The sequence below is a fragment of the Lysobacter enzymogenes genome (assembly GCF_023617245.1).
GTDB lineage: Bacteria > Pseudomonadota > Gammaproteobacteria > Xanthomonadales > Xanthomonadaceae > Lysobacter > Lysobacter yananisis.
In genome coordinates this window covers 4,439,226-4,552,899 of the sequence record NZ_CP067396.1, presented here as the reverse complement: position 1 = coordinate 4,552,899, position 113,674 = coordinate 4,439,226, and the positions used below count along the sequence as shown (strand labels likewise).

At 69.5% G+C, this 113,674-nt stretch carries 98 protein-coding genes and 2 pseudogenes (1 of these 100 running past the window's edge); 43 read left to right on the top strand and 57 right to left on the bottom strand.

From position 1 onward, the window contains the following. Window positions 1-700 carry the 5' portion of a phosphoribosylformylglycinamidine cyclo-ligase gene (purM, locus tag JHW41_RS18805; protein WP_175429129.1) on the bottom strand. It extends 365 nt beyond the left edge of the window, so 700 of the gene's 1,065 nt are visible here — the first part of the coding sequence; its start codon is at window positions 698-700; its stop codon lies off the left edge, out of view. A 312-nt stretch (window positions 701-1,012) separates the two neighbouring features. On the opposite strand from purM, the gene JHW41_RS18800 reads away from it, so the two are divergent. The 4 genes from JHW41_RS18800 (at window position 1,013) to JHW41_RS18785 (ending at window position 5,805) form a co-directional block, all read left to right on the top strand. Further along, window positions 1,013-2,101 carry a DUF2066 domain-containing protein gene (locus JHW41_RS18800; RefSeq protein ID WP_078997862.1) on the top strand — a complete coding sequence of 363 codons (1,089 nt, stop codon included), beginning with the start codon at window positions 1,013-1,015 and terminating at the stop codon, window positions 2,099-2,101. A gap of 8 nt (window positions 2,102-2,109) precedes the next feature. Then, on the top strand, window positions 2,110-3,282 hold the full coding sequence (locus tag JHW41_RS18795; RefSeq protein ID WP_057946610.1) for an AI-2E family transporter: 1,173 nt from the start codon (window positions 2,110-2,112) through the stop codon (window positions 3,280-3,282). Continuing rightward, window positions 3,279-4,010, top strand: a complete 732-nt coding sequence (hda, locus tag JHW41_RS18790; RefSeq protein WP_250444658.1) for a DnaA regulatory inactivator Hda — start codon at window positions 3,279-3,281, stop codon at window positions 4,008-4,010. The genes JHW41_RS18795 and hda overlap by 4 nt, the downstream gene beginning before the upstream one ends. A 733-nt stretch (window positions 4,011-4,743) precedes the next feature. Continuing rightward, window positions 4,744-5,805, top strand: a complete 1,062-nt coding sequence (locus JHW41_RS18785) for an IS30 family transposase (RefSeq protein ID WP_057945874.1) — start codon at window positions 4,744-4,746, stop codon at window positions 5,803-5,805. 348 nt (window positions 5,806-6,153) lie between these two features. Here JHW41_RS18785 and JHW41_RS18780 read toward each other — a convergent pair whose 3' ends face one another. From JHW41_RS18780 to cysG, 6 genes are all read right to left on the bottom strand, one after another. After that, window positions 6,154-6,663 carry an O-acetyl-ADP-ribose deacetylase gene (locus tag JHW41_RS18780; protein WP_250444655.1) on the bottom strand — a complete coding sequence of 170 codons (510 nt, stop codon included), beginning with the start codon at window positions 6,661-6,663 and terminating at the stop codon, window positions 6,154-6,156. 4 nt (window positions 6,664-6,667) lie between these two features. Then, window positions 6,668-7,219, bottom strand: coding sequence for an RNA 2'-phosphotransferase (locus tag JHW41_RS18775; protein WP_057946613.1), 552 nt, complete (start codon window positions 7,217-7,219; stop codon window positions 6,668-6,670). A 58-nt stretch (window positions 7,220-7,277) separates the two neighbouring features. Next, window positions 7,278-7,997, bottom strand: a complete 720-nt coding sequence (murU, locus tag JHW41_RS18770) for an N-acetylmuramate alpha-1-phosphate uridylyltransferase MurU (protein WP_250451105.1) — start codon at window positions 7,995-7,997, stop codon at window positions 7,278-7,280. Window positions 7,998-8,008: 11 nt separating this feature from the next. Continuing rightward, the gene (locus tag JHW41_RS18765; RefSeq protein ID WP_078996805.1) at window positions 8,009-9,052 is read right to left on the bottom strand and encodes an aminoglycoside phosphotransferase family protein; all 1,044 of its coding nucleotides are present in this window, start codon (window positions 9,050-9,052) and stop codon (window positions 8,009-8,011) included. 572 nt (window positions 9,053-9,624) lie between these two features. Further along, window positions 9,625-10,602, bottom strand: coding sequence for a cysteine synthase A (gene cysK, locus JHW41_RS18760; RefSeq protein ID WP_078996806.1), 978 nt, complete (start codon window positions 10,600-10,602; stop codon window positions 9,625-9,627). Between the two features lie 47 nt (window positions 10,603-10,649). Beyond that, complete coding sequence (cysG, locus tag JHW41_RS18755) at window positions 10,650-12,077, bottom strand: siroheme synthase CysG (RefSeq protein WP_250451102.1); 1,428 nt, start codon at window positions 12,075-12,077, stop codon at window positions 10,650-10,652. A 386-nt stretch (window positions 12,078-12,463) separates the two neighbouring features. Here cysG and JHW41_RS18750 point away from each other — a divergent pair, with 386 nt between their 5' ends. Further along, window positions 12,464-13,447, top strand: coding sequence for a LysR family transcriptional regulator (locus JHW41_RS18750; RefSeq protein ID WP_057946616.1), 984 nt, complete (start codon window positions 12,464-12,466; stop codon window positions 13,445-13,447). Window positions 13,448-13,716: 269 nt separating this feature from the next. Here the strand turns inward: JHW41_RS18750 and JHW41_RS18745 are convergent, their stop codons facing one another. Genes JHW41_RS18745 through JHW41_RS18730 form a run of 4 tightly spaced genes read right to left on the bottom strand, consistent with a single transcriptional unit; the run spans window position 13,717 to window position 18,321 of the window. After that, the gene (locus JHW41_RS18745) at window positions 13,717-14,469 is read right to left on the bottom strand and encodes a phosphoadenylyl-sulfate reductase (protein WP_250444373.1); all 753 of its coding nucleotides are present in this window, start codon (window positions 14,467-14,469) and stop codon (window positions 13,717-13,719) included. Beyond that, on the bottom strand, window positions 14,466-16,205 hold the full coding sequence (gene cysI, locus JHW41_RS18740; RefSeq protein WP_250444371.1) for an assimilatory sulfite reductase (NADPH) hemoprotein subunit: 1,740 nt from the start codon (window positions 16,203-16,205) through the stop codon (window positions 14,466-14,468). The genes JHW41_RS18745 and cysI overlap by 4 nt, the downstream gene beginning before the upstream one ends. Further along, entirely contained in the window at window positions 16,202-16,474 is a 273-nt protein-coding gene (locus JHW41_RS18735) for a hypothetical protein (protein WP_138884756.1), read from the bottom strand. The genes cysI and JHW41_RS18735 overlap by 4 nt, the downstream gene beginning before the upstream one ends. Beyond that, window positions 16,474-18,321, bottom strand: a complete 1,848-nt coding sequence (locus tag JHW41_RS18730) for an assimilatory sulfite reductase (NADPH) flavoprotein subunit (RefSeq protein ID WP_428995570.1) — start codon at window positions 18,319-18,321, stop codon at window positions 16,474-16,476. The genes JHW41_RS18735 and JHW41_RS18730 overlap by 1 nt, the downstream gene beginning before the upstream one ends. Window positions 18,322-18,809: 488 nt before the next feature. On the opposite strand from JHW41_RS18730, the gene cysD reads away from it, so the two are divergent. Then, window positions 18,810-19,775: a sulfate adenylyltransferase subunit CysD gene (gene cysD / locus JHW41_RS18725; protein ID WP_078996810.1), complete on the top strand. Its 966-nt coding sequence runs from the start codon at window positions 18,810-18,812 to the stop codon at window positions 19,773-19,775. A gap of 104 nt (window positions 19,776-19,879) precedes the next feature. Beyond that, window positions 19,880-21,787: a sulfate adenylyltransferase subunit CysN gene (gene cysN, locus JHW41_RS18720; RefSeq protein WP_428995569.1), complete on the top strand. Its 1,908-nt coding sequence runs from the start codon at window positions 19,880-19,882 to the stop codon at window positions 21,785-21,787. A gap of 252 nt (window positions 21,788-22,039) precedes the next feature. On the opposite strand, the gene JHW41_RS18715 is transcribed toward cysN, so the two are convergent. Further along, window positions 22,040-22,339 carry a GlsB/YeaQ/YmgE family stress response membrane protein gene (locus tag JHW41_RS18715; protein ID WP_250444367.1) on the bottom strand — a complete coding sequence of 100 codons (300 nt, stop codon included), beginning with the start codon at window positions 22,337-22,339 and terminating at the stop codon, window positions 22,040-22,042. A gap of 368 nt (window positions 22,340-22,707) precedes the next feature. Beyond that, the gene (locus tag JHW41_RS18710) at window positions 22,708-24,234 is read right to left on the bottom strand and encodes a M20 family metallopeptidase (protein ID WP_250444365.1); all 1,527 of its coding nucleotides are present in this window, start codon (window positions 24,232-24,234) and stop codon (window positions 22,708-22,710) included. A gap of 191 nt (window positions 24,235-24,425) precedes the next feature. Here JHW41_RS18710 and JHW41_RS18705 point away from each other — a divergent pair, with 191 nt between their 5' ends. Further along, entirely contained in the window at window positions 24,426-24,794 is a 369-nt protein-coding gene (locus JHW41_RS18705) for a ComEA family DNA-binding protein (protein WP_425606176.1), read from the top strand. Between the two features lie 396 nt (window positions 24,795-25,190). After that, a complete protein-coding gene (locus tag JHW41_RS18700; protein ID WP_250444363.1) occupies window positions 25,191-25,808 on the top strand; it encodes a HutD/Ves family protein in 618 nt (205 codons plus the stop codon). A 253-nt stretch (window positions 25,809-26,061) separates the two neighbouring features. Here the strand turns inward: JHW41_RS18700 and JHW41_RS18695 are convergent, their stop codons facing one another. Both JHW41_RS18695 and JHW41_RS18690 read right to left on the bottom strand, forming a co-directional pair. Then, the gene (locus tag JHW41_RS18695; RefSeq protein WP_250444362.1) at window positions 26,062-27,714 is read right to left on the bottom strand and encodes a sulfite reductase subunit alpha; all 1,653 of its coding nucleotides are present in this window, start codon (window positions 27,712-27,714) and stop codon (window positions 26,062-26,064) included. Further along, entirely contained in the window at window positions 27,711-28,712 is a 1,002-nt protein-coding gene (locus tag JHW41_RS18690; protein ID WP_250444359.1) for an FAD:protein FMN transferase, read from the bottom strand. Before JHW41_RS18690 ends, JHW41_RS18695 begins: the two co-directional genes overlap by 4 nt. Between JHW41_RS18690 and JHW41_RS18685 the strand changes: the two genes are divergently transcribed. Then, window positions 28,705-28,908, top strand: coding sequence for a hypothetical protein (locus JHW41_RS18685; RefSeq protein ID WP_250444357.1), 204 nt, complete (start codon window positions 28,705-28,707; stop codon window positions 28,906-28,908). The two genes, JHW41_RS18690 and JHW41_RS18685, sit on opposite strands and share 8 nt — an antisense overlap. Here the strand turns inward: JHW41_RS18685 and JHW41_RS18680 are convergent. From JHW41_RS18680 to JHW41_RS18660, 5 genes are all read right to left on the bottom strand, one after another. Then, window positions 28,875-29,684, bottom strand: coding sequence for a DUF4198 domain-containing protein (locus JHW41_RS18680; protein WP_250444355.1), 810 nt, complete (start codon window positions 29,682-29,684; stop codon window positions 28,875-28,877). The genes JHW41_RS18685 and JHW41_RS18680 overlap by 34 nt on opposite strands. Before the next feature lie 166 nt (window positions 29,685-29,850). Further along, on the bottom strand, window positions 29,851-30,366 hold the full coding sequence (locus JHW41_RS18675; protein ID WP_250444352.1) for a DUF2271 domain-containing protein: 516 nt from the start codon (window positions 30,364-30,366) through the stop codon (window positions 29,851-29,853). Between the two features lie 40 nt (window positions 30,367-30,406). Then, window positions 30,407-31,042 carry a PepSY-associated TM helix domain-containing protein gene (locus JHW41_RS18670; protein ID WP_250444350.1) on the bottom strand — a complete coding sequence of 212 codons (636 nt, stop codon included), beginning with the start codon at window positions 31,040-31,042 and terminating at the stop codon, window positions 30,407-30,409. After that, complete coding sequence (locus JHW41_RS18665; protein WP_078996816.1) at window positions 31,039-31,725, bottom strand: Fe2+-dependent dioxygenase; 687 nt, start codon at window positions 31,723-31,725, stop codon at window positions 31,039-31,041. Before JHW41_RS18665 ends, JHW41_RS18670 begins: the two co-directional genes overlap by 4 nt. 101 nt (window positions 31,726-31,826) lie before the next feature. After that, a complete protein-coding gene (locus tag JHW41_RS18660) occupies window positions 31,827-34,127 on the bottom strand; it encodes a TonB-dependent receptor (RefSeq protein WP_057946627.1) in 2,301 nt (766 codons plus the stop codon). Between the two features lie 398 nt (window positions 34,128-34,525). Between JHW41_RS18660 and JHW41_RS18655 the strand changes: the two genes are divergently transcribed. The 4 genes from JHW41_RS18655 (at window position 34,526) to JHW41_RS18640 (ending at window position 37,866) form a co-directional block, all read left to right on the top strand. Next, a complete protein-coding gene (locus JHW41_RS18655) occupies window positions 34,526-34,876 on the top strand; it encodes a hypothetical protein (protein WP_250444348.1) in 351 nt (116 codons plus the stop codon). Window positions 34,877-35,134: 258 nt separating this feature from the next. Further along, window positions 35,135-35,722, top strand: coding sequence for a hypothetical protein (locus tag JHW41_RS18650; RefSeq protein ID WP_250444346.1), 588 nt, complete (start codon window positions 35,135-35,137; stop codon window positions 35,720-35,722). Between the two features lie 155 nt (window positions 35,723-35,877). After that, window positions 35,878-36,363 (top strand): hypothetical protein, encoded by a 486-nt coding sequence (locus JHW41_RS18645; RefSeq protein WP_250444344.1) that lies wholly within the window; start codon window positions 35,878-35,880, stop codon window positions 36,361-36,363. Between the two features lie 27 nt (window positions 36,364-36,390). Beyond that, complete coding sequence (locus JHW41_RS18640; RefSeq protein WP_250444343.1) at window positions 36,391-37,866, top strand: XVIPCD domain-containing protein; 1,476 nt, start codon at window positions 36,391-36,393, stop codon at window positions 37,864-37,866. Window positions 37,867-37,953: 87 nt separating this feature from the next. On the opposite strand, the gene JHW41_RS18635 is transcribed toward JHW41_RS18640, so the two are convergent. From JHW41_RS18635 to JHW41_RS18600, 9 genes are all read right to left on the bottom strand, one after another. Beyond that, on the bottom strand, window positions 37,954-38,277 hold the full coding sequence (locus JHW41_RS18635) for a Rieske (2Fe-2S) protein (RefSeq protein ID WP_057946632.1): 324 nt from the start codon (window positions 38,275-38,277) through the stop codon (window positions 37,954-37,956). Window positions 38,278-38,418: 141 nt separating this feature from the next. After that, entirely contained in the window at window positions 38,419-38,961 is a 543-nt protein-coding gene (locus tag JHW41_RS18630) for a GNAT family N-acetyltransferase (protein ID WP_250444341.1), read from the bottom strand. Next, window positions 38,958-40,199: a cysteine desulfurase gene (locus JHW41_RS18625; RefSeq protein WP_078996821.1), complete on the bottom strand. Its 1,242-nt coding sequence runs from the start codon at window positions 40,197-40,199 to the stop codon at window positions 38,958-38,960. The genes JHW41_RS18630 and JHW41_RS18625 overlap by 4 nt, the downstream gene beginning before the upstream one ends. A gap of 103 nt (window positions 40,200-40,302) precedes the next feature. Continuing rightward, entirely contained in the window at window positions 40,303-41,598 is a 1,296-nt protein-coding gene (sufD, locus tag JHW41_RS18620) for a Fe-S cluster assembly protein SufD (protein ID WP_250444339.1), read from the bottom strand. 25 nt (window positions 41,599-41,623) lie between these two features. Next, the gene (gene sufC, locus JHW41_RS18615) at window positions 41,624-42,388 is read right to left on the bottom strand and encodes a Fe-S cluster assembly ATPase SufC (RefSeq protein ID WP_057946636.1); all 765 of its coding nucleotides are present in this window, start codon (window positions 42,386-42,388) and stop codon (window positions 41,624-41,626) included. A gap of 19 nt (window positions 42,389-42,407) precedes the next feature. Next, entirely contained in the window at window positions 42,408-42,539 is a 132-nt protein-coding gene (locus JHW41_RS26005) for a hypothetical protein (RefSeq protein WP_284499504.1), read from the bottom strand. Next, window positions 42,523-42,726: a hypothetical protein gene (locus JHW41_RS18610; protein ID WP_250444337.1), complete on the bottom strand. Its 204-nt coding sequence runs from the start codon at window positions 42,724-42,726 to the stop codon at window positions 42,523-42,525. Before JHW41_RS18610 ends, JHW41_RS26005 begins: the two co-directional genes overlap by 17 nt. Continuing rightward, entirely contained in the window at window positions 42,723-44,198 is a 1,476-nt protein-coding gene (gene sufB / locus JHW41_RS18605) for a Fe-S cluster assembly protein SufB (protein WP_250444335.1), read from the bottom strand. The genes JHW41_RS18610 and sufB overlap by 4 nt, the downstream gene beginning before the upstream one ends. A 16-nt stretch (window positions 44,199-44,214) precedes the next feature. After that, window positions 44,215-44,676: an SUF system Fe-S cluster assembly regulator gene (locus JHW41_RS18600; RefSeq protein WP_057946639.1), complete on the bottom strand. Its 462-nt coding sequence runs from the start codon at window positions 44,674-44,676 to the stop codon at window positions 44,215-44,217. A gap of 263 nt (window positions 44,677-44,939) precedes the next feature. On the opposite strand from JHW41_RS18600, the pseudogene JHW41_RS18595 reads away from it, so the two are divergent. The 5 genes and pseudogenes from JHW41_RS18595 to JHW41_RS18575 form a co-directional block, all read left to right on the top strand. Then, window positions 44,940-45,404: pseudogene (locus tag JHW41_RS18595) on the top strand (SET domain-containing protein); the annotation flags it as partial. A gap of 493 nt (window positions 45,405-45,897) precedes the next feature. Next, a complete protein-coding gene (locus JHW41_RS18590) occupies window positions 45,898-46,683 on the top strand; it encodes a 3-hydroxybutyrate dehydrogenase (protein ID WP_057946640.1) in 786 nt (261 codons plus the stop codon). Between the two features lie 143 nt (window positions 46,684-46,826). Beyond that, on the top strand, window positions 46,827-48,317 hold the full coding sequence (locus JHW41_RS18585; protein ID WP_250444333.1) for a DUF3734 domain-containing protein: 1,491 nt from the start codon (window positions 46,827-46,829) through the stop codon (window positions 48,315-48,317). Window positions 48,318-48,676: 359 nt separating this feature from the next. Further along, on the top strand, window positions 48,677-50,938 hold the full coding sequence (locus JHW41_RS18580; RefSeq protein ID WP_250444332.1) for a DUF5916 domain-containing protein: 2,262 nt from the start codon (window positions 48,677-48,679) through the stop codon (window positions 50,936-50,938). Between the two features lie 294 nt (window positions 50,939-51,232). Beyond that, window positions 51,233-51,712, top strand: a complete 480-nt coding sequence (locus JHW41_RS18575) for a hypothetical protein (protein WP_250444330.1) — start codon at window positions 51,233-51,235, stop codon at window positions 51,710-51,712. A 50-nt stretch (window positions 51,713-51,762) separates the two neighbouring features. Here JHW41_RS18575 and JHW41_RS18570 read toward each other — a convergent pair whose 3' ends face one another. The 16 genes and pseudogenes from JHW41_RS18570 to fusA (JHW41_RS18500) form a co-directional block, all read right to left on the bottom strand. After that, window positions 51,763-53,829: a TonB-dependent receptor family protein gene (locus tag JHW41_RS18570; RefSeq protein ID WP_250444328.1), complete on the bottom strand. Its 2,067-nt coding sequence runs from the start codon at window positions 53,827-53,829 to the stop codon at window positions 51,763-51,765. Window positions 53,830-54,059: 230 nt separating this feature from the next. After that, window positions 54,060-55,031, bottom strand: a complete 972-nt coding sequence (locus JHW41_RS18565; RefSeq protein ID WP_250444326.1) for a DMT family transporter — start codon at window positions 55,029-55,031, stop codon at window positions 54,060-54,062. 169 nt (window positions 55,032-55,200) lie between these two features. After that, entirely contained in the window at window positions 55,201-56,025 is an 825-nt protein-coding gene (locus JHW41_RS18560; protein ID WP_078998754.1) for an AraC family transcriptional regulator, read from the bottom strand. Window positions 56,026-56,183: 158 nt separating this feature from the next. Continuing rightward, window positions 56,184-56,234 (bottom strand): annotated as a pseudogene (locus JHW41_RS27380) (hypothetical protein); the annotation flags it as partial. Beyond that, entirely contained in the window at window positions 56,213-56,668 is a 456-nt protein-coding gene (locus JHW41_RS18555) for a PIN domain-containing protein (protein WP_250444325.1), read from the bottom strand. The gene JHW41_RS18555 and the pseudogene JHW41_RS27380, both read right to left, overlap by 22 nt. Window positions 56,669-56,684: 16 nt before the next feature. Then, the gene (locus JHW41_RS18550; protein ID WP_250444323.1) at window positions 56,685-57,248 is read right to left on the bottom strand and encodes a hypothetical protein; all 564 of its coding nucleotides are present in this window, start codon (window positions 57,246-57,248) and stop codon (window positions 56,685-56,687) included. A 182-nt stretch (window positions 57,249-57,430) separates the two neighbouring features. Next, window positions 57,431-58,198: a hypothetical protein gene (locus JHW41_RS18545; RefSeq protein ID WP_250444321.1), complete on the bottom strand. Its 768-nt coding sequence runs from the start codon at window positions 58,196-58,198 to the stop codon at window positions 57,431-57,433. 331 nt (window positions 58,199-58,529) lie between these two features. Beyond that, a complete protein-coding gene (locus tag JHW41_RS18540) occupies window positions 58,530-59,060 on the bottom strand; it encodes a hypothetical protein (RefSeq protein ID WP_250444319.1) in 531 nt (176 codons plus the stop codon). 349 nt (window positions 59,061-59,409) lie between these two features. Beyond that, window positions 59,410-60,144, bottom strand: coding sequence for a tellurite resistance TerB family protein (locus JHW41_RS18535; protein WP_250444317.1), 735 nt, complete (start codon window positions 60,142-60,144; stop codon window positions 59,410-59,412). Between the two features lie 156 nt (window positions 60,145-60,300). Continuing rightward, window positions 60,301-60,933 (bottom strand): LysE family translocator, encoded by a 633-nt coding sequence (locus tag JHW41_RS18530; RefSeq protein ID WP_057946651.1) that lies wholly within the window; start codon window positions 60,931-60,933, stop codon window positions 60,301-60,303. An 88-nt stretch (window positions 60,934-61,021) separates the two neighbouring features. Next, the gene (locus JHW41_RS18525) at window positions 61,022-61,417 is read right to left on the bottom strand and encodes a thioredoxin family protein (RefSeq protein WP_078998768.1); all 396 of its coding nucleotides are present in this window, start codon (window positions 61,415-61,417) and stop codon (window positions 61,022-61,024) included. Window positions 61,418-61,548: 131 nt separating this feature from the next. Further along, window positions 61,549-62,991 (bottom strand): hypothetical protein, encoded by a 1,443-nt coding sequence (locus tag JHW41_RS18520; RefSeq protein ID WP_250444315.1) that lies wholly within the window; start codon window positions 62,989-62,991, stop codon window positions 61,549-61,551. 84 nt (window positions 62,992-63,075) lie between these two features. After that, entirely contained in the window at window positions 63,076-64,332 is a 1,257-nt protein-coding gene (locus tag JHW41_RS18515; protein ID WP_250444314.1) for a mechanosensitive ion channel family protein, read from the bottom strand. After that, a complete protein-coding gene (locus JHW41_RS18510; protein WP_250444312.1) occupies window positions 64,329-64,742 on the bottom strand; it encodes a DUF4087 domain-containing protein in 414 nt (137 codons plus the stop codon). The genes JHW41_RS18515 and JHW41_RS18510 overlap by 4 nt, the downstream gene beginning before the upstream one ends. A 62-nt stretch (window positions 64,743-64,804) precedes the next feature. Then, window positions 64,805-65,722: a hypothetical protein gene (locus JHW41_RS18505; protein ID WP_250444310.1), complete on the bottom strand. Its 918-nt coding sequence runs from the start codon at window positions 65,720-65,722 to the stop codon at window positions 64,805-64,807. Between the two features lie 36 nt (window positions 65,723-65,758). Next, window positions 65,759-67,822 carry an elongation factor G gene (gene fusA / locus JHW41_RS18500; RefSeq protein WP_250444308.1) on the bottom strand — a complete coding sequence of 688 codons (2,064 nt, stop codon included), beginning with the start codon at window positions 67,820-67,822 and terminating at the stop codon, window positions 65,759-65,761. Window positions 67,823-68,172: 350 nt separating this feature from the next. On the opposite strand from fusA (JHW41_RS18500), the gene JHW41_RS18495 reads away from it, so the two are divergent. From JHW41_RS18495 to JHW41_RS18475, 5 genes are all read left to right on the top strand, one after another. Then, a complete protein-coding gene (locus JHW41_RS18495; RefSeq protein WP_250444306.1) occupies window positions 68,173-68,604 on the top strand; it encodes an OsmC family protein in 432 nt (143 codons plus the stop codon). A 227-nt stretch (window positions 68,605-68,831) separates the two neighbouring features. Then, complete coding sequence (locus JHW41_RS18490) at window positions 68,832-69,572, top strand: alpha/beta hydrolase (RefSeq protein WP_250444304.1); 741 nt, start codon at window positions 68,832-68,834, stop codon at window positions 69,570-69,572. Window positions 69,573-69,653: 81 nt separating this feature from the next. Next, on the top strand, window positions 69,654-70,349 hold the full coding sequence (locus JHW41_RS18485) for a glycine zipper 2TM domain-containing protein (RefSeq protein ID WP_057946659.1): 696 nt from the start codon (window positions 69,654-69,656) through the stop codon (window positions 70,347-70,349). Window positions 70,350-70,555: 206 nt separating this feature from the next. Continuing rightward, window positions 70,556-72,451: a propionate--CoA ligase gene (gene prpE, locus JHW41_RS18480; protein WP_250444302.1), complete on the top strand. Its 1,896-nt coding sequence runs from the start codon at window positions 70,556-70,558 to the stop codon at window positions 72,449-72,451. 143 nt (window positions 72,452-72,594) lie between these two features. Beyond that, window positions 72,595-73,668 (top strand): suppressor of fused domain protein, encoded by a 1,074-nt coding sequence (locus tag JHW41_RS18475; RefSeq protein WP_250444300.1) that lies wholly within the window; start codon window positions 72,595-72,597, stop codon window positions 73,666-73,668. 63 nt (window positions 73,669-73,731) lie between these two features. Here JHW41_RS18475 and JHW41_RS27375 read toward each other — a convergent pair whose 3' ends face one another. Then, the gene (locus JHW41_RS27375; RefSeq protein ID WP_428995398.1) at window positions 73,732-73,917 is read right to left on the bottom strand and encodes a DUF6053 domain-containing protein; all 186 of its coding nucleotides are present in this window, start codon (window positions 73,915-73,917) and stop codon (window positions 73,732-73,734) included. 14 nt (window positions 73,918-73,931) lie between these two features. Between JHW41_RS27375 and prpB the strand changes: the two genes are divergently transcribed. The 3 genes from prpB to JHW41_RS18460 all read left to right on the top strand — a co-directional run bounded on the left by prpB (window position 73,932) and on the right by JHW41_RS18460 (window position 76,756). Beyond that, window positions 73,932-74,813, top strand: a complete 882-nt coding sequence (gene prpB / locus JHW41_RS18470) for a methylisocitrate lyase (protein ID WP_057946661.1) — start codon at window positions 73,932-73,934, stop codon at window positions 74,811-74,813. A 12-nt stretch (window positions 74,814-74,825) separates the two neighbouring features. Then, a complete protein-coding gene (gene prpC, locus JHW41_RS18465; RefSeq protein ID WP_250444298.1) occupies window positions 74,826-75,980 on the top strand; it encodes a bifunctional 2-methylcitrate synthase/citrate synthase in 1,155 nt (384 codons plus the stop codon). A gap of 257 nt (window positions 75,981-76,237) precedes the next feature. After that, window positions 76,238-76,756, top strand: coding sequence for a hypothetical protein (locus tag JHW41_RS18460; protein WP_078998793.1), 519 nt, complete (start codon window positions 76,238-76,240; stop codon window positions 76,754-76,756). 154 nt (window positions 76,757-76,910) lie between these two features. Here the strand turns inward: JHW41_RS18460 and JHW41_RS18455 are convergent, their stop codons facing one another. From JHW41_RS18455 to JHW41_RS18445, 3 genes are all read right to left on the bottom strand, one after another. Next, window positions 76,911-77,522 carry a glutathione S-transferase N-terminal domain-containing protein gene (locus JHW41_RS18455; protein WP_078998796.1) on the bottom strand — a complete coding sequence of 204 codons (612 nt, stop codon included), beginning with the start codon at window positions 77,520-77,522 and terminating at the stop codon, window positions 76,911-76,913. Window positions 77,523-77,706: 184 nt separating this feature from the next. Then, complete coding sequence (locus JHW41_RS18450) at window positions 77,707-78,165, bottom strand: cell wall hydrolase (RefSeq protein WP_057946665.1); 459 nt, start codon at window positions 78,163-78,165, stop codon at window positions 77,707-77,709. Between the two features lie 692 nt (window positions 78,166-78,857). After that, window positions 78,858-80,963: an NADPH-dependent 2,4-dienoyl-CoA reductase gene (locus JHW41_RS18445; RefSeq protein WP_250444296.1), complete on the bottom strand. Its 2,106-nt coding sequence runs from the start codon at window positions 80,961-80,963 to the stop codon at window positions 78,858-78,860. Window positions 80,964-81,200: 237 nt separating this feature from the next. Between JHW41_RS18445 and JHW41_RS18440 the strand changes: the two genes are divergently transcribed. From JHW41_RS18440 to JHW41_RS18415, 6 genes are all read left to right on the top strand, one after another. After that, window positions 81,201-82,736 (top strand): hypothetical protein, encoded by a 1,536-nt coding sequence (locus JHW41_RS18440; protein WP_250444294.1) that lies wholly within the window; start codon window positions 81,201-81,203, stop codon window positions 82,734-82,736. Further along, window positions 82,733-83,755: a hypothetical protein gene (locus tag JHW41_RS18435; RefSeq protein WP_250444292.1), complete on the top strand. Its 1,023-nt coding sequence runs from the start codon at window positions 82,733-82,735 to the stop codon at window positions 83,753-83,755. The genes JHW41_RS18440 and JHW41_RS18435 overlap by 4 nt, the downstream gene beginning before the upstream one ends. Then, window positions 83,748-86,546: an AAA family ATPase gene (locus JHW41_RS18430; RefSeq protein WP_250444290.1), complete on the top strand. Its 2,799-nt coding sequence runs from the start codon at window positions 83,748-83,750 to the stop codon at window positions 86,544-86,546. The genes JHW41_RS18435 and JHW41_RS18430 overlap by 8 nt, the downstream gene beginning before the upstream one ends. A 580-nt stretch (window positions 86,547-87,126) precedes the next feature. Continuing rightward, window positions 87,127-89,187 (top strand): elongation factor G, encoded by a 2,061-nt coding sequence (gene fusA, locus JHW41_RS18425; RefSeq protein ID WP_250444288.1) that lies wholly within the window; start codon window positions 87,127-87,129, stop codon window positions 89,185-89,187. A 490-nt stretch (window positions 89,188-89,677) separates the two neighbouring features. Then, the gene (locus tag JHW41_RS18420; protein WP_250444286.1) at window positions 89,678-92,602 is read left to right on the top strand and encodes a TonB-dependent receptor plug domain-containing protein; all 2,925 of its coding nucleotides are present in this window, start codon (window positions 89,678-89,680) and stop codon (window positions 92,600-92,602) included. Between the two features lie 70 nt (window positions 92,603-92,672). Then, on the top strand, window positions 92,673-94,724 hold the full coding sequence (locus tag JHW41_RS18415; protein WP_250444284.1) for an alpha/beta hydrolase family protein: 2,052 nt from the start codon (window positions 92,673-92,675) through the stop codon (window positions 94,722-94,724). A gap of 93 nt (window positions 94,725-94,817) precedes the next feature. Here JHW41_RS18415 and JHW41_RS18410 read toward each other — a convergent pair whose 3' ends face one another. From JHW41_RS18410 to JHW41_RS18400, 3 genes are all read right to left on the bottom strand, one after another. Next, the gene (locus tag JHW41_RS18410) at window positions 94,818-95,834 is read right to left on the bottom strand and encodes a zinc-binding alcohol dehydrogenase family protein (RefSeq protein ID WP_250444282.1); all 1,017 of its coding nucleotides are present in this window, start codon (window positions 95,832-95,834) and stop codon (window positions 94,818-94,820) included. 208 nt (window positions 95,835-96,042) lie between these two features. Next, a complete protein-coding gene (locus tag JHW41_RS18405; protein WP_250444280.1) occupies window positions 96,043-97,287 on the bottom strand; it encodes an SGNH/GDSL hydrolase family protein in 1,245 nt (414 codons plus the stop codon). 215 nt (window positions 97,288-97,502) lie between these two features. Further along, window positions 97,503-98,765, bottom strand: coding sequence for an MFS transporter (locus tag JHW41_RS18400; RefSeq protein WP_250444278.1), 1,263 nt, complete (start codon window positions 98,763-98,765; stop codon window positions 97,503-97,505). A gap of 102 nt (window positions 98,766-98,867) precedes the next feature. Between JHW41_RS18400 and JHW41_RS18395 the strand changes: the two genes are divergently transcribed. Next, a complete protein-coding gene (locus JHW41_RS18395) occupies window positions 98,868-99,782 on the top strand; it encodes a LysR family transcriptional regulator (RefSeq protein ID WP_250444276.1) in 915 nt (304 codons plus the stop codon). 245 nt (window positions 99,783-100,027) lie between these two features. Then, complete coding sequence (locus tag JHW41_RS18390; protein WP_250444274.1) at window positions 100,028-101,089, top strand: IS30 family transposase; 1,062 nt, start codon at window positions 100,028-100,030, stop codon at window positions 101,087-101,089. 324 nt (window positions 101,090-101,413) lie between these two features. Here the strand turns inward: JHW41_RS18390 and JHW41_RS18385 are convergent, their stop codons facing one another. Continuing rightward, window positions 101,414-102,205, bottom strand: a complete 792-nt coding sequence (locus JHW41_RS18385) for a DODA-type extradiol aromatic ring-opening family dioxygenase (protein ID WP_250444272.1) — start codon at window positions 102,203-102,205, stop codon at window positions 101,414-101,416. 206 nt (window positions 102,206-102,411) lie between these two features. On the opposite strand from JHW41_RS18385, the gene JHW41_RS18380 reads away from it, so the two are divergent. The 3 genes from JHW41_RS18380 (at window position 102,412) to JHW41_RS18370 (ending at window position 106,713) form a co-directional block, all read left to right on the top strand. Continuing rightward, window positions 102,412-103,869: a bifunctional 2-methylcitrate dehydratase/aconitate hydratase gene (locus JHW41_RS18380; RefSeq protein ID WP_250444270.1), complete on the top strand. Its 1,458-nt coding sequence runs from the start codon at window positions 102,412-102,414 to the stop codon at window positions 103,867-103,869. Between the two features lie 270 nt (window positions 103,870-104,139). Beyond that, entirely contained in the window at window positions 104,140-105,219 is a 1,080-nt protein-coding gene (locus tag JHW41_RS18375; protein WP_078999852.1) for an OmpA family protein, read from the top strand. Window positions 105,220-105,633: 414 nt separating this feature from the next. Then, window positions 105,634-106,713: an OmpA family protein gene (locus JHW41_RS18370; protein WP_343226562.1), complete on the top strand. Its 1,080-nt coding sequence runs from the start codon at window positions 105,634-105,636 to the stop codon at window positions 106,711-106,713. A 91-nt stretch (window positions 106,714-106,804) separates the two neighbouring features. Here JHW41_RS18370 and JHW41_RS27370 read toward each other — a convergent pair whose 3' ends face one another. Next, a complete protein-coding gene (locus JHW41_RS27370) occupies window positions 106,805-106,873 on the bottom strand; it encodes a DUF6053 domain-containing protein (protein WP_428995568.1) in 69 nt (22 codons plus the stop codon). Between the two features lie 286 nt (window positions 106,874-107,159). Here JHW41_RS27370 and JHW41_RS18365 point away from each other — a divergent pair, with 286 nt between their 5' ends. The 5 genes from JHW41_RS18365 to JHW41_RS18350 all read left to right on the top strand — a co-directional run bounded on the left by JHW41_RS18365 (window position 107,160) and on the right by JHW41_RS18350 (window position 110,584). Continuing rightward, the gene (locus JHW41_RS18365; protein ID WP_057946679.1) at window positions 107,160-107,684 is read left to right on the top strand and encodes a hypothetical protein; all 525 of its coding nucleotides are present in this window, start codon (window positions 107,160-107,162) and stop codon (window positions 107,682-107,684) included. 223 nt (window positions 107,685-107,907) lie between these two features. After that, complete coding sequence (locus tag JHW41_RS27365) at window positions 107,908-108,075, top strand: DUF6053 domain-containing protein (protein WP_428995397.1); 168 nt, start codon at window positions 107,908-107,910, stop codon at window positions 108,073-108,075. Then, on the top strand, window positions 108,035-108,847 hold the full coding sequence (locus tag JHW41_RS18360) for a pseudouridine synthase (RefSeq protein ID WP_428995396.1): 813 nt from the start codon (window positions 108,035-108,037) through the stop codon (window positions 108,845-108,847). Before JHW41_RS27365 ends, JHW41_RS18360 begins: the two co-directional genes overlap by 41 nt. A gap of 557 nt (window positions 108,848-109,404) precedes the next feature. Continuing rightward, window positions 109,405-109,938 (top strand): hypothetical protein, encoded by a 534-nt coding sequence (locus JHW41_RS18355; RefSeq protein ID WP_139382099.1) that lies wholly within the window; start codon window positions 109,405-109,407, stop codon window positions 109,936-109,938. A 76-nt stretch (window positions 109,939-110,014) separates the two neighbouring features. Next, a complete protein-coding gene (locus JHW41_RS18350) occupies window positions 110,015-110,584 on the top strand; it encodes a hypothetical protein (protein ID WP_250444268.1) in 570 nt (189 codons plus the stop codon). A gap of 133 nt (window positions 110,585-110,717) precedes the next feature. Here the strand turns inward: JHW41_RS18350 and JHW41_RS18345 are convergent, their stop codons facing one another. From JHW41_RS18345 to tdh, 3 genes are all read right to left on the bottom strand, one after another. Then, the gene (locus JHW41_RS18345; RefSeq protein ID WP_250444267.1) at window positions 110,718-111,107 is read right to left on the bottom strand and encodes an HNH endonuclease; all 390 of its coding nucleotides are present in this window, start codon (window positions 111,105-111,107) and stop codon (window positions 110,718-110,720) included. Between the two features lie 113 nt (window positions 111,108-111,220). Next, entirely contained in the window at window positions 111,221-112,414 is a 1,194-nt protein-coding gene (gene kbl / locus JHW41_RS18340) for a glycine C-acetyltransferase (protein WP_057946684.1), read from the bottom strand. Between the two features lie 124 nt (window positions 112,415-112,538). Then, complete coding sequence (tdh, locus tag JHW41_RS18335; RefSeq protein WP_205757570.1) at window positions 112,539-113,573, bottom strand: L-threonine 3-dehydrogenase; 1,035 nt, start codon at window positions 113,571-113,573, stop codon at window positions 112,539-112,541. Between the last annotated feature and the right edge of the window lie 101 nt (window positions 113,574-113,674).

Genomic DNA, 113,674 nt, shown 5'->3' with positions numbered 1-113,674 from the left:
ACAGCGCGGTCGGCTCCATCAGCGCGTCGATCAGGCGCACGCCGCCGACGGCGACGTCGCCCGGGCGGCCGGCGCGGTCGAAGATCCGGCGGATCAGCGAATAGCCGTTGGAGTGCGGGCCGCTGGAGGCGATGCCGATCAGCACGTCGCCGCGGCGCACGCGCGAACCGTCGAGGATCTGCGACTTCTCCACCGCGCCGACGGTGAAGCCGGCCAGGTCGTACTCGCCCGGCGGGTACATGTCGGGCATTTCCGCGGTCTCGCCGCCGATCAGCGCGCAGCCGGCCAGTTCGCAGCCGCGGGCGATGCCGCCGACCACCGCGACCGTGGTGTCCACGTCGAGCTTGCCGGTGGCGAAGTAATCGAGGAAGAACAGCGGCTCGGCGCCCTGCACCAGCACGTCGTTGACGCACATGCCGACCAGGTCGATGCCGATGGTGTCGTGGCGGTTCAACTGCTGGGCCAGCTTGAGCTTGGTGCCGACGCCGTCGGTGCCCGACACCAGCACCGGTTCGCGGTACTTGCCGGACAGGTCGAACAGCGCGCCGAACCCGCCCAGCCCGCCCATCACTTCGGGACGGAAGCTGCGCTTGACCAGCGGCTTGATCCGCTCGACCACTTCGTTGCCGGCGTCGATGTCGACGCCCGCGTCGCGGTAGGTCAGGGGCTTGGGAGAGGTGTCGGAGGAGGAAGCGGTCACGGCGGCCCCGGGGTGGTCGCGGAGGGAAGCCGGCGATTTTAGCAGGCCGGGAGGGGCGAGGAGTGAGCGCAGAGGAGTGAGAAGTGAGCGAAAGCCAAGCGTGTCGGGCCTTTCACTCACTTCTCACTCCTCTGCGCTCACTCCTCGCTCCACCCCGTTCAGCGTCCGAATGGACTCCCCGCCCCGCCTGCGGCACCATTTCCGACCTTGAACGTCGCCGTCGGCCCCGGGCCGGCGGACGGCCGCACGGGCCGGGCCAGGCGGTCCGCAACGCGGGCGGGATGCCCGCTCCACGAACAGATAGGGACAGCGATGGGCGGGTCGATGGGTAAGGCAATCCGGACTTGGGCAATGGCCGCGGCGCTGCTGGCGAGCTTCGCCGCGAGCGCGCAGCGGGTCGAGGGCGATCGCGCCCAGGCCGATGGCGCGTATTCGGCCGAAGTGCCGGTCGGCGGCCAGAGCGAGAACGAGCGCAACGGCGCGATGGCGCGCGCGCTGGCCCAGGTGCTGAGCAAGATGTCCGGCGACCGCGCCGCGGCCAGCCGTCCCGGCGTCGGCCAGGAACTGCGCCGGGCCAAGGACTACGCCACCGGCTACGACTACCGCCAGGACGAGGGCGTGTCCCAGGTCACCGGCGCGCCGACCTTCCAGACCACGCTGGTGGTCAGCTTCGACCAGGAAAAGGTCGACAACCTCGCCGCCACCCTCGGCCTGCCGATCTGGCCGCAGCCGCGGCCCAAGCCGGTGCTGTGGCTGGCGATCGACGACGGCAGCGGCCCGCGCCTGGTCGGCCTGGCCCAGGCCAACGCCGCGCGCGCCGTGCTCAACCGCGCGGTCGAGCGCGGCTACCGCCTCGGCCTGCCCAGCGGCAGCGCCGCCGAACAGGCCAGCGTCGGCGCGATCTGGCGCGGCGACGCCGCCGCGGTGGCGCGCGCCTCGGCCCGCTACAGCCCGCCGATGCAGCTGATCGGCAAGCTCTACCGGGTCAAGACCGGCGGCTGGAAGGGCGACTGGACCTTCGTCGACGGCGGCAAGGTGCTGGGCAGCTGGAACAGCGCCGACCTCGACGCGCGCAAGGTCATGGCCGGCGGCGCCGACGGCGCGGCCGACGCGCTGATGAAGCGCTACGCCAAGCGCAGCGTGGCCGGCACCCCGGGCACCTACCGCGTGGTGTTCACCGGCGTGCGCAGCGCCGACGACTACATCCGCCTGGCCGGCTACCTGCAGGGCCTGGCGGTGGTGCGCAAGATCGTCCCGGTCCGGGCCACGCCCGAGAGCGTGGAGTTCGACCTCGACCTGCTCTCCGGCTTGCCCGGCTTCAAGCGCATGACCGATGCCGGCGGCACCCTGGTCGGCCTGGAAGGCCTCGAAGGCCAGCCGCCCGTGTTCCAACTGCACTGAGCCCCCGCATGACCGACCCGACGCCTGTGCGCGCCCCGCTCGAAGACATCGCCCTGTTCCTGCGCCGCCTGCAATGGACGGCGCTCGGTGTCGGCGCATGCTGGCTGCTGTGGGTGCTGGCCCCGGTGCTGACCCCGTTCGTCGTCGCCGCCATGCTCGGCTGGCTCGGCGATCCGCTGGTCGACCGGATCGAGCGCACCGGCCGCTCGCGCAACACCTCGGTGGCGCTGGTGTTCACCCTGATGGCGCTGCTGGTGGTGCTGGTGCTGGTGATCCTGGTGCCGCTGATCGAGCGCCAGATCACCACCTTGATCGTGTCGCTGCCGACCTACCGCGCCTGGTTCACCGAGACCGCGATCCCGTGGCTGGAGCAGCGCACCGGCTTCCAGATCAGCGTCTGGCTCGACCTCAACCACATCATCGAGCTGGTGCGCAGCAACTGGGAGCGCGCCGGCGGCGTCGCCACCACCTTGCTGGGCTATCTGTCGCGCTCGGGCTTCGCCCTGATCGCGATGGTCGCCAACATCGCCCTGCTGCCGGTGCTGACCTTCTTCTTCCTGCGCGACTGGGACAAGCTGGTCGAACGCGTCGCCTCGCTGATCCCGCGCGACTACCTCGGCACGGTCAGCCGCCTGGCCAAGGAATCCAACGACGTGCTCGGCGCGTTCCTGCGCGGCCAGTTCCTGGTGATGCTGGCGCTGGGCGTGATGTACGGCGTCGGCCTGTGGGGCGTCGGCCTGGATCTGGGCATCCTGATCGGCATCATCGCCGGCCTGCTGACCTTCGTGCCTTACCTGGGCCCGGCCAGCGGCATCATCCTCGGCGTGATCGCCGCGCTGGTGCAGTACGGCGACTGGAAGCACGTGCTCGGCGTGCTCGCGGTGTTCGGCGTGGGCCAGGTGGTGGAAAGCTACTGGCTGACCCCGAAGCTGGTCGGCGACCGCATCGGCCTGCATCCGGTGGCGGTGATCTTCGCCGTGCTGGCCGGCGGCCAACTGTTCGGCTTCCTCGGCATGCTGCTGGCGCTGCCGGTGGCGGCGGTGGCCAACGTGCTGCTGCGCTACGCCCAGGAGCGCTACACCCACAGCCGCCTGTACGCGGGCGACCAACCGGTCGCGCCGCTGGAACCGGCGCTGGCGCCGGCCGGCGCGGACGCAGCGGAGCGCGAGAGCAAGCAGTGAGCATTCCGCAGTTGCCGCTGGCCCTGCGTCATTCGCCGGATCAGCGTTTGGAAACCTATGTGAATGCGCCCGACGGCGCGATCGCGCAGTTGCGTTCCCTGGCGAGCAGCGACGAGGAAACCGCGGGCTACCGCGATCCCTCCGGCGCGGACTGGGTCTACCTGGCCGGCCCGTCCGGGGTCGGCAAGACCCACCTGCTGCTGGCCGCGTGCGCCCAGGCCGACATCGCCGGCCGCCGCGCCGCCTACGTGCCGCTGAGCGCGGCGGTCGGCCGGCTGCGCGAGGCGTTGCAGTCGCTGGACACCAACAACGACCTGCTGGCGCTGGACGGGATCGAAGCGATCGCCGGCCGGCGCGAGGACGAGATCGCCTTGTTCGACACCCACAACCGCGCGCGCCAGGCCGGCATCGTGGTGATCTACGCCTCGCGCGAGAACCCCGACGAACTCAAGCTGACCTTGCCGGACCTGCGCTCGCGCCTGTCGCAGTGCACCCGCATTGTGCTGACCCCGCTCGACGACGACGGCCGCGCCCAGGTCCTGCGCCAGCGCGCGCAGCGGCGCGGGCTGGCGCTGGAAGAAGCGGCGCTGGAATGGATGCTCAAGCGCATGGACCGCGACCTCGGCGGCCTGACCCAGTTGCTGGACAAGCTCGACCGCGCCTCGCTGGCCGCGCAGCGGCGCATCACGGTGCCGTTCCTCAAGCGCACGATCGACGACGAAACTTGAGTCGATAGCCGCGTTGGCGGATCCAACGAAGCCATGCGGCTTCATTCCCTTCTCCACGCGGCCCCAACCCCGTCATTCCAGCGGAAGCTGGAATCCATTTTGCCGTCGCGGTTGCGGTTGCTGTGGTCGTTGATAGCTTTTGCCGTTGCTTAAGCTCACCTTCGAGCCGAAGCAGCAGCCGCGCAGCCCCGGAGGGCGCGCGCATGGGGCAGGATGCCCCTTATGGCGCGGCCCCGCGCCCCTTTCGAGCCCTAGTGGCTCTTGATTCGAAAAAGATAAGGCCCTTTCTTTGGTTACTTTCTTTGTGGCTTCAGACAAAGAAAGTGACCCGGCCGCTTGCGGACGGAAGCTTTTGATCTCCGCTTGTCGTCACCCGAACGAACACGCAAACGCAGAACCCACCGCGGCACGCCCCCCCCTGTAGGAGCGGCGCAAGCCGCGACCGCGCCATCGCACCTGCAGCGAAAGTTACGGCGTAATTGCGATGGCGCGGTCGCGGCTCGCGCCGCTCCTACAGTCGGATACGCAACCCCACAACCGTCATTCCGGCGAAAGCCGGAACCCATGTTGACGTTGCTGCTGCTTTCGCCGTTAGCGATGTGTCGCGTGACGACAAGCCAACATCAAAAGCTTTCGTCCGCAAGCGGCCGAGCTACTTTCTTTTGTCAGCGCGACAAAAGAAAGTAGCGCTGGTCTCTAACCTCAAGTGCATCACCTCAGTGAGGCACTGTGAATGGGCCAGCAGTATTCGCATCTGAGCGCAGAAGAGCGCGGGGCCATCATGGTCTTGATCGCCCAAGGGGCGAGCGGACGGCAAATCGCCCAGACGTTGGGTCGGGCGCAAAGCACAATTGCTCGCGAGTTGCGCCGTAATGGGTTTCGGTCCCATTCGGGGCCGCCGCTACGCGGACGCCCCCGTTTCGACCCTGGCTACGATGCGACCCGGGCGGGCCGGCGGGCCCAGCGACTGCGGCGACGGGCGCGGGTGCGCCGCAAGCTGCGACGCGACACCGTGCTGTGGCGACGCGTGCGCTATTGGCTGGAACGGTGCTGGTCGCCGCAACAGATTGCCGACAAACTGCGGGATCTGTACCCGGACCGGCCCTGGCTGCGCGTGTCGCACGAAACGATCTATACCGCGATTTATGCGATGCCGCGCGGCGAATTGCGCCGCCAGGTGACCCGTCTGCTGCGGCAGGGGCGCAAGTCCGGCCGCCGCACGCGCCAGGGAAGCGACGCCCGCGGCCATCTGCCGGATCTGCCCAACATCCGCCTGCGGCCGCCGGCCGCGCATGAGCGCCTGATGCCGGGGCATTGGGAGGGCGACCTGATCGTGGGCGCGCACAACCGCTCGGCGATTGGGGTATTGGTCTGCCGCCGCACCTTGTACGTCAAGCTGGTCAAGCTCGCCGACGCGACCGCGCACACGGTGCTGGAGGCCTTCAGCTCGGCGTTCGAAGGCGTGCCGGAAAGTTTGAAGAAGACCTTGACCTACGACCAGGGCAAGGAAATGGCATCGCATCGGCAGTTGAGCGAACGCACTGGTTTAGCGATCTACTTCGCCGACCCCCATAGCCCGTGGCAACGCGGAACCTGCGAAAACACCAACGGCTTGTTGCGGCAATACTTTCCCAAGGGCACCGATCTGTCGGTGCATTCTGCGCAGCGCCTCAAAGAGGTGGCGTGGGAAATGAACAACCGCCCCCGCCGTAGCCTGGGCAGGCGCTCGCCCGTCGAGGTGCTCTATGAGGAACTCAAAAACCCGCGGGCGCAGGGTGATGCACTTGGACATTGACTCCGCCAGCCAAAGAAAAACGCTTGTTTAAGGTCACAAGCCACTAAGTCCAGCACCGGGCGCGGGGATGCGCCGTAAGGGGCATCCATGCCCCTACGGCGCACGCGCGCATCCATGCGCGCGCCCTCCGGGTCTGCGCGGCTGCGGCCTCTGTCGAGGTTGCGTCCAAGCTGAGGGCAACGACAACAGCAACAGCAACGACGGCAGCGGCAAGACGGATTCCAGCTTTCGCCGGAACGACGGACGGAGCTGCGTCGTTTCGATGGACGTCAGCGCTCGCCTGAATCGCGGTTTGCGGGGCGCTGGCTTCGGTATACGGCGGCGGGGCTGCGTTTGCTCCGCGCCGCGTTAACCGTCTTCGCCCAGCAAGGCCAGGTAAATCGCCAGGTTGGCCTCGCCGAAACAACACAGCACCACATCCGCGGGCGCTTCGGCGGCGAGCGCATGCGCTCGCACTGTCTCCATCGCGACGCGCGCCGCCGCCTCGGCGGGGTAGCCGAAGATGCCGGTGCTGATGCACGGAAACGCGATCGACGCGAAGCCGCGAGCGGCGGCGATGGCGAGGCTGTTGCGGTAACACGCCGCCAACAGCGCCGGTTCGCCGTGGTCGCCGCCGCGCCAGACCGGTCCGACCGTGTGGATCACATGCTTCGCCGGCAGCCGATGGCCGCCGGTGAGCTTGGCCTCGCCGGTCTTGCAGCCGCCGAGCAGGCGGCATTCGGCCACCAGCGCGGGTCCGGCGGCGCGATGGATCGCACCGTCCACGCCGCCGCCGCCGAGCAGCGAGGAGTTGGCCGCGTTGACGATCGCGTCCAGCGCCAGGGTGGTGATGTCGGCCCGGATCGCGCGCAGTTTCATCGCTTCACCCCTGCGCGGGCCAGTCGATGAACTGCGGCGCCACCGCATCGGTGAGCCACACCCCGTTGTCGGCGCGATAGAACGCGATGCCTTGCGCGTGCATCGCGCCGGCGCGCACGTGCAGCACCAGCGGCGTGCCGTGGCGGCTGCCGACCTTGACCGCGGTGTCGCGGTCGAGCGAGAGGTGCACGTGCTGGCGGCTGCGCTTTTCCAGCCCGGTCTTGCGGATCGAGCCGGCGAAGCGGGTGGCGGTGCCGTGGTAGAGCGTGGCCGGCGGTTCGATCGGCTGCAGGGCCAGGTCGATGTCGATGGAATGGCCCTGGTTGGCGCGGATGCGCAGGCCGTCGTCGCTGAGCTTGAAGCGCTGCTTGTCGTTGTCGCGCACGATGCGTTCGATCAGCGTGCGGCTGTACAGCTTGCCGTGGGCGCCGGCCTTGGCGATGAATTCGTCGATCTCGGCCCAGCCCTGGGCGTCGAGGGTCAGGCCGATGGCCTGCGGTTCGTGGCGCAGGACGAGGCTGAGGAACTTGCTGAGTGTCTTGTGTTGGTCGGTCATAAGCGTCGGCGCGGATGCTAGGCCCGCACCGGCGCCGACGCCAGTGCCGCGGCGGCCGTCAGTCGGCGACGAACGTCGCGTCCAGTTCGCGCAGGCGTTCGGGGGTGCCGACGTCGGTCCAGCGGCCGTGGTGGTGCGAGCCGCGCAGGCGGCCGCGGTCGGCGGCCCGGCGCAGCAGCGGCACGATGCTGAAACGCGGCGGATCGAGTTCGCTGCCGGCGGCGTCGCCGAGCGCGCCGCGCCAGTCGTCGAACAGCCCGGCGCGATACAGGCCGATGCCGGCGTAGGTGAGCTTGCGGTCGCCGTCGTTGCCGACGCGGCCGTCGGCGTCGAGCTGGAAATCGCCGCGCGGATGCTGCGGCGGGTTGTCGACCAGCAGCAGGTGCGCGTCGCCGTCGAACGCGCGCGGCAGCGCGGCGAAGTCGTAGTCGGTCCAGATGTCGCCGTTGGCGACCAGGAACGGCGCTTGCGGATCGGCATCTTCCTGCAGCAGCGCCAGCGCCTTGAGCATGCCGCCGCCGGTTTCCAGCGGGGTCGGGCCTTCGTAGGAATAGCGCAGCCGCAGGCCCCAGCGCGACCCGTCGCCGAGCGCGGCGGGAAATCGCTCGGCCAGCCATGAGGTGTTGACCACGACGTCCGCGACGCCCAGCGCGGCGAGTTTTTCCAGGTGCCATTCGATCAGCGGCTTGCCGCCCACCGGCAGCAGCGGCTTGGGCGTGTGCAGGGTCAGCGGCCGCATGCGTTCGCCCAGGCCGGCGGCGAAGATCAGCGCCTTCATCGCCGGCGCGCTCATGCGCGTTCCGGCGCGTCGGCGCCCGCGGCCAGCGCCGGACGCACGTAGCGCTCGACGATCTCGCTCAGCGGCCGCAGTTCCGGGTAGCGCGGCAGCACCAGATCGAGGTAGCCGAGGAAGCGCGGCGCGTCGGCGAGGTACTTGGGCTTGCCGTCGCGGTGGTGCAGGCGCGCGAACAGGCCGAGGATCTTGATGTGGCGCTGCAGTCCGGCGAAGTCCGCGTCGCGGCGGAAGCGCGGGTAATCCGGCAGCGCGATGCCGGCGGCGACGGCGCGCGCGTGGTAGCGCGCCAGCCACGTTTCCACGCGCTCCTCCGGCCAGCTCACGAAGGCGTCGCGGAACAGGCTGATCGGGTCGTAGGCGATCGGCCCGCGCAACGCGCCCTGGAAGTCGATCACCGCCAGTCCGTCGGCGATGGGCATCAGGTTGCGCGGCATGAAATCGCGATGGATGAACACCTGGCGCTGGGCCAGCACGTTGTCGAGGATGCGGCGGTAGGCGAGGTCGAGCCGCTCCAGGTCGCCGCAATCGAGCGTCGCGCCCAGGTGGCGGCCGAGGAACCATTCGTCGAACAGGCGCAGTTCGCGGGTCAGGAAGGCTTCGTCGTACGGCGGCAGGTCGTCGGGGCAGGGCAGGGCCTGGATCTTCAGCAATTGCCCGAACGCGGCGTCGAACATCGCGTCGGCGTCGGCGCGCCCGGCTTCCACCGCCTGCAGGACGGTCTCGCGGCCGAGATCCTCCAGCAGCAGGAAGCCCTGGTCGGGGTCGGCGCGGTACACCTGCGGCACGCGCACGCCGCCGGCTTCCAGCACTTCGCGCAGGCGCAGCCAGGGACGCGGGTCCTCCAGCTCCGGCGGCGAGTCCATGACGATGACCTCGCCTTCGGGACGGGCCGCGCCGGCGTGCACGCGGCCGCGCCAGTAGCTGCGGAAACCGGCGTCGAAGGAGGCGCGGACGAGGTCGAGGCGGTCGTCGCCGGTCGCGGCGCGGGCCCAGGCCAGGCGCGCGGCGTCGCGGTCGGAGGGGTGCGGCTGGGTCATGCGGGCTCCACGCGGCGAAGGCCGCCGGCGCACAGGGTAGCCGGCCGGGCGCGGAGCGCAACCGCACGGCCCGAACGTCGCGGCCGCGGGCGTCGTTGCGGCCGCTTGTTGTAGGAGCGGCGCAAGCCGCGACCGCGGGGTGTCCGCCCGCGTCGTGGCCTTCGGCGCAGTTGCGTTGTCGCGGTCGCGACTCGCGCCGCTCCCACAGGGGAGCAGCGTTGTCGCCGGTCAGCCAAAAAGTGTAGGGCGAAGCCCGCGACGCCTTCGGCCGGGAACGGTCGCCACCGCCACTCCCAGCGTCGTGCGCCGCGGGCCCCGCCCTACGGGTGCCCGGGTGGAACCTCGCCGCGCGCCGGTCCTGGAGCGCGCGCGGCGGTGCAACGTCGACTCGATCAAACCCAACGGATGAAGCGCGCAACGGTGAAGCCGGAATCCGAAATCCGCGTCGCCGCGGGGTACAGCACGCAGCGAAGCCGGCGCGGGTTCCGACCCGTCGCGGCGGCACATCCGCGACGGTGCGTCCTAGGCGCGCGCCGGTCGCGCCCGGCTTCGCTGCGTATGCCGCGCTTGGCTCAGGCGGCAATCTCCTCGGCCTGCAACGACTTCAGCCATTCGTCGTCGGAGCCTTCGTTGACGCCCTCGAACAGGAACGTCGACAGGTAGCGTTCGCCGGTGTCGGGCAGCATCGCCAGCAGCACCGAGCCTTCCGCCGCGTTTTGCGCGACTTCCAGCGCGGCGGCGACGGTGGCGCCGGCGGAGATGCCGACGAACAGGCCTTCCTCGGCGGCGAGGCGGCGCGCGGTGTCGCGCGCGAGCACGTCGTCGATCGGACGGATCTCGTCGGCGATGCCGCGGTCGAGCACGGCCGGGACGAAGTCCGGGGTCCAGCCCTGGATCTTGTGCGGCTGCCAGTCCTTGCCGCCGAGCAGCGAGGCGCCGGCCGGCTCGGAGGTGACGATCTTCAGGTCCGGCCGAGCCAGCTTGAGGATCTGGCCGGCGCCGCTGAGGGTGCCGCCGGTGCCCCAGCCGGACACGAAGTAGTCCAGCCGCTTGCCGGCGAAGTCGCGCAGGATCTCCGGACCGGTGGTGTTGCGGTGGTAGGCCGGGTTGGCCGGGTTCTCGAACTGGCGGGCGAGGAACCAGCCGTGCTGCTCGGCCAGTTCGGCGGCCTTGCGCACCATGCCGGTGCCGCGCTCGGCGGCCGGCGTCAGGATGACCTTGGCGCCGTACGCGCGCATCAGCTTGCGCCGCTCGATCGAGAAGGTCTCGGTCATCACCGCCACGAACGGATAGCCGCGCGCGGCGGCGACCATCGCCAGGGCGATGCCGGTGTTGCCCGAAGTCGCTTCCACGATCGTCTGGCCGGGCTTGAGCAGGCCGCGCTGCTCGGCGTCGAGCACGATCGCCAGCGCGAGCCGGTCCTTGACCGAGCCGCCGGGATTGAACGATTCGACCTTGGCGTAGAGGGTGACGTGCTTGGGCGCGATGCGGTGGAGCTTGACGATCGGCGTGTCGCCGATGGTGTCGAGGATGCTTTCGTGCAGCGACATGAGGAGGCTCCCGTGGCGTGGGGTATGAGGAATCGGGTGGCGCGGAATCAGGCGGCCCGGGCCAGCGCGGCGTCGGCGGGCGGTTCGGTCAGCGGCGCCGGGCCGAACCAGTGCAGGCGCTGCGCCAGCGCCGCGACTTCGCCGACGATCAGCAGCGCCGGCGACTGCACGCGATGGCCTTGCGCGCGTTCGGCGAGGTCGGCCAGGGTGCCGGTGACCACGCGCTGTCCGGGCCGCGAGCCGTTTTCGATCAGCGCGAACGGCGTGCTGGCGGAGCGGCCGTGTTCGATCAGTTTGTCGCGCAGCACGTCCAGGCCGGCCACGCCCATGTAGACGGCGAGGGTCTGTTTGTCCTGCGCCAGCGCCTGCCAGTCGAGGTCGCCGGCCGAATCCTTGAGGTGCGCGGTGACCAGGCGCAGCGACTGCGCGTGATCGCGATGGGTCAGCGGCACGCCGGCATAGGCGGCGCAGGCCAGCGCGGCAGTGATGCCGGGCACGACTTCGAAGCCGATGCCGGCCTGCGCCAGCACTTCCAGTTCTTCGCCGCCGCGGCCGAACACGAACGGATCGCCGCCCTTGAGCCGGACCACGCGCTTGCCGGCGCGCGCATGTTCGAGCATCAGCTCGTGGATGCGTTCCTGGGTGGTGTGGTGGTTGCCGGCCTGCTTGCCGACTTCGATCAGCTCGGCGTCGCGTCGCGCCAGTCGCAGCACGTCGCGGCTGACCAGGCGGTCGTGCAGGATCACGTCGGCCTGGTTGAGCGCGCGCAGGCCGCGCAGCGTCATCAATCCGGCGTCGCCGGGACCGGCGCCGACCAGCACCACCGAACCGGCCGGCGGCGCGGCGGGTTTGTCGTCGATCAGGGCCGCGCCGAACGCGCGTTGCGCCTCGTCGTGGCGGCCGTCGCGCAGCAGCGCCGGAATCGCGCCGGCCAGCACGCGTTCGAAGAAGCGGCGGCGCTGGCCGAGGTCGGGATAGTGGCGGCGGATGCGCGCGCGTTCGCGGTTGAGCAACTGCGCCAGCGCGCCCAGCGATTCGTCCAGCTCGGTCTCGAGTTTTTCGCGCAGGTGCCGCGCCAGCATCGGCGCGCCGCCGCCGCTGGAGATGGCGATCTGCACCGGCCCGCGCTCGACCCGCGCCGGCACGTGGAAGCCGGAGGCCTCGACGTCGTCGACCACGTTGACCCAGATCCGCCGCGCTTCGCCGGCCGCGGCGACCGCGCGGTTGACCGCGGCGTCGTCGGTGGCGGCGATCGCCAGCCAGGCTTCATCCAGCCACTGCGGCGCGAATTCGCCGGGCAAGTGTTCGATGCGCCCTTCGGCGGCCCAGGCGCTCAAGCCCGGATTGAGCGTGGGCGCGCCGACCCGCACCGTGGCGCCGGCGTCGAGCAGGGCCGCGGTCTTGCGCTGGGCGACCGCGCCGCCGCCGACCACCAGCACGCCGCGGCCGCGCAGGTCGGCGAACAGCGGGAACAAGCCGCCGCCCGGCCGTTCGCCGGCCTGCGGTGCGTTGTCGTGCTCGGAGCGGGACGAGGCGCGGGTCACGGCGGCGTGGGGCGTCGGGAGGGAGGATGCGACGACCCTACGGCCGTCGCCCGGCGCGGCGGAAATGACGGCCCCGCCTTTGCACATGCCGTCACGTAATGAGCCGCAGCGTTGCCGGACGGATACTGGACACGGGTTATACGGCTGGTTAATCTATAAATCCTTTCATCCGAATAGAGCGATAAATACGTGGACACGATGTGCCAGCGAATGCGTGCGATGCGCCCGAGCCGCCGCGGCAACGCGGCCGCCGGCTGTTGTCGCAGCCGCGCCGTTCGCCGCATCGCGCCCCGACACTCTTTCTGGATCGCCACCCCATGACCCTCACCCAGCTGCGCTACCTGGTCGCCATCGCCGATTCCGGCCTCAACATCACCCTCGCCGCCGAACGCGTCCACGCCACTCAGCCCGGCCTGTCCAAGCAGCTCAAGCAGCTCGAGGACGAGCTGGGCTTTCTGTTGTTCGTGCGCAAGGGCCGCAGCCTGGAGGCGATCGCGCCGGCCGGCGAGCGTGTGCTCGCGCATGCGCGGCGCATCCTCGAGGAGGCGGCCAACATCCGCGCCTACGCCGCCAACGAGCGCGGCCAGCACGCCGGCCGGCTGGTGCTGTCGACCACCCACACCCAGGCGCGCTACGTGCTGCCGCCGGCGATCGCCCAGGTCAAGCGCGACTTCCCCCAGGTCAGCGTGCACCTGCAGGCCGCGGCCGACGGCGAGGTGCTCGCGCATCTCTCGCACGGCAACGCCGATCTGGCGGTGATCAGTACCGCCGGCGCGCCGCCCGAGGGCGGCCTGGCGGTGCCGTTGTTCCGCTGGCGCCGGGTGGTGCTGGTGCCGCGCGCGCATCCGCTGGCCAAGCTCGACCGCGCGCCGACCCTGGCCGAACTGGCGGCGCAGCCGCTGATCAGCTACGAATCCTCGACCCGGCCCGAATCCTCGCTGCGCCGCGCCTTCGCCGCCGGCGGCCACGAGCCGCAACTGGCGATGACCGCGCGCGACGCCGACCTGATCAAGACCTACGTGCGCACCGGCCTGGGCGTGGGCCTGCTGGCCGAAATGGCGGTGACCTCGCGCGACGACGATCTCAAGGCCCTGACCGCGCCCGACGCGGTGCCCGAATGCATCACCTGGGCGGTGATCCCGCGCGCGCGCGTGCTGCGCGACTATGCGCTGGAACTGGTCCACGGCCTGGCGCCGCAGATCGACCGGCGCGACCTGCGGCGGGTGCTGGAAGGCAACCTCGAACCGGCGTGGCCGAAGGCGCCGAGCTGGATCGAGCTGACCCAGTCGATCAGTTCCTGAGCGCGGGTGGATACCGCGAATCCCGCGCGATGCCTCGCGCGGCGAGGCGCGGAGGATTTTCGTTTCCACCTCCTTCCCGATCGCGAAATCGCTGCGCGATCTGCCTGTAGGAGCGACGCGAGTCGCGACCGCGGGGCGGCCGCTCGCGGCGGAAGTTTCGTCGCAGCCGCATGGTCGCGGTCGCGACTTGCGTCGCTCCTACAGGGGGCATCCGGCTTCGACCGCGATCTGCCTGTAGCAGCGTCGCAGCGGCGTCGCCCCGGCCGCGATCAGGCGGCCTGGTTCTCCTGCGCCGGCTCGCTGTCGAAGTGCAGCCCGCATTCGCGCTTGAGTCCGAAGAAGCGGGTGTCTTCCTCGCGCATGCCCGGCTCCAGCCGGCGCGTGGTGTGGACGTCGCCGATGGATACGTAGCCGTCGTGCCACAGCGGGTGATAGGGCAGTTCGTGCGTCTGCAGGTACTGCCACACGTCGCGGTCGCTCCAGTCGGCCAACGGATGCAGCTTCCAGCGGCCGTCCTTGAGTTGCAGGAACTCCAGCCCGGCGCGGCTGCCCGATTGGCTGCGGCGCAGGCCGGCGATCCAGGTGCGCACGCCCAGTTCGGCCAGTGCGCGCTGCATCGGCTCGACCTTGCGCAGGCGGTTGTAGCGCTCCAGGCCTTCCAGCCCCTGTTCCCACAGTTTGCCGAAGCGCGCTTCCATCCACGCCGCGCCCATCTGCGGGCGATAGACCTTGAGGTTCAGCGCCAGGCGTTCGCCGAGTTCGTCGATGAAGCGGTAGGTTTCCGGGAACAGGTAGCCGGTGTCGATCACGATCACCGGAATGCGCGGCGCCTGCCGCGCGACCATGTGCAGCGACACCGCCGACTGCGCGCCGAAGCTGGACGACAGGGCGTGTTCGCCGGCGGTGTTCTCCAGCGCCCAGGCCACGCGCTGCTCGGCCGTCTGGGTTGCCAGCCAGGCGTTGAGTTCGGCGAGCGCGCGCGGCGACTCGGCGGCGGTGACGGGATCGGTCGGAGCGCTCATGGGCGGGCCTGTGCAACCAGTTCGACGGGGATGCCGGTGGGCGTGGGATAGGGCACCGTCACGACCTGACGGCGCACCAGGTAGTCGCCGAAGCCTTCGCCGTCTTCGCGCTCGCCGGCGTAGCCGGCCAGCAGCGGATCGAGCGCGGCGAGGATCTCGGCCTCGACGATGTTTTCGCGATACAGCGTGTTCAGGCGCTGGCCGCGATGGTCGGCGCCGAGCATCAGGTTGTAGCGGCCCGGCGCCTTGCCGACCAAGGCGATCTCGCCCAGGTAGGGGCGCGAGCAGCCGTTGGGGCAGCCGCTGAGGCGCAGGTTGATCGGCGCGTCGGCGATCGCATGGCGCTGCAGCAACGTTTCCAGCGCGTCGACGAACTCGGGCAGGTAGCGCTCGGCCTCGGCCATGGCCAGGCCGCAGGTCGGCAGCGCCACGCAAGCCAGCGCGTTGCGCCGCACCGGGCTGGCGCTGACGTGGCCGTCCAGGCGGTGCTGCGCGACCAGCGCATCGACGCGCTCGCGCGACGCCGCCGGCACGCCGGCGATGGTCAGGTTCTGGTTCGGCGTCATCCGGAACTGCGCGCCTTCGGCGTCGAGCAGCAGTTCGGCGATCGCGCGCAAGCCGCTGAGGTGGGTCACTTCCTCGCCGCGGCCGTCGAGCGCGCCGTCGACGATGCGTCCGGCGGGAATGCGCAGGGTCAGGTGCGCGCGGCCGTCGTCGCCCTCGACCCAGCCGAAGCGGTCGCCGTTGTGGCGGAAGGCGAACGGACGCGCCGGAAGGAGAGTGAAACCGGCGCGCCGTTCGACTTCCGCTTTGAACCAGTCCAGACCGCGATCGTCGATGGTGTACTTGAGCCGCGCGCGCTTGCGCACCTGGCGGTTGCCGAAATCGCGCTGGGCGGTGACCACGGCCACGCCGACCGCGATCACCTGATCCGGGGTGACGAAGCCGATCACGTCGGCGACGCGCGGGTAGGTCTCGGCGTCGCCGTGGGTCGCGCCCATGCCGCCGCCGACGGTGACGTTGTAGCCCAGCAGCTCCCCGTCTTCGAGGATGGCGATGTAGCCCAGGTCCTGGGCGAACACGTCGACGTCGTTGTACGGCGGGATCGCGAAGCCGATCTTGAACTTGCGCGGCAGGTAGGCCTGGCCGTAGATCGACTCGTCCTCGCTGCCGCTGCCGGCGACGAGTTCCTCGTCGAGCCAGATCTCGTAATAGGCGCGGGTCTTCGGCAACAGGTGTTCCGACAGCGCCGCGGCCTGGGCGAACACCTGCGCGTGGCTGGCGCTGACCTGCGGATTGGCCGCCACCGCGACGTTGCGGTTGACGTCGCCGCACGCGGCGAGGGTGTCGAGCAGGGCGGCGTTGATCGCCTGCATCGTCGCCTTGAGCTCGGTCTTGATCACGCCGTGGTACTGGAACGCCTGGCGGGTGGTGATGCGCAGGCCGCGCTCGGCGAAACGGGTGGCGACGGAATCGAGCTTGAGCCATTGCTGCGGCGAGACCACGCCGCCCGGGGTGCGGGTGCGGATCATGAAGCTGTAGGCCGGCTCCAGCTTGGCCACGCGGCGCTCTTCGCGCACGTCGCGGTCGTCCTGCTGGTAGCTGCCGTGGTACTTGATCAGGGTCTGGTCGTCGTCGTTGAGCGCCCCGGTCAAGGGGTTGGCCAGACTCTCCAGCAAGCTGCCGCGCAGGCGCGCGCTGGACTGCTTGATGTCCTCGACCGAATGCGCGCTCATGCGGCGGCTCCGGCGAAGCCGCGGCGGAAGGCCCGCAGTTGCAGCCCGAACGGAGCGCGTCGCGACGGCGGCGGCGCGTTCTTGTCGGCGCGCTCGTGAACGCCGGCGCGGGGTTCGCGCTCCATCCGGACTGCCGGGGCAAGCGGTGCGGGCGCGCAGCCGGGCGTCCCGCGACGCTCAGTAGAACCCACAACCGCACCGTCGGCCTGCGACGCGCGGCGCGGTTCGACGAAGTAATGTTCCGACCAGCGGACAGCGACGGCGTACATCAGTAGACATCCCGGGCGTAGCGCCCTTGTTGTTGCAGATCGTTGAGGTAGTCCTCGGCGGCTTCGTCGCCGCGGCCGCCGTGTTCGGCGATCGCCGCCAGCAGCGCGGCATGCACGTCCTTGGCCATGCGCGTGGCATCGCCGCACACGTACAGGTGGGCGCCGTTCTGCAGCCAGTCGTAAAGTTCGCGGCCGTGCTCGCGCAGGCGGTGCTGGACGTAGACCTTGTGCGCCTGGTCGCGCGAGAACGCCAGGTCCAGCCGGTGCAGCTGGCCGGACTTCAGCGCCGCCTGCCACTCGGTCTGGTAGAGGAAGTCGGTGCGGAAATGCGGGTTGCCGAACAGCAGCCAGTTGCGCCCGGACGCGCCGTCGGCGGCGCGGTCCTGGACGAAACCGCGGAACGGCGCCACGCCGGTGCCCGGGCCGATCATGACGATGTCGCGGCTGCCGTCGGCGGGCAGGCGGAAGCGTTCGTTGGCTTCGATGAACACCGGCAGGCGCTCGCCTTCCTCGGCGCTGGCGAGCTGGTGCGAGGCCGCGCCCCAGCGCAGGCCGAGTTCGCTTTCGTACTCGACGTGGGCCACGGTCAGGTGCGCTTCCTCGCCGACCGCCTTCTGGCTGGAGGCGATCGAGTACAGGCGCGGAGTCAGCGGGCGCAGCGTGGCGACCAGTTCCTCGGCCGACCAGGCGCCATCGTAGCGCTGCAGCAGGTCGATCACCTGGCTGCGCGACAGCAGTTCGGCCAGCGACGCCGACTGGTCGGGCGCGAGCAGCCGGTTGAGTTCGTCGCTGCGCGCGTGCGCGGCGTGGCTGGCGACGAACGGACGCGCGAGCTTGGTCAGCTCGCGCTTCTCGCCGAGCCATTGGCGCAGCGGCAGGTTCTGGCCGGCGTGGGCGACGGCGGCGTCGCCGTCGAGCTGCAGCGTCTCCAGCACCGCCTGCACCAGCGCGGGCGGGTTGCGCGGCCACAGGCCGAGCGCGTCGCCGGGCTGGTAGTGCAGGCCGGAATCCTCCAGCGACAGCTCGATGTGGCGGATGTCCTTGTCGGCGGCGACCGCGCCGCGCGCGCTGCTGGCGCGGGCGATCAGGCGGCGGTTGCCGATCAGCTCAGCGGCGAACGGCGCGTCGCGGTGATGGGTCGGCGCGGCCGGCGCGATCGGGCGCAGCGGCGTCACCGTCGCCAGGTGCGCGGCGGCCGGCTTCAGGGTGTCCTTGGCCTGGGCCAGTGCCTGCTGCAGCCACGGGCCGGACACGGTTTCGATGTCGAGGTCGGCGTCGCCGCGGGCGAAGGCGCGGGTGGCGCCGAGTTCGGCCAGGCGTGCGTCGAGGCGGGCGCCGATCGCGCAGAACTGCGGATAGCTCGAATCGCCGAGGCCGAGCACGGCGTAGTGCACACCCTTAAGCTCGGGCGCGCGCTTGCCGGCGATGAAGTCGACCAGGCCGCGCGCGTCGTCCGACGGATCGCCGTCGCCCTGGGTGCTGACCACCAGGTACAGCAGGCGCTCGCCCTTGAGTTCGCGGGTCGGGTAAGCGTCGGCGCGCAGCAGGCGCACGCCCAGGCCGGCGGCCTCGGCCTGCGCGGCGAGCTGTTCGGCCAGGCGCTTGGCGTTGCCGGTCTGGCTGCCGTAGACCACGGTCAGCCGCTCGCCGGTCTTGCTCTCGACCGCAGCCGGCGCGGCGGCCGTGGCCACGGCGAGGCCGGAGCGGGCCAGCCCGGCGGCATAGCCGGACAGCCACCACAGGCTGTCGCGATCCAGGCCGTCGGTGAGACGGGCGAGCGAGTCGAGCCGGTCGGCCGGCAGCGGCGCGGCGAGCAGGGGCGGAGCGGCGAGGGGCTGCGCGGGCAGCGCGGCGGACGGGGCGGCGGCAGGCACGGTGGCGGTCTGCGTCTGGCTTCGGAATCCGCAGGCTACGAGCCCGCGCCGGGCGCGCGGAAAGGATGCTCGGTTATTCGTTAATGCCTTGCGTTCATTTCTCCCCGAATCCGGGGGGATTTCTAATGCGTTCCACGGCGGTGTCCGTGGCGGGGTCCGTTGAGGGCCGCCGCCGCTGTCGCCGCCGCCGCTGCCGCGCGGCCGGGTCCGCGCCGAGGCGGGCAGGACGGCGCGCCCGCATTCACGATCGCGGCGCGTCGCCCGGCGCGACCGGGTTCTCATTTGGATCGCGCCAACGGAAGCAATCGGCGCAGGCAGCGCGACACGCAACACACATTGTGATTCCATGGATGCCGGGTCGCCGCGCAGGCGTCCATGGAAGTCGGACCCAACCTTTTGCAGGCCGGACGCCGCCGCGTCGTCCCGCCGTCCCAGGAACGCGGCGAGCGAGCCCCTTTGCGATGAGTGCGTCACCCGTACCGAGCGCCGCCTTCGATCCCGTCTCCGACACGTCCACGCCGCTGGCCCAGGCGCTGAGCCATCTCGACCGGCTCGAAGCCGAGAGCATCCACATCCTGCGCGAGGTCGCGGCCGAGTTCCGCAACCCGGTGATGCTCTATTCCATCGGCAAGGACAGCTCGGTGCTGCTGCACCTGCTGCTCAAAGCGTTCTATCCCGCGCGCCCGCCGATCCCGCTGCTGCACGTGGACACCGGCTGGAAGTTCCGCGAGATGATCGCCTTCCGCGATCGCCGCGCCGCCGAGACCGGCGTCGACCTGCGCGTGCACATGAATCCCGACGGCCTGGCCCAGGGCATCGGCCCGGTCAGCCACGGCGCGGCCGTGCACACCGACGTGATGAAGACCCAGGGACTCAAGCAGGCGTTGGACTGGAACAAGTTCGACGCCGCCATCGGCGGCGCGCGCCGCGACGAGGAAAAATCCCGGGCCAAGGAACGCATCTTCTCGTTCCGCAATCCGCAGCACCGCTGGGACCCGAAGAACCAGCGCCCGGAGCTGTGGAACCTGTACAACACCCGCATCCACGCCGGCGAGAGCGTGCGCGTGTTCCCGATCTCGAACTGGACCGAGCTCGACGTGTGGCTGTACATCTTCCGCGAGCGCATCCCGGTGCCGTCGCTGTACTTCGCGGCCAAGCGCCCGGTGGTCGAGCGCGACGGCGCGCTGATCCTGGTCGACGACGAGCGCCTGCCGCTGCGCGCCGGCGAAACCCCGCAGGTGCGCAACGTGCGCTTCCGCACCCTGGGCTGCTATCCGCTCACCGGCGCGATCGAATCCGAAGCCGACACGCTGGAGAAGATCATCGCCGAGATGCTGGTGGCCACCACCTCCGAACGCCAGGGCCGGATGATCGACCACGATCCGTCCGCCTCGATGGAACGCAAGAAGCAGGAGGGCTACTTCTGATGGCCACGGGATTCGGAGTTCGGGATTCGGGATTGGCCGAAGCGGAACGCGGCGACGCGGGCGATGCGAAGTCGGAGGCGGGCGCGGGGAAAACGGGCGGCAGCGTGGTGGCGTTCGCCAATCCCGCATCGCCGGTCGCCAACGCCGCCGGCGAGGCCGTCGCCGATTACCTCAAGCAGCACGAGAGCAAGAGCCTGCTGCGCTTCATCACCTGCGGCAGCGTCGACGACGGCAAGAGCACCCTGATCGGGCGCCTGCTGCACGACACCCAGCGCCTGTTCGAGGACCAGCTGGCCGCGCTCGACGCCGACAGCCGCCGCCACGGCACCCGCAACGGCCAGATCGATTTCGCCCTGCTCGTCGACGGCCTCGCCGCCGAGCGCGAGCAGGGCATCACCATCGACGTGGCCTACCGCTACTTCGGCACCGAGCGGCGCAAGTTCATCGTCGCCGACTGCCCCGGCCACGAGCAGTACACCCGCAACATGGCCACCGGCGCGTCCACCGCCGACCTCGCCGTGGTGCTGGTCGACGCGCGCAAGGGCCTGCTGACCCAGACCCGCCGCCACAGCTACATCGTCTCGCTGCTCGGCATCCGCCACGTGTTGCTGGCGGTCAACAAGATGGATCTGGTCGGTTTCGACCAAGCCGTGTTCGAAGCCATCGTCGAGGAGTACCGCGAACTGGCGGCCAAGCTCGGCATCGACCACGTGCAGGCGGTGCCGCTGTCGGCGCTGGAAGGCGACAACCTCACCGCGCGCTCCGACGCCACGCCGTGGTACCGCGGCCCGAGCGTGCTCGAACACCTGGAAACCGTCGACGTCGCCCGCGACCGCGCCGAGCTGGGCCTGCGCCTGCCGGTGCAGTGGGTCAACCGCCCGCACCAGGATTTCCGCGGTTTCGCCGGTACCATCGCCGCCGGCAGCGTGCGTCCGGGCGACGAGATCGTGGCGCTGCCTTCGGGCCGGCGCTCGCGCGTGCAGCGCATCGTCACCGCCGACGGCGATCTGGCCCAGGCGGTGGCGGGGCAGGCGGTCACGCTGACGCTCGCCGACGAACTCGACATCAGCCGCGGCGACGTGATCGCCGGCGCGGCGCAACCGGCGCAGGTGGCCGACCAGTTCGCCGCGCACCTGTTGTGGATGGATGCGAATCCCTTGCTGCCCGGGCGTTCGTACTGGCTCAAGATCGGCACTCGCACGGTCAGCGCCAGCGTCACCGAGATCAAGCACAAGATCGACGTCAACACCCAGGCCCAGTTGGCCGCGCGCCGGCTCGAACTCAACGAAGTGGCCTCGTGCAACATCGGCCTGGACCAGCCGATCGCGTTCGAGGCCTATCGCGACAACCGCGAGCTCGGCAGCTTCGTCCTGATCGACCGCCAGACCCACGCCACCGTCGCCGCCGGCACCCTCGACTTCGCCCTGCGCCGGGCCGAGAACATCCACTGGCAGCCGGTCGACGTCGACAACGCCGCGCGCGCCCGCGCCAAGCAGCAGAAGCCGCGCTGCGTGTGGTTCACCGGCCTGTCGGGCTCGGGCAAGTCGACGATCGCCAATCTGGTCGACAAGCAACTGCACGCGCTCGGCCACCACACCTTCATCCTCGACGGCGACAACGTCCGTCACGGCCTCAACAAGGACCTGGGCTTCACCGACGCCGACCGGGTCGAGAACATCCGCCGCGTCGCCGAAGTCGCCAAGCTGATGACCGACGCCGGCCTGATCGTGCTGGTGAGCTTCATCTCGCCGTTCCGCGCCGAACGGCAACTGGCGCGCGAGCTGTTCGGCGCCGACGAGTTCGTCGAGGTGTTCGTCGACACGCCGCTGGAGGAAGCCGAGCGCCGCGACGTCAAGGGTCTGTACGCGAAAGCGCGCGCCGGCAAGATTCCGAACTTCACCGGCATCGACTCGCCGTACGAAGCGCCGGAATCGCCGGAATTGCATCTGGCGACGCTGGACGACGATCCGCAGGCGCTGGCCCAGCGCGTGGTCGACTACCTGCGCGATTGAGCGCGGCGGCTTCGCAGTCGCGTCGCGATCCGCCGCACCGCAGCGCGGCCGCGACTCGCGCGTTCCCGCAGGGCGCGATGCCGCTGCGTTGGCGCCCTGTAGGAGCGGCGCAAGCCGCGACCGCGCCACCGCAACGACGACGAACCTCGCGGCTACCGGCTTACCCGCAACCGCCGCGGCCTGCGTAGCCACAAAAACGAACGCCCCGGCATCCACCGGGGCGTTCTTGTCCGCGAAACGAAGAATCTAAACTTAGCCTTTCGCCGCCTTGCCGCGAATGAACTCGTACAGGAACAACAAGACGATCGCGCAGACCACCGACACGATCAGCCCGATGAAGCCGCCGCCGCCGTAGATGAGGCTGCCGACATACGCGCCGGCGATGCCGAGCAGGATGGTCAGGATCCATCCCATCGGATCCGCGCCCGGCTTGAAGAAGCGCGCGAGGATGCCGATGACCGCGCCGATGATGATCGTGGAAATGATGCCGCCGAACATGGCCTGCCTCCTCGAAGGAATGGAGCGCACCGGGATGGAGTGCGCAGGGATCATGTGAGCGCCGGCGTCGCCGCCGCGTGAGGGCGTCGCGGGTGGATTGGGCGGCGGTTAAGCCGGTGCCACCGGGCTGAAAGCGCGCCGCTCGCGGCGTGTTTTCGCTTGCGTGCGCAGCCCGTCGCGTGGTTTTTGCGCAGGCGCGACGCAGTCGATCCTGAGTGCGTCGCACCACCGGCGTCTACGCAGCGCGAGGCTCGGTCGCTCGAGCTTCGCGCCTCGCCGACAGCGTCGCCGTCGGCCCGCGCTGGCCGCGGCGGCATCGATGCCGCGCGCCGCGCCGCCGCTGCCACGGACGCGGACGCGGACAAAGAAAAAGCGGGCCGATCGGCCCGCCTTCTCATGCATCCATCGCCCGGGGGCGAGTGTCAGCAGCAGCCGTGGCCGCCGTGGCGATCGCCGCTGTCGGCGACGACCGCCGCGCCGGTGGTCTCGCCGCGCTGGCTGGCCTGGTGATGCTCGGCCACCACCCGCGCCACGCACGCGGTCACCCGCTTGCCCATCGGGATGTGCAGGAACTCGTTGGGGCCGTGCGCGTTGGAATGCGGGCCGAGCACGCCGGTGATCATGAACTGCGCGCCCGGGAACTTCTCGCCGAGCATGCCCATGAACGGAATCGAGCCGCCTTCGCCCATGTACATCGCGGGCTGGCCGAAGAACTCGCGGCTCGACGCGTCGATCGCCTTGGACAGCCACGACGACATCGCCGGCGCGTTCCAGCCGCTGGAGGACTTCTCCAGTTCCAGCGACACCTGCGCGCCGTTGGGCGGATCGCGCAGCAGCACTTCCTTCAGCAGTTCGCCGGCGCGCTTGCCGTCCAGGGTCGGCGGCAGGCGCAGCGACAGCTTGACCGAGGTGTAGGGACGCAGCACGTTGCCGGCCGAGGCCAGCGACGGCATGCCGTCCACGCCGGTCACCGACAGCGCCGGGCGCCAGGTGCGGTTGAGCACCAGTTCCGACAACTCATCGGCCATCGGCTTCATGCCCGGCAGGAACGGGAACTTGTCGTAGACCGCCGTGTCCAGGACCTTGGCCGCCTGGCGCGCCTGCTCCATGCGTTCCTCGGGCACCTCGACGTACAGGCCTTCGACCAGGATTTTGCCGCTGGTCTCGTCCTCCAGCCGCGAGAGCAGCTGGCGCAGCAGGCGGAAGCTCGACGGCACCACGCCCGAAGCGTCGCCGGAGTGCACGCCTTCGCTGAGCACCTTGACCGTGAAGTTGCCGCCGGCCAGGCCGCGCAGCGAGGTCGTGCACCACAGCTGGTCGTAGTTGCCGCAGCCCGAGTCCAGGCACACCACCAGCGAGGGCTTGCCGATGCGCTCGGCGAGGTGGTCGACGTAGGCCGGCAGGTCGTAGCTGCCCGATTCCTCGCAGGCTTCGATCAGGATCACGCAGCGCGAGTGCGGGACCTGCTGGTCCTGCAGCGCCAGGATCGCCGCCAGCGAGCCGAAGATCGCGTAACCGTCGTCCGCGCCGCCGCGGCCGAACAGCTTGTCGCCCTTGATCACCGGCTTCCACGGGCCGAGGTCGTCGTCCCAGCCGGTCATCTCCGGCTGCTTGTCGAGGTGGCCGTACAGCAGCACGCAGTCCTCGTCGCGCGTCTGCGCCGGGGCATCGGCGGCGCGCGCGGTCGCGCCGTCGAAGGCCGGGATGTCGATGAAGATCAGCGGCGTGCGGCCTTCCAGGCGCACCACCTCGACCTGCATGCCGGGAATGCTCTGGGCCTTGGCCCAGGACTCCATCAGCTTGACCGCGTCGTCCATGTAGCCGTGCTTGACCCAGTCGGCGTCGAACATCGGCGACTTGTTGGGGATGCGGATGTATTCGACCAATTGCGGGACGATTTCGTCGTCCCACTTCTGACCGACGTAGCGGTCGACCTTGCTGGCGTCCATGAACGGGGCCTCGGAGCTGGGGAAGGCCGCCATTTTACGCCGGTCCGGCCGTGTAGGACTTTTCCTACCCTGCGCTGCGGTTCCGCCCGACTTCGCCGGGGCGCAAGCGGCGATAACCTGTGCCCGTCGAGACATGGAGACTGTCTCCACCGGCAGACAAGGACTCAGGGAAGCAAGTCGGCCGGCCTGGAATGGAATCCAATCTCAAGGAGCTCAACATGAAGTCGTTTGCCCTCATCGCCAAGTCGCTGGTGCTCTCGCTGGTCCTCGCCGGCAGCGCCTACGCCTCCGAGAAGGTCAATATCAACAGCGCCGATGCGGCCACGCTGGACCGCGTGCTGCTCAACATCGGGGCGTCCAAGGCAGAAGCGATCGTCGCTTACCGCAAGGCCAACGGGGCCTTCCGCAGCGTCGAACAGCTGGCCCTGGTCAAGGGGATCGGTCTGAAGACGGTGGAAAAGAACCGGGACCGTATCGTGGTGGGTGGGGCGCCGGCGCAGGGTCGTCCCATCAACACCGCCGGCGCCATCGCGGCGCCGCGCGCCGCCAGTAAGCGCTGAACAAGCCTGCCGGCACCGTACGGATGCGGAGCCGGTAGCTGATCGGGCAAGGAGGCCCGAAGGATTCGGGGGGAGGTCCCTGGACACGGAAGTACGCTGCCCCGCCGCGGATGGATCCGCGGCGGGGCGCACCCAACCGAAGCGACGCAGCCCCGCTGCCCCACACCCGAAGCCCCGCATCCCCAGGACGCCCTCTCCGCGTCGCTGGTTTTTGTCGTTGGCACGCCGCAAGCCCCCGTAGGGCGGAGCAAGCCGCGACCGCGCAACTCCATCCGCCCGCGCCCCTACCCATCACAACGAACTTCCACGCCCGGCGCCCGTCCGCGGCCCCGCAAGACTTGGGCCCCTTGCCCACACCCACTAGACTGGCCTCTCCATTCAGCCAGTCGCAGCGCCATGCCCACCCGCCCGTCCTGGTGCATCCCCGCCAACGAGTACCGCCGCGAGCGCTGGCGCAACCAGTTCGGCTGGACCCGCGAGATCGTGCGCATGCGCCGCGAGGCCGGCCGCGACCGTCCGGCCGCTGGCGAGGAAGACTGGGACTGGCGCCTGTCGATCGCCGAAATCGAAAGCGACGCCCCCTTCTCGGCGTTCCCGGGCGTCGATCGGGAACTGGTCCTGCTCAGCGGCAACGGCCTGCGCCTGCGTTTCGACGACGGCGAAGCGGTCGAGCTGCACCCGCCGCACGACAAGCTGCGCTTCGCCGGCGAACGCACGGTGACCGGCGAGCTGATCGACGGCCCCACCCACGACTTCAACCTGATGTGGCGCCGCGGCCGGGTCCGCGCCGAACTCTGGCACCGGCCGCTGGTCGGCCCGATGGTGCTGTTCGCCGAGCCCGGCCAGAGCTGGGCCGTGCACCTGTTGGCGGGCCAGGCGCACTTCGCCGACGGCTCGGGACTCGCGCCGCTGCAGGCGGGCGATACCGCGATCCTGGCCGCGGGCGAGGATCGCCTGCGCCATGTGCTGGAAGGCGGCGGCGAAGTGCTGTTGGTGCGCGTCGGCGAAGCCTGAGCCGCGTCGGCGATCGCTGCGAACGACGGCGGCGGCGATGAAGCGATGGCTGTCGTGATCGGTAGGTGGGAGGGCCTTCAGGCCCGACGCTTTCCGCTCAGGCCGCCGTGTCCTTCGCGGTAAGCCCAGTGTCGCGGTCGCGGCTTGCGCCGCTCCTACAGTCGGACTTCCGGCGGCGCTAGTACCTGTGGGAGGGCCTTCAGGCCCGACGCTTGCCGCTCAGATCGCCGCGTCCAAGCAGAACGAGCACCGATCAATACACATCGCGCCGATAACGCCCGTCTGCCGCCATCGCCTCCAGCACCTCGTCGCCGAGCGCCTCGCGCAGCACCGCGTCCACCGCCGGCGCCATCCCTTCCAGGCTGCCGCAGACATAGACCGAAGCGCCGGCATCGACCCACTCGCGCACCTGCGCGATGCGTTCGCGCAAACGGTCCTGCACGTACACTCGCTGCGCGCCGTCGCGCGAGAAGGCGTAATCGGCGCGTTCGATGCGCCCTTCGGCCAGCCACGCGTCCAGTTCGTCGCGGTAATGCAAGTCGCAGGCCGCGTTGCGTTCGCCGAACAGCAACCAGTTGCGGTGACGGCCGGCGTCGATGCGTTCGCGCAGCAGCGCGCGCAGTCCGGCCAGGCCGGTGCCGTTGCCGATCAGGATCAACGGCCGCGCGTCGGCGGGCGCGTGGAAGGACGGATTGGAGCGGATGCGCAGGTCGATCGTCGCGCCGTCGCCGGCGTATTCGGTCAGCCAGCCGCTGCCCAGGCCCGGGCGGCCGTCGTCGCGACGCATCTGTCGTACCAGCAGGCGCAGCGCGCCGTCGGCGGGAACCGAAGCGATGGAGTATTCGCGGTGCGGCAGCGGCTCCAGGGCGTCGGCCAGCGCCTGCGCGCTCTTGCCGCGCGCGTCGGCGGCGGCGGGCAGGCGCGAACGTTGCAGCAGATCGGCCAGCGCGAGGTCGGCCTCGTCGCGACGCACGCGCGCGGCGCCGTCGAAGCCGTTCGCGGCCAGCCATTGCACGACGTCGTCGGGCGGGTTGCGCGGCCCGATCTCGGCGATGTCGCCGGCTTGCCATTGCAGCGCCGAACCGTCGGCCGGCACCAGGGCGAGATGGAAGGCGGCCGCGCCGGCGCTGCCCGGATTCGAGACGCGTCGCTCGCGCAGACGCCACGGCGCGTAGGCCGGTGCGCTCCAGTCGGGCAGGTCGGTGCGGCCGGCGAGCAGGCCGAGGTGATGCTGCCAATGGCGCAGCGCGCCGGCTTCGCCGTTGTCGACTTCGACCAGATCGAACAGCGCTTGCGCGCCGGCGTGGCGCAGCCAGTGGTCGAGGCGATGGCCGAACGCGCAGTACTCGGCGTACTCGCGATCGCCAAGCGCGAGCACGCCGTAGCCAAGCTGCGGCAGCGGCGTCGCCGCGCCCATCGCCTTGCGCACGAACGCGGCGGCGCTGTCGGGCGCGTCGCCTTCGCCGGTGGTGCTGACCACGAACAGCGCACGGCGGTAGTGCGCCAGCTGCGCGGCATCGAGCGTGCCGAGCACGGCCAGATCGGCGCTCAGGCCGGCGTCGCGCAGCGCCTGCCAGCTGCGCCGGGCGAGTTGTTCGGCGAAGCCGGTCTGGCTGGCGAAGGCGACCAGCCAGTCGCCGCGGCGGTCGGCATGGATCGCCGGCAGGGCCTCGCGTCGCGCGCTGCGCCTGCGCGAGACCGCGACCGCGGCGACGAAGCCGGCATACGCGGCGACCAGCGCGGCGGCCATCCACCAGCGGCCGCGGCCGGGCGCGATCCAGTGCCAGGCGTCGGCCTGCCAGCGCGCCAGCGCCACGGCCAGCGCCGCCAGCGCGAGCAACGCCAGCGCGTTGCCGAGCAGCGAGCGATCGAATGCGCGTTCGCGCGCGCCGGAGTCGGAGGTCATGCGGAACGTTGCCGGGCGACGAAGCCCGGGGTGGCGCGGGCGACGAAACCCTCGCCCTCGCGCAGCACGAACAACGCGGCGAGCTGGCGGCGGTTGGCGTAGGCGAGCCCGGCGCGGGCACCGAGCACGGTCAGGGCGGTGGCGAGCGCGTCGGCGTGCATGCAGCGTTCGTGCAGGACGGTGACCGAGGCCACCGCGTTGTCGATCGGCGCGCCGGTGCGCGGATCGAGGGTGTGCGAATAGCGGTGCGCGCAGCCGGTGGGCGCGCCAGAACGTTCGCCGCCGGTGTGTTCGAAGCTTGATGGCTCGAAGTAGCGGCGGTAGTCGCCGGAAGTGGCGATGGACAGGTTATCGAGTGCGATCACCGCGGCGGCTTCGTCCTCGCGCCCGGGCTGTTCGACCGCGATGCGCCAGGCCGAGCCGTCGGGCTTGCGCCCGTGCGCGCGCAGTTCGCCGCCGACTTCGACCAGACAATCGGCCACGCCGTGCGCAAGCAGCCAGTCGGCGACGCGGTCGACGCCGTAGCCCTTGGCGATGGAGGAGAAATCCAGATACGCGCCGCCCGGTTGCGACAAGACGCGAGCGAGCGGATCGAAATGCAACCGACGCCAATCGACGCGTTCGCGCGCCTGCGCCAGCGGCGCGGCGGCCGGCGCCCGCGTGCGCGCGCCGGCGGGGCCGAAGCCCCACAGGTCGGCGAGCGGGCCGATGGTCGGGTCGTAGGCGCCGTCGGTATCGGCGGCCAGCGCCAGCGCCGCGTGCAGCACTTCGGCGAACGGCGCCGGCAGGACGTGCGCGCTGCCGGCCGTGGCGCGGTTGTAGCGGCTGATGTCCGAATCGGTTTCCCAGGTGCTCATTTGCGCGACGACTTGGTCGAGCATGGCCTGGATGCCGCGTTCCAGGCCGATCAAGGCCGACACCGGCGCGATCAGCTTGACCGACCACGTAGTGCCCATGCTCAGTCCGCGCAATTCGTGCAGCGCGGCGGGCGTGGACATCGCGGTGGCGTCGAGCGTCGTGCTCGCGGCGAAGTTCGCCGAGTACGTCGGCGCGAAGGCACCTGTCGCGAGCGTGTCCCGCGCACCCGCGCCCGCGCCGTGGACGGGCGCCACGGCGCCCGTCCACGACCACATCGGCTGCGGCGCGCGCGCGGTCATCGCTTACTGCGGCAGCACTTCGAACACCGCCACGTAGCTCAGGCGGCGCTGCTTGGCGTCGGGCAGGGTGGTCTTGGCGTCTTCGCTGGCGGTTTCCAGCCAGTACATGCCGGCCTGCGGCCACTTCACTTCGAACTTGCCGTCGGCGCCGGTGGTGACGAGGATCTCGGCCTGTTCGTTGCGGTAGCGGGTCGCGCCCGGCACGACTTCGATCTTCAGGCCCGAGGCCGGCTTGCCGTCGATCAGCAGCTGGAAGGTCGCCGCTTCGCCGGCGAACAAGTCGTTGGGATGGGTCACCGGCACCAGCTCGATGCCCTTGCCGGTGGTCTTGAACACGCCCGTGCTCGGCTTGCCGACGGTGGCGAAGGTCTCGACCCGGCCCAGGCTCTCGGACGCGTTGACCTCGGTCGCGCCGGCCGGGATCGCGCCCTTGAACTCGCCGGCCTTGCCGCGCCAGCGCTTGGCTTCGCCGCCGAGCTTGTAGCTGGCGAACATGCCTTCGTTGTTCATCGCGATCTTGTAGGTGCCTTCCTGCTGCAGTTGCAGGTCGAACACGCTGCGCAGCTTGCCGGTGGCGCCGTTCTGCGGCGCGACGCTGCTGCCGTCCGGCGCGGTCACCTGCAGCCGCTCCAGCGGCAGCGGCACGTGGTTGAAATAGAACAGGTCGTTGGACACGGCCGCGTCGACCGTCATCCACGAGCCCTTGTCGGAGAACACGGTCTGCGAGGGCTGCAGCCAGGCCTTGTGGGCGTGGGCGCTGCCGGCCAGGGCGAGGGCGGCGAGGGCGGTGGCGAGTACGAGTTTGGTTTTCATGGCTGGGGTCCGGGAATGAAGGGAATGCGGAGGAAAAGCAGCGTGGATGGATCGCGAGGCCGGGCGGAACCGTTCGCAACGAAGCGGCGAACGCGGCGGGATGCCGGCGCGGCGGGAAACAGCGCCATCGCGTCGTTTGCCCGCATCGCCTTCGGTCCCCGCTCGATCAGGGCTTCACTACCAGCCCGACCTTGCCCAACTCGGTCTTGCCTTGCGCCGACAGCTTCTGCGCCTTGGCCGGCCATTCGAACGGGATGCTCAGCATCTCGCGGCCGCCGACTTCGCGCGCGGCTTCCACCACCAGGGTGTAGCTGCCCGGAGCGAGGCCGGCGAGTTGCTTGGAGCCGCCCTTGAAGGCGACCGCGTGCTGGCCGACCGGACGGGTCGCGCCGCTGACGCCGTCGACCGGCATGCTCAGGGTGCGGCCGCTGCGCCGCCACCACTGGCGCATGTCCTTGAGCCACTTGGTGCCTTCGCCGTTCTTCATGTCCACGTCGTACCAGACGAGCAGGTTGCTCGCCACGGAGTTGTCGGCCTTCTCGATCCAGGCGGCGACGTAAGGACGGTGATACTCGGCCGCGTTGATGCGCGGCACTTCGATGTTGAGTTCCAGATCGGCGGCGAACGCCGGCAGCGGCAGGGTCAGCGCCGGGATCAGGATCTTGAACATGGACGGCTTCATGGAGCGCTCCGGAAAGTTGCGGTGAATGTCTTCGGATTCTTCAATGCATGAACAAGACGACGATCAGCAGCGGCAGCAGCAGCCCGGCGACCACCAGCGGCCAGGTCTTGCCGCGCTGGCGCGCGTGCAGCTGCAGCAGCCACAGGCCGGTCAGCGCGAACAGCAGGCAGGCCACCGCGAACAGGTCGATGAACCAGCGCCAGGCGGTGCCGGTGTTGCGGCCCTTGTGCAGGTCGTTGAGCCAGGCGATCCAGCCGCGGTCGGTGCGTTCGTATTCGATCGCGCCGCTCTCGCGGTCGATGCTGATCCAGGCGTCGCCGCCGGGACGCGGCAGCGACACGTAGACCTCGCTGTCGCTCCACTCGCCCTTGCGCCCGTCGGTGCGTACGTCCAACGCATCGGCGAGCCAATCGTTGACGCTGCCCGGCAGCGGCGCGTCGGCGGCGCGCTCGCCGCTCAGGTTGCGCAGCAGGCTCGCCGGCAGGGTTTCCTTGAGATTGACCACGCGCGGCTTGGATTCGATCTGCGCGGCGTGGTTGAGGGTGATGCCGGTGACCGAGAACAGCAGCAGCGCGACCAGGCTCAGCGCGGCGCTGATCCAATGCCAGCGGTGCAGGGTCTTGAGCCAGTACGCGCGGCGGTTCGGGTCGGCGCCGTTGGCGGCCGCGGCGCTCACGTCTGGCTCCAGCGCCGCAGCAGGTTGTGGTAGACGCCGGTCAGCTGCACCAGCGCCGGATGCTCGGGCACGTCCGCGCTCAGGCGGCGGATCGACACGTCGAGCTCGAACATCAGCCGCCGCTGCGCGTCTTCCGCGAGCAGGCTCTGGATCCAGAAGAACGACGCCGTGCGTACGCCGCGGGTCACCGGAGTGACCTTGTGCAGGCTGGTGCCCGGGTACAGCACCAGGTCGCCAGCCGGCAGCTTGACGCTGTGCGAGCCGTAGGTGTCCTCGATCACCAGTTCGCCGCCGTCGTATTCGTCGGGCGCGCTGAGGAACAAGGTCGCCGACAGGTCGGTGCGCACCGCGTCCATGCCGCCGCGGCTGCGGTCGTAGCGGATCGCGTTGTCGACGTGGAAGCCGAACGACTGCCCGCCGGCATAGCGGTTGAACAGCGGCGGATACACGCGCTGCGGCAGGGCGGCGGAGAAAAAGGTGGAATTCCGCGACAGCGCGTCGAGGATCAGCGCGCCGAGTTCGCGCGCGGCCGGATCGGTCTCCGGCAGTTGCGCGTTGTCCTTGGCCTTGGCCGATTGATGGCCGGCGGTGATGCGTCCGTCGGCCCAGCCGGCCTGGTCCAGGCGCGCCCGGCAATGGGCGACCTGTTCGGCGGTGAGAACCTTGGGCACGTGCAGCAGCATGGTTACCTCGATGCGGCCGCCCGGCGGATCCGGGCGGCGCGCGTGGCCGGGAAGCGTCGATTAGACCGTGAAGCCGACGCCTCCCGCCACTTGGCTTGCGGTCAGAACGAGAAGTTGGCGCTCAGCACCACCTGGCGGCCGTCGCCCGGGGTGGCCCAGCCGTTGTTGCGGATGCGGGTGAAATACTCTTCGTCGCTCAGGTTGTTGACGTTGAGCTGCAGCTGGGCCTGGCGGCTGATCTTGTAGGCGACCATCGCGCGGTGGGTCCAGTAGCTGCCGTAGGTGGTCAGCGGGCCGTTGACGTTGGTCGCGCTGTGCTGGGTCAGCCAGATCTTGCCCTGGTAGGTCGCGCCGTAGCCGATCTGCCACTTCGGGCTCAGGTCGTAGGTGGTCCACAGGCTGAAGGAGTGCTCCGGCACGCTCAGCAGGCGGTCGCCCTTGGTGAAGTCCTGGCCGAGCTGCGCCTGACGGTTGGACACGCCGCGCAGCACTTCGCTGTCGAGGAAGGCGTAGTTGGCGTAGACCGCCCAGTGGTCGGTCAGCAGGCCGGACAGGCCGAGCATCACGCCGTCGACGCGCGCGCGGCCGTCGAGCTGCTGCAGGCCGGACGGGTTGAGCGGGTTGGCCGGGTCGGCGACCTTGTAGTTCTTGCGGTCGTTGCGGAACACCGAGCCGGTCAGCGCGAGGCGGCCGTCGAGGAAGTCCCACTTGGTGCCGAGCTCGTAGCTGACCGCGGTTTCCGGATCGACCGAGCAGTTCTGCGGCGTGCACGAACCGTTGACCGAGGCCTTCGACGGGGTCTTGGAATTGCCGTAGGCGATGTAGACGCTGCCGTTCTCGACCGGCTTGAACACCAGGCCGGCGCGATAGGAGAACAGGTCGTCGTTGCTCTTGGTCGGCACGCCGTAGCCGGTGACGGTGCCGATCGGCTGCGCCGGCAGCGGCTGGTTGGCGGCGGTCGGCGCCTGCACGACGACGGCGCTGTTGGTCTTGCCCTCGTTGCGCTCGTAGCGCGCGCCCAGGCTCAGCTGCCACTGCTCGTTGAACTTGAGCGTATCGAACACGTACAGCGCGCGGTTGTCGAGTTCGCCCTCGGTGCGCCCGGTCAGGGTGCGGTTGAGCGGACCGCGGTAGATGTGGTCCGGGTTGGCGATGTTCATCTGCGGCAGGCCCGCCAGGAACGGGTTGGTGCCGTTGGGGTTGCGGAAGTCGCTGGTGACGTCGAGGTCGAACTTCTCGTGCAGGATCGAGAAGCCGGCGACCAGGTTGTGCTCGATCGCGCCGGTGTTGAAGCTCAGCGTCAGGTCGGTCTGGTTGTAGATCGTGGTGTTGCGCGTGTCGCGGCCGTAGCCGCGCGGGCCGCTCGGGCTGTAGTTGCCCGGACGGGTCGCGCCACAGGCGGCGCCGGTCGGGGTGACGCCGTTGGCCAGGCACCAGGTGCCCTGCACGGCGTCGACCAGCGAGAACTGGTCGACCTGCTGCCAGCGGGTCAGATTGCGCAGCTTGAAGCGCTCGTTGAAGCTGTGGTCGATCACCGAGGTCAGCGAATCGAGCTCGACTTCCTGGCGGTCGATGTTGCTGTAGCCGTAGTAGTTGCCGCGGTCGATGCCCGGCAGCACGTCGCCGTTGAAGAACGGCAGGCCGTACTGCGGGGTGTTGTCGTCGCTCTGGTGCAGATAGCTCAGGGTCCACGACGTATCGCTGCCCAGGCCGAAGCCGAGCGAGGCGGCCACGCCCCAACGCTGGTTGTCCTCGACGTCGCGGCCCGGCACGTCGTTCTGGTGCGCCATGGTGTTCAGGCGCAGCGCGGTGCCTTCGCCGAGCACGAAGTTGCTGTCGCTGGTGAAGCGCGCGTAGGCGTCGGTGCCGGCGGCGATGGAGGCCTTGTGGAACTCGTTGAGGCCGGCGGACTTGCTGACCAGGTTGACGGTGCCGCCGACCGAGCCGGCGCCGGAATAGACCGAGTTGGCGCCGTTGATCACTTCCACCGATTCCAGGTTGAACGGATCGGTGCGGCTGTACATGCCGCTGTCGCGCACGCCGTCGACGGTGATGTCGTTGGTGGCGTCGAAGCCGCGCAGGTTGATCTTGTCGCCGAAGCCGCCGCCGCCTTCGCCGGCGCCGAAGGTGATGCCCGGCAGGGTGCTGAGGATGTCCTGCAGCGACAGCAGGTTCTGGCCGTCGATGGTGTTGCGGTCGATCACGGTGACCGTCTGCGGGGTGTCGCGCAGGTTCGCGGTGTACTTGCCGCTGCTGGCCTTCTGGATGCGCTGGCCGTGCACTTCGACGCCTTCGACGTCCTTGGCCTGGGGGGCCGGAGCGGGGGCGGCGAGGGTGGGCAGGCTGATTGCGAGGGCGAGCGCGCCGGCGAGCGGCGACACGACGAACTTCGTGGGCGACATGGGAATCTCTGGGGGCAGGAAAAGGGCCGCGGAACGGGCCGCGTCGGGCCGGGATATTAATGAGATGGATTCTCATTTGCAACGAAAATTGAACGGAGCGCCCGGCTGTAACCGTTTTCGTCGCATAACTGTGCTTGGAACCGTCGCCCGGCAGCCGGTATCTGGCGATGTGGGCAGGCAGCGCGACCAGTGCCGGCTTAGCAGGCTTGGGCACGTTGCGTATCGCCGCCGAATGCCTTTGGAGTGCCCAACGGATTTGTCCACGGTCGATCGCGTCGCCATCTGCTGGCGATTTTCCCAACGCTTTGTCGGCGATTTGAAACTTCGGAGCCAGAAGCCGCGTTTGCTTACGAATAGACCGGCCTACACTGAGCGTCTTCGGCAAAAGGATGATTGCTATGACGTTCCGCCCTCTCGTTGTCGCGTTCGTCCTGGCGTGTTGCGCGTTGACGAGTTGCAAAACCATCGAGCCGGCGAACGGCACGCTCCAGGACATGCAGGAGTGGGCGACGCCCGAGCCGCTGGATCGCGTGTCTCCCGCGAGCGAACAACGGCGCGCCAAGGCGGAGATGGTGCGATGGGTCGGGCGGTATCTGAAGCATGAGTATCGGGTGATCGGCCGGCGTTTCGTGTTGACTGCGCCGGGGGATACCGGCTTTGCGGCGATGGGCTCCAAAGCGAATCAATACGTCACACGGACCTTGGGCGGAGCTATGCAGGTGGATGGCTGGCTCGACGATGACAATTAGATGATGTTCCTATGGGAATTCGGCGATAGCTCGCCGCGCTACGTTGCTTTGGCGATCACCAATGATTTCTTGCCTGGTACGCACAAGCGCGCTCTGGTCGGTTATTTCGAGCTTGTGCCATCTGCAAGGCATTAAATGTGCGCCTTTTACTCGAAAGATCCGCAGGGTTGAATTAAACCGAGCATTTGAGCCTGAGGCTATGCCCGCCGACGACTGGCTCGGTCTAAACTGGCCGCATCTGGCAAAAGGAGCTTCGCCGTGAAATTCCGCCCGCTCGTTGTCTTGCTCGTCCTGGCGTGTTGCGCGTTGGCGAGTTGCAAGACCATCGAGCCAACGAACAGCACGCTCAAGGATATGCAGGAGTGGGCGACGCCCGAGCCGCTGGATCGCTTGTCGTCAGCGAACGAACAGCGGCGCGCCAAAGCGGCGATGGTGCGATGGGTCGAGCGGTATCTGAAGCATGAGTATCGGGTGGTCGGTCGGCGTTTCGTGTTGACTGCGCCTGGGTCTACCGACGGTGCGGCTATCGGCTCCAAGGCGCATCAACATGTCACCCAGAACCTGGGAGGCGAGATGCAGGTCGATGGCTGGTTTGATGATGATAATTACATGCTGTTCTTGTGGGCCTTCGGCGATAGGTCGCCGCGTTACGTGGTCTTCGTCCTGACCCGCGATTTTTTGCTCGGTTCGGATGAGCGTCGCATGGTGGGTTATCTGGAACTTGTGCGCTCTGCGAAGGAGCGAACTAAAACAGCTCAGGAAGGGAGCGCGGCGAAGGAGCGGCAGTACAAGGTCGCTGAATCAAATGAAGCCGATGATCGTCCTGATGTGGTGGATGCTCGCTAGAGCAGCGTCCCGAACTGCCATTCTTGTGCCGAAGTGTGCGTTTTAACGCGAAGACTGGCCAGGTCGAGTTTGAACCGAACATGTGAGCCAGAAGGTATGCACGCCGGTGGCTGGCTCGGTCTAAACTGATCACATCTGGCAAAAGGAGCTTCGCCGTGAAATTCCGCTCTCTCGCTGTCTTGCTCGTCCTGGCGTGTTGCGCGTTGACGAGTTGCAAAACCATCGAGCCAACGAACAGCACGCTCAAGGACATGCAGGAATGGGCGACGCCCGAGCCGCGGGACAGCGTGTCGCCCGCTAACGAACAGCGGCGCGCCAAAGCAGCGATGGTGAGGTGGGTCGAGCAGTATCTGAAACACGAGTATCGGGTGGTTGGGCAGCGTTTCGTTTTGACCGAGCCTGGATTTACCGCAGGGGCTTCGATTGGCTCAAAGACGCACCAATTTGCCACCCAGAACCTGGGTGGCACGATGCAGACCGATGGTTGGTTTGGGGATGTTGATTACAGGATTTTTCTGTGGGCGCTCAATGGCAATACGCCGCGCCATATCGCTTTTGTGTGGTCCAATAATTTCCTTCCCGGTACACGTGAGCGCACTTTGGTGGGATATTTTGAACTTGAGCCCGTTGCGGCGCATTGACGGAAGCGATCCAGGTAGGAGGTCGGTATGGCAAAGGAACGGCAATTCACGGCGGCGGACTTGTATGGGGCGGGCGGCCGGCCGCACGCATCAGATATCGAGCAGGATCTTCTTTACAACTGCTACTTTCTCGCGCCGATGGGGGCGCTAGGCGAGCAGCAGCCTGATCGTATTCACGATGCCATCGGCTTCGATGTCGAGACCAACGAGTTCACGGTGACGTTATATCGCCCGCCGAGTACGCAGGAACGTAGCCAGGGACACTCCGATCCGATCCGCGAATCGATCAGTGTGTCGCAAGAGGATATTCGTCGGAACATTCGAGAGAGGGGCGGTGGCACCGTCGACGACAATCGCGAGCGCAGTGGCGCACTGTGGCCGACCGTCATCGAAGCCGGGTTCGCTGAGCTTTATGGCCGGGATGCACAGGGAAAAGTGAATCTGGATCGAGGCTATCGGACGATCGGTGCGGCGACAGGTGGCGGCGGTCTAGCCGACGGCATCTATGCCTTGACCGGCGAATCGGGCCGTAGCCTGCAGATCCGCAATCCCGACGCCCCACCGATGCGGCCCACCGGCCCCGACCATGTCAAACCTTCCGAGCCGCCGCCGTATCGGGCGCCTTTGCAGGGCGCCAAGTTGGAGCTGGATGCGGTCTACGCCGAGGTAGAGCAGGCGCTTGCGGCCCATCGCCCGGTGTCGATGGCGACACAGGGGCGCGACGTTCGCGATGGCCTGGAGGAAAGCCATGCCTACATGGTGGTCGGCGTATCGCGCGATGCGCAGACCAACGAACCACGGGTAACGCTGCGTAATCCATACGGGAACAACGAGCGCGCCGACGAAGGCAACCAGAACATCGGCGCAGGCTGGAACGAAAGCAACCCGGAGATCACGGTCAATCTCAACCGACTGGTCCGCGACGGCAGTTTCGCCGAGTTCAATATCGGACCGGCGCCGCGTACGCAGACGCAGCAACAAGGCGCGCCCGCCTCCGGGCAAACCCCATCGACGCAACCCGCTCAGTCCGAACCGCGCCCGCCGACGCCTTCGCCTGCCGAAACACCCGCCATCACCGACCGCGCCCATCCCGGCCACGAGCGCTTCCAGCAAGCGCTGGCCGCGATCGAGCGTTCGCCGAACATCCCGGCCGGCGCGCTCTCGGGCGAGCGCTTGCAGCAGGCCGCCGCCAATCTGGCCTACGCCAGCCTCGCGGGCGCGCAGCGGCCGCAAGGCGGTCAGAACGAGCGGCTGGACCGGATCGATTTCGCCGTCTTCAACAACGACCGCAGCGGCCTGATCGCGGTTCAGGGCGAACTGGACAATCCGACGGCGAAGCTGGCCTTGCTGCCCGCGGCGCAGGACAGCGCGACCAGCCTGGCGCAGGCCTCGCTGCAGATTCAATCCACGTTGGCGCAACACCACGCGCAAGCGCAGGGCGGCGAGCGAACGCAGCCCGCGCCGACGCAAGACGATCCGACGCTTAAGGGACAGGCGCGGTAACGAACTACGGGCCCGAACCACCCTTGCGGGTAATGCGTCGGGCTGGCGCCGCGAGGGACGCAGTTTTTTGAGATCTGCGCGGCCGCGTCACCCGCGGTCGTCGCGCGTCCACACCCCGCCGTCTTCGACCTTGACCGGGAACTTCGCCACCGGCTCGTACGCCGGCGCGCACAGCGGCCGGCCATCGCGCACGTCGAAGCGCGCGCCGTGCAGCACGCACTCGATGCTGGCTTCCTCGCCGTCGAAGGTGCCCGAGGACAGTTCGAAGTCCTCGTGCGAGCAGCGGTCTTCCAGGGCGTAGTAATCGCCGTCGTAGTTGCACACGAAGATCGCGGTGTCGCCGTCCCAGGCGACGGTGGATTCGCCCGGCAGCAGTTGCGAGGTGGCGCAGACGAAGACCCAGTCGCTCATGTCTTGGCTTCCTTTCGGTGGGTGCGGGACTAGGGACCCGGGACCGGGAACCCGAAGGCAGGGTATGCGGTAAGGCGCGGCGAGCCTCTACGGGTCCCTGGTCCCCGGTCCCCGGTCCCCGGTCCCGGGTCCCCCAAAAATTCACAGCGACTTTTCCAGCACCTCGAAACTCAGGTCGTCGCGCTTGGGCAGCCCGAACCGCGCGTCGCCGTAGGGGAACGGCTTGAACCGGCCGGTGCGCAGGTAGCCGCGGCGCACGTAGTACTGGATCAGTTCCTCGCGCACGTTGATCACGGTCATGCGCATCGTCGGCGTCTGCCATTGTTCGCGCACGACGCGCTCGGCCTGGGCCAGCACGCGCTTGCCGATGCCGCCGTTCTGCAGGCCCGGGTCGACCGAGAACATGCCGAAATAGCCGGCGCCGTCCTCGATCGCGATGTGCGCGCAGGCGAGCAAGCGCGGGCCGCTGCCGTCATCGAGTTCGGCCAGCAGGATCATGTTCCGCGGCTTGGCCAGCACCGCGTGGATCTCGTCGGCGCCGGTGCGGCGGCCGTCGAGCAGGTCCGATTCGGTGGTCCAGCCGCGGCGGCCGGAGTCGCCGCGGTAGGCCGATTCGACCAAGGCCACGACCGCGTCGGTGTCGGCCAGGGTCGCGGGGCGGAACGTCAGTGCGTCGAGGCTCATGCGAGTAGCGTGCGGACCTTGTTGAGGGCGGCGACGAAGGCGTCGATTTCTTCGAAGGTATTGTAGTAGGCCAGCGACGCGCGGCAGGTGGCCGGCACCCCGAAATGCTGCATCAGCGGATGCGCGCAGTGGTGGCCGGAGCGGATCGCCACGCCTTCCAGGTCGAGCAGGGTGGCCAGGTCGTGGGCGTGCGCGCCTTCGACCAGGAAGCTCACCACCGCGGCCTTGTCCGGCGCGGTGCCGAAGATGCGCAGGCCGGGGACCTCGCCGAGCGCGACGGTGAAGCGCTCCAGCAAGGCCTGCTCGCGCGCTTCGATGTTGTCCATGCCCAGCGCGCCGAGGTAGTCGACGGCGGCGCCGAGCCCGGCGAAACCGGCGATGTTCGGCGTGCCGGCCTCGAAGCGGCGCGGGCCGTCGGCGAACACCGTGCCTTCGAAGCGCACTTCCTTGATCATCTCGCCGCCGCCGATGAACGGCGGCATCGCGTCGAGATGCTCGCGCCGCGCCCACAGCGCGCCGGTGCCGGTGGGGCCGCTCATCTTGTGGCCGGTGAGGGCGTAGAAGTCGCAGCCGATCGCGGCGATGTCGAGCGCGCGATGCGGCGCGGCCTGCGAGCCGTCGACCAGGGTCGCGATGCCGCGCTTGCGCGCCTCGCGGCAGATCTCGCGCACCGGGTTGACCGTGCCGAGCACGTTGGACACGTGGGTCAGCGCCAGCAGCTTCACTTCCGGCGTCAGCAGCGAATACAACTGGGCGAGATCGAGACGGCCGAGTTCGTCGAGTTCGGCGACCTTGATCGTCGCGCCGGTGCGCTGCGCGACCAACTGCCACGGCACGATGTTGGCGTGGTGCTCCATGCGCGTGAGCACGATCGCGTCGCCGGGCTTGAGCCGCGGCAGCGCCCAGGAATAGGCGACCAGGTTGATCGCGAAGGTGGTGCCGCTGCACAGCACCAACTCGTCGCCGCGCACGTTGAGGAAACGCGCCAGCTTGGCCCGGGCGCCTTCGTAGGCTTCGGTCGCCTCGGTGCCGAGCGTGTGCACGGCGCGGCTGACGTTGGCGTTGTGGCGGCGATAGAAGTCGTCGACGGTCTCGATGACCGCGTTGGGCTTCTGCCCGGTGTTGGCCGAGTCGAAATAGATCAGCGGCTTGCCGTGGACTTCGCGGGTGAGCACCGGGAAATCGGCGCGCACGGCGGTCCAGTCGATGGCGGCGGGAGTGGGGGCTGCGACGGTCATCGTGTTCCCGATAAGCGAGAAGTGAGCGGAGAGGAGTGAGGAGTGAGCGGAAGCGGCGAAGAGCTCTTTCTCACTCCTTGCTCCTCTCCGCTCGCTCCTCGCTTCAAGCCGGTTGCAAGCGCTCCAGCGCCAGATTCAGCCGCACTTCCAGCATCGCGCGCACGCTCTCGTCCTCGAGCACCGAGACGGTCTCGCGGCAGAACGCGGCGGTCAACAGGGCGCGCGCGGCCTCGGCCGGCACGCCGCGCGAGCGCAGGTAGAACAGGGCGTTGGCGTCGATCTGGCCGACGGTGGCGCCGTGCGCGGCCTGCACTTCGTCGGCGTGGATCTCCAGCACCGGCTGGGTGTCGATCTCGGCGCCTTCGCTGAGCAGCAGGTTCTTGTTCGACAGAGCGGCGTTGCTGCCGTCGGCGCCTTCGCGGATCAGGATGCCGCCGTGGAACGCGGCGCGCGAGCGACCGGCGCCGAGGCCGCGCCAGACCAGCTCGCACTGGGTATCGCGGCCGACGTGGTCGATGCCCAGGCGGGTATCGAGATGGCGGCGGCCGGTGGCCAGCAGCACGCCGTTGGCGTGCACGTGCGCGCCCTCGCCGTGCAGGGCGGCGTTGAGTTCGTGCCGGCTCAGCGCGGCGCCCAGTTCCAGATCGAGGCGGCGGTACCGCGCGGCGCGCGCCAGCACCGCGTCGGTGCGGGCGATGACGGTCGCGCCGAGCGCCTCGTCCTGCACCCGCGCATGCGCGAGGTGCGCGTCGGGGGCGAGGTGGACGTGGGTCAGGCTGTTGCCGAGGTGGTTGTGGCTGTCGCTGGCCAGGTGGTGCTCGACCACGGTCAGGCGGGCGCCCTCGCGCAGTTCGATCAGGTGGCGCAGGTGCCAGGCGCGGTCGCCCTCGCTCGGGCTGGCGACGAACACCAAGTGCACGGCGGTGTCGGCGCGCACGCCGGCGTCCACGCGCAGCACCGCGCCTTCGTCGGCGAGCGCGGCGTTGAGGCGGGCGAACACTTCGTCGGCGCGCTCGAAGCGGCGGGCGAGGAAGTTGGCTTCGCGCGCATCGTCGCCGGCCAATACCTGCGACAGCGGCTGCAGGCTCACGCCCGCCGGCAGGCCGGACAGGTCGCTGTGGCCGGCATCGAAGCGGCCGTTGTGGAAGACGATGCGCGGCGCCGGGATGCCGGCGACCGCGGCGGCGTCGAACGCGGCGGGCGCGGCGTCGGCGGCGGCGAAAGCGCGGCGTTCCAGCGAACGCAACGGGGTGTACTTCCAGGCTTCGGTGCGCGGACCGGGCAGGCCGTCGCGCAGCGCGGCGTCGAGCGCGGCGCGGCGGGTCTGGCCGAGGCCGGCGGATTCGCGCGCGGGCAGGGCGTCGAAGGCGGAAGCGAAAGCGTCGAGCAGGGCGCTCATCGGGTGGTCTCCTGTGCTCGCGCCGTCAGGCCGCGCTCTGCGGCGCGACCCGGTCCTTGAGCCAGGCGTAGCCGTGCGCTTCCAGCTCCAGCGCCAGTTCGGCGCCGCCGGTTTCGACGATGCGGCCGTCGGCCAGCACATGCACCACGTCGGGCTTGATGTAGTCGAGCAGGCGCTGGTAGTGGGTGATGACCAGGAACGCGCGTTCGGGCGAGCGCAGGGCGTTGACGCCGTCGGCCACAGCCTTGAGCGCGTCGATGTCCAGGCCCGAATCGGTTTCGTCGAGGATCGCCAGGCGCGGTTCGAGCAGGGCCAGCTGGAAGATCTCGTTGCGCTTCTTCTCGCCGCCGCTGAAGCCTTCGTTGACGCCGCGGTGCAGCAGTTCGTCCTTCAGATGCAGTACGGCGAGCTTCTCGCGCACCAGCTTGAGGAACTGCATCGAGTCGAGCTCGGCCTCGCCGCGCGCCTTGCGCTGGGCGTTGAGCGCAGCGCGCAGGAAATAGGTGTTGTTCACGCCCGGGATCTCGACCGGATACTGGAACGCCAGGAACACACCGGCGGCGGCGCGTTCTTCCGGCTCCAGCGCGAGCAGGTCGCGGCCGTCGAACTCGACGCTGCCGGCGGTGACCTCATAGCCCTCGCGCCCGGCCAGCACGTTGCCGAGCGTGGACTTGCCGGCGCCGTTGGGGCCCATGATGGCGTGCACCTGGCCGGGGATCAGCTCCAGGGTCAGGCCCTTGAGGATTTCCTTGCCGGCGACGGAGACGTGGAGGTTTTCGATCTTGAGCATGGCGGGATTCTTGGTTGATTCAGTCGTCAAGCCGTTCCAGGTCCGCCAGGTCTTGCAGGCGGCCTACGGCCTTCTGGTTCTTGCCTAGGTCGACGCGATGGGTGCCCAGCGCGTCGAGGAACTCGCCCCAGTCGTCAGGGAGCCGGGACATCGCGGAACTCGAGCACATACGCGAAGGGCGGGTTGCCGTTCTTGAACAGCTCGTTTCCTTCCCGATGCAGGTTCAATGTCTCCTGCAGCCGCTCTTCCGGCGGACGCGAGCGCCAATAACGCCGCGTCCCGGCCTCTTGTTCCTCCGGCGCGACGAAACGCAAGCTGCGCACGACGCCGCCGCTCATCCGACCGAGCCCTCCAGGCTCACTTCCAACAGCTTCTTGGCCTCGACCGCGAACTCCATCGGCAGTTCGCGGAACACGCTCTTGCAGAAGCCGTCGACGATCATCGACACCGCGTCTTCCTCGCCGATGCCGCGCGAGCGGCAGTAGAACAGCTGGTCCTCGCTGATCTTGGAGGTGGTGGCCTCGTGCTCGACCGTGGCGTCGGGGTGCTTGACCTCGATGTAGGGGAAGGTGTGGGCGCCGCACTTCTTGCCGATCAGCAGGCTGTCGCATTGGGTGTGGTTGCGCGCGCCGGCGGCGTTCTTCTCCACTTTCACCAGGCCGCGGTAGGTGTTCTGGCCGCGGCCGGCGCTGATGCCCTTGCTGACGATCTTGCTCTTGGTGCGCTTGCCGACGTGGATCATCTTGGTGCCGGTGTCGGCCTGCTGGCGGTGGTGGGTCAGCGCGACCGAGTAGAACTCGCCGACCGAATCGTCGCCCAGCAGCACGCACGAGGGGTATTTCCAGGTGATCGCCGAGCCGGTCTCGACCTGGGTCCAGCTGATCTTGCTGCGCGCGCCGCGGCATTCGCCGCGTTTGGTCACGAAGTTGTAGATGCCGCCGCGGCCTTCCTCGTCGCCGGGGTACCAGTTCTGCACCGTGGAGTACTTGATCTGCGCGTCTTCCAGCGCGACCAGCTCGACCACCGCGGCGTGCAGCTGGTTCTCGTCGCGCATCGGCGCGGTGCAGCCTTCCAGGTACGACACGTAGGCCTGGTCCTCGCACACGATCAAGGTGCGCTCGAACTGGCCGGTGTGGCCGGCGTTGATGCGGAAGTAGGTGCTCAGCTCCATCGGGCAGCGCACGCCCTTGGGGATGAACACGAAACTGCCGTCGGAAAACACCGCCGAGTTGAGCGCGGCGAAGTAGTTGTCGCCGACCGGCACGACGCTGCCGAGGTACTTGCGCACCAGTTCGGGATGCTCGCGGATCGCCTCGGACATCGAGCAGAAGATGATGCCCTTCTCGGCCAGTTCCTTGCGGAAGGTGGTGCCGACGGAGACCGAGTCGAACACCGCGTCGACCGCCACGCCGGCCAGGCGCGCGCGCTCGTGCAGCGGCACGCCGAGCTTGTCGTAGGTGTCGAGCAGCTCCTGCGGCACTTCGTCGAGCGAGTTGTACTTGGCCTTCGGCGCGCTGTAGTAGCTAAGCGCCTGGAAGTCGATCGGGGCGATGTTGAGCTTGGCCCAGTGCGGCATCGGCATGGTCAGCCAATGGCGGTAGGCGGCCAGGCGCCAGTCGGTCATCCACTGCGGCTCGTTCTTCTTGGCCGACAGCGCGCGCACCGTGTCCTCGTCCAGGCCCGGCGGCAGGCTGTCGGATTCGATGTCGGTGACGAACCCGGCTTCGTAGCGGCGGCCGAGTTGCTCGTGAATCTCACGATTGGCGATGTCGCCCGCCGGTGCGGGGGCGGTCTTGATGTCGGTGGCCATGGCGGCTGCCTACTGTCTATGCGCCGGCCAGGCGCAGGTCGATGCGCTTGGCGGTGGCGACTGTTTCGGTTGGAAAAGAAGGAGCGAGCATCTGCGCGAGGGTCACGTTGCTGAGGGCTTCGACCACGACGTCGTTGATCCGGCGCCAGTTGGCGCGCACGCCGCACTGGCTTTCCAGGCCGCATTGGCCTTCGTGCAGGCTGCATTCGGTCATGCCGAGCGGGCCTTCCATCGCCTCGACGATCTCGATCAGGCCGATCTCGTCGGCCGGGCGGGCCAGCCGGTAGCCGCCGTTGGCGCCGCGGAAGCCCTCGACCAGGCCGGCCTGGGCCAGCGGTTTGAGCACTTTGCTGACCGTCGGCGCTTCCAGGCCCGCCCGTTCGGCCAGTTCGGCCGCGCTGAGGACGCGGTCGTGCTGGGCCGCCAGGACGGTCAGGACGACCGTGGCGTAGTCGGTGAGCTTGGTGACGCGGAGCATCGGCGTGGGGGCGCTGAGGGCGGGCTGGTGAGGGCGGGCGTTAATTCGTACCGAAATTGTACGGTTTTATTCCGCCGGGGGCCAGCCGGGGGATTTGCGCGATTCAGCGGCCTGGGCGCCGCCGCGGCGCCTCGTATCGCCCTGTGCCGGCGCCGGGCCGGACCGCGGCCCCCCGCGCGGACGCGGCGGAAAAGGCGACCCCGGCGATGGCGGCGGACGCCTCCGGCAGGCGAGAATGCCGGTTCGTCATTTTGGGAATCGTCATGCCGCGCAAGATCGCCGCCCGTCGTTCAGCCATCCACGGCAACGGTGTATTCGCCGTCGCCCCGATCGCCAAGGGCGAACGCGTCATCGAGTACAAGGGCCGCCGCCGCACCCACGAGGAAGCCGACGCCGGCGACACCGGCGACGCCGACTCCGGCCACACCTTCCTGTTCACCCTCAACGACGAGTACGTGATCGACGCCAACTACGAGGGCAACACCGCGCGTTGGATCAACCACAGCTGCTCGCCCAATTGCGAGGCCGTGCTGAACGAGGACGAGGGCGACGACCGCCGCCTGGACCAGGTGTTCATCGAGGCGATCCGCGACATCGCCCCGGGCGAGGAACTGTCCTACAACTACGGCATCACCCTGGCCGAAAAGCACACCAAGGAACTGAAGAAGATCTGGGAGTGCCGCTGCGGCTCGCCGGACTGCACCGGGACGATGCTGCAGCCGAAGAAGGACAAGAAGAAAAAGAAGAAGGACAAGGACAAGAAGAAAGACAAGAAGAAAAAGAAGGACAAGAAAGGCAAGAACAAGGACTGACCGATCGCGGCGAGGCGGCGCCCGTTCCCTGTAGGAGCGGCGCGAGCCGCGACCGCGCCGATGGGGCTTGCGCGCAGGCCGCAGGCCCCCGTTACGTTCCGGCCGGACGCAGGCCGGGTAGACCATGAGAGGCCGGGCGTTCGCCGGCGATTCGTTTTCGCGGTCGCGGCTTGCGCCGCTCCTACCGGTGGGGCGTCCGGCCCTGCCCGGACCGGCCGATTGCGCAAACTCCCCGCGCAACTTCCCCCGCGGACGAAGGTCCGATTCCCGTAGCCCTCGCGCGGCGGGACACTGCGATGCAGCCGCCGCCACGCCGCGATAACGCGGCGCGGCGACAATGGCCGCCGGTCCGCCGTCGCGGCGCGCTCATTCCGCATCGTCTTCCGCATCGTCCAGGAGTTGGGTTCCCATGAGTTCGATCCAAGGCAAAGTCGCCGTCGTCACCGGTGCCGCGAGCGGCATCGGCAAGGAAATCGCGTTCGAGCTGTCCCGCGCCGGCGCCGCCATCGCCATCGCCGACCTCAACCAGGCCGGCGCGCAGGCGGTGGCCGACGAGATCGCCGCCGCCGGCGGCCGCGCCATCGGCGTGGCCATGGACGTCACCGACGAAGCCGCGGTCAACGCCGGCATCGAGCAGGTGGTCGCGCAGCTCGGCGGCATCGACATCCTGGTCTCCAACGCCGGCATCCAGATCGTCAATCCGATCGAGAACTACGCCTTCGCCGACTGGAAGAAGATGCTCGCCATCCATCTCGACGGCGCCTTCCTGACCACCAAGGCCGCGTTGCCGCACATGTACAAGGGCGACAAGGGCGGCGTGGTGATCTACATGGGCTCGGTGCATTCGCACGAGGCCTCGCCGCTGAAGTCGGCCTACGTCACCGCCAAGCACGGCCTGCTGGGGCTGTCGCGGGTGCTGGCCAAGGAGGGCGCCAAGCACAACGTGCGCAGCCACGTGGTCTGCCCCGGCTTCGTGCGCACCCCGCTGGTGGACAAGCAGATCCCCGAGCAGGCCAAGGAACTCGGCATCAGCGAGGACGAGGTGATCAAGAAGGTCATGCTCGGCAACACCGTCGACGGCGTGTTCACCACCGTACAGGACGTGGCGCAGACGGTGCGCTTCCTGGCCGAGTTCCCGAGCGCGGCGCTGACCGGGCAGAGCTTCGTGGTCAGCCACGGCTGGTACATGCAGTAAACCGTTGCGTGCAGGGCCTTCAGGCCCGGTGCCTCCCGATCCGATGGCTGGAATGGGAACACAGGCATCGGGCCTGAAGGCCCTCGCGCCATGGCCGCCGCGAACGGGCGGCCCCGACACGGCAACCACCCTCGGAGGCCGCGATGCCCGCTCCGCGTTCCCGCAAGACCGCCGCCGGCGCTTCGCGCGCGGCGGCCAAGCGCAATCCCCGGCCGGCCGCGTCGGCCGGGCGCGATCCCAAGCCGGCCGCGCCGGCCAAGCGCGATCCGAAGCCGGCGACGCCGGCCAAGCGCGACCCGCCGTCCAAGACTCCGCCGCGCAAGGAACCGCCGAAGCGCGAGCCGGGCGCCGCCGCGCGCGCCAGCGCACCGCCGGCCCGCGCGCGCCGCGCGGCCGGGCCGGCGCCGGCGACGCCGCGCCAGGCGCGCCGCGCCGAAGCCACCGAGCGCGCCGCGCGCGAATCGGCGCAGCGCGTGCACGACGCCGCGCCGGCCCTGCCCGAGAACATCGCCCTGGTCCTGCAAGGCGGCGGCGCGCTCGGCGCGTATCAGGCCGGCGTTTACCAAGGCCTGTTCGAAGCCGGGATCGCGCCCAACTGGATCGCCGGCATCTCCATCGGCGCGTTCAACACCGCGATCATCGCCGGCAACCCGCCGGACAGGCGCATGGCCGCGCTGCGCGAGTTCTGGGACACGATCTCGCGCCCGAACATTTTTCCCGCGACCACGTTCGGCCAGGAAGCGCGCTTCGACGGCATCGACGCCGACACCCGCGCCTGGCTCGACACCTGGGAGGCCTGGCGCGCGTTGATCGAAGGCCAGCGCGGTTTCTACCAGCCGCGCGCCTGGCTCGGCCCCGACCCGTCGCTGTGGGCCGGCGGCCAGCCCGGCCCGGCCGCGGCGAGCTTCTACGACACCTCGCCGATGATCGCCACGCTCGAGCGCCTGGTCGACTTCGACCGGCTCAACGACGGCGGCATCCGCGTCAGCGTCGGCGCGGTCAACGTGCGCACCGGCAATCTGGAGTATTTCGACAACACCCAGATGCGCCTGGACGCGCGCCACATCCTCGCTTCCGGCGCGCTGCCGCCGGCGTTCCCGGCGATCGAGATCGACGGCGAGTTCTACTGGGACGGCGGGCTGGTCTCGAACACGCCGCTGTCGCAGGTGCTGACCGCCAGCCCGCGCCGCGACACCCTGGTGTTCCAGGTCGACCTGTGGAACGCGCGCGGCGAGCCGCCGCAGAACCTGCTCGACGTGGCCGAGCGGCAGAAGGAAATCCAGTATTCCAGCCGCACCCGCCTGATCACCGACACCCAGCGCGTGTTCCAGCACTACCGCCGGCTGCTGCGCGAGCTGCTGGAAGAGATCCCCGAGGACGTGCGCGCCAGCAATCCCTGGGCCCAGCACGCGGCCGAACTGGCCTGCGACCGCCGCTACAGCGTGATCCACCTGATCTACCGCGACCGCGCCAAGATCGGCCACTTCAAGGACTACCAGTTCGGCCGGGTGGCGATGCGCGAGCACTGGCTGTCGGGGCAGGGCGACATCGCCCGCGCGCTGAGCCATCCGGACTGGCTGCAGCTGCCGCAGGGCGAATCGGCGTTCGTGGCGCACGACGCGACCGCGCCCTGAGCGCTCCGCCCGGTCGCGCCGGCGCCACTCCCCCTGTAGGAGCGGCGCAAGCCGCGACCGCGCTCGTTCACGCCGACGGCGCGAGTCCGATGCCCCGCGGTCGCGGCTCGCGCCGCTCCTACAGGAATAACTCCGCGGCTTGCGTCGGCTGATCCTTGTCACCCGACAGCCATGCGGCTGCCTGAACTGCGGTCCCAACGGCTCCGATGCGCCGCGAACGCCGAGGGTTGCCATGACTTACGCCAGTTAGCGCAAAGCCGCCGCACCGCTAGTCTGCGCGCCGTCGCGGTGCCGTTCGCCGCGATCCGCGCGCGGCCCGGCTCGCCCGCGACGGTCCACGCAGTCCCGGGGAGCGCGCCATGCGCCATCGTTGCACCATCGCCGCACTGGCGGCCGCCTGTGCCGCCGTCTCGCTCGCGCCGTGCGCGCGGGCCGTGGAGATCGACGGGCGCATCGATCCGCAGGAGTGGGCCCAGGCCCAGCGCATCGACGACTTCCGCCACACCCAGCCGCTCTCGCGCGAGCCGGGCCGGTTGCCGACCCAGGCCTGGCTGATGGCGACCGAGCGCGGCCTGGCCGTGGCCTTCCGCAACACCCAGCCGGCCGGGGTGCCGCGCATGCGCCAGCACACCCAGCGCGACGGCGACGGCACCGTCGACCGGGTCAATCTCTACGTCGACTTCGACGGCGACGGCCGCACCGGCTACAACTTCACCGTGACCCTGGCCAACAGCATCACCGACGCCACCGTCACCAACGAGAACCGCTTCAACAACGACTGGGACGGCCACTGGCTGCACGCCACCGGCGAAGACGAGCAGGGCTGGTCGGCCGAGATGCTGATCCCCTGGCACATCGCGCCGATGCGCGGCGGCGCCGGCGGCATGCGCACGCTCGGCATCCAGCTCGACCGCGTCGTCGCCTCCAGCGGCGAGCGCCTGTCGTGGCCGGCGGTGCACTACACCGAGGCGCGTTACCTGAGCGCGTTCAACCGCGTCGAGGTGCCGGCCTACCGGCAATCGCTGTTGGCGATCACGCCGTATGCGGTGGCCATCGGCGACGCGGTCGGCCACGCCAGCGACGTCGACGGCGGTTTCGACCTGTTCTGGAAACCCAGCGGCGCGTTCCAGCTCAGCGCCACCGTCAATCCGGATTTCGGCCAGGTCGAGAGCGACGAGCTGACCGTCAACTTCAGCGCCACCGAGAGTTTCTTCAGCGACAAGCGCCCGTTCTTCACCGAGAACCAGGGCTTCTTCGACGTGCCGTTCGGTTCGTACAACAACAACAGCCGGCTGATCTACACCCGCCGCGTCGGCGCCCAGGCCGACGACGGCAACGGTTCGGGCGACGTGGCCGCGGCGATCAAGCTCAACGGCAGCGCCGGCGGACTCAACTACGGCGTGTTCGCCGCCAGCGAAGGCGACGCGGCCGGCCGCGATTTCTATGCCGCCCGCGTCACCCGCGATTTCGAACGTTTCGGCCTGGGCGCGATGGCCACGCGGGTGGAGCGGCCGTTCCAGGACCGCATCGCCAACGTCTACGAATTCGACCAGCGCTGGGCGCCGAACGCGCAGTGGTCGCTGCGCGGCACCGTGGTGGCTTCCGACGTGCAGCAGCAGGGGCGCAACCGGCGCGACAGCGGCGCGCAGCTGCGCGTGGACTACGACATGGGCGGCGGCTGGCGCCAGCAGCTGTACGGCCTGCACGTCGGACGCGAGCTGATGCTCAACGACTTCGGTTACCTGGAGCGCAACAACTTCAACTACCTGCGCTACGACTTGGCCAAGCGCAAGACCGACCTGCCGGCCGATTCGGCCTACGCCAGCCAGGACTGGCACTTCGCCGGCTCGCGCCGCTACAGCGACGACGGCGTGCGCATCGCCGACGCGGTGGCCGTCAACCGCCAGAGCAACATGCGCGACGGCGGCACCGAGTTCGTCGAGGCCTCGCTGTGGAGCGGCGGCCACGACGACCTGCTCACCCGCGGCCACGGCACGGTGCGGATGCCGGCCAAGGCGTTCCTGAGCTACGAACGCCTGCGCCCGCGCCAGGGCGACAGCCCGTGGTCGCTGTACACCGAGGCGTATTACAAGGCCGAGGGGCTGGGCGATCTCGACCAGGGCCGGGCCACCGTGTACCTGGAGCCGAACTATCAGGTCAGCGACCGCATGCTGCTGTTCGCCGGCGTCGAATACAGCCACGATCCGGCCTGGCTGCTGTGGCGCGGCGACAACCGCATCGCCGATTTCCGCGCCGACATCCTCAGCCTCAACGGCGGGATGGAGTGGTTCATCGACGAGAAACAGGAACTGCGCGTGCGCTTGGAGACCATCGGCATCGACGCGCGCCAGCGCCAGGTGTATCGCGTCGACGCCGCCGGCCGGCCGTTGCGGGTCGAGGAGGCGGTGCCGGACTTCAGCCTGCGCAACCTCGCCTTCCAGGTGCGCTATCGCTACGAGTTGGCGCCGCTGTCGTATCTGTACATCGCCTACGTGCGCGGCGGCGAAATGTACGAGGAAGGCGCGCGCCGCCGCGACGTCGGCAGCGAGTTCGGCGATGCGTTCGGCCTGCGCGACAGCGAGCAGTTGCTGGTGAAGCTGTCGTACCGGTTCGAGATTTGACCGCCGTCGCGCGCAGGCGATGACGGCGTTGGCTTTGAGCCGGGCTGGCCCGCGTCGGGGTTCCGGCCCGCGCATCGCGCGCGGCTTGTGATCGAGCGCCTGGGTTCGCGAACGCAGCGGGCAAAGGGCTTAGCAGTACCGGTTCGGCGCGGGCGGCGGTGATAGACGTTCGCGCCGGCACCGCTGCCTGCGCGTGCCGGCGCGGTTTCCGCACGCGCGCGCCGCCGCGGTCCGGGCGGTGCGCGCACGCGGGCGACCGCGTCCCTCCGCCCGTATCCGACAAGGAGCAAGTCCATGGACGTTCGTGCCATCCGCATCGCCGCCTGCACCCTGGCGCTGAGCCTGATCGCGTTTTCCGCCGTCGCCGCCGGCGGCAAGGGCGTGACCTGGCGCAAGGCCGGCCACGCCAACGGCGTGGATCGCGTCGCCTGCTTTTCCCCCGAATGCGACGCCTACCAGGGCGACACCGTGTGTTCGGCGCGCCTGCCGGTGCTGTGTCTGAACCAGGACGGCGCGCCGTCGCCGGTGCCGACCGACTTCTACAACGGCTGGGCCAAGGGCAACATCGCGTTGAGCCGCGCGGTGCGCGGCGATGCGTTCAAGTCGCGCGGCGAAGCCGATGCGTTCTGCCGCGCCGAATTCGGCCCCGGCTACCGCATGGCCAGCCATCACGACGGCGACGGCGGCTGGGGCTGGCAGGCCTACGGCAACATCGACGCGACCACGCGCTTCTGGATCACCGTGATCGACCAGCCCAGCAGCTGCTGGAACTGAGCGCGAGCGCGCGGCGGCCGCACGGCCGCCGCGCGCCGCCATCGTCGGCGTCAGTCGCCGCGCGCGCCGATCCGGTCGCCCGACCACTCCAGCCCGACATACACCGCGCGCCCGTCGCCCGGCAGGACGTTGCGCCCGTCCTGCCCGCGCGCGTCGGCGATGGCGTTGGTGCTGGCGATCCACTTACGCCCGGCGAGGTTGCGCGCATCGGCGAACCAGTTCCACTGCGCGCCGATGCGCCCGCCCACGCGCAGGCCGGCGACGCTGTAGCCCGGCGCCTTGAACGTGTTGGCGTGGTCGATGTAGTAGTCCTGCGGCGTCCACTCGATGTTCGGTTCGAGATAGAAACGTTCGTCCGGCGACCAGCGCAGCTGCGCGCGCAGTTGTTGCGGCGGCGCGCCGGCGAGGTCGTTGTCGCCGTAGACGCGGTCGCGGTCGCGGTCGAAGCGGAAGTCGTTGTAGAGATAGTTGGCCGACAGCGTCCAGGCGCGGGCGAAGCGCCAGCCCAGGCCGAATTCGATGCCCTGGTGCAGGGTACGGCCGGCGTTGACGGTGCCGAGCGGATTGCCTTGGCCGTCGTTGAGCGCGAGCAGTTCGCCGCGGATCCGCGCGCGATACGCGGCGAAGTCCAGCGACAGGGTTTCGCGCTGCACGCGCAGGCCGAACTCGCCGCTGTCGGCGCGCTGTTTGTCCACCGGCGTCACCCCGGGGCCGCCGCTGAGTTCGCCGAAGCTCGGCGGTTCCAGGCTGCGGCTGAGGTTGGCGTACCACTGCACGCCGTCGCCGGCGAGGTAGCGCAGGCCGAGCTTGGGACTGACGCCGCCGTAGTCCTTGTCGAAGCTCTCGTCGCGGCCGCCGAGGATCAACCGATCGCGCGAGCGCCGCTGCGAGCGCAGCGCCTGCGCGCCGAGCGAAACCGCCCAGCGCGGCGACAGCCAGCTCTGGTTTTCCAGGTAGAGCTTGGCGTTGCGCGCGCGCTGGTCGAAGCGGTTGCTCGGCGCGCCGGCGCGGCCGGCGAGGTTGAACCAGCGCCGGTCGTCGATCTCGCCTTGGGCGAAGGCGACGCCGGCGATCAGATCGTGGCGCAGGCCGAGTCCCTGGTAGTGGCCGCGCCAGCGCAGGTCCAGGCCGTAGTCGCGGCTGTCCTGGCGCAGCACCTGGAAGATCGGATGGTGCAGCGATTTGTCGGCGTAGTACGCCGACAGCGTCAGCGTGCCCGCGGCCGAAGGCGACCACGCCAGGCGGCCGGAAAGGCGGTCGAGGCGATAATCGCGGCGCTGATCCAGCGCCAGGTTGCCCGGCGCGGCCAGGCGCGGATCGCGCCGCGATTCGGCCAGGGTGAGGTTGCCGGGCAAGGCCGAACGGGTATCGACGTGAGTGAAGTAGAGCCGCCCGTCGAGGGCGTCGCCGAAGCGATAACCGGCGTTGGCGAACAGCCGGTAGTTTTCCTGCTCGGCGTGATCGCGAAAGCCGTCCTGGCGCAAGCCGCTGAGGCTGGCGTAGCCGTCGGCTGCGCCCGCGGCGCCGGCGATGGCGAGCTGGCCGCGACGATAGCCGAACGCGCCGCTTTCGATGCGCGCGCGCAGCGGCGCGGCGTCGTAGCCGGTCGGGGAGACGAAATCGATCGCGCCGCCGAGCGTGGCCGCGCCGTATTCCAGCGCGTTGGCGCCGCGGTAGACCTCGATGTAGCGCGCGCTGAGCGGCTCCACCGCCTGGAAATCGAAACCGCCGTCGGCGAGGTTGAGCGGGCTGCCGTCCTGCAACAGTTCCAGGCCGCGGCCGTGGAACGTGCGCTGCAGGCCCGAGCCGCGGATCGACAAGCGCGCTTCCTCGGCGCCGAAGCGCGGCTGCACGAATACGCCAGGCGCATAGCCGAGCGCATCGGTCAGCGTGCTCACGCGGCCGCCGCGGTAAGACTCGCCGTCGACCCAGGCGGTCGCGCCGGCGCGCTGCGCGAGGCGCTCGCGCGCCTGCGCCGGCGCGGCGACCGTGGCCGGCCGCTGGCCGTGCACGCGCAAGCGGTCGAGCGTGGTGGCCTCGGTGGCGGCCGACTGCGCGTGTGAGGCGCCGGCGAAGGCCAGCGACAGCAAGACGGGCGAAAGCGTGACGATGCGCATGCGAGGCCCTGGCCGCGGGAAAATGTCGGCCAGCCTAGTGCCGCGTCCGCGCGCGCAGATGCGGCAAAATGCCGCGCTGGCAAGCATGGCCGGCCGCGCCGCGATACCGCGTCAAGCTCTCTTGATGAGCGCGCCGCGCAGCGCTTTTGCGCAGGGCGTCAGGCCCGATGCCCGTGAGTCGTGGGAGGGCCTTCAGGCCCGATGCTCTCGTTTCAGATCGCCGCACCCACTCAAGCCGCGCTCTCCACCGCGACCTCCGGCGGCACCGGCTTGATCCGCAACGCCCACAACACTCCGGCCACCAGCAGCCCGATTCCGGCCAGGGTCAGCGCGGGCGGCCACTGCCCGCGCAGCATGAAGGCATAGGTCAGCGCGAACAGCGTTTCGAACACGATCAGCTGCCCGGCCAGCGCGGTCGGCAAGCGCTGGCTGGCCTCGTTCCAGCACAGCGTGCCGACCCACGAAGCGAGCAGGCCGATGGCGACCATCAGCGCGACGAAGTAGCCGGCGCGCGGACCGAACGGCATCGGGAACGGCGAGTGGGTCGCGCCCATGTACAGCCACAACGCGATGTAGCCGGCCAGCGCCAGCGGCAGCGTCGCCACGCCTTGCGCGGTGGCCCAACTGCGCGGGCTGCGGTCGGGGTGCGCGCGCAGCCAGTCGGCGTTGCGCAGCGGATACCAGGTCCAGCAGATCACCGCGCCGAAGGCGAGCAGGCCGCCGACCGCGTAGCGGCCGAGGTCGGCGTGCGATTGCGACTGCAGCTCGCGCAGTTCGGCGCGGTTGACGCAAGCGATGCCGAGCGCGATCAGCAACAGCGACGGCGCCAGCCGCGCCCACGGCAGGCGGCCGTCGCGGCGAGCGTTGCGCAGGTTGGCGCTGATCGCGATGATCACCGGCAAGGTGCCGATGATCATGGTCGGCAGCGGCCCGCCGGCGCGCTGGATCGCGCTGGCCAGGCACAGGTAATAGAGCAGGTTGCCGATCAGCGACAGCTTCAGCGCTTCGATCCAGTCGGCGCGGCCGAGCTGGCGCAGCGCCTTGCGGTCGAGCCAGGCCAGCGGCAGCGCGATCAGGCCGAAGGCGAGGTAGCGGCCGACCGACTGCAGCGCGGCCGGGTACTCGGGCAGCAACAGCGGGCCGACGAAGACCAGGCCCCAGATCAGGCCGGCGAGCAGGGCGTAGAGGGTTCCGAGCAACATGGCCGCAGGATCGCGCGGCGGCCGCGGCGGCGTCTTGTACCAGATTGCGGTCGGGCGCCGGTATCGCCTGTAGGAGCGGCGCGAGCCGCGACCGCGACACCCCGCTTACGGCGCAATCGTGCAAGCCCGCGGTCGCGGTTCGCGCCGCTCCTGCACGAGGGCTGTCGGATCAGCCGCGGAGTTGCTTTTGGTAGCGCGCAGGCGTGATGCCGTAGCGTCGCTGGAACGCGCGGGTGAAGTGGGCCTGGTCGGTCAACCCGGTCTCCGCGGCGATGCGCGCCGGCGGCAGGCCCGCGGCCAGCAGGCGCTTGGCCTCGTACAGGCGCAGCGCCATCAGCATCTGCTGCGGAGTGACGTGGTACTGCGCGCGGAACTGGCGCAGGAAGTGGAATGGACTCAGGTCGGCGACCGCGGCCAGTTCTTCCAACGTCACGCGTTCGGCCAACTGCGCGCGCAGGTAGTCCAGCACCGGGACGAAGCGCTTGGGCGCCTCCGGCCGCGCCCGCCGCGGCATCCGCGCGTGGTCGCGGAATTCGTCGAGCAGGGCGTGCAGTTGGCTGTCGAAGGCCAGCGGTTCGCGCGCATGCCACAGCGCATCCAGGCGCGCGGTGACCCGGCGCGCGCGCGCGGGATCGTGGCGCACCGCGTCGTCGAACCACCAGCCTTCGTCGCCGGTGATCTGCGCGGCGGCCTCGGGCTCTACATAGATCATCCGGTAGCGCCAGCCCTCGGCGGTGACCGCGTGGCCGGTGTGCAGCACGTCCGGATTCATCAGCACCAGCGAATCGGGCGGGGCGAGGTGATCGCTGCCGCGGTAGCGGAAGCGCTCCACGCCCGATTCGATCGCGCCCAGGCCGTAGGCTTCGTGGGTGTGCGGATCGAAGGAGTGGCGGACGATGTGCGCGCGGTAAAGCTCGACCCCGGGGCGATGCGCGACCTGCCGGAACTGGGCGGCGTCGGAGGTGGCGTCGAAGCGGTCGGGCACGCCTTGCATGCGGCGAGTATGGCATGCGGGTTCGGGGGGCGCGGCGATCTGAGACGAAAGCATCGGGCCTGAAGGCCCTCCCACAACAGCCGGCTCCGGCCGAAGGCGCTGGCTTCTGTGGCAGGGCCTTCAGATCCGATATGACCTGCTTTTGTGGGAGGGCCTTCAGGCCCGACGCTTTTGTCCCAGATCGCGATCAACCCGCAGGCGAGCGCCACGCCTCCAACGCCACCCAGGTCCGCGGCGTCATGATCTCGAACCAGCCCGCCCGCGCGGTCCGCCGCCCCAGCACCACCAGGGCGTGGTCGCGGCTGAGCAGCCAGCGCGCGCCGGCCGCATGGGCCAGTTCCAGGAATTTCTGATCGTCCGGATCGGCGCAGCGCGGCAGCTTGGTTTCGCCTGCGCCATCGTGCGCGAACGGCCGCAGCACTTCGTCGTACTCGCGCAGGCAGCGCGCGCGCGCCGCCGGGTCCAGCGCGAGCTGGGGATAGTCGAGGATGCGCTGCCATTCCTCGCGGCAGGGCGCGTCGGTGACCGCGGCCACCGCGCCGCTGCGCAGCGCCTGCAGCAGCGGCGCCACCGCCGGATCGGCGAACGCGAACAGGTCCAGGCAGACGTTGCTGTCGAGCACGATCCGCGGCACGGCGTTCATGCGTGCGGCCACGGCGTCAAAGATCGTCCTCGCCAGGGAACGACACGCTCAGCTCGCCGACCCGCAACAGCCGGCCTTGTTCGGGATAGCGTTTGTCGTCGCTGGAGAACTCGCCATCGCCGGCCGGCACCTGCGCCTGCGTCGGCGCGTCCTCGGCCAGGCCCAGGCGCGCGTTGCGCCGCACCGGATCGCCGTCCTTGGGCGCGAGCGCGCCGCCGTTCCAGTCGGAAACGACGCCGCCGTAATCCCAGTCCAGGCCGAAGAAGCGCAGCGGCTTGCCGTTGAGGCGCGTCAGTTCGCTCAGCGTCTGGCCCATCTTCAAGCCGTTGTCCAGGCGCCAGCGGCTGCGCGGTTCGTCGACGACGACGATCGACAGGCCGCGCAGTTTCTCGCTGTCCTGGAAATAGACGCGCGCGCGCCGGGTCGGGTCGCCGTCGAACAGGCGCACGCCGCGGAATTCCTCGCCCTCGGCGCCGGGCAGGCGCTCGTCGATGAGGACGTTGTCGGCGCCGAACAACTGGCGCAGTTGTTCGACGCCCAGATCGGGCGCGAGCGCACCGGGCAGCACGTAGTCGCTCACCGGTGCGAGTGCGGGCTGCTGGGGTGCGTCGCCCGCTGCGATCGTCGCTGCGGATGCGGATGCGGATGCGGGTGCGGGTGCGGCGGCCGGCGCGGGCGTCTTCGGCGCCGGCGCGGCGGCTTCGCGCTGGCACCCGGCCAAGGCCAGCGCGCACGCGAGCGCGGCGGCGGCGCGCGTCGCGCTCACGGCTTGAGCTCGCGGATGTCGGCGCTGGCGATGCGCCAGGCGCGTTGTTCGGCGCTGGCGCCGTCGACCACGGCGCGGCGCAGGGTGTAGCCGCCGACGTAGCGGCGCTGGCTGCCGTCGCGCTGGGTGGCGATGATCGAGACCGGCACTTCGATGTGGCGCTGGCCGGCGCCCGCGTCGATGCGGCCCAGCGGCGCCAGTTCCACGCTCACGCCGGCGGTATTGGCGAAGCCGTTGGCGAACTGCTGCGCGTCCTGGCCGCTGGCGCGGCCGCCGTCGGACCACAGCGCGTAGGCGCGGCCGTAGTTGCGGCTGTTGATCGCGGCGTAGTAATCGCGGACCACGGCGACGGCGTCTTCGGGCGTGGGTTCGGCGGCGGTCGCGGCGCCGTCGGCGGCCGGCTGACTGGCCGAAGCGGCGTCTGCGTTGGCGGGATCGGCGCCGGCCGGCACCGGCAGGGCCGGATCGTTGGCGGCGACGGCGTCGGGATCGGCCGGGAGCGCGGCCGGATCGGCCGGCGGCAGCGGATTGCCGTTCTCGTCCAGTGGCGGCGCCGCGGCCGGGGCGCCGGCCGGGCCGGGCTGGCCGGCGTCGGGCATGCCGGTGATGCCGCCGCGGCCGCCGCCTTCGGGTACCGGCAGCGAGGCCGGATCGCCCGCGACCGTGCCGTCGCCGCCGGCTGCGGCGTCCTTGCCGCCGCAGGCGGCGAGCGCGGCCGCCAACGCGGCGGCGGTCAGCAGGGCGAGGACAGGCGAAAGGCGCATGGCGGAATCCTGAAAATCCGGGGCGCGCCGCGGTCGCGACGCGAGTCCGGCAGTGTAAGCCGCGCTGGCGGGCCGCGGCGTTCGCGCGTTGGCGGTCTGCGGCCGCGGCGGTTCGGTGCGCAGCGCGGGTTCAGCGGCGGGTGGCGGGCGGTGGTCGCAGAATGCGGCGCGCAGTCCGGGCGTATGGGCTGCGGATCGTTGCGCGGTGGCGTGCAGGTTCGCGATCGCGGCTCGCGCCGCTCCTGCAGGAGGCTGTCGTGGTTTGCGTTGCGCGTGCAGCAGCGAACGTGGAGTTCGCGCTCGCGGCGGAGCTTGCGTTTACCGCAACGTCTTACTGCAACTTCGCCGCGACCAGCACCCCGGTCAGCTCCCAGCGTTGTTCGACCTGGTTGCGGCGCAAGCGGTACCAGCCCGTGTAGCGGCGGTTCTCGCCGTTCTCCAAGGTCGCGCGCAGATCGACCGGAATGCGCAGCAGTTCCGGCACGGGTTCCTGGTCCAGCGGCTCCGGCGTCTGGTTCTGGATGCGCAGTCCGCGCAGGTTTTTGAGCGCGCGTAGGTTGGATTCCTCGTTGCCGCGCGGCATGCGCTGGTAGCCCCAGAACTTGTCGGCGGCGTCCTGATCGCCGGCGCCGACGCGCTGCAGGTAGAGGTGCAGGGTGCCGACGGCGTCGGTGTAGGCGTCGTTGCGCCGCTGTTCCAGCGCTTGCGCGCGCAATTGCGCGGCGCTGGGCGCGGCCGCGGTCTCGGGTGTCTGCGCCTGGGCCGGCAGCGCGGTGCCGTCGCCGCCGTCGTCGTCGGCGTTGCGCTGGCAGGAGCAGCCGACGAAGGTCAGCGCGAGCAGGGCGGGGATCAGCAATCGCATGGCATCGGTCCGCAGGCGCGCCGGGCGGCGCGTGGGCGATGCTAGCGGTTGCCTCGGCCGCTGGCGACTGCGCGCGCGACGGAGCGTGGCGGGCGTCGCGAAGGCGCTGGCGGGCTGCGCGGCGGTGTGCGGCCTGGGATCGGAAAGGCGGGCAGAGGCCGTTTCCGTTGGATCGGAAAGCGGAGGGACCGAAGTCCTTCCGCATCGGATCGGAAGGCGTCGGGACTGAAGTCCCTCCCACAGGCGCTGGCCGCCCCTGCAAGCGAGCTATTCCGACAAGCTGGCTACTCTTACGAGCGTTGACCCAGCCGCTCTTGCAAGGGCTGAGGGCACGCGACGCCCGCGGCGATCAGGCCTGGGCGTCGCGCAGCTGTTGTTCCAGCCGCGCCTTGAGCGCGTCGTCGATCTTGAGCTGGCGCGCCAGTTCGTCGAGGTAGGCGCGTTCCATGTAGTTCTGTTCGTCCGCCGCCAGCAGGCTGGCCAGGTACATTTCCGCGCCGATCTCCGGGGTCTCGGCGGCGCGCGCCACTTCGGCCGGGTCCAGCGGCTTTTCCAGTTCCGCGTGCAGCCACGTGCGCAGTTGCGCGTCGCCGTCGATGCGCACGAACTCGCCTTCGATCGCCTCGCGTTCGCGCGCGTCGATGTGGCCGTCGGCCTTGGACGCGGCGACCAGTGCCTGCAGGATCGCGCGGCTGTGCTGTTCGGCCTGCGGCGGCGGCAGGCGGTCGACGGTGCGCGGTTCGGCCGCGCCGGGCCCTTCCTGCTGGCGCTTGTAGTCGCCGTAGGCTTTGTACGCCAGCACGCCGACCGCGGCCACGCCACCGGCCAGGGCGAACTTGCCGGCGTGCTTGCGCAGCTTCTTGTTGCCCAGCAACAGGCCGAGCGCGCCGCCGGCCAGGGCGCCCTTGCCGAAGTCGGCGTTGAGCAGGCCGCGCGAGGGTTCGTCGCGGCGCTCATGGCCGCGTTGCGGCTCGGTCCGCGCCAGCGGCTTGCCGCCGCCGAGCAGATCGCCCAGGCCGCCACCGCCGCCGAGGCTGTTCTGCGCGGTCTTGAGCAACTGGTCGAGAAAGCCTTGGGTCTTCATGCGCGGCGCTCCGGTTCGAGGTCGTGAAATACCGACCTGTGGTTGCGCCGCCGCCGGTTCAAGCCGCGCGGATCGGGCTGCGCGGTTGCGTAAAGGCTCGGTTCAAGCAGGTCCGATCCGCACGACCGGTCGTAACGGCGCCGACGCGCACGCGGCTCAGCGCTGCTGCACGGCCAGGCGCAGGCCCAGGGCGATGAACACGCTGCCGGTCAGGCGTTCCTTCCAGCGTCCGCCGCCGCCGCCGAAGCGGCGGCCGAAGCGGCCGACGGCGAAGCTCAGGATCAGGCTGTTGCTCAGCCCGATCAGCGACAGCAACGCGCCCAGGACCAGGAACTGCAGCCACACCATGCCGCGCTCGGGATGCACGAACTGCGGCAGGAAGGCGAGGAAGAACAGCGCCACCTTGGGGTTGAGCACGCCGGTCATGACCGAGCGCCAATAGACCTGGCGCGCGGAGATCCGCGCCGGCGGCGGCGCGTCCGCGGCCGGCGCCGCCGTGGCCGGACCGCCGCGCCAGGCCTTGATGCCGAGCCAGATCAGGTAGGCCGCGCCGGCGTACTTGAGCACTTCGAACGCCAGCGCCGAGGTCGCCAGCAGCGCCGACAGGCCCAGGCCGGCGGCGAGGGCGTGGATCAAGGTCGCCGTTTCCAGCCCGAACGCGGCCTGGATGCCGCGCGCGGTGCCGCCGGCGGCGCTCTGGGCGACGATCCATGCGGTGCCCGGGCCGGGAATGAAGACCAGCACGGCGGCGGCGATCAGGTAGGCGGCGAGGGTGGAGGCGTCGAACATGGCGGCGGCGCGCGAAGGCAGGAGTGGAGGGGAAGTCTGCGCCGGTCCGTGGCCGCCGCCAAGCAGGCCCTCGCGCGGCCGCGTGCGCTCAGCCCGCGGGCGGCGGCGCGGCCGCCGGGTCGTCGGCGCGCAGCTTCTCGATCGCCGCGACGAAGGCCTCGGTGCCCGGCCACTGGCCGATCCGGCCGAGCTTCCTGGCGCCGCGGAACACCAGGAACGCGGGGATGCCGTGCAGGCCGAAGTGCGTGCCCATGGCCGCGTCCTCGTAGACGTTGTCGTGCAGCCAGTCCACGTCGGGCCAGCGGAAGCGCTCCTGCGCCAGCAGCATCTGGCCCTTGGCGATATCGCAGTTCGGACAGTCCTTGCCCCACAGGAACAAGATGCGCAGGCGGCCGTCGTCGGGCAGGAACTCGTCCAGGCGCGCGTGCCGGACCAGTTGCATCGGGAACTGCCAGAAGAAGCGCGGGTGGGCGGTGTCGGTCACCCGGCCATGCTAGCGCCGCGCGCGGACCGGTGGGCGGCGGCCGTCCGCCGCCCGTCGGCATGGTCTGTTCCGCCGGTGGCGCCGGCGGCCGCGCGGCGAGCCGCGCGATCGCGCCGGATCTCGTCGCCGGCTCAGCGCGTCAGCCGGTACAGCGCGCCGGGATCGGCGTCCAGCGACACATCGATGCGATTGGTGGCGGTACCGACCGTGGTCCAGGCGCCGGTCCACAGGTCCAGCTTCTCGACCTTGCCGTACCAGCGTTGCAAACCGATGGTGGCGCCGCCGCCGGTCTTGGCCGCGCGCCGGGCGAACACCACCAGCGCTTGCGCGTCGCCGCCGCGGCCGTATTCGCCGGCCAGAACCTGATGGTTGGAGATCCAGCCCACCAGTTCGCCGGACGGCGGGCCCAGCGCGTTGTCGACGAAACCGCGATAGGCGTAGGCGCCGAGGTGGCGCTGCAGCAGCGCGGCGTAGCTGTTGCCGTTGAGCGCGTGTTCGGCCAGCGCGGTGGGGCGGTTGTCGTAGCCGAGGATCGCGGTCTGCCAGCCGGTCTGGGCGTCGCTCTGGAAGGGATGGGTGTGGCTGGCGAAATTCGCCACCGCGTCTCCGCCGAAGGCGTAGAACCAGGTCGCGTACCAGCGCAGCTCGCCGAAGCCGGTCAGCTCGAACGGCTGCGGGTGCAGCGCGGGCGTGGCGGTGTGCACGTTCTGCAGATAGGCCACCGAGGTGCGGCCGCGGCTGCGCGCCAGGTTGGCGATGATCGACATGTTCTCCGACATCAGCAACTGGGTGGCGCGCGGACACTGGCTCAGCGCCGGCACGAACGGGTACAGGTTCATCGCCAGGTAATCCGCGCGCGACTGGTCGAGAATGTTGCGCGCGTAGTTGGAGTAGCGCGTCACCATGGCGTCGACCGTGGCCTGGTTGGCGATGGCGCCCGCGGCGCAATCCACGCCGAATTCTTCCGGCTTGCGCGAACCGAAGTGGATGATGTCGGTGCCGCCGTAGGATGCATCGTTGGCGTGCAGTGGCAGCACGTTGACGAAGATCTTCAGGCCCTGCAGGCGCGGATCGGCCTTGACGCAGTCGGTCTGGCGGCCGAGCGCGGCCGGATCGTCCTCGGCCGGTTCGTCCTGGTAGTGCAGGCCGGCGAAGGCCGCGCCGAATTCCACGCGCAGCGGCGCCAGCGCCGGATCGATGCGCGCGGCGGTGTAGGCGGCGCAGTCCGGCGCGCCGCCGGGCGCGCGCTTGGATTTCCAGCTCCAGCCCTCGTAGGTATAGAAGTCGAAGCCGCGGTCCTTGACCGCGCGGGCGATGACCCGCAATTGCGCGAGCGTGTCGCGTTGCGGATGCGTGCCCGGCAGCAGGAAGTGCTTGACGCCGACGGCCGCCAGTTCGTCCACGGCCTTGGTCGCGGCGGCGGGATCGGTGAGGTAGCAGCCCTCGTTGCCGGCGGTGTAGCACGAGTCGGCGCTCATGAACACGAAGCTGCCGTCGACGCGTTCGCCGGCGGCGGCCGGCATGGACGCGGCCGCGCCGGCGAGCAACAAGGAGGCGGTGAGGGATCTGATCATGTCCGGGACCTGTGCGGGAAGATGGCGGGCCGGCGATGGCCCGCGGGCGCCATTGGAGCGCGGCGCAGTCTCAGCCGCTGCGCGTCACTGCGCGACCAACTGCACGCCGTTCTTGCGGAACGCGCCGAGCACCGCATCGTAGATGTCGGAGGCGACGTTGTTCTGGCCGTTCTCCGGATCGGAAATCCAGAAGTGCCCGTCGAGCTGGATGCCCTTGTCGTTGACGCCGGTGATGTACATGTGCGGCGCCGGCTCCTGCAGCACCCGCGGCTGCGCGTTCATCGCCTCGACGAACAGCGTGCGCGCCAGTTCCAGGTCGGTGTCGCCCTTGACCAGCACGCCGCAGACCAGGCGCAGGTTCCGGTCCGACCAGGATTGGTTGACGATCACGTTGTTGGTCAACAGGTCGTTGGGCACGATCGCCTCGACCCCGTCGCGGGTGCGGATCATGGTGTAGCGCACGGTCATGCGGGTGACCCGGCCGGACACCGAGTTGCTGACGATGTTGTCGCCGACCCGCACGGATTGTTCGAACAGCACGATCAGGCCGCTGATGTAGCTGGCCGCGAGCTTCTGCAGGCCCAGGCCCAGGCCGATGCCGAGCGCGCCGCCGAACGCGGCCAGGGCGGTGATGTTGATGTCGCTGGCGGCGAAGATCGCCAGGGTCGCGGCGATCCAGATCGCCACGCTGAAGATGCGCGACAGCGCCAGGATGTAGTTCGGCTGCAGGGTGCGGCTGCGGCGCAGCAGTTTGGTGACGGTCTTGTCGCCCCACAGCGCGACGATCGCGATCACCACGCCGCCGATCAGGCCGGCGACCAGGCCCTGGCTGGACACGTTGATGCCGCCGAACTTGAAGCTGGCGCCGTAGAGCTTGGCCAGCGGCTGGCTGCGGTCGACGAACACCCCGACCACCAGCGCCAGCCACGCCACCACGGTCACCGCGCGCAGCATGATCTTCAGCGGCAGGGTCGGGCGGAACAGCAGTTCGACGGCCATGCCGAAGAACCGGATCACCAGGAACAGCAGCAGCAAGGTCGCGGCCAGGCCGATCAGCGGATTGCCGAACGAACCGCCGAACAGGCTCAACACCCCCAGCGTCAGCAGGGTCAGCACCGGCGTGCACAGGTACTCGACCACGGTCAGCAGCACCGGGCGCTGGTGGCCGATGCGCTGCTTGAGCGCGCGTGTGACCAGCACGCCGACCGCGGCGGCGAGGGTCAGGGCGAGCAGGGTGATCAGCAGGTCGGTCGGGTTCGACACCACGTCCATGGCGTCGGAGACGACTTCGGCGAGTTCCGGGTCGCGGTCCAGCGGCGGCGGCTTGGGCGCGGCGCTCATCGGTCGGAGGCGTAGTCCGGTTCCAGTCCGGTCAGGGCGCGGTCGCGGCGGCATTGCGCCAGCGGCTTGCCCTTGGCCGAAAGGATGCGGACGATGCTGTGGTCGAAACCGGTCACGACCTTCAGGCAGGCGCAGCCGTAACCGTAGCCGCGCGGATCGCCTTCGTGCTTGACCCAGTCTTTCTCCGACGGCGGCTCCGGCCACGGGCCTTCGGCCTGGTGGCCGCCCTGCAGGCCCACGGTCCATTGCGCGTCGGGATCGATCAGCCAGGCGTTGCCCGGGGTCGGATTGATGAACCAGCCGCAGCGCGTTTCCGGCTTGGCGGCCGCCGCGGCGTGGCCGGCGAGCAACGCCGCGGCCAGGGCCACGGCGAAGCGCGGGAACAACAGGGAACGTCCGTGACGGGCCATGCGCGGTTCTCCTTGAAGTGCCGTCATGTTAGCCGCTGCCGCGACGGGGGCGATGGCCGGCGTCAGTCCGCCGCGCCCGCCGGCACGGCCAGGCGCCATTGCAGCAGGCGCGCCGATGGGTGGGCGTGAAGCCAATCGTCCACCGCCGCGCGCGCGGCGGCTTCGTCGCGCGCGGCCACGCCGACCCAGCGCGCGCCGGCGGCGTCGCCGGACGCCTGCAGCGGCGGGTGGTCGTGAGCGGCGTCGGCATCGGCGTCGCCGAGCGAACAGGCGCGGCACAGGTGGCGCACGCTGTCGGTCCAATCCTGGGCCTGCCCGTGGTCGCGATGCGCGCGCTGCGCCAGCGCGGCCAGGGTGTCGGGCTCGGCCGTTTCGATCCAGGCCTCGAAGGTGGCGTAGGGCGAGGCCTGCCACAGTTCGAGTTGATCGAACACCGGATACTCGCGCTCGCCGATGCGGCGGCTGCCGTTGGGCGCGCCGTCGTTGAGCACGATGTCGGCGTAGCGATGGCCGCTGTCGGGCAGCGGCACGTTGCGGATGCGCGCGCGGGCCGGGTCGAGCCGGTCGCACCACACCACTTCGCCGCGGCCGTCCGGGTCCAGCCGCACCGGCGCCAGGCCGCAATCGACCTCCAGCGGTTCCTCGCCGGGTTCGATCGGCAGGCCGTAGCGCTGCCAGGCCTCGCGCGCGCTGCGCCAGTCGCGCAACGCGGTCGCGGCGATGCCGAGGTTCCAGCACGCGCCCTGGTGGCCGGCGTCGCGCGCCAGCGCTTCGCGGTTGGCGATCAGCGACTGCGTCCAGTCGCCGAAATACTTGTGCAGCAAACCGATGTTGAACCACGGCGCAGCCCAGGCCGGATCGGCCTGGGCCGCCTGAGCGTAGAAGCTCAGCGCGCGTTCGTCCTCGCCGCGCGCGCCGAGGCGGTGGCCGTACTCGTTGAGCAGTTCGGCGCGTTCGCGCGCGCTGCGGGGCTTGGGCATGGCGAAGAGGATGCGGCGGTGGGGGCGCACACGGTATCAGTCTTCCTCATGCCGCGGTTTGTAGGCCTCGACCAGTTTCTGCTGCACCGTGCCCGGCACCGGCTCGTAGTGGCTGAAGTCCAGCGAATAGCGCCCGCGTCCGGCGGTCACCGACTTGAGTTCGGCCGCATAGCCCTCCAGCTCCGACAGCGGCACCTGCGCGCGCACCACGATCTCGCCGCCGCGCAGGCTGTCGGTGCCGTTGATGCGCGCGCGCTTGCTGGCCAGCCCGCCGCTGATGTCGCCCATGTGCTGCTCCGGCGCGTTGACCTCCAGGTCGACGATGGGTTCGAGCACTTGTGGACGGGCCTTGCCGATCGCATCGAGGAACGCCTTCTTGCCGGCGGCGACGAAGGCCACTTCCTTGCTGTCGACGCTGTGGTACTTGCCGTCGTAGACCACTACCCGCACGTCCTGGATCGGATAGCCGGCGACGGCGCCGTCGTGCAGCACCTGGCGCACGCCTTTCTCGACCGCTGGCAGGAACTGGCCGGGAATGGTGCCGCCCTTGACCTCGTCGACGAACTCGAAACCGCCGCCGCGCGGCAACGGCTCGATCCGCAGGAACACCTCGCCGAACTGGCCGGCGCCGCCGGTCTGCTTCTTGTGCCGGTGATGGCCGTCGGCCTTGCCGGCGACGGTCTCGCGGTAGGCGATGCGCGGCGGGCGCGACTGCACTTCCACGCCGTACTTGTCCTTGAGCCGGTCCAGGTTGATGCGTAGGTGCAGGTCGGACAGGCCGCGGACCACGGTTTCGTTGGTCTCGGTCTCGTGCTCGACGTGGAAGCAGGGGTCTTCCTCGGCGAGCTTGTGCAACGCGTTGGACAGCTTCTGCTCCTGGCCCTTGCTCGCCGCTTCCACCGCCAGGCCGAACATCGGCCGCGGGAAATTCAGCGGGGCCAGGTGGATGTGGTCCTCGTCGTGGCTGTCGTGCAGCACCGCGTCGAAATGCAGCTCGTCGACCTTGGCCACCGCGGCGATGTCGCCCGGCACCGCCTGCTCGATCTCGACATGGTCCTTGCCCTTGAGCTTGAACAGATGCCCGACCTTGAACGGTTTCTTGCCGTCGTCGACGAACAGCTGGGTGTCCTTCCTGACCGTGCCCTGGTAGACGCGGAACACCCCGAGCTTGCCGACGAAGGGATCGTTGACGATCTTGAACACGTCGGCGATGACGTGCGCCTTGGGGTCGGGCGTGGCCGCGATCGGCTGCGCATCCTCGCCGACGCCCTTGGCGAACGGCGGCGGATTGGCCTCGCCCGGGTGCGGGAACAGCCGCTCGGCGGTGTCCAGCAATTCGGCGATGCCCGCGCCGCTGCGCGCCGAGCAGAACAGCACCGGCACCAGATGGCCTTCGCGCAGGCATTGCTCGAACGCGTCGTGCAGCTCCTGCCCGGACAGGCCGCCTTCGCCGAGGTCGAGGTAATGCTCCATCACCGTCTCGTTGATCTCGACCACCTGGTCGATGATCTTCTGATGCCATTCGCCGACCGCGCCCAGGTCGCTGTCGCCGCCGGCGTTGCCGAAGCAATCGACCACCCGCTTGCCGCCGTCGGCGGGCAGGTTCAGCGGCAGGCATTCGGCGCCGAAGGTCTCGCGGATGTCGCTCAACACCCGTGCGACGTCGGCGCCGTCGTGATCGATCTTGTTGACCACGATCGCCCGGCACAGCCCGCGCGCCTTGGCGTGGTCCATCATCCGCCGGGTGCCGTATTGCACGCCCGTGTCGGCATCGACGACCACTGCGAGGGTTTCCACCGCCGCCAGCGCGGACAGGGTGGGGCCGCGGAAATCCGGGTAGCCGGGGGTGTCGATGAGGTTGAGGTGGACGAGCGGATTCGGCGCGGTGCCGTGATCGATGCTGGCGATCGCGCAATCCAGCGAATGCCCGCGCTGTTTTTCGATCGGATCGAAGTCGGACACGGTGCTGCCGCGTTCGATCGTGCCTGCCGTCTGGACTGCGCCGCCGGCGTGCAGCAGGGCTTCGAACAGCGTGGTTTTGCCGGCGCCGGGGTGGCCTGCCAAGGCCACGTTGCGGATTTGTTCTGTGCTGTAGGACATGAGCGGACTTCTCCCTGAGGCTAGGGTCGGAAGGCCGTCATGGCTGTCCGCGCTGCGCGCCCGAGCGTGGCGCTCGGCGGGCGGTCATGGCGGGCCGGCGGGGGCCGGGAGGACAGGCTCGCGCAGCGCGCCGGGTGGGTCAAGTGGCGGCGGCGATAGCGTGTGCTGGGTCGCGGTTGGCGTGTTGCGGCGCGGCATGGAGCGTGGAGCGAGGAGTGAGCGTGGAGGAGCGAGGAGCGAGCGGAAAGCGGTCCGCCGTTCTTGCTCACTCCTCGCTCCTTTGCGCTCACTCCTCATTCTTAACCTGCCAGGCGCTACGCTACCCGCCCCCACCAACGGAGCCGCACACCATGGGTATCTCGCGTCACGCCACCGCGCATTGGGAAGGCGATCTCAAGAACGGGCAGGGCCGCCTGAGCACGCCGCAAAGCGGGCTGCTGGACAACACCCGCTATGGCTTCAACAGCCGCTTCGGCGAAGAGAAGGGCACCAATCCCGAGGAACTCATCGCCGCCGCGCACGCCGGCTGCTTCACCATGGCGCTGTCGGCCAAGCTCACCGAGGCCGGGCATCCGCCGGTCAGCCTGGACACCCGCGCCGAAGTCGATCTGTCGATGGAAGGCGGGCCGTCGCTGTCGCAGATCCGGCTCAAGGTGAAAGCGCAGGTGCCGGGGATCGATGCGGCCAAGTTCCAGGCCATCGCCGAGGACGCCAAGGCCAATTGCCCGGTGTCGAAGGCGCTCAGCGCGGTGCCGGTGAGCCTGGAAGCCGTGCTGGCCTGACGGCCGGTCCGGGCATGTGGTCGTGAACCTTCCGCGGCCGCTGCGACGGCGGCGCCAACCGTGACGCGTGTAGAGACAGGCGCGGGCGCAGTCGCCGAAACCGGAGGACGTCGAGCGCAGCCGCAGTCGGCGCTCGGCGATTTCCGGCTCCGAGGGCGGCGCCGGCGCCGCGGCCATCGCGGCCCGCGCCGCTGCTACAGTCGCTGCGCCCAACAACGTCGCCGCGCATGTCCGAGCCGCCCGCCATCCGCCACGCTTTGCTGATCCACGGCGCCGGCGCCGGCGGTTGGGAATGGAACCTGTGGTGCGAGGTCTTCGCCGCGCGCGGCATCCCCGCGCACGCGCCCGACCTGCAACCCTCGCCTGCCGGCCTGGAAGCGACCACGCTGGACGACTACCGCGAGCAGGTGCGCGCCGCCCTGGCCGCGCTGCCGCGTCCGCGCGCCGCGGTCGGCGCCAGCCTCGGCGGCTTGTTGGCGTGGCTGTGCGGCGATCTCGCCGACGCATTGGTGTTGGTCAATCCGCTGCCGCCGCTGCCGTGGGCGGCCGAGCACCCGGCGCGCGACTGGCCGGCGCGGGTGCCGTGGCGGCGCGAGGCGAGCCTGGCGTCGACCCGCCGCGCCATGCCCGACGCCGACGAGGCCGCCGCGCTGTATGCGCTGCGGCGCTGGCGCGACGAATCCGGCGCCGCGTTGCGCCAGGCCCAGGCCGGGATCGCGGCGCCGGTGCCGGCCTGCCGGATGCTGTGCATCGCCAGCCACGGCGATACCGATGTCGATCCGCAACGCAGCGCACGGTTCGCCGCCGCGGTCGGCGCGAGCCTGATCGCCTTGCCGGGCAGTCACGTCGGTCCGCTGCTGGGCCGCGAGGCCGCGCGCGCCGCGATCCATGCCGCGGATTGGTTGCGCGCACCGGCGCCGGACGGGCAGTCTGTCGGCGAGGTGAACGTTGTTTTGACGCCAGGCTAACGCCCGGCCGCATTCAGCCCGGGTTGACCGCCCCGGCCCGACGATCCGTTTCGCGCCATTCCGGCGCCTGGGAGCCCCGTCATGAACCGCTCGCTCGTCACCGTCCTGGGCCTGGCCCTGGCCGCCGCCACCGGCATCGCCTCGGCGCAGTCGTATCCGTCCGGTTCGGGCAATTATTCGGGCGGTTACGACAACGGCTCGCCGAGCTACAGCTCGCAGGTCGACTTCGCCCGGGTGGTCCGGGTCGACCCCGTGTTCGAGACCTATTCCTCCCAGCCCGCCAGCGCGCCGCGCTGCTACGAGCGCCCGACCTACGTCCAGGGCGACGGCTATTACAACGACGGCTACAGCAACGGCAACGGCGGCTACAACGACGGCTACACCGACCAGTACGGCAGCCAGCGCCGCAGCGCCGGCACCGAGGGCGGCCGCACCGCCGCGACCGTGGTCGGCGGCATCGTCGGCGCGGTGCTCGGCAGCAAGGTCGGCGGCGGCAGCGCGCGCTACGCGACCTCGGCGATCGGCTCGATGGTCGGCGGCATGGCCGGCCGCAGCATCTACGAACAGAGCAAGCGCAGCCAGGAACCGCCGCGCACCGGCACGGTGCGGGTCTGCGATCCGGTGCCGGCCAACGGCTACGGCAACAGCTACGCCAACGAGCGTTCGGTGACCGCGTACGACGTCACCTACGAATACGCCGGCAAGACCTACCGCACCCGCACCGACCACAACCCGGGCGACCGCATCCGCGTGCGCGTGGACGTGCGTCCGGACTGAGCGCGACGCTCGAATCGACGCACAGGCGGCGCAGGAACGGGGCGCCGCCCGCGCCGGTGGGACGCCGGGGCCGCGAGGCTCCGGCGTCTTTCGTTTGCGCCGCGCGCATTCATCCGCGGCCGCGCAGCGCGACTAGACCATGGTCGTAACGCCGCGCGCGCATCCGATCGTCTAGCCTGCGGCTGCCGGCCCCGGGAGACGTCCGCATGCGTTACGAGGAGTTCCACCGCCGTTCGATCGAACAGCCCGAGGCGTTCTGGGCCGAACAGGCCCGCGCGATCCATTGGCGCACGCCGCCGCAGCGCATCCTCGACTATTCCAACCCGCCGTTCCGGCAGTGGTTCGCCGGCGGCGAAACCAATCTTTGCTACAACGCGCTCGACCGCCACCTCGACGAGCGCGGCGACCAGCTCGCGCTGGTGACGGTCTCCAGCGAGACCGGGCGGACCCGCGAGCTGACCTATCGCGACGTGCATCGCGAGGTCAACGTGTTCGCCGCCGCGATCCGCGCGCTCGGCGTCGGCCGCGGCGACCGCGTGGTGATCTACATGCCGAACATGGCCGAGGCGGTGTTCGCGATGCTGGCTTGCGCGCGCATCGGCGCGGTGCATTCGGTGGTGTTCGGCGGTTTCGCCGCGCACAACCTGGCGCTGCGCATCGACGACGCCACGCCCAAGCTGCTGATCTGCGCCGACGCCGGCATGCGCGGCGGCAAGGTGATCGCCTACAAACCGCTGGTCGATGCCGCCTGCGAAGAGGCGCAGTCGCCGCCGCCGCACGTGCTGGTCGTCAGCCGCGGGCTCGACCCGGATCTCGCCCTGGTGCCCGGCCGCGACGTCGATTACGCCGAACTGCGCAAGCGGCACGAAGGCGCCCAGGTCGAAGTCGAATGGCTCGAATCCAACGAGCCCAGCTATCTGCTCTACACCTCCGGCACCACCGGCAAGCCCAAGGGCGTGCAGCGCGACGTCGGCGGCTACGCGGTCGCGCTGGCGCTGTCGATGTGGTCGATCTACGACGTCCGCGCCGGCCAGGTGATGTTCTCGACCTCCGACGTGGGCTGGGCGGTCGGCCATTCCTACAACGTCTACGGCCCGCTGATCGCCGGCGCGACCTCGGTGCTGTACGAAGGGCTGCCGACCAATCCCGATCCCGGCGTGTGGTGGAGCATCTGCGAGCGCTACGGCGTGCGCACGATGTTCTCTTCGCCGACCGGCATCCGCGTGCTCAAGAAGCAGGACGCGGCGTGGCTGAAGAAGCACGATCTGTCGAAGCTGCATTGGCTGTTCCTCGCCGGCGAGCCGCTCGACGAGCCGACCGCGCAGTGGATCACCGACGGCATCGGCAAGCCGATCATCGACAACTACTGGCAGACCGAGACCGGCTGGCCGGTGCTGTCGCTGATGCCGGGGCTCGAGCTCAAGCCGGTCAAGTTCGGCTCGCCCGGCCTGCCGACGCCGGGCTACCACCTGCGGGTGATCGACGAGGCCAGCGGCCGCGACGTCGGGCCGGGCGAGAAGGGCGTGCTGGCGATCGTGCCGCCGCTGCCGCCGGGCTGCCTGACCACGGTGTGGAACGACGACGCGCGCTTCCTCGACAGCTATTTCGGCCATTTCAAGGAACTGCTGTACAGCTCGCTGGACTGGGCGATCCGCGACGACGACGGCTACGCCTTCATCCTCGGCCGCACCGACGATGTGATCAACGTCGCCGGCCATCGCCTGGGCACGCGCGAGATCGAGGAGTCGGTGGCCAGCCACGCCAGCGTCGCCGAAGCGGCGGTGATCGGCGTGCGCGACGAACTCAAGGGCCAGGTGCCGGTGGTGTTCGCCACGCTCAAGGCCGGCGGCGAGCAGGACCCGCGCGCGGTCGCGGCGGGCATGCAGGACTGCGTGGTGCGCCAGCTCGGCGCGGTGGCGCGCCCGGCGCGGGTGTACGTGGTCGGCGCGCTGCCCAAGACCCGTTCGGGCAAATTGTTGCGGCGCTCGATCCAGGCCCTGGCCGAGAGCCGCGATCCCGGCGATCTGTCGACGCTGGACGATCCCGGCGCGTTGGAGGAGGTGCGCCGCGCGCTCGAACGCGGCGCCGATGCGGGCGGTTGAGCGCAACTTTCGTGCGCGCCAGCGTGAACGCGAGCCAAAGCGTTCGTCCGCGCAACATCGGCATTGACGCCATTTTTCTGCGCCGGCGTTAGCATCGCGGCAACGGGCGGGCTGCGACCCGCCCTCGATCCAGCGAGGCCGCAATGCAGTACACCAGCCCTTCCGCCACGGCCGCATCGGAATCCGAGCACGGCCCGGCGCACCGCCTCGACACGCACGGTAGCGACGCGGGCGCTCCTGGCTGGGATGCCATCAACCACGCCTTGAACCGCGTCTATCCGCGCCAGTCGCCGTGGCATTCCAGCGCGCCGGCCGGCGACGCCGCGCCGTTGCCGGGCATCAGCGCGTACAAGCGCATCACACCGTTGCCGCACTGGCATTTCGTCACTTACGGTTTCAGCGAGCTGTTCGACAAGCGCAGCGACGACGCCGAGATCAGCGGCTACGGCTTCGAACTGACTTTCCGCCTGGCCAATCCCGACGACGCCGACGAGCCGCCGCGCTGGGCGTTGAACTTCCTGCAGAACCTGGCGCGGTACGTGTTCGAAAGCGGGCACGGCTTCCACGCCGGCCACTATCTCAGCGCCGGCGGGCCGATCGCCGCCGACAGCGACAGCGCGATCCGCGCGCTGGCCTTCGTCCACGACCCGGAACTGGCGCCGATCGACAGCGGCAACGGCCGGGTCGAGTTCCTGCAGATCGTCGGCCTCACCAACGAGGAGGAGTTCGCGCTCAAGCGTTGGTCCACGCTCAAGGTGCTGGAGGTCTTCCACGACTACCTGCCGCTGTGGATCACCGACCTGGAGCGCGGCTCGCTGCTGGCCGATCCCGAGATCGCCGCGCGCCTGGCCGGAGGTTCGGCGCGCGAGGGCTCCTCGGTGGGCACGATCTACGCCGATCACGTGGACTGGGAGCAGCGCAAGCGCTTGCTGCGCGCGCCGACCACGGTGCTGTCGCTGAGCGCGCGCCAGGTCGGCGAACTGCTGGCGCTGCTGCCGCTGCGGCTGCCGTTCGGCAACGCCTTCGGCGTGGTCGGGCCCGAGCGCAGGGCGGTGTTCGAGCCGGCCGTGCGCGGCAACGAGGCCGAGGTCGCCGACGGTGCGCTGCATCTGCGCCTGGACGAGCGGGCGGTGCGCAGCCTGGTGTCGCGGCTGCGGGCGCAGGCGGGGATCTACGAAGTGGACGGGTTCGCGGCCCTGCAGGTGCAGGTGCGGTGAGGGCGGTGCAGGTCTGAGCGGAAGGCGTCGGGCCTGAAGGCCCTCCCACAGAAGCCGCGGCCTTCATGAGAGGACCGCCCCGGCTTTTGTGGGAGGGCCTTCAGGCCCGATGCTTTTGTGCCCGATCGCCGCTGTTCCCAACCGGCTTTGCGCATTCAGTCGGATGGCGCCGCGGCCCCGCCGTACCCCGGCGTCATCGGCCGGTCCGCGCCGCGGGTTAAAATGCCCGGATCGCCCCGATCGGGCCACCCGGAGTCAGACAGATGTCCCAGCTCTCCGCCGGCGCCAAGTTCCGCGCCGCGCTCGCCGCCGAATCGCCGCTGCAGGTGATGGGCGCGATCACCGCCTATGCCGGCCTGATGGCCAAGCGCACCGGCTACAAGGCCCTGTACCTGTCCGGCGGCGGCGTCGCCGCCAATTCGCTGGGCATGCCGGACCTGGGCATCAGCACCATGGAGGACGTGCTGACCGACGCGCGCCGCATCGTCGACGCCACCGGCATGCCGCTGCTGGTCGACATCGATACCGGCTGGGGCGGGGCGTTCAACATCGGCCGCACCATCCGCAACTTCGAGCGCATCGGCGTGGCCGCCGTGCACATGGAAGACCAGGTCGGGCAGAAGCGTTGCGGCCACCGTCCGGGCAAGGAAGTGGTCAGCAAGGACGAGATGGTCGACCGGGTCAAGGCCGCGGTCGACGGCCGCACCGACGATCAGTTCGTGATCATGGCGCGCACCGACGCGGCCGCGGTCGAGGGCATCGACTCGGCGATCGAGCGCGCGGTCGCCTACGTCGAGGCCGGCGCCGACATGATCTTCCCCGAAGCGATGAAGACGCTGGACGACTACCGCCGCTTCAAGGCCGCGGTGAAGGTGCCGATCCTGGCCAACCTGACCGAATTCGGCTCGACCCCGTTCTTCACCACCGACGAACTGCGCGAGGCGGGCGTCGACATCGCCCTGTACTGCTGCGGCGCGTACCGGGCGATGAACAAGGCTGCGCTGAACTTCTACGAGACCGTGCGCCGCGAAGGCACCCAGAAGAACATCGTCGACACCTTGCAGACCCGCGCCGACCTGTACGACTTCCTCGGCTACCACGAATACGAAGACAAGCTGGACCGCCTGTTCGCGCAGAACAAATAACCAGGAGTTCCGATGAGCGACAACGCTACCCAAGTCCTTCCCAAGGCCAAGAAATCCGTCGCCCTCAGCGGCACCGCCGCGGGCAACACCGCGCTGTGCACGGTCGGCCGCAGCGGCAACGACCTGCACTACCGCGGCTACGACATCCACGACCTGGCGACCAAGTCGACCTTCGAGGAGGTCTCGCACCTGCTGGTCCACGGCGTGCTGCCGACCGCCTCGCAGCTCAAGGCCTACAAGACCAAGCTCAAGCGCCTGCGCGGCCTGCCGGCGATCGTCACCGACGCGCTGGAGCTGGTGCCGGCCAACGCCCACCCGATGGACGTGCTGCGCACCGGCTGCTCGGTGCTCGGCACGGTGTTGCCCGAGCGCGAAGGCCATCCGGCCAGCGAGGCGCGCGACATCGCCGACCGCCTGATCGCCAGCTTCGGCTCGATGCTGCTGTACTGGTGGCACTTCACCCGCAACGGCCGCCGCATCGAGTGCGAGACCGACGACGACTCGGTCGCCGCGCATTTCCTGCACCTGCTGCACGGCGAGCCGCCGAGCCAACTGCTGGCCGATTCGCTCGACAAGTCGCTGATCCTCTACGCCGAGCACGAGTTCAACGCGTCGACCTTCACCGCCCGCGTCATCGCCGGCACCGGCTCGGACCTGCATTCGTGCATCACCGGTGCGATCGGCGCGCTGCGCGGCCCCAAGCACGGCGGCGCCAACGAAGTGGCGATGGACATCATCTCGCGCTACAACAGCGCCGATGAAGCCGAGACCGACATCCGCGCGCGGGTGGAACGCAAGGAGATCGTGATCGGCTTCGGCCACCCGGTCTATACCGTCGGCGATCCGCGCAACCCGATCATCAAGGAGATCTCGCGCGCGCTGTGCAAGGACGGCGGCAACCAGGTCCTGTTCGACGTCAGCGAGCGCATCGAGACGCTGATGTGGGACATGAAGAAGATGTTCCCGAACCTGGATTGGTACTCGGCCTCGGCCTATCACATGATGGGCATCCCGACGCCGATGTTCACCCCGCTGTTCGTGATCGCGCGCACCACCGGCTGGAGCGCGCACGTGATCGAGCAGCGCGAGGACGGCAAGATCATCCGCCCGAGCGCCAACTACACCGGTCCGGAAGATCGCGAGTACGTGCCGATCGAAAAGCGCTGAGCGAGCGCCGCCGGGCGGCGTAAACGCAAGACGCCGCGGAACGAGGCCAGGCGCGAGCCTGGCCTTTTTCGTGCGCGCTCGGTTCGCGGTCCGCTTGCGCCTATCGTCGAATGCGACACAGAAACGTCATGGAGTGCGATGGCATAGTCCGGTGCCGGCCGGCACCATGGTGGTGCCGGCCGGTGCGTGGACGTCGCGGGCCGGCCGCACGTCGCGAGGGGCGGCGGCGCGGCAAGGATCGAGCAAGAGGAGACGCCATGCGCGACAGCGACGTTCCGGTAAAGACCAACGAAGGCCGCGACGAGATCGAACACCGCACGCGCAAGTTGCCGCCGATGCTGCGTTCGATCCTGTTGATCGTCGACGGCGAGCGCAGCGCGCGCCATCTGCGCGAACTGGCGGTCAGCCTGCACGGCCCGGCCGATGCGCTGGAGCAACTGGAACAGCTGGGATTGATCGCGTCCTCGGCCGCGGTCGCGGCGAGTCTGGCCGCGACGCCGCGGGCGCCCGCGGCCGCATCGAGCGCCGGCGCCGCCGCGCCGACGCCGGCCGCGTCGGCTTCGCCGCAGCGGTATCAGGCGCTGTACGCGCTCATGAGCGAGGCGGTGCGCGAGCACCTGGGCCTGCGCGGCTATTTCCTGCAGCTCAAGATCGAGCGCTGCGCGAACAGCGACGAACTCGCGGCGCTGTTGCCGGAGTTGAGCGCGGCCTTGGCGAAGGTGCGCAAGGACGAAGTGGCCGCGCGGATCGAAGCGCAGTTCGCCGCCGGCGCCTGATCGGGCACGGCGGCCGCGTCGCGGCGCGAACGCGGCGAACGGCTTGCGTACCGATGCGCGCACGGCCATCGCAGCGACGCGCCGCCCCGACGAGCGCGCATAAAAAAACTCCCGCCGCGCAACGCGCGGGCGGGAGTTCGGTCGCGCCTTGAGCTTACGCCAGGCCTTCGGCCTTCAGCGCGGCCTGCACGCCGGCGTCGTCCTGCATGCGCTGCTTGAACGCGGCCAGGTGCGCGTAGCCGGACAGATCGACCTTCACCGCATCGGCCCAGCGCAGGGTGATGTAGAGATACGGATCGGCGTAGCTGCGGAAGCCGGCGAGCCATTCGCGATCGGCCAGGCGCCGATCGGCGGCGGCATACATCTTGCGCAGGCGCTCGCGCGCGGTCTGGCGCACGACGTCGGCTTGCGCAGGATCGGGATGGAAGGCGCCCGGCGCGAAGATCGGTACGAACGCCGGATGGATGTCGGAGTTGCAGAACGCGAGCCAGCGCGCGGCTTCGGCGCGCTGCTGCGCGCTGCCGTCGCCGGCCAGCTGCGCTTGCGGGAAGGTGTCGGCGATGTAGCCCATGATCGCCGCGTTCTGTGTCAGCACGAACTCGCCGTCGACCACCGCCGGTACCGCGCCGGCCGGATTGATCGCCAGATACGCCGGCGCCTTCATCGTGTCCTTGTCGAGGATCTCGACTTCGAACGCGCCGCCGGTCCATTGCAGGGCGATGTGGTCGGCGGTGGAACACGCGCCGGGCTTGCTGTAGAGCTTCATGGTGTGGCGACCCCTCGGGTGGTGAGCCGGCGACTATCGCCGCTCCAGGGGGACATGCTCAAGCAAGCCGGTGCAACGGTGCGTTACGGCGCGCCGAGAGCCGGGCCTCGGCGCCAGCGACGGCACCGGCTATTGCGGTGCTCGACTGCCGATGTCCGACTCGCGATCGCGGCGACGCCGCGCCTCAGCCGCGTCGCGGCTTGAGCGCCTGCACCTTGTAGAACGTGTGATCGCCGATCGTCGCCACCTGGTAGGCGTTGCGCCACGAGGGGCTGGCGATCGCGTGCGCGGCGAAGTGGCTCGCACCGGGCACGATCTCCTTGCGCTGACCGGCCGGCAGGGCCCAGTTGCGCTCCGCGGCCAGGGCCACGTTGACCGACTCGGCCCAGGCTTCGGAATTGCTCAGGCGCGTGCCCGGCGAGACCAGGGTCGGGGCGAATTGCTTGTTGGCGGTGACGACCTCGCACACGGTGTCGCCCCAGATGCCGCTGTCGCGGCGGCGCAGGGCCACCTCGGCGACGGCTTGCTGGCCGCGTTGGGACTGGTCGCGGGCTTCCAGGTAGACGGTGGTGCTCAAACACAGCGAGTCGGCGGTCTGCGGCGGAAGCACGGAGGCCAGCCACAATATCCAAGCCAGTTTCATATCGGACTCCTTGCTCCGTTGCGTCGGCCGCACTGGACCGCCGATCCCCCGCGATGGAGGAAAGCGACAGCGGTGAGGCCGACATGGCGTACTGGGGAGGGCAGCGGCTCTAGCGGCGCGCTTTTGCCCCGTCACCGGGACCGGGGGCGAATGGGCGCCCGGGGCGGTGGTGGGTGCCGCCTCTGCAGGGGGCGGCGGAAAAGTCGGCGAACGGTAGCGACGCGAATCCAAACCGACACTGAACGGCAAAATCCAAGTTTCTAATTTGGTTGGAGTTTTTATTCTGAACAGGCGCTAGGTGCTTGGTTCTGAAAGGCTTTGTCCCGGCACGAAGCGTGCCCACGTCGTCTCACCCTTGTGTGAGCGAGCCGGTTCAGCAAAGTGGGGGAGGGGTGTTTGGCGTCTCCGGGCGGCGGTGGACTCCGCTCGGGGTGGGATTTTGGGCGGCGACGGTCAAGCCAACCCCACCGATTGGGGTAAGCGGTCACAGACAGCCCTACAGAATCCGGTCGGGGTGGGGTTTCGACCCGCCGCGGGGTCGCGGACTTGCCCTGTAGGAGCGACGCGAGTCGCGACCGCGACAACGCAACCACGATGAAAGCTTCGGCGCAGGTGCGTTGTCGCAGTCGCGACTCGCATCGCTCCTACAGACAGGAAATCCACACATACATATATATGTGTGGATGCGCGGCTCAGAGCTGCGCCGCGAGCCGGCTCGCCTGGGCGATCGCGCGCTTGGCGTCGAGTTCGGCGGCGACGTCGGCGCCGCCGATCACGTGCACCGGCTTACCGCTGCCGGCCAGCGCCTCGGCCAGCGGCTTGTACGGCTCCTGGCCGGCGCAGACCACCACCTGGTCGACCGGCAGCACCTGTTCGCTGCCGTCGACGCGGATGTGGAAGCCCTCGTCGTCGACGCCGACATATTCGACCCCGCCGAGCATGCGTACCTGCTTGGTCTTCAGGGTCGCGCGATGGATCCAGCCGGTGGTCTTGCCGAGCTTCGCCCCAGGCTTGCCGGCGCTGCGCTGCAGCAGCCAGACCTGCCGCGCCGGCGGTTCCGGCCGCGGCGCGGCCAGGCCGCCGCGGTTGTCGGCGTAGTCCAGGTCCACGCCCCACTCGGCGCGCCATTGCGCCGGGTCGGGGTAATGCGGGGCGTCGTCGCCGGAGTGCGGACCGGCGTGGACCAGGAATTCGGCGACGTCGAAGCCGATGCCGCCGGCGCCGACGATCGCCACGCGCGCGCCGGGCACGACCCGGCCCTGCAGCACGTCGAGGTAACTCACGACCTTGGCGTGGTCGCTGCCGGGAAACTCGACCTGGCGCGGGCGGATGCCGGTGGCCAGCACGATCTCGTCGAAGCCGGCCAGCGCGGCCGCGTCGGCGTCGGTGTTCAGGCGCAGCTCGACCCCGGTCTGCTCGATCCGGCCGGCGAAGTAGCGCAGGGTTTCGTAGAACTCCTCCTTGCCGGGAATCCGCTTGGCCAGGTTGAACTGGCCGCCGATGCGCGCGGCCCGGTCGAACAAGGCGACCTGGTGCCCGCGTTCGGCCGCGACCGTGGCGCAGGCCATGCCGGCCGGGCCGGCGCCGACCACGGCGATGCGCTTGGGCGCGGTGGTCGGGTGGTAGTTCAGCTCGGTCTCGGCGCAGGCGCGCGGGTTGACCAGGCAGCTGGCGTGCTTGTTCTCGAACACGTGGTCCAGGCAGGCCTGGTTGCAGCCGATGCAGGTGTTGATGTCGGCGGCGCGGCGGTTGCGCGCCTTGTTGACCCATTCCGGGTCGGCCAGCAGCGGCCGCGCCATCGACACCATGTCGGCGTCGCCTTCGGCCAGGATGCGCTCGGCCACGTCGGGCATGTTGATCCGGTTGGTGGTCACCAACGGCAGCCGGACTTCTTCCTTCAGCCGACCGGTAATGCCGGTGAACGCGCCGCGCGGCACCGAGGTGGCGATGGTCGGCACCCGCGCCTCGTGCCAGCCGATGCCGGTGTTGATGAGCGTCGCGCCGGCGGCTTCGATGGCGCGGGCCTGGGCGATGACCTCGCTCCAGGTCGAGCCGTCCTCGACCAGATCGATCATCGACAGCCGGTAGACGATGATGAAGTCCGGGCCGCAGGCCTCGCGGATGCGGCGCACGATCTCGACGCTGAAGCGATAGCGCTGCGCCGCCTCGCCGCCCCAGCCGTCGCGGCGCTTGTTGGTGCGCGGCACGGTGAACTGGTTCAGCAGATAGCCTTCCGAGCCCATCACCTCGACCCCGTCGTAGCCGGCCTCGCGCGCCAGCCGCGCCGAATTCACGAACGCCTTGATCTGCCGCTCGACCCCGCCGGCCGACAGCGCGCGCGGGGTGAACGGGTTGATCGGCGCCTTGAGCTTGCTCGGCGCGACTTGCAGCGGGTGATAGCCGTAGCGGCCGGCGTGCAGGATCTGCATGCAGATGCGGCCGCCGTGCGCGTGCACGGCGCGGGTCACCTGCTTGTGCTTGCCGGCTTCCCACGGCCAGCTGAGCTTGCCGCCGAACGGCTTGAGCCAGCCGACGATGTTGGGGGCGAAACCGCCGGTGACGATCAGGCCGACCCCGCCGGCCGCGCGTTCGGCGAAATAGGCGGCCAGCTTGGGGAAGTCGGCGGCCTTGTCCTCCAGCCCGGTGTGCATCGAGCCCATCAGCACCCGGTTGGGCAGGGTGCAGAAGCCCAGGTCCAGCGGCGCGAACAGGTGCGGGTAGAGCGGATGCGCAGCGGCGGAGGCGGCCGCCTCGGCGGGCGCGGCGGAGGCGGGAGCGGTCGGGGCGGCCGTGGTCATTGCTGGCTGGATACGCTGGCGTATGGATTGCGCACGATGCCGGGAAAAGCCCTGGAATTCAAGCGGGAAACCACGGTTCTGGCGGGCGCGTGCGCGGTTTCGCCGGAGCCGTCCGGCACTTTCGCAGCGCAGCGCGTGCAAACCGCGCGAAGACAGGCACGCCGGCGCCGCCGCCGCAACGGTTGTCACGCCCCGCCGCATCGCCGAACATGCCCGACCCCCCGTAGTCCGCCTTACATGGACGCAGCCGCCGAAACCAGCCTCCAGGACTACCTGCGCGCCGACATCGTCGCCGCCGACCTACCCGACCTGCAGCCCCTGCTGGGCGCGCGCGACCTGCTGCGCGCCTTTTCCACCCTGTTCCACGGCGGCGAAGAGTCGGTGATGGTGCGGCTGCTGGTGCTGCGCGCCATCGGCGAGCGTGGCCAGGCGCCGGACTGGAGCCCGCAGGAACTGCGCGAACACTTCGCCTACCTCGACCCGGTCAAGTTCGACACCGTGATCGGCCGCCTGCGCGACAACGACCTGCTGTTGTGGGACGTGCAGACCCAGCGCTACCGCATCAGCCCGGCCGGGCGCCAGGCGCTGGCGGCGATCGGGATGCTGCTGCAGTTCAACCGCGAAGGCGACGAACTGGCCTACGTGACCGCGCAGATCGCCGCCGGCCAAGCCGTCGGCCGGGTGCGTTCGGACGATCTGCAGCACCTGTTGTCGCGCTTGAACGAACTGCGCGAAGACTTCGACCAGGCGGTGCTGTCGGGGTCCGAACACCGCATCCAGCGCGCCGCCGGCACCTTGCAGCACGCGTGGCGCTGGATCGAAAAAGGCACCCAGATCGTCGAGGACATCTCCGCCGACCTGGAACTGGACAGCCACACCCACCGCGTCGCCCAGCAGATCGGCCGCGCCCAGAGCGCGATGCTGCGCCAGGCCTCGGTGTTCCAGCGCGCGTTGAGCCAGCTCGACCGCCATCGCGTGCACCTGGGCGCGAGCGGCTTGTCCTCGTCCGACGTCAACCGCTACCTGCGCGAACTCGACATCGATTCGCTCGCCGGCATCGCCGACGACCTGCTGACCCGCACCGCGATCCCGGCCTTCATGCTCGCGCCGATCGCGCTGGACGTGGCCGAGTACGAACTGGTCGAACGCGAGCGCGAAGCGCGCGAGGACCAGTCGCTGCCGCCGGCGCAGGCCGCGCCGAGCGCGGAAGGCTCGCCCGCGGCGGCGACCGACTTCGGCTACGCCGAAAACTGGCTCGACCAGCTCACCGCGCTGGCCGTCGGCGCGCCCGCGGACGACGCCTCGCTGCCGTCGGCGCCGCTGTCGGCGGTGGTGCCGCACGACAATTTCTCGCTCAGCGCTTATCGCCTGTCGCTGCTCGGCTTGATCGGCGACCCCGGCGCGGAGAACCGCGAAGGCGTCAGCGCGTCGATGGCGCGGCTGCCGTTGGCGTGGCGGGTCGAGCCGGAATTCGAAACCATCGGCCATTCCGGCGTGGCCTACATGAGCCGCGGCCGGCTCGACGCGCTGAGCGAGGAAGACCTGCTGCGCGCGCGCCAGCCGCGCAAGCGCAAGGCCGCGGCGGAACCGGACGGCGAAGCCGCCGCTGCAGGCGAAGCCGCGCCGCGCAAGCGCGCGCGCGCCGGCAAGGGCGCCACCGGCAACAGCGCCGCCGCCGACAACGAAAACGACGACAAGAAGACCGCCTCCGACGACGCCGCGCCCAAGCGGCGCGGCAAGAAAGCGGCCAAGGACACCGTACCCACCGCATGAACGATCCCATCGCTTCCCTGATCGCGCGACTGCTGGCCGAACGCTGGCTGTCGCGCGACGATGCCGCCGTCCGCGAACTGCTGACCGACGCCGAACTGCGCAACGACCTCGACCGCCGCCTGGCCTCGGTCGGCATGCGCCTGCTCGAACATCCCTACGCCGCGCACATCGCGGTCGGCATCGCCCGGCCGCAGGAGTCGGCGGTGTTCGGCAGCGCCAAGGCCTGGTCTTCGACCAACCTGCAGCTCGACCGCGACGCCGTCGCCTTGCTGGTGGTGCTGTGGGCGCTGCTGGTGCTGCCCAAGCGCCAGCGCCAGATCGCCCGGCAGAAGGCCGACCGCGACCAGGACCAGGAGCAGATGTTCGCCGAGCTCAAGCCGGTGCCGGTCGGCGCCGAGGTGGTCGAGCCGATCAACGAACGCACGCTGATGGCCGACTTCGGCGAGAAGCTCGGCGGCAAGACCCGGATCCAGTTCAACCTGGGTTCGCTGGCGCGGCAGGGCTTCATCGTGCGGCGCAAGGAGCGCATCCACGAAGGGCCGATGCTGGACCTGGCGTTCGATTACGAACGCATCGCCGGACGGGTGATGGACGGCGCGCTGTCGTTCGTGGTCGCCGAAGCGCGCCAGCACGCGCTGGAGATGGCCGAGCGCGAAGCGGCCGACGCCTTGCTCGAAAGCGAAAGCGAGCGCGCGACCGCGGCCGAGCTGGCCGACGCGGCGCTGGCCGCGGCGGGTTTGCAGGCCGACGACTACGACGCGTTCCAGGCCGCGATCGAGGCGGTCGAAAGCGTCGTGGCGGCGGATGCGGACGAGGCGAACGCGGACGAAGCGCTGCCGGAAGCGGTCGCGGCCGAAACCGATGCCGTCGCCGACGATGGCGCAGACGCCGCGCATGCCGACGCGAGCGAAAATGAAACCGCCGACGCAGGCGGCGCCGCAGCGGACGAACCCGTACCGCAAGACGACCCCGTTCCACCCGAAGACATGAAGCACGAGGAGGCCGCGGCCGATGTTTGAGTTCCGCTCGCTCGAAGTCGTGCACTGGGACTATTGGCAGCGTTTCCAGCTGCCGCTGGACGCGTCCATCGTCACCGTGGTCGGGCCCAACGGCTCGGGCAAGACCACCTTGCTCGACGCGTTGCGCACCCTGCTGGCGATCGAAGACCGCGACACCGCGCGCGACTACAAGACCTACCTGCGCCACAACGGCAAGCCGTACGCGTGGCTGCGCGCGGTGGTCAGCAACAGTCCCGACCGCCGCGGCGGCCGGCCGTTCTTTCCGATCAAGGACGACCACGTCACCCTGGCCTGCCGCATCCGCAAGCGCGGCGGCGACTGGAGCCGCGATTACCAGATCGTCGGCGGCGACGTGCCGGTGGAAACGCTGGAGCAGGGCGGCGACTGGCTCGGCGTGCGCGACTACCGCGTGCGCCTGGCCGGCGCCGGCCTGACCCGCGCGATCTGCCGGGTGCTGACCCTGGAGCAGGGCGCCACCGACAAGCTCTGCCAGTACTCGCCGCGCGAGTTGTTGCAGCTGATCTTCGACGTGTTCGAAGACAAGGCGGTGCTCGACGACTACCAGCGCGCGCGCACCGAGCAGTTCGATGTCGAAAAGGAACTGCAGCAGCTCGGCCAGGACCTGGCCGGCCTGCACCTGCGCCTGGAATCGGCCAAGGCCGACGTGCGCTCGTTCGAGGACTACAACGCGTTGCGCAACCAGCGCCAGCGCCTGGAAACCGAGATCGCGCCGAAGGTCGAGCTGGCCGACCAGCGCAACGCCATCGAAGGCGCCAAGCCGCGCCTGACCGGCCTGCGCCGCGCGCTGCGCGAGCGCGAGCGCATGCTCGACGAGATGCAGCGCGAGGACGCCATCGCCTCCGGCGGCCGCGAGACCCTGGTCGAAGCCATGCGCGAGGCGCGCCGTCAGGTCGCCGCCAGCGAACAATCCTTCACCCAGGCGCGCGACGCCGCGCGCGACGCCGAGATGCTGGTCAAGCGCCGCGACGAACTGGCCAAGCTGCAGGCGCAGCGCGGCGAAGTCGATGTGGATTCGCTCAGCGCCGCGGTCGAGACCGGCCGCCGCCGCCAGGCCGAACTGAAGCTGGAAGCCGAGCGCGACCGCAAGCGCGCCGGCGAACTGGCCGCGCAGCTGGCCGCGCTCAGCGGCGGCGGGCGCATCGTCGAACCGTTCGAACGCGATTTCCGCGGCAGCCTGCTCAAGGCCAACATCGATCATCACGTGCTGACCGAGCTGGTCGAGATCGTCGATCCGCAGTGGTCGGTCGCGGTCGAAGCGGTGCTGGCGCCGTACCGGCATCTGTTGGTGCTGGAAAACCCGAAGGACGCGCGCACCGCGTGGCAGCTCGGCGAAAGCCAGCAGTACCGCCACTTCATCGTCGCCGAGCGCGCGCCGGTGCCCAAGCCCAGCGCGGGTTCGCTGCTGGAAGTGGTGCGCTTCTCGGCCGATCCGCCGGCATGGCTGCCGCGCCAGCTCGACCGCATCCGCCGGGTGACCGACATCGAGCACGGCTCGCGCCTGCCGGCGCAGCAGGACTGGATCACCCAGAAGGGCTATCTGCGCGAAAGCCGCGGCGGCCGCCACATCGGCGGCAACCAGCAGCACTTCGGCAGCGGCGCGCGCCAGTCGCAACTGGCCGAGCTGCGCGCCGAGCAGGAAACCATCGCCCAGCGCGCGCAGGCGCGCGAGGCCGAGCTGCGGGAACTGAGCCAGCGCGTGGACGCCGACCAGTCGCGCCTGCTCGGGCTGGATGCGACCCAGGAACTGGTGACCCGCGCCGGCGAGTTCGCCGCCGCGGCCGAGCGCCTGCCGGAACTGGCCGAAACCGCCGCCGCCGCCGCCGCGGCGCTGGCCGAAGCGCGCGCGCGCATCGATGCGGCCGGCGACCAGGACAAGGCCGAGGGCATCGCCGCGGCCAAGCGCCAGGGCCAGATCGACGCGCTGGCGCGCGAACTGCGCGAACGCGGCTCGCAGATCAACGGCGAGCGCCAGAGCCTGATCCAGCGCATCGTCGATTACCGGCGCAAGCGCGCGCTCATGCCCGAGTCCTGGCGCACCGCGGCCGCGCTGCACGCCGCTCGTGAGGAATACGAAAGCGCCTCGGCGGTGCGTCGAGAGATGGAGCGCATCGACGATCGCCTGGAGCGCGGCGGCTTCGTCGTCGACGAGTCCTGCGTGCCGTTGCGCGACAAGATCGGCGCCGACCACGACGAACTGGCCAGTTCGATCATGCGCCGCGAAGGCCATCTCGACCGCGCCAAGCGGCTCACCGAGGAAGCGCGAGGCGCCTACATCAACGTGCTGCGCGCGACCGTGCGCCGCTACAAGAAGAACCTCGCCGCGCTCGGCGAACTGGCCGGCATCGGCGTCGACGCCGACATGCCGGAGCTGGCCAACAACGACGTCGCGCTGGCCCAGGCCGGCCTGTCGGTGCGCTTCGACTTCGACCGCAAGGGCTGGATCGGCCTCGACGACGGCGAAGCGTCGGGCGGCCAGCAGGTGATGAAGTCGTTGCTGCTGCTGGTGGCGCTGCTGCGCGACGAGGACCAGCCGGGCGGCTTCGTGTTCATCGACGAACCGTTCGCGCACCTGGACGTGTTCAACATCGAGAAGGTCGGCCGCTTCCTGCGCGCCACCGACGCGCAGTACATCCTGACCACGCCGATCACCCACAACCTCAACGTGTTCGACCCCTCCGACCTGGTGCTGACCACCAGCAAGCGCCGCGGCGGCAACGCCTGGGCCGAGCCGGTGGCGGTGCTCAAGCGCCAGGTCGAAAAGGCGGCGTAAGTGGGGTGTCCCCCTGTAGGAGCGGCGCGAGCCGCGACCGCGACAGCGCAATCATGACGAAAGCAGCGGCGTAGTTGCGTTGTCGCGGTCGCGGCTCGCGCCGCTCCTACAGGGGCCGTCGATGGCCCGTCGGATCGTGGGGAATGGAACGATAAATCCCACCGCGCACGCGGCCCACCGCTTGACTCCCGCCGCGCCGCCCCTACGATATGCACACGCAACACCCACCCCTTTCCTCAGGCCGCCCCGTCATGCAGCGCTTCCCGCTCCTGATATCGCTGAACGCCCTGCGCGCGAGCGCGGGCCGGGTGCGCCTGCCTCCTGCGATCTTGGCTTCGCGGTCGAACTGACCCGCGTCGTCCGAAGTCGTACGAAACAAGCACCCGCCCGGGTGCTTTTTTATTGCCCGCTTTTCGACCGGCCGGCCGTGAGCGCCGGCCTTTCCCCTCATCGCAACACCCGGAAAACCAAGGAGAACGTGTCGTGAATACCACGGAAGACACCCAAGCCTAGCCGCGCATCCCGCAGCCAACCGGGACGCGCGGCGACCCTGACGTTGGCCACGAATGCGAACACTCTTATGAACACCCCGCTTGTCAGCACTATCCCCGCCAGCCGCTGGCGCAACCTCGGCATCATCGCCCACGTCGACGCGGGCAAGACCACGCTGACCGAACGCCTGCTGTGGAAAACCGGCGCGATCCATCGCACCGGCGAAGTCCACGACGGCGCCGCCACCACCGACTTCGACCCGATCGAACGCCGCCGCGGCATCACCATCGGCGCGGCCGCCGTGCAAGCGCGCTGGACGCCGCACGACGGCGCCGAGCATCGCCTCACCGTCATCGACACCCCGGGCCACATCGACTTCGCCATCGAAGTCGAACGTTCGCTGCGCGTGCTCGACGGCGCGGTCGCGGTGTTCAGCGGCGTCGACGGCGTGCAGCCGCAATCGGAAACCGTGTGGCGCCAGGCGCGCCGCCACGGCGTGCCGCTGATCGCGTTCGTCAACAAGATGGACCGCATCGGCGCCTCGCTCGACAGCACCCTCGCGCAGATGCGCGAGAAGCTCGACGCGATGGCGTGGGCGCTCGGCGAAACCGTCGGCAGCGAATCCGAGCTCAGCGGCTGGATCGATTACGTGGCGCGCGAAAGCGTGCTGTGGGACGAAGCCGGCAACCTGTCGCGCCATGCGTGGAGCGATGAGGAGACCGCTCGTTTCGAGCCGGCGCGCCAGCGCCTGGTCGAAGCGGTCGCCGATCACGACGACGCGCTCGCCGAGGCTTTTCTCGACGGCCGCTCCGTCGACGTCGCGCTGCTCAAGGCCGCGTTGCGCCGGGCCACCCTGGCCGGCGCGGGCACCCCGGTGCTGGCCGGTTCCGCATTCAAGAACAAGGGCGTGGAACCGTTGCTCGACGCCATCGTCGATTACCTGCCGTCGCCGCTGGACCGGCCGGCCGTGCGCGCGCAAAGCGAACGCGGCGAAACCGAACTGGCGCCCGACGCGGACGGCCCGCTGGCCGGCCTGGTGTTCAAGATCGTGCAGCAGGAGCACGGCGCGCAGACCTTCGTGCGCCTGTACTCGGGCACGCTGCGGGTCGGCGACACGGTGTGGGCGTCGCGGCGCGAGAAGGCGCTGCGGGTCGGCCGTTTGCAGGTCGTGCAAGCCGACCGCGGCCAGGACGTGGAGGTGGCGTACGCCGGCGAAATCGTCGCGGTCGTGGGCTGGAAAGACGCGATCAGCGGCGAAACGCTCAGCGACGCCGGCGAGCGCCTGGCGCTCGACAGCATCCAGGCGCAGCCGGCGGTGTTGTCGTGGCGTCTGACCGCGGCCAACTCCGGCGACCTGATCCGCCTCGGCCAGGGCTTGGCGAGTCTGGCCCAGCAAGATCCCTCGTTCCGCGTCGGCACCGATGCGGATACCGGCGAGACCTTGGTCTGGGGCATGGGCGAGCTGCACCTGGAAGTGATGGTCGACCGCCTGCGCGAGCTGTGGAACGTCGATGTGCGCACCGGTTCGCCGCGCGTGGCCTATCAGGAAACGCCGAGCCGGGCGGTGCGCGGCGTGGAAGGCAAGCTGTCCAAGCAGACCGGCGGCAGCGGCCAGTACGCGCGCGTGGTCATCGACGTGGTTCCGCGCGAAGACGGACTTTTCGAGTTCGTCGACCGCACCGTCGGCGGCGTGGTCCCGCGCAACTTCGTCGGCGCGACCGAGAAGGGGCTGCGTGCGGCGCTGGCCGAAGGGCCGCAAGGCTTCCCGGTGGTGGGTTTGACCGTCAGCCTGACCGACGGCGAGACCCACGCGGTGGACTCCTCGGAGCAGGCGTTCCAACGCGCCGCCGCCGAGGCGCTCAAGGCCGCGCTGGCCCAGGCCGGCACGACCCTGCTCGAACCGGTGATGGCGTTGGTGGTCGACACGCCCGCGGGCAACGTCGGCGATGTGGTCGGCGACCTGCAGCGGCGTTCCGGCCGGGTGCTGTCGATCGACGACAAGGGCGGCCGCAGCGACGTGAGCGCGCGCGCGCCGCTGGCGCAGTTGTCGGGCTACACGACGACGCTGCGTTCGCTGACCCAGGGACGGGCGTCGGCCTCGATGGTGTTCGACGGTTACGAAACCGCGCGCGCCCCCAAGGCCGCCTGAGCCCGGCCCCGGCCGCCGGGTCGGGGCGCTTTGCATCATTTGGCCTGTTGGTCATGCCCCGCCGGACGCGCTCGTCGCGTTCGGCGGTTTTTTATGGCCGTCGGGGTAGGGCGGACCCGCCCGGCTGCGTTTTGAACCTAACTGGTGCGTTCAGTTGCCAGATAAACACCGGTTTTGTGCATTGCACAAAGACGGTGCGCGTGTGAAATCCAAGCGAAAAAAGACAAGACTTTTAACCTTCTTTATGGTTGACGAGTGATCGCCGTATCAGTTAGGTTGAGGTTAATTGAACGTTAACGTTCAAGTTTGGGGGCCGCCGCTGTCGCGGGGAACGACGACACCGGCCGGCAATACATAGAAAAAAACCACCGATCAGGGGGAAGCTCTAATGGCTTCACGCAATCCCGTCGCTCCGCGACGGCACCGTCTCAGCTGCGCGCTGCTCGCAGCGTTGATCCTTCCGAATGCCGGTCTCGCCCTCGCTCAGGACGTGGCCACCGACAAGGACGCCAAGCCGTCCGCCGAAACGCCGGCCTCGAACAACGCGACCAGCCTGGAGACCGTCACGGTCACCGGCTCGCGCATCGGCCGCGACACCTTCACCTCGGTCTCGCCGCTGCAGGTGATCACCCGCGAAGAGACCACGCTGGCGGGCTTCAACTCGACGACCGGCGCGCTGCAGAGCACGTCCGTCACCGGCGGCCAGGGCCAGATCAACAACGCCTACGGCGGCTTCGTGACCAACGGCGGTCCCGGCGCCAACACCATCGGCCTGCGCGGCATGGACCCGACCCGCACCCTGATCCTGCTCAACGGCCGCCGCGTGGCGCCGGCGGGTTCGCGCGGTTCGGTCGGTTCGGCCGACTTGAACGTGCTGCCGACCTCGATGATCGATCACATCGAAGTGCTGAAGGACGGCGCTTCGTCGATCTACGGCTCCGACGCGATCGCGGGCGTGATCAACATCGTCACCCGCAAGAACATCAACGAGTTGGCCGTCGAAGCCCAGTACAACGTGACCGAAGACGGCGGCGGCGACGAAACCCGCTACTCGCTGTCCTGGGGCAAGACCGGCGACCGCTTCAGCATCTCCGGCTCGTTCGAAGCCTACGACCGCAACGAGCTGACCCTCGGCGACCGCGACTGGACCCGTTGCAACACCGACTACCGCCGCACCGTCACCCGCGACGGCTCGGGCAACGTGACCGGCGTGGGCGAGTGGGGCAGCGCGGACTTCAAGGACCCGTTGACCGGCCTTCCGAAGTGCTACCCGATCACCGGCACCGGCTCCAACGGTTCGGCGATCAACTCCATCGGTACCGAACTGCGCCCCGGCGTCGGCGCGGCCGGCTCGGTCGGCAGCATCTTCAACCGCTGGCGCCCGAACTCGTCGGTGAACACCGGCCTGGTGGGCTTCGAGGGCGTGGCCGGCGGCGCGACCAACACCAACGTGCGCGACACCTTCGATCCGCGCATGCTCAACCGCTCGCTGATCTCGCCGGTGGAAGTCAAGACCGGCTTCGTCCAGGGCGCCTACGACCTGCAGGCGCTGGGCAACGCCGAGGTGTACTTCGAGCTGCTCGGCAACCGTCGCGAATCCAGCCAGACCGGCTACAGCCAGCTGACCCTGGACTACGCGCGCGGCAGCATCCTGTTGCCGTCGCAGTTGCAGAACGCCCTGTTCCAGGCCCAGCCGACCGAAATCAGCAGCGGCCGCCCGGTCGCGGTGCGCGCCTTCATCGGCTTCGGCAACAACCACAGCTCGCAGACGGTCGATTTCTGGAAGGCCACCGGCGGCCTGCGCGGCGACTTCGTGTGGACCGACTGGCGCTACGACTTCATGGTCAGCAAGTCGCGTTCCGACGCCGACTACACCTTCGATAGCTTCCTGACCGATCGCCTGGCGCGCAGCCTCGACGTGGTCGCGGGCCCGGGCGGCGTCGTCTGCCGCGATCCGTCGGGCGGCTGCGTGGCCGCGCCGTTCCTGACCACGCAGGTCATCGGCGGCAAGCTGCCGCAGGACTGGAAGAACTACGTCTACCGTCCGGTCACCGGCAACACCCTGTACGAAGAAAGCACCGTCAACTTCTCCATCGACGGCCCGCTGTTCGCGCTGCCGTACGGCGATGTGCGCGGCGCGTTCGGTATCGAGTACCGCCGCGCCAAGATCGACGACACCCCGTCGGCCGACGGCGTCGCCCGCAACCTGTACAACCTGACCTCGGGCGATCCGACCCGCGGTAAGGACTCGGTCAAGGAAATCTACGGCGAAATCGAAGTGCCGGTGCTGTCGGGCCTGAAGGGCGCCGAGGAACTGACCTTCAACCTGTCGGCCCGCTACACCGACTACAAGTCCTACGGCAGCGACAACACCTACAAGATCGGCGGTCTGTGGACTCCGCTCAGCTGGCTGACCGTGCGCGCGTCGTACGGCACCTCGTACCGCGCTCCGGCGCTGTTCGAGCAGTTCCTGGGCGCCACCACCGGCTTCCTGTCCAACTCCGTCGACCCGTGCAACAACTACGGCGTGGATCCGGAAGCGTCGATCTCGCTGGCCGCCAACTGCGCGTCGGAAGGCCTGCCGGGCAGCTTCAACGCCACCAGCGGCGTCACCGTCATCAACAACGGCGGCGCGGCGCAGGGCCTGAAGGCGGAAACCTCCAAGAACTTCACCGGCGGCATCATCCTGCAGCCGGAAATGCCGAAGAGCTGGGGCGACCTGTCGTTCGCGGTGGACTACTACAAGATCGAAGTCGAGAACGGCGTCGCTCGCGCCGGCGGCGCCGAGATCCTGGACCGCTGCTACAACGATCCGGACTTCCGCGCCGGTGGCGGCTTCTGCCGTCTGGTCGCGGCGCGCGCTCCGGGCAGCAACGCCCTGACCGTGCAGGACAGCTACGTCAACCTGGCCACCGACCGCGTGCGCGGCCTGGACTTCACCGTCCGCTACGTTCGCGACGTCGGCCCGGGCACCCTGCGCACCACCCTGCAGGCGACCCACTTCCTGGAGCAGTCCAACAAGCTGTTCGCCGAGGACGAGCTGGACGATTACAACGGCAACATCGGTTCGCCGTCGATGACCGCCACGCTCGACACCACCTACGACTGGAAGAACTGGAAGTTCCGCTACGGCCTGGAATGGGTCGATGCCATGCAGAGCTACGGCTACTACGGCCTCGACCGCAACACCGCGCCGTTCAAGATGCACACGGAGGATTACTACCTCTCGCACATCTCCGCCCAGTTCAAGCTGGACAAGTGGACCTTCACCGGCGGCGTGCGCAATCTGTTCGACGCCGAGCCGAAGAAGATCTCGCAGTCGGGCGCTTACAACCGCGTGGGCAACGCCCCGCTGTACAGCGGTTACGACTACGTCGGTCGCGCGTTCTTCCTGAACGTGCAGGCGAAGTTCTGATAGGTAACAACGGCCGCCGCCCCTAACCCGGGCGGCGGTTTTTTTTTGCCCGGAAGATAGGGGAGTCCTCATGGACAAAATGCATATGTTCAAGCGCCTCGCGCTCGGCCTCGCGCTCGCCGCGGCGGCGATCCCGGCCGCCCAGGCCAAACCGGCGGTACCGACCGTCGAGCAACTCGCCGCGTTCCCGCTGATGTCGAGCTTCACCCTCTCGCCCGACGGCAAGCGCATGGCCGCGCTGCAGGCGCGTGGCGAGGAGCGGGTGATCCTGGTGTGGGACACCGACGCGCTGGACAAGGCGCCGACCGTGATCGGTTCGGCCAAGATGAAGTTCAACGCGGTCAGCTTCATCAAGAACGACTTGCTCGCGGTGTCGCTGTGGCAGCCGTACGACCTGCGCGCGGATCGGCTGTACAAGACCTTCGCCAACAAGCTGATGATCACCGACCTGCAGGGCAAGGATTGGCACGAGCCGATGCCGCAGGAGCGCGCGGAAAGCCGCGACGAGCAGGTGCGGCAGGCGCTGGCGGTGCCGGCGATCCTCGATACCCTGCCCAACGATCCCGATCACGTGCTGGCGATGAGCACGGTCGGCTCCAGCGCCGGCGACGTGTACAAGGTCGATCTGCGCACCTGGAAGGCCGAGCGCATCCAGCGCAGCAACGAGCGCATCGGCGGCTATCTGACCGATTCGCAGGGCAACCTGGCCGCGCGCCTGAGCAACGACACCGATGGCAAGGGCGCCTTCGTCGCCGCCCAGTTCCGCGATCCCAAGAGCGGGCAGTGGACCGAGCACTTCCGCTCGTACGTGAAGGAGCGCGACGAGGTGCAGGTGGTCGGTTTCGCCGACGATCCCAACATCGCCTTCGTGCGCAGCAACATCGGCCGCGACAAGTCGGTGATCTACGAGTACGACATCGCCGCCAAGGCGCGCAAGGAGAACCTGTTCGAGCATCGGTTTTTCGACGCGTCCTCGGTGATCGTCAACCGCACCAAGGGCCTGGAAGGGGTCGGCCAGGGCGAGATCCTCGGCCTGCGCTACGAAGGGCCGCGCGAGAACGACGTGCAGTGGGTGCATCCCAAGCTCAAGGCGCTGGATCAGGCGCTGCGCGCGGCGTTGCAGCTCAAGCCGGTGCCGACCGAGTTCGTCGATCCGGCCACCGGCCAGGGCGCGACCACCGGCTACGATGCCGCGGCCGGCTACAGCCTGGTCGACTACTCCGCCGACCTGTCCACGGCCGTGGTCGCGGTCGAAGGGCGCGCGCGTCCGCCTGAGTTCTACCTGCTGCGCGGCGGCAAGCTGGCGGCGCTGGGCAAGGCCTATCCGCAGATCGATCCGGCCGCGTTGGGCGAGGTCAAGCTGGTCTACTACAAGGCCCGCGACGGACAGACCATCCCGGGCTTCCTGACCACGCCGAACAAGGAACTGTGCGGCGCCGGCCCGTGGCCGTCGGTGATCCATCCGCACGGCGGTCCGTGGGCGCGCGACGGCATGGGCTTCGACGGCTCGATGTGGGTGCCGCTGATGGTGTCGCGCTGCATGGCCGTGTTGCAGCCGCAGTACCGCGGTTCGCAAGGCTGGGGCCGCAAGCTGTGGATGGCCGGCGACGCCGAGTGGGGCCAGAAGATGCAGGACGACAAGGACGACGGGGTGAAGTGGCTGGTCGAGCAGAAGATCGCCCAGCCGGGCCGGGTCGCGATGTTCGGCTTCTCTTACGGCGGCTATGCGGCGTTCGCCGCCGCGGTGCGGCCGAACGGTTTGTACAAGTGCGCGATCGCCGGCGCCGGCGTGTCCGACATCCGCCGGATCTGGGCGCGCTTCTACACCAACCCGTTCTTCCGCGAGGCGCAGGCGCCGACCGTGGCCGGCCTTAGCCCGCTCGACCAGGCCGACAAGATCAAGATCCCGCTGATGATCTATCATGGCGATCGCGACCAGACCGTGCCGATCGAACAGTCGGAATGGTTCGCCGACAAGTCCAAGGCGTCCGGCCAGCCGGTGGAATACCACCCGATCGCCGACTACGCCCACGGCCCGGCGTGGACGCGCAAGATCATGGGCGACCAGCTGCAATTGATCGAGACTTACCTGAGCAAGGGCTGCGGCGGTTCGGGGCTGTAAGCCGCGCGTCGCAGGCAGCGAAAAACAAGGGGCGCCGCAGCGATGCGGCGCCCCTTTCGTTGTCGCGGCGTTGGACCCCGGCGCGCGGGCCGCTTACCAGCCGGCGAGCACCAGCTTGCCGATAGTCGCGCCCGATTCCAGCCGGCGGTGCGCTTCGCGCAGCGTCGCCGCGTCGATGCGGCCGAGGGTTTCGCTGTGCGTGCCCTGCAGTTCGCCCGCGTCGATCAACTGCGCGACCCGGTCGAGGATGCGGCCTTGCTCGATCATGTCGGCGGTGCCGAAGCGCGCACGCGCGAACATCATTTCCCAGTGGATGCCGATGCACTTGAGCTTGTACGGATCGCCGATCTTGAGCGCGCCGGCCGGCTCCACGATCAGGCCGACATGGCCCTGCGGCGCCAGCAGTTCGCCGAGCTCGTCCCAATAGCGGTCGGTGTCGGCGAGGTTGAGCGCGGCGTCGACCTGTTCGATGCCGAGCGCCTTGAGCTGCGGCGCCAGCGGCTGGCGATGGTCGATCACGTGGTCGGCGCCCATCTTGCGGCACCACTCGACGGTCTGCGGGCGCGAGGCGGTGGCGATCACTTCGAAGCCGGCGCGCTTGGCGATCTGGATCGCGATCGAGCCGACGCCGCCGGCGCCGGCGATGACCAGCAGGGTCTTGCCGCGGCCGCCGTTCTCGCTGTCGAAGGGCATGCGCTGGAACAGCAGTTCCCAGGCGGTGATCGCGGTCAGCGGCAGCGCCGCCGCCTGCGCCGCGTCGAGCGAGGCGGGCGCCGAGCCGACGATGCGCTCGTCCACCAATTGCAGCTCGCTGTTGCTGCCGGGGCGGGTGATGTCGCCGGAGTAGTAGACCTTGTCGCCGACCTTGAAGCGGGAGACCCGCTCGCCGACGGCTTCGACCGTGCCGGCCGCGTCGTAGCCGAGCACGCGCGGCTGCGCTTCCACCTGCGGCTTGGGCGAGCGCACCTTGGTGTCGACCGGATTGACCGAGACCGCCTCGACCCGCACCAGCAGGTCGTGGCCGCTGGCGACGGGCGCGGGCAGCTCGACGTCGGTCAGCGATTGCGGATCGTCGATGGGCAGGTAACGGGTGAGGGCTACGGCTTTCATTACGGACTCCGGGAAACGTGGGATTGCTGTGGGGACCGGGATCGCGGACGGCGAAGCCGGATTGTGCGGGATCGTGGCTTACGGTGTTGCGAAGCGCGCGGCCACGGTTGCGGGGATGCGTGGGCGGGAACGGCAAACGGGCGGTGGGGCCGCTCTGATGTCTGCACGCTGCCGCGGATGTGTGTCATGCCCTGCCTGGCTGCTTCGTTCAATGCGCGCCGAACAGAATCGCCTCGTCGAGCGAATCGGCCATGGCGCGATAGCCGGCATCGCCCGGATGCAGGCGGTCGCCGGAATCGAAAGCGGCCTGCATGCGCGCGGGGTGCGCGGGATCGCGCAGCAGGGCGTCGAAATCGGCGACGGCGTCGAATTCGCCGCTGTCGCGGATCCAGGCGTTGACTTGCTGGCGCACGCGTTCCTTGTGCGGATTGAAGTAATGCTTCACTGGCGCGTCCGGCAACGCGTGCTCGAACGGGGTCAAGGTGGCGCCGATAATGCGAACGCCGGCCTGGCGCGCGCGCGCGATCAGCTGGCGGTAGCCGCCGATCAGGCGCTGCGCGCTCATCGCTTCGCGCGCGGGCTCGAAGCTGCTGCCGGGCCAGCCGATGTCGTTGATGCCCATCAGCAGCACCACGCTGTCCGGGCGCTGGGCCAGCACGTCGCGTTCGAACCGCGCGAGCGCGTTGACGCCCATGCCGTCGTTCAACACCTGCGCGCCGGAGATACCGGCGTTGAGCACGGCGATGTCGCGCGAGGCCAGGCGCTGGGCGAGGAAGTCCGGCCAGCGGTGGTTGCGGTTGATGCTGGAGGCGGCGCCGTCGGTGATCGAATCGCCGAACGCGACCACGGTGCGCAGCGGTCGCGCGGACTCGACGTAGATGCCGCTCAGGTACGGGCGGCTGGACACCGTGTCGGCGCCGTCGAGCGCGGCCTGCGCGCTGCGGTCGCCGCGCGCGAGGTAGGCGTCCTGCCCGCCTTCCCAGTGGAAGCTGCGCAGCGCGGTGTCTTGCGGCAGGTACAGGCTGACCGCGAGTTCGGCCAACGCCGGCGCGCTGAGTTCGACCGGGTCGCTGAGTACCGGCGCGCCGGGCAGCAGGGTGACCTCGCCGCGGCCGCCGAAGGTCAGCGCGCGATCGCTGCCGGCATCGATACGCGAACCGCCGAGGCTGCGCGCGACGCGCGCCGCACCGATGACGACCGGCTCGCGCCCATAAGCGTTGGACAGGGCGATGCGCACGCGCGCGCCGCCGACGCTGATGCGCGCGACCTGGCGCACGGTCTGGTCGCGCAGCCGATCGGGGGCGTTGTTGGGCAGGACGAACCCGGCGGCCCAGGTCGCTTGCGGGCTGGCGGTCCAGGTGCCGATCCAGTGCGCGGGCTCGGCGGCGTGCGCGGGGGCGAGCAGGGACAGGGCGAGAGCGGCGGCGGCGAAAGAGCGGGGCAGGGGATTCATGATCGGCAGGCCGGGAAGGCGTCTGGATTCGACGCGGAAAAGTGGGGGTCTTGCTGGAAGGCGGTTTTGCTTGGTCGACGCGGCTTCGGCGCGGGCGGAGGTTCGCCGCCGTGTCGCGATGACGCTTGGAGTTCGGGCATTCGCGACGATGGGGCGGGGAGCGTCGCGCGCGAATCGGCGGGTCGCGGCGCGGTCCCGCGGCCCATGCGCCTCGCTCAGCCTGCGCACGCGGCCGGGACGCCTGGCTCGCCGCCGCGCTGCGCGCGGGCGCGGCCCTTCGCATCCAGGCGCGCCGCCAGCAGCGCCAGCATCAGTCCCGACACCGTCACCAGCGCCGCGACCCAGGTCACCGCGCCGAGCCCCGGGCCGCGTTCGATCACCGCGCCGCCGAGCCAGGCGCCCAGCGCATTGCCGAGGTTGAACGCGCCGATGTTGAGGCTCGACGCCAGGTTCTGTCCGGCCGCATCGGTCTTCTGCAGCACCCACAGCTGCAGCGGCGGTACCGTCGCGAACGCGGCCACGCCGAGCAGGCCGACGAACGCGACCGCGGCGATCGGCTCGCGCAACGCGAAGGTCATGACCCCCAGCACCGCCGCCAGCGCGGCCAGGGTGCCGATCAGCGCCGGTGTCAGGCGCTGGTCGGCGAAGCGTCCGCCGACCAGGTTGCCGAGGATCATGCCGCCGCCGAACACCAGCAGGATCGGCGACACCGCGGCCTCGCCGAATCCGCTGAGGCGGGTCAGGATCGGCTGGATGAAGGTGTAGACGGTGAACACGCCGGCGAAACCCAGCACCGTCATCGCCAGGCCCAGCAGCACCTGCGGATGCAGCACCGCGCGCAGTTCGCGGCGCAGCGCCACTGGCTCGGGCTTGCCGCGGTCGCGCGGCACCAGCGCGGCGATCACCGCGGTCGCGATCACGCCGATCGCGGCCACCGCCCAGAACGTCGAGCGCCAGCCGAAGTGCAGGCCCAGCCACGCGCCGGCGGGCACGCCGAGCAGGGTCGCCACGGTCAGGCCGGTGAACATGATCGAGATCGCCGAGGCCTTGCGGTCCTGCGGCACCAGCCCGGTGGCGACCACCGCGCCGACGCCGAAGAAGGTGCCGTGGGCGAGCGAGGTGATCACCCGCGCGATCATCAGCACCGTGTAGTTCGGCGCGATCGCGCAGACGATGTTGCCGACGGTGAAGATCAGCATCAGCGCCACCAGCACCGCCTTGCGCGGCATGCGCCCGGTGGCGACGGTCAGCACCGGCGCGCCGACGAACACGCCCAGCGCGTAGCCGGAGATCAGCAGCCCGGCCGCGGCCAGCCCGACGTGCAAGTCGGCGGCGACCTGCAGCAGCAGGCCCATGATCACGAACTCGGTGGTGCCGATGCCGAACGCGCCGACGGTCAGCGCGTACAGCGCCACCGGCAGGCGCGCGCGGCCGCCCGCGGCGGGCACGGCGGCGGAGGACGGGGAGGGGGCGTGCATGGGACGCATCCGGGAAGAAAGATGCGCCAGTCTGGGCCGTTGCATCTTGTCGAAAAACCCGCAGGATGGCGAATCACTTTCAACTGAAAATTGAAAATCCCCATGGACCGGATCGCCGACCTGAACCTGTTCCTGCGCGTCCTGGACCTGGGCTCGATCAGCGCCGCCGCGCGCAGCCTGGACCTGTCGGCGGCGGTGGCCAGCCAGCGGCTCAAGCGCCTGGAGCGCGACCTCGGCGTGCGCCTGCTGCACCGGACCACGCGCCAGCTGCACGCCACCGCCGAGGGCCTGGCCCTGGCCGAGCGCGGCCGCGCCCTGATCGAGGAACTCGAAGGCCTGACCGACGACCTGCGCCGCGCCGGCAGCGAGCCGGCCGGGCAACTGCGGGTGACCACCTCGGCCGCGTTCGGCCGCCTGTACCTGTCGCCGTTGCTGCCCGAATTCCAGCGCCGTTATCCGCTGGTGCGGCTGAGCGTGAACCTCAGCGACGAAAACCTGGACCTGATCGCCGCCGGCATGGACCTGGCGATCCGCATCGGCAGGCTCGACGACTCCAACCTGGTCGCGCGCAAACTCGCCAACAACCGCCGGGTGCTGGCCTGCTCGCCCGACTACCTGCGCCGCTACGGCGCCCCGCGCGCGCCGCAGGACCTGACCGGGCACGAATGCCTGCTGCTGGTCGGCGCGCAAGGGCGGATGGAGAACTGGCGCGTGCTCGACGCCGCCGGGCGCGAGAGCGTGGTGCGGGTCAACGGGCGGCTGGAAAGCAATTTCGGCGAAGTCCTGCGCGACGCTGCGATCGCCGGCCTCGGTATCGCCCACTTCTCGGTCTGGCACGTGCACGAGGACTTGCGCGCGGGCCGCCTGGTGCAGGTCCTGCCCAAGCACCGCCTGCCCGATACCGCGATCCACGCGGTGATGCCGCAACGGCGCTACGTTCCGCTGCGCGTGCGCGCGTTCATCGATTTCATGGCCGAGTCTTTCGGCGACGTGCCGCCGTGGGAGCGCGAGGTTTGAGCGCAAGTTGCGGTCGCCAATTGCGGCATGGGTATCGCTGCTGCGTGGGCCTTCGCTTTTCTGTGGAAGTTGCGGAAGCCGCGGCTGCGCATCTCCCTTCGCGCTGAAACCACCCAGCCTCCGTCATTCCAGCGAAAGCTGGAATCTATTTTGCCGTTGCCGTTGCCGTTGCCGTTGCCGTTGTCTTCGGCTTGGACGTAGCTGGTCTCTAACCTCAAGTGCATCACCTCAGTGAGGCACTGTGAATGGGTCAGCAGTATTCGCATCTGAGCGCAGAAGAGCGCGGGGCCATTATGGTCTTGATCGCCCAAGGGGCGAGCGGACGGCAAATCGCCCAGACGTTGGGTCGGGCGCAAAGCACCATCGCTCGCGAGTTGCGCCGTAATGGATTTCGGTCCCATTCGGGCCCGCCGCTGCGCGGACGCCCCCGTTTCGACCCTGGCTACGATGCGACCCGGGCGGGCCGGCGGGCCCAGCGACTGCGGCGACGGGCGCGGGTGCGCCGCAAGCTGCGACGCGACACCGTGCTGTGGCGACGCGTGCGCTATTGGCTGGAACGGTGCTGGTCGCCGCAACAGATTGCCGACAAACTGCGGGATCTGTACCCGGACCGGCCCTGGCTGCGCGTGTCGCACGAAACGATCTATACCGCGATTTATGCGATGCCGCGCGGCGAATTGCGCCGTCAGGTGACCCGTCTGCTGCGGCAGGGGCGCAAGTCCGGCCGCCGCACGCGCCAGGGAAGCGACACCCGCGGCCATCTGCCGGATCTACCCAACATCCGCCTGCGGCCGCCGGCGGCGCATGAGCGCCTGATGCCGGGGCATTGGAAGGGCGACCTGATCGTGGGCGCGCACAATCGCTCGGCGATTGGGGTATTGGTCTGCCGCCGCATCTTGTACGTCAAGTTGGTCAAGCTCGCCGACGCGACCGCGCACACGGTGCTGGAGGCCTTCAGCTCGGCGTTCGAAGGCGTGCCGGAAAGTTTGAAGAAGACCTTGACCTACGACCAGGGCAAGGAAATGGCATCTCATCGGCAGTTGAGCGAACGCACCGGTTTAGCGATCTACTTCGCCGACCCCCATAGTCCGTGGCAACGCGGAACCTGCGAAAACACCAACGGTTTGTTGCGGCAATACTTCCCCAAGGGAACCGATCTGTCGGTGCATTCTGCGCAGCGGCTCAAGGAGGTGGCGTGGGAAATGAACAACCGCCCCCGTCGTAGCCTGGGCAGGCGCTCGCCCGTTGAGGTGCTCTATGAGGAACTCAAAAACCCGCGGGCGCAGGGTGATGCACTTGGACCTTGACTCCGCCCCTTATATTTTTCGGATCAAGAGCCACTATGGCTCGAAAGGGGCGCGGGGCCGCGCCATAAGGGGCATCCTGCCCCATGGCGCGCGTGCGCATCCATGCGCACGCCCTCCGGGGCTGCGGGACGTGTGCTTCGCTTGGGGTTGCGTCAAAGCGAACAGCAACAGCAACAGCGAAATGGGTTCCGGCTTTCGCCGGAATGACGAGGTGTGGTGGCGTCGTGCTCGTCTTGTCGTAGGCGCAGCTCGCGCATCGCCCAGCCGGCGACCGCAACCGCGCGGCGAACGGATGGCACGCCGGAAGCGACGCGACGCCCGCCTTCAATCGAACGCGAACGCGTCCAGCGCCAACGAACCCATCTCGTGCGAGCGATGGATCGTGCGCACCGTCGGCTCGGCGCCGGCCGCGCCGAGGGCGACGAACAGCGGCATCAGGTGCTCCACGGTCGGATGCGCGCGGCGCGCGTGCGGCGCCTGCGCTTGCCAGTCGAGCAGGGCCTCGCGGTCGCCCGCGGCCAGCTTGGCGTGCATCCAGCCGGCGAACTCCGCCGCCCAGTCCGGCATCGGCGCGTCGCGGTGGCTCCAGTCTAGGTCGCCCAGGTTGTGCACGAAGCCGCCCGAGCCGATCACCAGCACGCCTTCGTCGCGCAACGCCGACAGCGCCCGGCCGACGGCGTAGTGCTGCGCCGCCGTGCCGTAGGGCTGCACCGACAACGGCACCACCGCGATGTCGGCCTGCGGGTACATGCGCCGCAACGGCACCCACACGCCGTGGTCGAGGCCGTGGTTGTCGCGCAGCTTGGGGTTGAGCCCGGCGTCGGCCAGGCGCGCGGTCACTTGTTCGGCCAGCCGCGGCTGGCCGGGAGCGGCGTACTGGATCTGGTACAGCGGCTGCGGGAACCCGCCGAAGTCGTGCACGGTGTGCGGCCGCTCGTAGCCGCCGACCATCGGCCGGTCGGTCATGAAGTGGGCCGAGGCGATCACGATCGCGCGCGGCCACGGCAGCTGCTGGCCGAGCGCGTCGAGGAAGCGCCCGGCGGGCGAATCCTCCAGCGCCAGCATCGGCGAGCCGTGCGAAAGGAACAGGGTCGGCAGGCGGGTGGGAATGTCCATGGCGCAAGGGTGATCCTCGCCCCGGCGATTTCCAAGCCGCGCCTGCGCGCCTGATCGTTCCGCAGCCGTCGGCAATCGCGGCTGGGAAGGTCGATTGTTGACTCACGCCACATCGGAGCCGCCTCGCCGCTTCCATACCCCGGCGGTCCGCCGCGTCTTCGCGGTCTGGCAAAATAGCGGGCTCTCTCACCGCAGGCCTTTCGCCCATGAGCCACTTCGACATCCGTTCGACCGTCCGCCCCGACCCCGACAAGCCGATGGTCGACATCGCCGACTACGTCGCCGACTACCAGATCGACTCGAAGGAAGCCTACGACACCGCCCGCTACATGCTGCTGGACTCGCTGGCCTGCGCGGCGCTGGCGATGGACCACAAGGAATGCCTCAAGCACCTCGGCCCGCTGGTCCCCGGCGGCGAGATGAAGGGCGGCGCGCGGGTGCCGTTCACCGCCTACCAGCTCGACCCGGTCCAGGCCGCCTACAACATCGGCGTGCAGATCCGCTGGCTCGACTTCAACGACACCTGGCTGGCGGCCGAGTGGGGCCACCCGTCCGACAACCTCGGCGCGATCCTCGGCGTGGCCGACTACCTGGGCCGCAAGGCCGAGGCCGAAGGCGGCAAGGCCATGACCGTGCGCGACGTGCTCGGCCACGCGATCAAGGCGCATGAGATCCAGGGCGGCTACGCGCTCAAGAATTCGTTCAACCGGGTCGGCCTCGACCACGTGATCCTGGTCCGCCTGGCCTCGACCGCGGTCACCACCCAGATGCTCGGCGGCGGCAAGGACGAGATCGTCACCGCGGTCTCGCACTCGTGGATCGACAACGGCGTGCTGCGCACCTACCGCCACGCTCCCAACACCGGCCCGCGCAAGAGCTGGGCTGCCGGCGACGCCTGCCGCCGCGCCGTGACCCACGCGCTCAACGCCAACAAGGGCGTGGTCGGCTACCCGAGCGCGCTGTCGGTCAAGACCTGGGGCTTCTACGACATCGCCTTCAAGGGCAAGCAGTTCGAGTTCGAGCGTCCGTTCGGCAGCTACGTGATGGAGAACGTGCTGTTCAAGATCTCGTTCCCGGCCGAGTTCCACGCCCAGACCGCGGTCGAGTGCGCGATGAAGCTGCACGAGCAGGTCAAGGACAAGCTCGACCAGGTCGAACGCGTCGAACTGGAAACCCAGGAAGCCGGCGTGCGCATCATCGACAAGACCGGCCCGCTGGCCAACTACGCCGACCGCGACCACTGCCTGCAGTACATGGTCGCCGTGCCGCTGATCTTCGGCCGCCTGACCGCCGACGACTACGTCGATGCCGTCGCCGCCGATCCGCGCATCGACGCCCTGCGCGACAAGATGGTGGTGAAGGAGAACGAGCAGTTCACCAAGGACTACTTCGACCCCGACAAGCGCTACATCGGCAACTCGGTGCAGGTGTTCTTCAAGGACGGCACCTCGACCGACAAGGTCTCGATCGACTTCCCGATCGGCCACCGCAAGCGCCGCGCCGAGGGCATCCCGGTGCTGATGGCCAAGTTCGAGGCCGCGATCCGCGCCAAGCTGCCGGCCGCCCAGGCCGAGCGCCTGCTGGCCCTGGCCAACAACCCGGCCGAGCTCGAAGCGCTGCCGGTGACCGAGTTCATGGGCCTGTTCGTGCGTCAGGGCGAGTGATCGCCGCGGGCTGATCCGGGCGCCCGGCATCGGGCGCCGGATTAGCACTTCATAAGTGCAGTTCCAGCTGAATGGAACTGCACTTCTTTTATGAACGAATTGCGACCGGGTCCCGGTATTCATGGAACCGGCTCGAATGTTAGACGGTTGTTAACACCGCTTTCACGTTGGCAAACCTAACCTGCGCGGGTCGGCGTCGTCCAGGCGGCCGTCCTGAACGGTAGAACCTCGCAGACGCGGTTTCCTTTCTAAAGAAACAGGAGCTAGAAGATGAATAAGAAACTCCTCTGCGCCGCCCTGCTGGGTGGCCTGAGCCTCGCGCAAGTCGCCAGCGCCCAGGACTTCGACGACCGTTGGTACCTCACCGGCGCTGCCGGCATGAACATCCAGGACAACGACCGCGGCACCCGCAACGCGCCGTTCGGCGCGATCGGCCTCGGCAAGTTCCTGAACAAGAATTGGTCGCTGGACGGCGAACTGAACTATCAGAACCCGAAGTTCGACGCCAACCAGGACGCCAACTGGAGCCAGTACGGCCTCTCGCTGGACCTGCGCCGCCACTTCGTCACCGACGGCCGCAACTGGAACCCGTACATCCTGATGGGCCTGGGTTACCAGCGCTCGGAAGAGGAGTACTTCATTCCGTCGCCGCTGTCGCCGGGCAACCGCAAGGACGGCAACTTCGCCGCCAAGGTCGGCGTCGGCATCCAGGGCGACCTGGGTCGCGTCGGCATCCGCACCGAGCTGGCCTACCGCGCCGACTTCGACGACCAGAGCGTCAACGCGCCGCAGGAAGACTGGTTCGGCGACGTGCTGGCCTCGGTCGGCATCGTGGTGCCGCTGGGTCCGGAACCGGCCGCTCCGGTCGTCGCGCCGCCGCCGGTGCAGGCCGGCTGCGCCGACAAGGACGACGACGGCGACGGCGTGAACAACTGCGACGACAAGTGCCCGAACTCGCAGGCTGGCCAGACCATCGGTCCGGACGGCTGCCCGGTTCCGGTCACCATCGACCTGAAGGGCGTGAACTTCGACTTCGACAAGGCGACCCTGCGTCCGGACGCCGTGGCCATCCTCAACGAGGCCACCGAAATCCTGAAGCGCTATCCCGAGCTGAAGGTCGAAGTCGCCGGTCACACCGACCTGTGCGGCAAGGACGCTTACAACCAGAAGCTGTCCGAGCGCCGCGCCAAGGCCGCCTACGACTACCTGACCAGCAACGGCGTCGATGCCGGCCGCCTCAACGGCCCGATCGGCTACGGCGAGAGCCGCCCGCTGGAGCAGACCTCGCAGACGCTGCCGGGCTGCAAGAGCGAGAAGAACCGCCGCACCGAGCTCAACGTCCAGAACTGATCGGACGCGAGTTCCGCCACGGGCCTTCCGGCCCGCGGCAGGCGATATCCGGGAGCCCGGCCCCGCGCCGGGCTCCTTATTTATGTAAGGACTGGTTTGCCGATGAGCGGCGCGAATCAGGAACTGCGCCGCAGTTTCCCCGCAATGCTCGACCGTTCGTCGGCCCGGCCACTCCGATGTGTGCGCAATAACTGTGGACGCGTTAAATCACGCACTGGTTCTGGCCCGCCTGAACTACGTTAAGTGGTATTAACAATCTTCTTGACAGTGTATGATCCCCCCGCCAGTGACCGCGGCCCTTGGCTCGTGCCAGTGCTGAAAGTGTCTCTGCCATAGAGTCAGCGCCGCAGAAGACTGTCCCGATCACACAGTCCCGATCTACCCCCCGTTCCGATCGATCTGAAGGAGTTACAAATGAAGATCCGTATGTTGAGCACCGCTTTGCTGGCGGGCTTGGCTTTCTCGCAGGTGGCCAGCGCGCAGGATTTCGATGACCGTTGGTACCTGACCGGCGCCGCCGGCATGAACATCCAGGACAACGACCGCGGCACCCGCAACGCTCCGTTCGGTGCGATCGGCCTGGGCAAGTTCCTCAACAAGAACTGGTCGCTCGACGGCGAGCTGAACTACCAGAACCCGAAGTTCGACGCCAACCAGGACGCCAACTGGAGCCAGTACGGCATCTCGCTGGACCTGCGCCGCCACTTCGTCACCGACGGCCGCAACTGGAACCCCTACCTGCTGGCCGGCATCGGCTACCAGCGTTCGGAAGAGGAATACTTCATTCCGTCGCCGAACTCGCCGGCCGACCGTAAGGACGGCAACTTCGCCGCCAAGGTCGGCGTCGGTATCCAGGGCGACCTGGGCCGCGTCGGCATCCGCACCGAGCTGGCCTACCGCGCCGACTTCGACGACCAGAGCGTCAACGCTTCGAAGGAAGACTGGTTCGGCGACGTGCTGGCTTCGGTCGGCATCGTGGTCCCGCTGGGTCCGGAGCCCGTCGCTGCGGTCGCCCCGGCTCCGGTCGTGGAGCAGGGCTGCGCCGATAAGGACGACGACGGCGACGGCGTGAACAACTGCGACGACAAGTGCCCGAACTCGCAGGCTGGCCAGACCATCGGTCCGGACGGCTGCCCGGTTCCGGTCTCGATCGACCTGAAGGGCGTGAACTTCGATTTCGACAAGGCGACCCTGCGTCCGGACGCCGTGGCCATCCTCAACGAGGCCGCCGAGATCCTGAAGCGCAACCCGAGCCTGCGCGTCGAAGTCGCCGGTCACACCGACCTGTGCGGTAAGGATGCTTACAACCAGAAGCTGTCCGAGCGCCGCGCCAAGGCCGTGTACGACTTCCTGACCAGCAACGGCGTCGACGCCGGTCGCCTGGCGGGTCCGGTCGGCTACGGCGAGAGCCGTCCGCTGGAGAGCACCGCGCAGACGCTGCCGGGCTGCAAGAGCGAGAAGAACCGCCGCACCGAGCTCAACGCTCAGAACTAAGCGGCGTAGCGCGGGCCGTTCGCGGCCCGCGTAGCGATACGAAGAAGCCCGGCCTCGTGCCGGGCTTCTTTTTTGTCTGTGGGACAGGGCCCTAGGTGATGGGTCCCATGAGAACGGCTTTTGTGGGAGGGGCTTCAGCCCCGATGCTCTTCGCTCTGATCGCGGCGATCTGGAACAAGAGCGTCGGGGCTGAAGCCCCTCCCACAAAAGCAGCGAGCGCCGCCGGCTCCGCGACGTTTCGCCTTGGCGACAGACGGTCCCCCCGTTGCGCCGCGCGAGCTTGCGCGCCGCAGTTCGGCCCGTTCATAAGAAAAGCCGATAAATGCCTGATTTTGCGGGTTGTCCGATCCCGCACGGCCGCCTACACTGGCGCGCACCGACGACCGCGCGGCGAGGCATCGCCTTCGCGCCGATCCCGTCCCGCGCCGACCTGGAGAGAGCCCCTCATGCGCCGACTGCTTGCCGCCACGTCCTTGATCCTGATCGCTGCGTCCGCGCAGGCCCAGACCAGCGCCGCCAACTGCGCCGCGTTGACCGCCTCGCGCGCGCAGCCGGTGCAGCCGACCCTGATCGCACCGGTGGCGCCGGAACTGGTCGCGCCCTCGCACCAGCTCGGTGCGCCGACCGGCGTGTTGTCGCAGGCCCTGGACGAAGCGCTCTCGGTCGACCAAGTGCTGCTGCGGATGAAGCTCGACGCCTGCACCGTGGCCAAGGCCACCCCGGCCTCGACCGGCATGCCCTCGGCCAACGATCCGGCCGCGTACAAGCCGCAGACCCAGTTCGACAACACCCCGTGGCGCTTCGACATGAGCCAGGGCGGCAAGCGCATGACCGCCGACGAGTTCAGCGCGTGGATGAAGGCCAAGGGCGTGCGCGTGGCCAAGGGCGCGCCCGGCGCCGCCGCCGCGGCGCCCGCGCCGGTCGCCGAAGCCGAAGCGCCGAAGGCCGAGGAAGGCAAGAAAAAGAAGTAAGCCGCGCCTCGCGCAGCGATCCACGGCCGCGGCTTCGTCCGCGGCCGTTCGTTTTGGCGCAGGCGAAGCGTTCGGCGGCTCGCGATGGGATCTGGTCCATCGGCGGCGCCAGTGGGCGGTTGGCGTGTCGTTGCGGGAGGGGCTTTCAGCTACGACGCGGTTGTGTCGGATCGCCGCGCATGTCCGATCGCGGAGACTCGCAGCGAAGCATCGATCCACGTGATTGGGTTTCGCGCTCGCGGAAGAGGCTTCGGCTTCGGCGTCTTGGGTCCGGTTCGCGGCGGTCTGCGACGAAAGCGTCGGGACTGAAGTCCCTCCCACAATAAGCGTGTGCGGCCAGCCGGACGCGAGTGCGCGGACAAGGCTGCCGCTCCGGCGACGGCTGCGATAATGCGTGTCGCTGCCCTTCGAATCCCGGACCCGCCTTGAACAAGACCCCGCCCCGTCACGGCCTGGCCCGCGTGCTGTCCAAGCAAGGCGTGTGCTCGCGCAGCGAGGCGGCGCGCTGGGTCGCCGCCGGGCGGGTGACGGTGGACGGGCGGGTGGTGCGCGATCCCGAGTTTCCGATCGTGCAGGGCCGCCATCGCATCCTCGTCGACGGCGAGCGGTCCGGCGACGCGCGCCGGCTCTATCTGATGCTCAACAAGCCGCGCGGGCTGGTCACCACGGCCCACGACGAGCGCGGCCGCGACACCGTCTACCGCTGCTTCGACGGCGCCGAACTCGACGGCGCGCCGCTGCCGTGGCTGGCTCCGGTCGGGCGCCTGGACAAGGCCAGCGAAGGCTTGCTGCTGTTCTGCAACGACCCGCAATGGGCCGCGCGCATCACCGATCCCGAACACGGGCCAGACAAGACCTACCACGTGCAGATCGACGCGATTCCCGACGAGGCGCTGCTGCGCGCGCTGGGCGAGGGCGTCGATGCGGACGGCGAGCGCCTGCGCGCGAAGTCGGCGCGGCTGCTGCGTGCCGGCGAGAAGAACGCGTGGTTGGAGATCGTGCTCGACGAAGGCCGCAATCGGCAGATCCGGCGCTTGCTGGCGGCATTCGATCTGGAAACGCTGCGGCTGATCCGGGTCGCGATCGGCTCGCTGGCCCTGGGCGACTTGGGCAAGGGGCAGTGGCGCAACCTCGACGAGGCGGATCTGCGCAGCTTGTCGTGAACCCTCGCGGCCCGCGCACGCGGCGCGTCTTGCGCATGCCGCGGACTGCGTCGGGCCGCGAAGAGCGCCGGTTGTGGCGGGCCCGCGGCGTGGCCGAAATCCGACTCAAGTAACAGTCGCCGCGCCGCTCTCGGGCTACAGTCGAGCAGGAGCGTCGCAAGCGCCGGTGTGTACGATCCGCCGGCGCTACGGGAAGCGGCGCAGCCACAAGGAGGTGCCATGACGGCCCGGGCTCGCCCAGGTTCAGGCCGGACGCCACGAATCATCGTTAACGCGCCCCGCGCGGACTCGGAGCCGGCGCGTCGCCGTCCGTTGCCGGCGTAGGTGCACTCGCGCGCATTGGTTCGATATGCCCATGCGCGACTCAGGCGCGCGCCCTGCGCGACGCCGCGGCCGCCCTGCGCAAGCGCTACGGTGTCGCCCGGCCCGCTCGGCCCGGCCCGACGCGGCGCACCCAATCCGACGAACGAAATTCCCCGCAGCCCGGCTGCGGGCGTCCGCTACGACGTCCGCGAGCCGGGCCCGCGCCCCGCAGCACAACCTTCATGGAGAACGCGATGTCCCACGCCACGCTTGCCCCCGCCACGTCCGCCCAGCGCAAACGCGCCGGCGCCCTGATTTCCAGCCTGCGCGGCGCCGCGCTGGCGACGGTGCTGTTGTTCAGCGCCGGCGCGCAGGCCGACCCCGCCGTCGCCGCGCAGATCCTGCAGACCATCCGCTACGAGCGGCAGGTGTTCGACGTGCAGATGCAACAGGTCAACTGGTATCTCGACCACGATCCGAACCACGCGCAGACCGCGCTGATCATGGCGCGGGTCGAGGCGGTCAAGATCGACGCCAAGCTGAAGCGCCTGGTGCAGGAAAACCTGGCCTCGCGCGACGCCGGCCAATACAACGACCTGCAGGCGCTGGAGCGCGCGATCGAATACGGCCGCACCGCCAGCCAGCGGATCAAGTTCGTCGAGGTCTATCTGCAGACGCTGGAGATCGAGCGGCCGCCGAGCGCGATCACCCGGCAGATGCTCAACACCCAGATCCTGTTGTTCAACATGAGCATGCAGCAACTCGAACAGGCGATGGCGCAGGCCTGAGCCGCGTCCGCGCGGCGGGGCCCTGGTGCGGCCCCGTCGCTGCGTGGACTCAACGATGCTTACCAGGAGCAAGACCATGTTCGGAATATCCCTGTCCCTGCGCGCGCCCGCGCGCGTGCGTGCCGCCATCGCCCCTCCCGCCGCGCGCCGCCGCGCGAGCGCGCCGTTCGCCGCATTTCGCGCCTTCGCGCTGACGCTGCTGATGCTGTTCGTCCACGGCGCCGGCGCCGATCCGGTCGCGGCCGATCAGCGGCTGGCGATCGTCAAGCAGAATTTCACCGCGCTCAAGCAGAACTACAGCATCGCCAAGATGCAGTTGCAGATGGGGCAGACCACGCCCGCCTCGGTGTCGTTCACCCTGGCCAGGGCGCAGTCGCAGCAGATGGTTTCGAACCTGGCGATCCTGCGCAACGACAACCAGCACACGCTCGACAACGGTCTGTACCTCAACGGCGCGGCGCAGCAGCAGGCGGTGAACTACACCGACGTGGCCAAGAGCCTGACCCAGCAGTTGCAGACCCGCTTGCTGATCCTGAGCATGCAGCCGGCTTCGCAGCTCGATCTGGTGCTCGCCGACCAGAGCCTGACCCAACTGACGCTCAAGCTGACCCAGCTCGAGCAGGCGATGATCGCGGCGCAGCAATAAGCGCGGCGGGGTTTCGCCGGAGGTTCCGATTCGACCGGGCCGATGCGATCGGCCCGGTTCGGGCGGCAGTTTTCGAGCGGTCGGCGTCCACGCGCCGTGCGGGGCGGTCGATGGTCCGCTTCAGTCGCCCGCTTCAGTCGCCCGCATCGGGTTCGCGCCAGCGCAGCAGGCGCGCGTCGAGCAGGGCGGCGACCACCTCGCGCGCGCGGGCGTCGCCCGGGCCGCGCGCGTCGTGGCTGCAGCCCTTGCCGTGGTTGCACGGCGCGCAGGCGAGGGCGAGGTTGCGCGGATCGTCGGCGTCGTCGCCGACGCGCGCGGTCAGCGCGGCCGCGGCGCGGCGGCCGAACCAGGCGCTGGGCACCACGTGTTCGAGCGAGGTCGCGCCCAGCGCTTCGCCGTCGGCGCGCACCGCCAGCGCGCGCCGGCAATGCAGGCAGCGGCTGCGCCAGGTGTCGCCGTCGAGCGTCGCCAGCGCGTCGGTGCGTGCGGCTTGCAGCAGGCGGCGGCGCAGCGCGGAGCGCATGCGTCAGCGCGGCGCTGCGGCGCGAGGCCGGGCCGAGCCGCTCCCGGCCAGAACGATGCGGGCCGGGAGGCCCCGGCCCGCGACAGCGCGCGTGCTGTCCGCCATCGTCGCGATCAGGCCCCGATCACGCCCAGTTCGCGGCCGATCTTGATGAAGGCGTCGATCGCGCGGTCCAGGTGTTCGCGGGTGTGCGCGGCCGACATCTGGGTGCGGATGCGCGCCTGGCCCTGCGGCACCACCGGGAAGAAGAAGCCGATCGCGTAGATGCCTTCCTCGAGCAGGCGCTCGGCGAACTTCTGCGCCAGCGGCGCGTCGTACAGCATCACCGGGCTGATCGGGTGCACGCCCGGCTTCACGTCGAAACCGGCGGCGGTCATGCGCTCGCGGAAGTAGGCGGTGTTCTGCGCCAGCCGCTCGCGCAGGTCGCCGGCCGCGGCCAGCATCTGGAACGCCTTGATGCCCGCGGCGACTACGTGCGGCGGCAGCGAGTTGGAGAACAGGTAGGGACGCGAGCGCTGGCGCAGCAGCTCGATCACTTCCTTCTTCGCCGTGGTGAAGCCGCCGAGCGCGCCGCCCATGGCCTTGCCGAGGGTGCCGGTGATGATGTCGATCCGGTCGAGCACGCCCTTCACTTCGGCCGAGCCGCGGCCGTTGGCGCCGAGGAAGCCGGTGGCGTGGCATTCGTCGATGTGCACCAGCGCGCCGTACTTCTCCGCCAGCGCGACGATTTCGTCGAGCGGGGCGATGAAGCCGTCCATCGAAAACACGCCGTCGGTGGTGATCAGCTTGGTCTTGCAGCCGGCCGCGTCGGCGGCCTGCAGCTGCTTCTCCAGGTCGGCCATGTCGCAGTTGGCGTAGCGGAAGCGCTTGGCCTTGCACAGGCGCACGCCGTCGATGATCGAGGCGTGGTTGAGCGCGTCGGAGATGATCGCGTCGTTCTCGCCCAGCAGCGGCTCGAACAAGCCGCCGTTGGCGTCGAAGCAGGCGGCGTAGAGGATCGTGTCCTGCTTGCCGAAGAAATCGGAGATGGTGCTTTCCAACTGCTTGTGCAGGTCCTGGGTACCGCAGATGAAGCGCACCGAGGCCATGCCGAAGCCGTGGCTGTCGAGCGCGTCCTTGGCCGCCTGGATGATATCCGGATGATCCGCCAGGCCGAGGTAGTTGTTGGCGCAGAAGTTCAACACGTTGCGGCCGTCGGCGAGCTCGATCTGCGCCGACTGCGGGCTGGTGATGATGCGTTCGGACTTGAACAGGCCGGCGGCGCGGATCTCTTCGAGGGTGTCGGCGTAGTGCTGGGTCAGGGACATGGCGGGGGGCGGTTGCGTGAGTGAGTGGGGGAGGCGAGAAGTGAGCGTGGAGGAGCGAGGAGTGAGCGAAAGCGGGGGAGAGCTTTCGCTCACTCCTCGCTCCTCCACGCTCACTCCTGCTTCGTCAGTTCCAGCTCAGCACGACCTTGCCGGCCTTGCCCGCTTCCATCAGGTCGAAGCCCTTCTGGAATTCGTCGACCGGCAGCTGGTGGGTCAGCACCTTGCCGAGCGGGAAGCCCGACAGCACCAGCTGGGTCATCTTGTACCAGGTCTCGTACATCTTGCGGCCGTAGATGCCGTGCAGGGTCAGGCCCTTGAAGATGATCTTGTCCCAGTCGGCGCCGGCGCCCTTGGGCATGATGCCGAGCATCGCGATCTTGCCGCCGTGGTACATGCAGTCGAGCATGTCGTTGAACGCGCGCGGGTTGCCGCTCATCTCCAGGCCGACGTCGAAGCCTTCCATGTGCAGGTCGGCCATGACGTCCTTGAGCGACTGGTTGGCGACGTTGACCACGCGGGTCGCGCCCATGTCGGCGGCGAGCTTGAGGCGGAAGTCGTTGACGTCGGTGACCACCACGTTGCGCGCGCCGATGTGCTTGCAGATGCCGGCGGCGATGATGCCGATCGGGCCTGCGCCGGTGATCAGCACGTCCTCGCCGACCACGTCGAACTCCAGCGCGCAGTGCGCGGCGTTGCCGTAGGGATCGAAGAACGCGGCCAGTTCGCTGGGAATCTGGTCCGGGATCGGCCACAGGTTGCTGGCCGGCATGACGATGTATTCGGCGAACGCGCCGTCGCGGTTGACGCCGATGCCGGTGGTGTTCGGGCACAGGTGCTGGCGGCCGGCGCGGCAATTGCGGCAATGGCCGCAGACGATGTGGCCTTCGGCCGAGACGCGCTGGCCGACGCGGTAGCCGGTGACGCCGGGGCCGAGCTCGGCGACGCGGCCGACGAACTCGTGGCCGATCACCAGGCCGGGCTTGATCGTGCGCTGGCTCCACTCGTCCCACAGGTAGATGTGCAGGTCGGTGCCGCAGATGGCGGTCTTCTCGAGCTTGACCAGGACCTCGTTCGGACCGGGCGTGGGCACCGGCACCTGTTCCATCCAGATGCCCTTGCCGGCTTCGCGCTTGACCAGGGCCTTCATCGTTTGCGTCATGGGATTTCGATACCTACAGGGCCGCGGCGGCGCCGGGCGGGACGGGCGGGAATGCAGGGCGGAATTATACGCCCCCGCCGCGGCCGGGCCGCCCGGGCGGG

Excerpts from the sequence above, each read along its gene's own strand:
- sufC (WP_057946636.1), bottom strand. The coding sequence starts at position 42,388 with ATGCTCAAGATCGAAAACCTCCACGTCTCCGTCGCCGGCAAGGAAATC.
- JHW41_RS18405 (WP_250444280.1), bottom strand. The coding sequence starts at position 97,287 with ATGAATCCCCTGCCCCGCTCTTTCGCCGCCGCCGCTCTCGCCCTGTCC.
- JHW41_RS18350 (WP_250444268.1), top strand. The coding sequence starts at position 110,015 with ATGTTCGGAATATCCCTGTCCCTGCGCGCGCCCGCGCGCGTGCGTGCC.
- JHW41_RS18505 (WP_250444310.1), bottom strand. The coding sequence starts at position 65,722 with ATGCCCAAGCCCCGCAGCGCGCGCGAACGCGCCGAACTGCTCAACGAG.
- prpE (WP_250444302.1), top strand. The coding sequence starts at position 70,556 with ATGCGTTACGAGGAGTTCCACCGCCGTTCGATCGAACAGCCCGAGGCG.
- JHW41_RS18450 (WP_057946665.1), bottom strand. The coding sequence starts at position 78,165 with ATGAAACTGGCTTGGATATTGTGGCTGGCCTCCGTGCTTCCGCCGCAG.
- JHW41_RS18665 (WP_078996816.1), bottom strand. The coding sequence starts at position 31,725 with ATGCTGCTGCACGTGCCCAAGGTTCTCACCGCCGAACAGGTCGCCCAT.
- cysI (WP_250444371.1), bottom strand. The coding sequence starts at position 16,205 with ATGAGCGCGCATTCGGTCGAGGACATCAAGCAGTCCAGCGCGCGCCTG.
- JHW41_RS18535 (WP_250444317.1), bottom strand. The coding sequence starts at position 60,144 with ATGAAGACCCAAGGCTTTCTCGACCAGTTGCTCAAGACCGCGCAGAAC.
- JHW41_RS18570 (WP_250444328.1), bottom strand. The coding sequence starts at position 53,829 with ATGCGCATCGTCACGCTTTCGCCCGTCTTGCTGTCGCTGGCCTTCGCC.
- JHW41_RS18520 (WP_250444315.1), bottom strand. The coding sequence starts at position 62,991 with ATGATCAGATCCCTCACCGCCTCCTTGTTGCTCGCCGGCGCGGCCGCG.
- JHW41_RS18435 (WP_250444292.1), top strand. The coding sequence starts at position 82,733 with ATGAACGATCCCATCGCTTCCCTGATCGCGCGACTGCTGGCCGAACGC.
- JHW41_RS18705 (WP_425606176.1), top strand. The coding sequence starts at position 24,426 with ATGGAATCCAATCTCAAGGAGCTCAACATGAAGTCGTTTGCCCTCATC.
- JHW41_RS18590 (WP_057946640.1), top strand. The coding sequence starts at position 45,898 with ATGAGTTCGATCCAAGGCAAAGTCGCCGTCGTCACCGGTGCCGCGAGC.
- JHW41_RS18380 (WP_250444270.1), top strand. The coding sequence starts at position 102,412 with ATGAGCCACTTCGACATCCGTTCGACCGTCCGCCCCGACCCCGACAAG.
- JHW41_RS18800 (WP_078997862.1), top strand. The coding sequence starts at position 1,013 with ATGGGCGGGTCGATGGGTAAGGCAATCCGGACTTGGGCAATGGCCGCG.
- JHW41_RS18445 (WP_250444296.1), bottom strand. The coding sequence starts at position 80,963 with ATGACCACGGCCGCCCCGACCGCTCCCGCCTCCGCCGCGCCCGCCGAG.
- prpC (WP_250444298.1), top strand. The coding sequence starts at position 74,826 with ATGAGCGACAACGCTACCCAAGTCCTTCCCAAGGCCAAGAAATCCGTC.
- JHW41_RS18610 (WP_250444337.1), bottom strand. The coding sequence starts at position 42,726 with ATGAGCGGCGGCGTCGTGCGCAGCTTGCGTTTCGTCGCGCCGGAGGAA.
- JHW41_RS18580 (WP_250444332.1), top strand. The coding sequence starts at position 48,677 with ATGCGCCATCGTTGCACCATCGCCGCACTGGCGGCCGCCTGTGCCGCC.
- JHW41_RS18675 (WP_250444352.1), bottom strand. The coding sequence starts at position 30,366 with ATGAAGCCGTCCATGTTCAAGATCCTGATCCCGGCGCTGACCCTGCCG.
- JHW41_RS18710 (WP_250444365.1), bottom strand. The coding sequence starts at position 24,234 with ATGGACGCCAGCAAGGTCGACCGCTACGTCGGTCAGAAGTGGGACGAC.
- JHW41_RS18780 (WP_250444655.1), bottom strand. The coding sequence starts at position 6,663 with ATGAAACTGCGCGCGATCCGGGCCGACATCACCACCCTGGCGCTGGAC.
- JHW41_RS18680 (WP_250444355.1), bottom strand. The coding sequence starts at position 29,684 with ATGAAAACCAAACTCGTACTCGCCACCGCCCTCGCCGCCCTCGCCCTG.
- JHW41_RS18640 (WP_250444343.1), top strand. The coding sequence starts at position 36,391 with ATGGCAAAGGAACGGCAATTCACGGCGGCGGACTTGTATGGGGCGGGC.
- JHW41_RS18690 (WP_250444359.1), bottom strand. The coding sequence starts at position 28,712 with ATGTCCACGCCCGCCGCGCTGCACGAATTGCGCGGACTGAGCATGGGC.
- JHW41_RS18700 (WP_250444363.1), top strand. The coding sequence starts at position 25,191 with ATGCCCACCCGCCCGTCCTGGTGCATCCCCGCCAACGAGTACCGCCGC.
- JHW41_RS18750 (WP_057946616.1), top strand. The coding sequence starts at position 12,464 with ATGACCCTCACCCAGCTGCGCTACCTGGTCGCCATCGCCGATTCCGGC.
- JHW41_RS18400 (WP_250444278.1), bottom strand. The coding sequence starts at position 98,765 with ATGCACGCCCCCTCCCCGTCCTCCGCCGCCGTGCCCGCCGCGGGCGGC.
- JHW41_RS18600 (WP_057946639.1), bottom strand. The coding sequence starts at position 44,676 with ATGCTCCGCGTCACCAAGCTCACCGACTACGCCACGGTCGTCCTGACC.
- fusA (WP_250444288.1), top strand. The coding sequence starts at position 87,127 with ATGAACACCCCGCTTGTCAGCACTATCCCCGCCAGCCGCTGGCGCAAC.
- JHW41_RS18395 (WP_250444276.1), top strand. The coding sequence starts at position 98,868 with ATGGACCGGATCGCCGACCTGAACCTGTTCCTGCGCGTCCTGGACCTG.
- JHW41_RS18355 (WP_139382099.1), top strand. The coding sequence starts at position 109,405 with ATGTCCCACGCCACGCTTGCCCCCGCCACGTCCGCCCAGCGCAAACGC.
- JHW41_RS18510 (WP_250444312.1), bottom strand. The coding sequence starts at position 64,742 with ATGGCCCGTCACGGACGTTCCCTGTTGTTCCCGCGCTTCGCCGTGGCC.
- JHW41_RS18385 (WP_250444272.1), bottom strand. The coding sequence starts at position 102,205 with ATGGACATTCCCACCCGCCTGCCGACCCTGTTCCTTTCGCACGGCTCG.
- JHW41_RS18765 (WP_078996805.1), bottom strand. The coding sequence starts at position 9,052 with ATGACCCAGCCGCACCCCTCCGACCGCGACGCCGCGCGCCTGGCCTGG.
- JHW41_RS18365 (WP_057946679.1), top strand. The coding sequence starts at position 107,160 with ATGCGCCGACTGCTTGCCGCCACGTCCTTGATCCTGATCGCTGCGTCC.
- JHW41_RS18485 (WP_057946659.1), top strand. The coding sequence starts at position 69,654 with ATGAACCGCTCGCTCGTCACCGTCCTGGGCCTGGCCCTGGCCGCCGCC.
- JHW41_RS18735 (WP_138884756.1), bottom strand. The coding sequence starts at position 16,474 with ATGTACGCCGTCGCTGTCCGCTGGTCGGAACATTACTTCGTCGAACCG.
- JHW41_RS18415 (WP_250444284.1), top strand. The coding sequence starts at position 92,673 with ATGGACAAAATGCATATGTTCAAGCGCCTCGCGCTCGGCCTCGCGCTC.
- JHW41_RS18565 (WP_250444326.1), bottom strand. The coding sequence starts at position 55,031 with ATGTTGCTCGGAACCCTCTACGCCCTGCTCGCCGGCCTGATCTGGGGC.
- JHW41_RS18455 (WP_078998796.1), bottom strand. The coding sequence starts at position 77,522 with ATGAAGCTCTACAGCAAGCCCGGCGCGTGTTCCACCGCCGACCACATC.
- JHW41_RS18625 (WP_078996821.1), bottom strand. The coding sequence starts at position 40,199 with ATGACCGTCGCAGCCCCCACTCCCGCCGCCATCGACTGGACCGCCGTG.
- JHW41_RS18410 (WP_250444282.1), bottom strand. The coding sequence starts at position 95,834 with ATGAAAGCCGTAGCCCTCACCCGTTACCTGCCCATCGACGATCCGCAA.
- JHW41_RS18555 (WP_250444325.1), bottom strand. The coding sequence starts at position 56,668 with ATGAACGCCGTGCCGCGGATCGTGCTCGACAGCAACGTCTGCCTGGAC.
- JHW41_RS18655 (WP_250444348.1), top strand. The coding sequence starts at position 34,526 with ATGACGTTCCGCCCTCTCGTTGTCGCGTTCGTCCTGGCGTGTTGCGCG.
- JHW41_RS18390 (WP_250444274.1), top strand. The coding sequence starts at position 100,028 with ATGGGTCAGCAGTATTCGCATCTGAGCGCAGAAGAGCGCGGGGCCATT.
- sufB (WP_250444335.1), bottom strand. The coding sequence starts at position 44,198 with ATGGCCACCGACATCAAGACCGCCCCCGCACCGGCGGGCGACATCGCC.
- JHW41_RS18715 (WP_250444367.1), bottom strand. The coding sequence starts at position 22,339 with ATGATCCCTGCGCACTCCATCCCGGTGCGCTCCATTCCTTCGAGGAGG.
- JHW41_RS18795 (WP_057946610.1), top strand. The coding sequence starts at position 2,110 with ATGACCGACCCGACGCCTGTGCGCGCCCCGCTCGAAGACATCGCCCTG.
- JHW41_RS18695 (WP_250444362.1), bottom strand. The coding sequence starts at position 27,714 with ATGACCTCCGACTCCGGCGCGCGCGAACGCGCATTCGATCGCTCGCTG.
- JHW41_RS18345 (WP_250444267.1), bottom strand. The coding sequence starts at position 111,107 with ATGCGCTCCGCGCTGCGCCGCCGCCTGCTGCAAGCCGCACGCACCGAC.
- JHW41_RS18660 (WP_057946627.1), bottom strand. The coding sequence starts at position 34,127 with ATGTCGCCCACGAAGTTCGTCGTGTCGCCGCTCGCCGGCGCGCTCGCC.
- cysD (WP_078996810.1), top strand. The coding sequence starts at position 18,810 with ATGAGTGCGTCACCCGTACCGAGCGCCGCCTTCGATCCCGTCTCCGAC.
- JHW41_RS18495 (WP_250444306.1), top strand. The coding sequence starts at position 68,173 with ATGGGTATCTCGCGTCACGCCACCGCGCATTGGGAAGGCGATCTCAAG.
- JHW41_RS18785 (WP_057945874.1), top strand. The coding sequence starts at position 4,744 with ATGGGCCAGCAGTATTCGCATCTGAGCGCAGAAGAGCGCGGGGCCATC.
- murU (WP_250451105.1), bottom strand. The coding sequence starts at position 7,997 with ATGAAGGCGCTGATCTTCGCCGCCGGCCTGGGCGAACGCATGCGGCCG.
- JHW41_RS18515 (WP_250444314.1), bottom strand. The coding sequence starts at position 64,332 with ATGAGCGCCGCGCCCAAGCCGCCGCCGCTGGACCGCGACCCGGAACTC.
- cysK (WP_078996806.1), bottom strand. The coding sequence starts at position 10,602 with ATGTCGCTGCACGAAAGCATCCTCGACACCATCGGCGACACGCCGATC.
- JHW41_RS18560 (WP_078998754.1), bottom strand. The coding sequence starts at position 56,025 with ATGCAAGGCGTGCCCGACCGCTTCGACGCCACCTCCGACGCCGCCCAG.
- JHW41_RS18585 (WP_250444333.1), top strand. The coding sequence starts at position 46,827 with ATGCCCGCTCCGCGTTCCCGCAAGACCGCCGCCGGCGCTTCGCGCGCG.
- JHW41_RS18635 (WP_057946632.1), bottom strand. The coding sequence starts at position 38,277 with ATGAGCGACTGGGTCTTCGTCTGCGCCACCTCGCAACTGCTGCCGGGC.
- JHW41_RS18575 (WP_250444330.1), top strand. The coding sequence starts at position 51,233 with ATGGACGTTCGTGCCATCCGCATCGCCGCCTGCACCCTGGCGCTGAGC.
- fusA (WP_250444308.1), bottom strand. The coding sequence starts at position 67,822 with ATGTCCTACAGCACAGAACAAATCCGCAACGTGGCCTTGGCAGGCCAC.
- JHW41_RS26005 (WP_284499504.1), bottom strand. The coding sequence starts at position 42,539 with ATGTCCCGGCTCCCTGACGACTGGGGCGAGTTCCTCGACGCGCTGGGC.
- JHW41_RS18475 (WP_250444300.1), top strand. The coding sequence starts at position 72,595 with ATGCAGTACACCAGCCCTTCCGCCACGGCCGCATCGGAATCCGAGCAC.
- JHW41_RS18370 (WP_343226562.1), top strand. The coding sequence starts at position 105,634 with ATGAAGATCCGTATGTTGAGCACCGCTTTGCTGGCGGGCTTGGCTTTC.
- tdh (WP_205757570.1), bottom strand. The coding sequence starts at position 113,573 with ATGACGCAAACGATGAAGGCCCTGGTCAAGCGCGAAGCCGGCAAGGGC.
- JHW41_RS18430 (WP_250444290.1), top strand. The coding sequence starts at position 83,748 with ATGTTTGAGTTCCGCTCGCTCGAAGTCGTGCACTGGGACTATTGGCAG.
- JHW41_RS18460 (WP_078998793.1), top strand. The coding sequence starts at position 76,238 with ATGCGCGACAGCGACGTTCCGGTAAAGACCAACGAAGGCCGCGACGAG.
- prpB (WP_057946661.1), top strand. The coding sequence starts at position 73,932 with ATGTCCCAGCTCTCCGCCGGCGCCAAGTTCCGCGCCGCGCTCGCCGCC.
- JHW41_RS18545 (WP_250444321.1), bottom strand. The coding sequence starts at position 58,198 with ATGCGCCTTTCGCCTGTCCTCGCCCTGCTGACCGCCGCCGCGTTGGCG.
- JHW41_RS18440 (WP_250444294.1), top strand. The coding sequence starts at position 81,201 with ATGGACGCAGCCGCCGAAACCAGCCTCCAGGACTACCTGCGCGCCGAC.
- JHW41_RS18745 (WP_250444373.1), bottom strand. The coding sequence starts at position 14,469 with ATGAGCGCTCCGACCGATCCCGTCACCGCCGCCGAGTCGCCGCGCGCG.
- JHW41_RS18540 (WP_250444319.1), bottom strand. The coding sequence starts at position 59,060 with ATGCGATTGCTGATCCCCGCCCTGCTCGCGCTGACCTTCGTCGGCTGC.
- JHW41_RS18775 (WP_057946613.1), bottom strand. The coding sequence starts at position 7,219 with ATGACCGACCAACACAAGACACTCAGCAAGTTCCTCAGCCTCGTCCTG.
- JHW41_RS18630 (WP_250444341.1), bottom strand. The coding sequence starts at position 38,961 with ATGAGCCTCGACGCACTGACGTTCCGCCCCGCGACCCTGGCCGACACC.
- JHW41_RS18530 (WP_057946651.1), bottom strand. The coding sequence starts at position 60,933 with ATGTTCGACGCCTCCACCCTCGCCGCCTACCTGATCGCCGCCGCCGTG.
- kbl (WP_057946684.1), bottom strand. The coding sequence starts at position 112,414 with ATGTCCCTGACCCAGCACTACGCCGACACCCTCGAAGAGATCCGCGCC.
- JHW41_RS18375 (WP_078999852.1), top strand. The coding sequence starts at position 104,140 with ATGAATAAGAAACTCCTCTGCGCCGCCCTGCTGGGTGGCCTGAGCCTC.
- JHW41_RS18490 (WP_250444304.1), top strand. The coding sequence starts at position 68,832 with ATGTCCGAGCCGCCCGCCATCCGCCACGCTTTGCTGATCCACGGCGCC.
- sufD (WP_250444339.1), bottom strand. The coding sequence starts at position 41,598 with ATGAGCGCCCTGCTCGACGCTTTCGCTTCCGCCTTCGACGCCCTGCCC.